Source organism: Leisingera methylohalidivorans DSM 14336, assembly GCF_000511355.1.
Taxonomy (GTDB): domain Bacteria; phylum Pseudomonadota; class Alphaproteobacteria; order Rhodobacterales; family Rhodobacteraceae; genus Leisingera; species Leisingera methylohalidivorans.
In genome coordinates this window covers 168999-279783 of record NC_023135.1, presented here as the reverse complement: position 1 = coordinate 279783, position 110785 = coordinate 168999, and the positions used below count along the sequence as shown (strand labels likewise).

Genomic DNA, 110785 nt, shown 5'->3' with positions numbered 1-110785 from the left:
ACGCCCGCGATCTTGCCGTTCTCGACCGCGATGGATCTGATCGACTGGCCGCATTGAAACTCGACCCCCATCCCGATGCACTTTTCGGTCAGCGCGATGGTGAACATCCGGCAGTCCCCGGTGCGGTCCGCAGTCAGCCGCAGACCGCCGACGAATTTACTCCGCACTTCGGCCAGCGCCGGCTCAACGGCGATACAGCCATCGCGGTCCAGCACTTCGTAGGGAGAGCCGTATTCCGCCAGAATGTCCTGATCGGCCTTCGACGCTTTCAACTGTTTCGCCGTGCGGAACAGCTGCAAGGTGCCCTGCTGCCGCCCGTCGTATTCGATGCCCGTTTCAGCGATCAGATCCGGCATGACGTCGCGCGAATAGCTGGACACACGCACCATGCGCCCCTTGTTGACGCGGTAGCTTTCCTCGTTGCAGTTGCGCAGCATCTGCGCACACCATTTCCACATCACCGGGCTGATCAACGGCCAGATAAACAGCGGGCGGCGTTTCATAAACATCCATTTGACGGCCTTCACCGGAATGCCGGGGGCGGCCCAAGGCGAGGTCATCCCATAGCTGAGCTGCCCCGCGTTGGCATAACTCGTTTCCTGCCCCGGCCCCATCTGGCGGTCAATCACCACGACTTCCGCGCCTTGCTTGGCCAGGTAGTAAGCGGTTGTGATGCCGATGACGCCTGCGCCCATAACGACGATTTTCATAGCAATTTCCCTTATTGCGCAGGGCCGGGCACCATTGGCACCACACCTGCAGTGAATGTTACTGCTGCCCCTTTTCCCTCCGGAATACGGGGCCCAAGTGTTATCGGGATCGTGGCACCCTGCACTCCCCGCGCAGGGTTGACGGATCCGAGATGGAAACCGTCATATGCCATTGATCTCCAGGTTGCTTCTGACTGGTCATCGCCGGCATCCGCCGGTGATTTCCACCTGCCCCCCCATGAAAGCCCTCCCCTTCGCACAGGCGGTCCGGCAGGACCGGCTGAAATCTCAGCATGCCATCCGCAAGCCCCGCAAAATGTGGAAAATCATCCACGCTGATCACGGTCTTCGGGATGCCGTTGGCGGGACTTCCGATGCGGGGTGGAGATGGACATGGGGCGTCTCCTCTTGCGGACTTGCGTGGCGTTCGCAGGGCCTAGATCGAAAGCTCGACTCCGCTCACAATCAGTTTGCTGATGGACCCGTTCTCGCACAACAGCGGTGCACGTTGGCCGACCCGCATTCCTATCAACGTCGCTCCAAGCAACGAGGCAACGGGGATAACGCCGCGGATTGGCTCCGGCCCCGCGCGATGAAGCAGCAAACCGGTCTGTGGAGCTTCGCCGTCAACGGCATAAGTTACATGGCTTCCACCCACCGCCAAATCACTGCAATGCACCTCGGCAATCAGCCGGGCGTTCATCAGTTTGTTTGCCAGCACATAGGACAGCAGGGCCGTCTGCGGCAGCACTGCGGCCGCGCAATCGCCGAGATGCTCCTGCAGTTTCCGGTGATCCGCCTCGGGCAATGTGATCGGCGTGTTGCGCATTCCCCTGAAAACGGCCTGGTCAGGACCTGTAGTTTGCGTGGTTGGAAATGGATCGAACATGGCTTCTCCTCGGGTGAAGGCGCCCCGCTTGCGTATCAGAGTAATGAGAAGGCCCCGGGAGATATGGCAGGCGCCGTCGCGCCTAGTCCGCCCGGGGAAGCGGGCGGTTCAGCAGTAGAAATCGCAACAGATCTGCATGTTCCATCATGGTTGGGAGCCTATGACCGAGGAACGCATTCGTCAATCAGTCCCGGTATTATACGCGCCGCGTCTGATCTCGTGAACCAGGCGGTGCTGGCTGAAGAAGCCCATTTCGGGTGGCAGGCATAATGCAATCTGGCATCTGCGATGGGGACGAGCCGGGCATGAGACTAGATGTGGAACGAGGAAAAGAAGTCCTTTGCACATTCCAAACTGACAGCACGCGCCAGTATTTAATGTGCAAAGAAGGCACGACGAACTTAATCCGGCAAACCTCCAGCCCGGGCGGAAACTGCTGGCACTCTGGCTGCCAGAGCTTCGCCGCGTTCTGCCAGGCGAATGAACTGCGACATCAACCCTCCAATCTCTCCCTTGGATTATTCCCCTGAATGATTGCCATAACCACGGGGACTTCCGGCAGTGCAAAGTGCCGTCGGCAATCAGCCAGCGCCTCCCCGCCGGTGCTGCCGCGAGAACCGAAGCACTGCGCGCCTTAAAAGACCCCGGTGGGGCGCAGTGGTGAAGGTGGAGCGGATCCCTCGATCCGGAACATCAGTTTTTTGCAAGAAGCGCTTCCGGGTTCAGGCCACGCTGTTCGGCACTCGCGCGCACAGCCTCCTGCAAGGCGGCGCTTCTTTTCAACAGAGACCGGAACCGTGCAACGTCCAGCACAAGAAGCGTCGTCGGAGCGATCGCGCGGGCTTCGGCACTGCGGGCGTTCTTCGACAGGATGGCCACCTGCCCGAACATTTCGCCCCTGCCCAGCCGCCAGGTCTGACCGGCTGTTTCCAGCTCCACAGCACCGGAGGCAATGAAGAACACACTTTTCACAGTGCCGTCCTTGCGCAAGACGATGCTGCCGGCATTGGCATAGCGGGTTTTCAATGCGCGTCCCAGTTGCCGGATTGTCCTGTCGTCCATATCCGCAAACAGGGGGAACTGCCGCACAAGTTCAAGGCGCTGCACGGCGATGTCGAGCTGCGGGCGATCCTCTTCCTGGGCGCGGCGCGCCATCAGGTCCTGCATCAGGGTTGTGTGGACTTCCGCACCGATCAAGCCGTCCTCGCGCATGGCAGTGTATTCCCGCTCCTCAAGCCGAAGTGCGGTGCGCCGGATGAAGCGCCGTTCCAGTTTCTCGGCATAGCCGGGGTATTGCAGCCGCAGGCCATCCAGCGCCGTTTCCACCATTTCGATCCGCCGCGTGAGCATTTCGAGCAGAAGGTCTGCAACCCGCCGCCTATGAATACGGCGGATGCGGCCTTCGATGAAGGCATCGAGATCGCGCAGGGTCAGCCGTTGCGACAGCAGAAGCTCGAACCGGTCTGCCGTCAGCCGCACAAGCGGGGCCGACAGCCCCAGCCTGCCGTGAAGCAGCCCTGCCAGCCTGAAGGCGCGGCCATAGGCGACCGACCTGCGCGCAGCCTGCTGATAGCCGTTGCGCCCCTTTGCGCGCGCGCCTTCGATCAGCCTGTCAGCATCCAGCAAGGTCTTTTCCGCCATGCGGGCCGAAATCGTGCGTTCGCGGACGCGCTGGATAATCGTGTCCCGTTCAAAACCGGCAAGCGCGATCAGCCCCAGGGTGATCCGGTCGCGATCCAGGATTTCCTCGCTGTCTTCGGTGGCTTTCACAGCTTTGTCCAGCCGTTCGCCGAACAGCTTTGCCTCGGAGCGCACGACATCGCGGGGCAGAGCGTAATCTTCGGTTGTCCGCGCCACATCCTCGCGGACGGTCTGCAAGGCAACGGCGACCACTTGCCGCGACATCACCTCGTCAATTGGTGACAGGCGGTCAAGCCCCAGCCTGCGGATGACGGTCCGCAGCGTCGTTCCCTGCACCAGCAGCGTGAACAGGGTGAATCCTGTTGCAAGGATACCGACCAGACGCTTGACCTCGTCAGGGACAAGCAGGCTTTCGGTGACGGCAAGCGCCAGTGCAAGGGTGACAGCACCACGCAACCCGCCCCACAGGATCGCAGTCCGGTAGGCCGGTTCGACAGCGGGCGACACCTTGATCAGGGTAAGCAGGGGCAGCAGCCCGAACAGGATGACCGCACGCGCCGCAATCGCCGCGAGGATTACAACACCGATCAGGACAAAATCGTAAAGCTGAACCGCTTCCAGCAGCCGGGGGATCAGCAATGCCGTAAGGATGAAGATCAGTGCACCGGCCCAATGAGCCAGCAAATCCCAAACCTCGCCCAGGCTGGTCCACGCCTGGGGCGGCAGGCGCCCCGGCCCGGCCAGGTTGAGTGTCAATCCCGCGGCAACGACAGCGATCACCCCAGACGCGCCGACAATTTGTTCCGACCCGATATAGGCAAGGTAGGGCAGCGCAGCGGAGACCGAGATCAATGCCAGCTCATGCGCGCCGAACAGCGCCATCATCCAGATCGCGATGCGCGCTGCCAGCCAGCCGGTCAGCGCACCGCCCAGGATCAGAATAGGAAACTGTGCCAGGGCCTCGCCCAGGTCCGGGTCCGGCACCCCCAGCATCACAAAGCCCATGAACAGTCCGAACAGTGCGATGGCTGCGGCGTCGTTCAACAGGCTTTCACCTTCGATGATCCGGGACAGGCGGCGGGGGGCCGAGATCGACCGGAAGATCGAAACCACTGCCGAGGGGTCGGTTGTCGAAACAATCGCACCGACCAACAGGCAGGCGGCCAAGGGCAGCGCACTTGTCCAGGACAGCGCATATCCAACGCCGAGGGTCGCAGCAACAACTGCCACGACCGCCAGAACCATGATCGGAACCCAATCGTCCAGCATCCGGCGCAGGTTCATCCCCAGCGTTGCCTGAAACAGCAGCGTCGGCAGGAAGATGTAGAGAAAGACGTTCGAGCTGATCGGCAGGCCAAGTATAGCCTCTGCCACCGGATTGAGCGCATCGGTCAGTTCGGTGCGCAGGAAAAAGATCGCGCCCGATCCGATGAGGATACCCAACACCGCAAGGATTACGCTGTAGGGCAGACGCAGGCGCGCCGCCAGCGGCTCTGCGGCACCGATCACAAGAAAGAGCGATGCAATCACCGCAGAAATAATAACGATATCCATGAGATAGGATTATCTGAAAACTGCGGAAGCAGAAACCGCTCTTAGAGGCTAAGCACGCCGATTTCATCAGGGAAAACGGTGCCGCATTGCACCGGCACGAAGCCCCCCTGCGCTCAGGCGACGGTTGCGGTTTGCCGATCGAGGCCTTTCCGGCCAAGCAGGATGCTGCCGGGAATCATCGCGTCACACTGCCGGCTGCCGAGCAGGGCGGCGGCAGCCTCGGGGTTTGGGCTTCATCCGCCTGCGGCGGGCAGCGTCTTGCAAATGTTGCGGCAATTCTACAGCCACGCTTCGCCGGATACGGCCGGCGGAGCGGGCCGCACCGAAGGCCGCGGGAAAAACGCTCCCGAATGACCCGCCGGGCAAGCTATCCATCAGCGCGCGCGCGCACCGTGTGCAATGCCGTTTGCACCAGCGGGTCCAAATCCGTTTCTCCCTTTGCGGCATAGCTGATCAGCTGGCTGCGCATCCGCGGCTCCCAGAAGTCATTGATGTGGGCCGCCACATTTTCGGCCTGGCCGCCGCCAGGCTGGGTTTTGAAGAAGGTGGCAATCTGGTTGGCCATCATCACCATTTTCTCAGGCGACATGTTTCTCTCCGTTTTTGATCCGCTCAGGGCAGGAATAAAGGTCAAAGCCGCCGCCGCGGGCAAAAGCGGCGAGTGTAAGGTTTGCGCCCTGGGCCAGGCGCAGCGCATGGGCGGTGGGGGCGGAAACAGCAATCAGGCTGCGGGCGCCGGCCATCACGGTTTTCTGCACCATTTCGACCGACACCCGGCTGGTCAGCACCATCGCGCCGGATGCCGGATCCATACCGGCGCGGGCAAGCGCACCGATCAGCTTGTCCAATGCATTGTGGCGCCCGACATCCTCCCGGGCGAGGACAATACCCTGCCCCGGCAGCAGGAAGCCGGCCGCATGGGTGGCATGGGTCTGGTCGTGGAGGGGCTGGTGGCTGCGCAGCGCATCAGCCGCTTGGGCAACTTCGGCGGCTGCAAATACCGGACCGCCCGAAGCCAGCACCGGCAGCGGGCGCAGCGCCTGGTCCAGGCTGTCGATACCGCAGAGCCCGCAGCCCACCGGACCCATCATCGCCCGGCGCCGTGCCGTCAGCGCTGCAGCGCGCTCCGGCGGCAGCCAGAAACGGGCCTCGATGCCGCCGCCATGCTCGGCGGTTTCGAACTCGGAAATTTCACCCAAATGCCGGACATAGCCCTCGCTGAGGGCAAATCCCACGGCAAAATCCTCGATATCCTGGGGGGTCGCCATCATCACACCCTGGGTGCTGCCTTCGAATACCATGGCAACCGGCAGCTCCTCAGGCAGGCTGCGCAGCACCGGGCGCTGCCCGTCACAGCGGACGGACAGGCCGGGCAGGCTTTGGCTTGGGCAGAAGAGCGTCATCACGCTACTCCGCTGCGGGCAGGATGCGGCGCGACCGCTGGGCCTGGGCGGTGTAATCCTCCTGCCAGCCCGTCGGCCCGTTCGACAGGCTCACCTGCACCGCCGTCACCTTGTATTCCGGGCAATTGGTGGCCCAGTCCGAGAAGTCGGTGGTGATCACATTGGCCTGCGTGTCCGGATGGTGGAAGGTGGTGTAGACCACGCCGGGGCTGACGCGGTCGGTCAGCTCGGCCCGCAGCGTGGTCTCGCCCGAACGCGAGGCCAGTTTGATCCAGCCGCCCTGTTTCACCCCCCGCACCTCGGCATCGTGCGGATGGATTTCCAGCACGTCCTGATCGTGCCACACCACGTTTTCGGTGCGCCGGGTCTGGGCGCCCACGTTGTATTGGCTGAGGATCCGGCCGGTGGTCAGCAGCAGCGGGAAGCGGGGACCGGATTTTTCATCCGTTGCCACATATTCAGTGACGATGAACCGGCCCTTGCCACGGACGAAGCCATCCACATGCATCAGCGGCGTGCCTTCCGGATGCGCCTCATTGCAGGGCCATTGGATCGAGCCCTTCTCCTCCAGCAGCGCGTAATCGACCCCAGCGAAGGAGGGCGTGGTTGCGGCGATCTCATCCATGATCTGCGCCGGGTGCGTGTAGGTCCAGCCCGCGCCCATCGCATTGGCCAGCAGCTGGGTCACTTCCCAGTCCGCGTAGCCGTTCAGCGGCGCCATCACCTTGCGCACGCGGTTGATGCGGCGCTCGGCGTTGGTGAAGGTGCCGTCCTTTTCCAGGAAAGTGGAGCCGGGCAGGAACACATGCGCGTAATTCGCGGTCTCATTCAGGAACAGGTCATGCACGATGACGCATTCCATCGCCGCAAGCCCCGCCGCCACATGTTTGGTGTCCGGGTCGGATTGCAGGATATCCTCGCCCTGGCAGTAAAGCCCCTTGAAGCTGCCCTCGACGGCGGCATCCAGCATATTGGGGATGCGCAGACCGGGTTCGGGGTCGATCTCGACGCCCCAGGCTTCCTCGAAAACCGCGCGCACCTCGGGGCCTTTCACATGGCGGTAGCCCGGCAGCTCGTGCGGGAACGATCCCATGTCGCAGGAGCCCTGCACGTTGTTCTGGCCGCGCAGCGGGTTCACCCCGACGCCCTTGCGGCCGATGTTGCCGGTCAGCATCGCGAGGTTGGCGATGCCCATTACTGTGGTCGACCCCTGGCTGTGCTCGGTGACGCCCAGGCCATAGTAGATCGCGCCATTGCCGCCGGTGGCAAACAGCCGGGCCGCGGCGCGCAGATCTGCCGCCGGAACGCCGGTCAGCAATTCTGTTGCCTCCGGGCTGTGACGCGGCTCGGAGACGAACTCGGCATAGACCTGGAATTCATCCCAGTCGCAGCGCTCCCGGATGAAGGTCTCGTCCATCAGCCCTTCGGTCACGATCACATGCGCCAATGCTGTCACCACGGCAACATTGGTGCCGGGGCGCAGGGCAAGGTGCTGTGCCGCCTGGATATGCGGCGATTTCACCAGGTTGGTGCGGCGCGGGTCGATCACGATCAGTTCGGCACCGGCGCGCAGGCGCTTTTTCAGGCGGCTGGCAAAGACCGGGTGGCCGTCGGTCGGGTTGGCGCCGATCACGATCACCACATCGGTATGCTCGACCGAGTCGAAATCCTGGGTGCCGGCCGAGGTGCCGAAGGTCTGGCCCAGGCCGTAACCGGTGGGCGAGTGGCAGACCCTGGCGCAGGTGTCGGTGTTGTTGTTGCCGAACACTCCGCGGGCCAGTTTCTGCACCAGGAAGGTTTCCTCGTTGGTGCAGCGGCTGGAAGTGATCACACCGATCGACTTCTTGCCGTGCTTTTCCTGCAGCCCCCGCATCCGGGCGGCAGCGAAGCCCAGCGCCTGCTCCCAGGAGACCTGGCGCCAGGGCTCGTCGATGCTGTCGCGGATCATCGGGTTCAGAATGCGGTCCTTGTGCTTAGCATAGCCATAGGCGAACCGTCCCTTGACGCAGGAATGGCCGCGGTTGGCCTTGCCGTGCTTGTAGGGCACCATGCGGACCAGCTCATCGCCGTTCAGTTCCGCCTTGAAGGAGCAGCCGACGCCGCAATAGGCGCAGGTGGTGATCACCGAGCGCTCGGGCGTGCCCAGTTCGATCACCGATTTCTCCTGCAATGTCGCGGTCGGGCAGGCCTGCACACAGGCGCCGCAGCTGACGCAGTCGGAGGCCAGAAAATCATCCGCCGCGGTGCCGGCGCTGACCCGGCTGTCGAACCCGCGGCCTTCGATGGTCAGGGCAAAGGTGCCCTGCACCTCTTCGCAGGCGCGCACACAGCGGTTGCAGACGATGCATTTCGCCGGGTCGTAGCTGAAGTAAGGGTTGCTGTCGTCCTTGGGGATGTACTGCGGGTTGGCCTCGCCGTTCTGGCGCGCCTCGAAATGATTGGCCAGACCGCTGCCCGCAGGGGCCTGATAGCGCACATCGCGCAGGCCGGTGACGCCGGCCATGTCCTGCAGCTCGCAATCGCCGTTGGCGGCACAGGTCAGGCAGTCCAGCGGATGATCGGAGATGTACAGCTCCATCACCCCCTTGCGGATCTTCTTCACTTTCTCCGACTGAGTGCGCACCACCATGCCCGGCGCAACCGGCGTGGTGCAGGAGGCAGGCGTGCCGCGGCGGCCGTCGATCTCGACCACGCAGAGGCGGCAGGATCCGAAGGCCTCAAGACTGTCTGTGGCGCACAGTTTGGGGATCTGGAACCCCGCCTCGGCGGCGGCCCACATGACCGAGGTTCCCTCGGGCACGGTGATATCAAAGCCGTCAATGGTCAGGGAGACCGGGGCGCCCTCGCGCGCCGGGGTGCCCATGTCGCGGTCACTGTCCCAGGGGATGATCAGGTCTTTCATTCTGCAGCCTCCTTGGCGGTGGCGAAATCTTCGGGGAAATGGGTGAGTGCGGACATCACCGGGTAAGGGGTGAACCCGCCCAGAGCGCAGAGCGAACCGTCCGTCATCGTCTCGCAAAGATCGGTCAGCAGCGGGATGGCGCCGGGGTCGCCAGCGGCGATGCGGTCGATGGTTTCCACACCGCGCACCGCGCCGATCCGGCAGGGGGTGCATTTGCCGCAGCTTTCCACGGCGCAGAATTCCATCGCAAAACGCGCCATCTGAAGCATGTCTGCGCTGTCGTCGAACACCACCATGCCGGCATGGCCGATCAGCCCGCCTGCGCCGTCGAACTCCTCATAACCGAAGGGTGTATCGAATCTTTCGAGAGGCATGTAGGCGCCCAGCGGCCCGCCGACCTGCACCGCCTTCACCGGCCGGCCGGAGGCAGTGCCGCCGGCGATGTCCAGCACCAGCTCGCCCAGCGGCATCCCAAAGGCAGTCTCGAACAGCCCGCCGTGCTTCACGTTGCCGGCAATCTGCACCGGAATGGTGCCGCGGGACCGGCCCAGGCCGAAGTCCGCATAATGCTGCGCGCCCTTCTCAAGGATCACCGGCACGGTGGCGAGGCTGATGACGTTGTTGACCACGGTGGGCTTGCCCAGAAAGCCTTGCAACGCGGGCAGCGGCGGTTTGGCCCGCACCACGCCGCGCTTGCCCTCGAGACTGTTCAGCAGCGAGGTTTCCTCGCCGCAGACATAGGCGCCAGCGCCCACGCGGATTTCCATGTCAAAGGCCCGGCCCGCCCCCAGAACATCGGCGCCCAGGACGCCGTTTGCACGGGCGATGCGGACTGCCTCCTGCATCACGCGGATGGCATCGGGGTATTCCGACCGCAGGTAGATATAGCCCTTGGTGGCACCCACGCCGAGGCCGGCAATCGCCATCCCCTCGATCAGGCAGAAGGGGTCGCCTTCCATGATCACGCGGTCGGCAAAAGTGCCGCTGTCGCCCTCGTCGGCGTTGCAGACGATGTATTTCTGATCCGCTTCGGCCTGCCGCACCGTGTTCCACTTGATCCCGGTCGGAAACCCCGCCCCGCCGCGGCCGCGCAGACCGGATTGGGTGACCTCTTCCACGATCTCCGTGCTGCTCAGGCCCGCCGCCCGGCGCAGCCCGGCCAGACCGCCATGGGCCTGGTAATCGTCCAGGTTCAGCGGATCAGTCACGCCGCAGCGGGCAAAGGTGAGCCGGGTCTGCCTGGCGAAAAACGGGATCTGCTCAACCCGCCCGAGGCCCTTCAGGGTGCCGTCCAGCAGCGCGGGCACATCGGCGGGCAACACCGGGCCATAGCCCACGCGGCCTGCGCCGCGGTCGATCTCCACCAGAGGCTCCAGCCAGATCATGCCGCGGGTGCCGTTGCGGATCAGTTCAATTTCCAGCCCGCGGCTGGCGGCCTCGGCGATGATCGCTGCGGCCACGTCATCAGCGCCCAGCGCCTTGGCGGCGCTGTCCATGGGAACGTAGATCTTCATGCCCCGGCCTCCGCCAGCAATTTCGCCATCCGGACCTCATCCACGCGGCCGTGAACCTTGCCATCCACCATGGCGGCCGGGCCGCAGGCGCACAGCCCCAGGCAATAGACCGGCTCCAGGGTGACCGCGCCATTTCCGGTTGTGCCGTGCCATTCGACACCCAAGCGGGCGAGCGCGGCCTCAGCCAGCGCATTGCCCCCCACCGCCTGGCAGGCCTCAGCACGGCAGATCTTCACCACATGGCGGCCTGCAGGCACCTCACGAAAATCGTGGTAAAAGCTAATAACGCCATGTACTTCCGCCTTGGAAATATTCAGCGCATCCGCAATCAGCGGCGTGGCCTCCTGGGGAATGCGGCCACACGCATTCTGCAATGCATGCAGAATGGGCAACAGCGCCCCTTCAAGGTGCAGATGGTCCGAGATGATTGCGCGCATGTCCTGATCGGACGGCGCTGGCGTTTCTGGTTGCATAGCTGGCCTCCGGCAATTTGCCTGAGAAAAACCAGAACGTGTATAGCCATATCAATATCGCTATTTCGTTGAGCGATAGGGAGTTTCTATCAACCAGCCTTCGACATCCGCCGCGCTTCGGTCAGAAGTGCCTTTAATACAGGGGTATGAGGCTCCCGGTACGGGGCAACCAGTCCGACCGAGTGAACGACTTCGGCCACCTCCATGGGAATGATTTTCAGCGGCTTTCCCGCTGCCAGAGACCGTGCCATATCCGCCGGAAGCACGGTCATCCAGCCGCCATCCTCCACATTCACGGTAAGAACAATGGTCGAATTCGACTCGATCCAGGCTTCCGGGCTCACTCCTGATTCGCGAAAATTCTTGTCGATGATCCGGCGGTTCTGCATATCCGGCGTCAGCAGGCAAAGCTTCTGCCCGTTCAGTTCCGCCCAGCCAACCGTCCTGCGTTCCGCGAAAGGTGAATCGCGATGGCACACCAGCATGTAATGCTCCCGGTACAAAGGCACCGAGCTGACCTTGCCCATCGGCTCATTGTCGAGATAGGAAATACCTGCGTCGACCGAGAAATTCTCGATCATCGAGAGGATCTCCGCCGAGGTGCGGGAAAGAATCGTGAAGCGCACCTTCGGGTGTTTTTCGCTGAAGCGGGCTGTCAGTTTCGCCGCCCAGGTCAGCGCTGTCGGGATCACGGCGATGCGCAGCTGGCCGGTCAGGCCGTGCCGGGAAAAGCGCATCTCCTCTTTCAGCTGCCGCGAATCCCCGACGATTTTCCTGGCCCAGGAGAGAGCGCTTTGCCCTTCCGGCGTCAGCCCGCCATAGCGTGATCCGCGGAAAATCAGCTGCACGCCCAGCTGCTCTTCCAATTGTTTGACACCCGCAGACAGCGTTGGCTGGGTAATGCCAAGCGCCGCTGCAGCGCGCCCGAAATGCTCTTCCCTGGCGACCGCGATGTACATCTCAAGTTTATCGAGCATGATGGAATTCTTCTATCGATGTTGGGTGCTTCACCATGACTACCGGAATGGTTGCAGTTTGACTGCACTGGAAACCGGCTTGCACGGCTGCTTTTGCGGCGCGTGGCTGGCTTGGCACAGGTTTCCCGGGAGTAGCGGTGTTTTGCGGCATTGGCTGGCGCCGAAGAACCGCCCAAGCGGGAAACCGCGGGGTTGGACTTGGGCGGTTCCGCTGGGTCTATCGGGATTTCAAGCGGTTGATTGGCCTGGCTCCCGCCGGACAGACCGGGCGGGCTTCCCTCCTGCCGGCAGCTTGGGCTTCCTTGACAGCTGCAATGGGCCAGTCAGCGCAAACAACCGCAAAAGTACGTTCCGTCAGCGCTGCAGCCAGTCGCAACCAGCGCAATACTGCCAGGAACAAATCCGGGGCGCATAACCAGACCGAACTTGCGCCGCCGGTGCTCAGGCTGGTCAGCCCGCCAGTCCGGGTGCGTCTCGAACACGATCCAACTGTCCACGGTGGTCGTATGCAAGGGGATCAAAACCCGGCCAGCCATCCTGCGCCACTTCACCCGCAGGTGGTCAACCCGACCCTGTTTTGGCGAACCTTTCGCCAGCTTCGGTGAGAATGGAATCCAAAGGAATGTCATGCGGCTGCGGGAATATTGTCGGAAGCCGCGCGCTATCCAGGCCGATGCCGATAGCAAAGGGGCGCGGCGATATTGCCGCGAGGGTCCGGTCAAAATATCCGCCGCCATAGCCCAGCCTGAAACCGCCAGGGGCCCAGCCCACCAGCGGCGCAAGGGTAATTTCCGGAGACAGCACGGGGGATCCGGGCGGTGGAACCGGAATGTTCCAATCGCCCCGCACCAGCTGCGTTTCCGGCGTCCACAGCCGGAACACCAGCGGCGCCGCCTTGGTTTCGACAATGGGCAGGGCAATCGTGGCGCCCTCGGCGTGCAGCTCCGCCATCAGCGGGCGCAGGTCGGGTTCGCCCTTGATCGGCCAGTAAAAGGAGATGACATGCCCGCCTGCGCCGCCGAACCGGGTCCGGAGCAGCTGCCGCAAATGACCGGACAGCGCAGCGCCCGCCGCCTGGCGGGCCGCAACCGTCCTGGCGAGCCGGTCTGCCCGCAGCCGGCTCCGTTCGGACTTCCGCCAGCGGGCAACTTCCGCGGCCCCCTGCGGGGCGGAGGGCTGCGAGCCGTAAAGGCCGGTTTCCGCCGCCATGCAGGGCGATGAGGCATAGCCTTTCTGTTCGCGCGGGGTATCGGAATTGCTGCTCATTGGCCTGCTCTCCGGTGGGACAGAAGCGGCCGGCCCAGGACGCGTTCAGCCCCGGCAACGATGTCCGCGATACGGTCGGCTGCCGGCACGACCCCGCGGATGGCGCCCGCGCCCTGGCCTGCAAACAGAGCCATTGCCTCAAGGTCGCCGGTGGTGGTCCGCAGGGGGGAATCCGTGCTGAACCGCAGGCGCGGCTGGGAGCCGTCCCAGGCGATTGCCTCCCGCGGGAGGGCGTCCGGATCGTGGCCCAGATAGGTGCCGCCGAGCGCCTTGGTCACGCTGTTCTCCAGCACCCGCACCGCCGCGCCTGCCGGCCAGTTCAGCACGAAGACATCGGTCAGCACGGTGTCCGCGCCGGTGGCGGCCGCAACACGTTCCTTGTGGTAAGGGTGGGCAAAGGCTTCTTCGGTTGCAAGGAAGGCAGTGCCGCACTGGATCCCGGCGGCGCCCATCGACAGAAACCGGGCCAGGTCCTCGCCGGTGGAGAGGCCCCCTGAGGCAACAACCGGTACGGACACCGTTTCCAGGATTGCTTCGGTAAGGCCGCGGACCGGGCGGCGGCCATGGACGTGCCCGCCCGCCTCGATGCCCTGTGCGATGATCACATCCGCGCCGGCGGCTTCGGCGGCGCGGGCAGCCTCAACCGTGCCAACCTGATGCAGGACAAGGCGGCCTGCCGCCTTCACCCGGGCAACGGCATCGGGCACGACGTCCCAGAAGAAAGTGAAGGCAGGAACCCCAAGGTCCAGGCAGCAGCCGAGTTGCGCGTCGAGCAGGGCGGGCTCGGTCGCCGCAGGGATGACATTCACCGCAAAGGGGCGGTCTGTGGCAGCCCTGAGGCGGGTGACCTCTTCGGTGATCAGCGCCGGGCTTTCGCGCACCATCCCCAGCATGCCAAAGCCGCCGGCGTTGGCGACGGCTGCGGCCAGTTCCCAGCGGGACACGCCGCCCATGCCCGCTAAAAGCACCGGATAATCGCATCCCAGCAGACCGCAAAGAGGGGCGAGCTGGAGGTTGTCACCATTTTGGCCGCTCATTTCAACTCCACTCCCCCTGTTGTCATACTGTGAAAATGGCACCCGGAATAAGCCGTTTCACTCCATTTTTTCCCTTCGCAGCAGTCAGCTCCGCAGGGTCGCCGGCAAGACCCGCTGCATGTGGGTGCACAGCATTTGCGAATGCTGTGACTGCACCGGCCTGACCGGCTTGCTTTGACTTTGAAGCTACGTGCCCGAATTGGTACAGTAAATACCTATTTGTGCGGAAAGGGAGCTGCATGCGTCTTACATCTTTCACCGATTACGGCCTTCGAATGCTGATGAGGATGGCAAGCCAGCCGGGACAAGGCTTCTCGACAGCCGAACTGGCCACGGAGTTCCGCCTGTCCCGGAATCATCTGACGAAGATCATGCAGCGGCTGGCGAGCGCCGGAATCGTTGAGACCCGGCGTGGCGCCGGTGGCGGTGCCTTTTTGCGGATGCCTGCGGAAAATATCCGCCTTGGTGATGTCGTGACATTGCTGGAGCAAGGACAGGCGCTGGTCGAATGCTTTGGCGACGGCGGGGGCGATTGCACGATTGATGGCCGCTGCCGTCTCAAGGCCCGCCTGCGTCAGGCAGAGGCGGTTTTCCTGGACGATCTGAACCGGACGACACTTGCGGATATCGCACTACCTGCTCAAACCGCTGCGTGAGACTGCTCCGGCTCGCGCCGTAAATGCGCGCCCTTGGCCTGAACGGCCTGCAGGCCGCCGGTGTCAGAAGCGGTGGAAATGCATTCCCCCTCAGGCCACCATTGTTCGGGATAGCGCAAGATCCATGCACGGCCTGAAGAACTTGTCGAAGCTGATGCTCAAACCCATGGCGGCGCCAAACGGGTTGGCGCCTTCATGGCAGCAATCGCGGTTCTGACCGCTGTCCAGGCCAAATGGCGGCCGAACACGGGCCGGGAACACAAGCCGCACAAAGCGACCTGGTTCATACTGGTAATTGAACCGGCAGCTTTGCGGAAACAGCTTTCCCAAGGCGAGAGGCAACGAACAGCACGCGACCAGCCAAAGGCCGGCCAGATAAGCAAACCCGGACGAGGCTGCCAGTTCCGCGAGCCGTTACCGGACTTCAACCTCAGGCAGCCAACCGGTTTTGCGCGCCGCGCAGAAGCAGGCCGATAATGTCACTGCGCGTGAGAATGCCTGCCAGGCCGCCATCATTGGTTACCGGCACGGTTTGCACCCCATGCTGCGCAAGCCGGTTCAGGAGGGTGCCGACCGGAAGGTCATGCGGGACACTGCCGGCAGGCGGCTGCATCACATGCTTCGCGGTCAGTTTGCCTTGGCGTACGGGGCGGAACTTTCGGCTGCCGTCCCGCATCAGCGCATCGATCAGATCGCTTTGCAGGATGAGACCCACGAATTTTTTGTTGCCGTCCACAACCGGAAGGCTCTTGACGGAATGGCGGCGGAACAACTGTGCAATCTGCGCCACTGGTACATCGGGCGTCACAGTGATCAGGTTCTGCGTCATGATGCTGCCGCAGGTTACACCTTCAAACCGGTGCTGCGCGGCTTCCTCCTCCGCGGCGGCAAGCAGCCGCCCCAGATCTGCTACGCCGATGTTGGTGGATTGATGGAAACGCTCCAGCAACTCTTCCAGCTCCTCATTGCTGAGCCCCAGGCGGATCTCTTCCGGCTGCACAGGCGTCTCCACGGATTGGCGGAACGGGTACTTACGGCCTGTGGCCCGGTTATACAGCACACCTGTCAGGACCAAAGCAGCCGTCAGAAGGCCAACAGGCACGATCGCAAAGGCAAAACCCGCATCAAGGACCGGCACCGGGTCCAGTGCCGCCAGCAAGGCAATTGCCCCGCCCGGGGGATGCAGGGCCCGCGCGATCATCATTGCAAAGATGGCTGCAGCCACAGCCAATGCTGGTCCCCAGGGCATCGGCACGGTTTGCAGGACGGCAACCGCTGCCACGGCGGAAATAACATTGCCGCAGATTGCCGACCAGGGCTGCGCCAGCGGCGAGTTCGGAACGGCATAGATCAGAACTGCCGAGGCGCCCAGAGGGGCGAGCAGGCGCATTGGAACCCCTGCAATCTCCGGCCAGGCAAGCGCGAACATCGCGCAAACACTCATCCCGGCCGCGGCGCCCGCCGACGTGCGCAGGGTTTCCCGCATCTGTGCTGGCGGCAGAGCCGGAGAAAGATGACGCAAGAGATTTGACTTCAGCTGCATGGTCCCGCCTGCCCGGAAATGAATCACCCGGCGGCAACCTGCACATAAAACAGTCATTTTGAAAACATTTTATCGCCCGGCAACGCTGCAGCGGCGGGCGGTGCGGCACACAGATGTTCTACCAGCGATGCCGCATCCCTGATGCCATTGCCGGCAGCCGCGGTAATCCGGAACCCTAGCCAGGAAGACGGCATGCTAAGCCGCGTTTCGTCCTTGTTTGCCAGTCAAAGACCCGATGCGGCTTTCGGTTGGCGGACCGAACGGGACCGGCAACGCAATTTTCAGGCTGTTTCCCGTAGAGCATAAGCAGGGCCTTGCAAGCGCGCCTGGCTGTGGCAAATCCAAAGAGCACATTGCCAAGACCCTGACCGCCACCCATAGCCAGGCTGGGTTCCCCTGCCGGTTCACCAGGCAGATTACGGATGTTCCGGCGCCTCAGGCAATGTCAGCAATGGAACCAGGTCTTCCTTGTTGCTGATCAGATCGGCGACGGTGCTGCGGTCGAGGACGCAGAGAAACGCATTGACCGCGTCGGCAAAGACCCCTCGGAGCCCGCATTGAGGCTGGATCAGGCATTCTCCGCAATTGGCAACTTCAAAGCTTTCTTCCATAACCCGCACGACCTGCCCCACATTGATTTCGCTGGCCGCCCGTCCAAGTTTGATGCCGCCGTACCGGCCGCGGATGCTCGTGACGTAGCCTTGCCGGACCAGCTCGCTGACGATCTTCATCAGGGAGCTGTGCGGCAGACGGTAGATGCGGCTCAATGTCTCAATCGAGTGCAGCTCTTCGGGTTTGGACGCCAGGAAAATAAGAATTCTCAAGGCGTAATCCGTTGTCAGGTTCAGCTTCATCCGGGGCTCCGATCGCGGCCTTAATATTCATTTGGGTTGCATATTTCAATTCCTCAATCATACATGCAGACAGAATGAATGATTCAGGCGGAAAACCCGCGATGCAGGCCGCGGGTCTGCCAACGGACAAATCAGGAGCGTGCAATGGCACAGCCACTCAGCCAAACCACCATCGACACCGTAAAGGCGACTGTTCCGGCACTGGCGCAGCATGGGCGCGAAATTGTAGCCGAGATGTACGACAGGCTGCTGGCCGATCCGGAAATCCGCACATTGTTCAACCAGTCGCATCAGGGCGGCGACTCCCCGCAGCACGCAGCTTTGACCAACGCCATCCTGGCCTACGCCCAGAACATCGAAAACCTCCCGGTGATGGCCGCAGCGGTGGAACGTATTGCAAACAAGCATGTCGGCCTGCAAATCGAACCCCGTCATTATGGTCATGTCGCCAGCGCCCTGCTGGCCGCAATCAAAGCGGTTCTCAAGGATGCGGCGACCGGGGAGGTGATCCGCGCCTGGGGCGAAGCATATTGGTTCCTGGCGAATATCCTGATCGGCCGCGAAGAGCAGCTGTACCAGGAGACCGCAGCCACCGGAGGCGGCTGGCGCGGCTGGCGGGAATTCCGGATCGGCAAACGGATCCAGGAGAGTGCTGACGTCATGTCATTCATCCTGAAACCCGCCGATGGCCAGCCCGTGCTGAAGCACAAGCCGGGTCAGTATCTTTCCTTCGATCTTGATGTGCCCGGAACCGGCAAGCTGCGCCGCAACTATTCGATTTCCTCCGGTCCATCGAATGACTTCTACCGGATCACGGTAAAGCGCGAGCAAGGCGGTCTGGCAAGCACCTGGCTGCATGAACAGGCGGCCGAAGGCACTGTGCTCAACGCGGCGGCTCCGGCCGGCGAGTTTTTCCTGAAAAGCGGGCAGGAGACCGAGGTTGTGCTGCTGTCGGCCGGCGTCGGCCTGACGCCGATGATTTCCATGCTCGAGGTCATGGCTGCAAACAACCGCGCTGCGACCTACCTCCATGCCACGCACAATGGCAGGCATCACGTCATGCCGGATATCGCCCGGTCCCTGTCCCGCCGGTGCGTCACCTTTTTCGAGGACCCCAGTTCCGAAGACCGGGCAGCAGCGAACTTCGACGTGGAGGGCCGTGTCACGCCGGAGTGGCTTGCCCGCAACACCAACACTGATCAGGCTGACTACTACATATGCGGACCCAAGGGGTTTATGGCGATGGCCGTGAATGGCCTCAGATCAGCAGGTGTTGACGAGGATCGCATCTTTTACGAATTCTTCGGACCGGCACAGGAACTGGACGCTGCGCAGCAGCAACGGAACCGCGCCTGAACGGCGGTCCTCCGGACCGGGCAGCCGTCTAGGGTAAAACACGATTGCCGCAATCCCTGCGAGGGCGGGGCCGGCCGCATCAGCCTTGCGGCCGGCAGCGGCCCAAGCGGCGGGTGGCTGCCAACCGGAAAAATCGCAGCACGCGACACCAGCCCATTGAAAATGGTTGGAAAATCTTAGGCCTGTGCGAAGATTAGTGGCGGACCGAGGAGGATTCGAACCCCCGACCCCTTGATTCGTAGTCAAGTACTCTATCCAGCTGAGCTATCGGTCCACTGCGGCGGGGTTTAATCATAGCACCGCACGGGCGCAACCCCAAAAGCCAAATTTGTTTCACCCGGCCGGAATATTCCCGCCCGCCGGTCTGCAAGTGTCAGATCGTGCCGTCACCCTTGGGCAGGCAGATCTCGAACACCGTGCCTTCGGGGCAGGTTTCCTTCAGCACAACCGATCCGCCATGGCCGCGGGCCAGTTCGCCCGCAATGGCCAGGCCCAGCCCCGTGCCGCCCTTGCGGGCGCCGCCCTGGAACGGGGTGAACAGATTGTCCTGCGCCCTTTTGGGCAATCCCGGTCCGGTGTCGGCAACGGTGATGTACCAGGCGTCCTCTTCCTCGCGCGCATCAACCGTGATCTGCCCCGGCTTGCCAGTGGCGATGATCGCCTGCCGGGCGTTGCGCACCAGGTTCATCACGATCCGGAACAGCTGTTCGGAATCGGCGCGCAGCATCATTGGCTTGGGCACGGCGTTGACGATCCCGACCAGTTCGCTGCCTGCCGCCAGCAGCTCGCTTTCGGCAATATCCGCAGTGATCTCATGCAAGCTGACCACTGCAAAAGTGGGCGACGGCTCCTCGGCGCGCCCGAACGCCAGGGTGCCCTCGCACAGGGACACCGCGCGGGTGATCGAATTCACCAGCTTCGGCGCCAGGCGGCGCACCAGAGGATCCTCGCTCATCTCGATCCGGTCGGTGAACAGCTGCGCCGAGGTCAGGATGTTGCGCAGATCATGGCTCACCTTGGCCACAGCACCGCCCAGCTGCGCCAGCCGTTCGCGCTGTTTCAGCGCGTGAGTCAGCTCGGTTTGCAGCTGCATCAGCGCCTCTTCCGCCTCGCGCAGCTCCACCACGCTGGAACTCGGGTGGATGATGCCGCGCGCATCTTCCGGCGCCGCCGCATAGCGCTGCATATAGCCAACCACCGCCTTGATCGGCTTCACCAGCACAATCCGCACCGCGACAAACAGCAACAGCGCCGTGAAAACCGAAATCACCGCCGACAAAGCCAGGATCCGCACCCCGTAATCGATCATCGCCGCGCGCAGCGGCGCGGTTTCCATGGTGATCTCGATCAGGATCCCCGCATCGCGCACCGGCGCACCGATCACCCGGATGATTTCATTTCCGGGGCGGGCCATGCGCAGCATTGCATCGCGGATCAAGGTCATCGCCCCCGCCTCACGCAAATCATAAGTCCCGGTGATCGGCTGCGGGATCGGCGAGGCCAGCATCAGCTGGCGGATCTCGTCACGGCGCAGCACCACGTTGAAAACGCCCGCGTTCTCCAGCAGCTCCGCTTCCAGTTCCGTCTCCAGCATATCGTCGGCCAGCAGTGCCAGCGATGCGATCTGCGCCCGCTGCAGCCGGTCGGCCAGATAATCCTCGCGGAACCGCGCAATCGACGGCACAAAAATCAGGATCTCGGCCAGCATCACGAAGACCGTGGTCAGGATCAGAAATCTGCCCGAAAGCGTGTTGAGCATTCCGCTGCCTTTGCCTCAAGGAATCCAGCGCTGGACCAATCGCACTGCGCGTTTCACAAAACTACTCTCAAACAGCCGCGGGGTGAAATAGGCCCCTGCCACCCGTTTGTTAACCTCACTGATGGAGGGGTAAGGCGCAACCATGGCTGCAATCTGGCTCATTTTCAGGCGGTTGGCCAGTGCAAGAGACCACAGGCTGATCAGCTCGCCCGCCTGATGGCCTGCGATGGTGGCCCCCACGGGACGGCCCTTGAAAACCATCACCTTGATGAACCCCTCGGCTTTGCGCTCGGCAATGGCGCGGTCGTTGTGGCTGTAGTCAAACCGGGCGACCTCCAGCTTGACGCCATAAATGTCCCGCGCCTGCGTTTCGGTCAGCCCGGCCTGCGCCAGTTCCGGGTCGGTGTAGGTGGCCCAGGGGATGTGGCTGGTCTTGGCCTTCGACGGCAGGCCGAACAGGGCGGAGCGGATGATAATACTTGCGTGATAGCCCGCCACATGGGTGAACTGCAGCCCGCCGGACACGTCGCCGATGGCATAGACCCGCTTGTTGGTGGTCCGCAGGCTGTCGTCCACCTTGATACCGTTGGCCCGGGTCTCGATCCCGGCCGCCTGCAGGTTCAGCCGCTCCGTATTGGCCTTGCGTCCCACCGCCATCAGCAGATGCGTGCCCCTGAACAGGCTGCCGTCCTTGGTCTCCACCTCAATCGCACCGGCCTGGCCGCCGATGCGCGAGACCATGGCGCCCTCCGCGATCCCGACCCCTTCAGCGCGCAAACGATCCAGCACCAGCGCCGCCGCTTCCGGGTCATCCTTGCCCAGCGCCTTCAGCCCTTCGATCACGGTGACCTTGCAGCCAAGGCGGACATGCGCCTGCGCCATTTCCATGCCGATCGGGCCGCCGCCGATGATCAGCAGGTGTTCCGGCGCCTCGCGCAGCCCGAACAGGGTCTCATTTGTTTCATAGGGCACCTTGTCCAGCCCGGGGATCGGCGGCACCAGCGGCGATGATCCGGTGGCAATCACCACCCGCCGCGCCGTAATCCGGTGCGGGCCTGCTTCGACTTCCCCCGGCGAGACGAACCGGCCGAACTCGCGGATCACCCGCACGCCAAGACCCTCGAACCGTTCCTGGCTGTCGACCGGGGCAATGGTGCCGATCACCGCCTGCACATGATCCTTGACCGCGGCGTAATCCGGCTGCGGGCGCTGATCCGCCACCCCGAAGGCTTGGGTATGCGCCTGCCTGTGCGCCGCCTTGCCGCTGGCCAGCAGCGCCTTGGAAGGCACACAGCCGTAATTCAGGCAGTCGCCGCCCATCTTGTGGCCCTCCAGCAGAACAACCGACGCCCCCATCTGGCTGGCACCGGCGGCCACTGACAGCCCGCCCGACCCGGCGCCGATCACCAGAAGATCACATTCAATGCGGCTCATGTTCAGGTATCCTTGCTGTTTTTGCCGCGCAGGGTGCCGCGGACGGATTTGACCAGGATCGGCATTGCCGCCAGCACGCACAGCCCCAGGATCGGCCCGATCACATGCGGCTCCCACAACAGGCTCAGATCCGGCTCGCCGCCGCGGTCGAACACCGCCCCCACGCCGACCCCGATCCAGGTGAAGACGATGGCGCCCGGAATGATCCCCACCGCCGTGGTCCACAGGAAATTGCGGAACTTCACGCCCACCAGCGCAGGCAGCAGGTTGGCCACGAAGAACGGCACTGCCGGCACCAGACGCAGCAGCAGCAGCACCTCCACCTCATTCTCGCGCAGCGCCTGTTTCAGCATCTGCACCCGGCCTTCTGCCGCTTCCATCTTGGCGGTCAGCACCGCCCCCAGCCCCCAGCGCGCCGCCAGAAAGATGCCCGCAGCACCAATGGTGGCCGAGATCACGTTGACCGCGGTGCCCGCCACCAGCCCGAACAGGAACCCGCCGGTGACCGAGGCCACCGCAGCTCCCGGCAGCGAAAACAGCACGATCACAATATAAAGGCCCATGAACAGCGCCACCAGACCCGGGTAGTTCTGATCCCGGAACGCCATCAGCGCCTCGCGGTTCTCGCGCAGCGTGTCAAAGGTCAGGTGGTCTTTCAGCGTCACCGCCCCGATCAGCGCCACCGCCGCCACGGCAATCAGCGGCAGGTGGCGGGCCAGGCCTGGCTTGGCCCCCGTCTGGTCCTTCGGCTGGGATTCGGTTTTGGGTGTCTCGCTCATGTCGCTCATACGTCCGTCTCTGTAACAATGCCTTTTTGCTACGTGTTAATTGCCCCCGGCGCGAGGCCGGGCAGCCCTGTCTCACGGCGGCTTGATCATCTCCCCCCGGATTCGTGAGGTTTGTGGCAGAATCACCGCCCCGATGTTACATCCGCCCTGCCCGGAGACGGTCCTGGCGCGGTTTTCAGCAGAAATGTTGCACGCCCGGGTCCCGCACCGCCATGCGAACCGGCGTTTTCTTACCCCAAAAGGTGTTTTCTCACCTCGCAGGGTTTGACTTACCCGCCGTTCCCTCCTAAAGACCGGGCTTCGAGATAGACCCCCCGGGAGGCGATTCCGCGCCCTGCCCGAAGATACAATGTGGAGACCGGAGCGATGAAACGCACCTATCAGCCTTCGAACCTGGTTCGCAAACGCCGCCACGGCTTCCGTGCGCGCATGGCCACCAAGGCAGGCCGCAAGATCCTGAACGCCCGCCGCGCCCGCGGCCGGAAAGAACTGAGCGCTTAAGCTCAGTTCCCGTTCTGACGGACATGACACCGCCGGAGGCCCCCAAGGACGGCACAGCTGCCCGCGGGGATACGCCTCCGGCGGTGTCCGTTTGCGCATCCCAAGCGCCCAGGATCGAGGTCATGGCCAAGCGCCGTGATTTCCTCGCCTGTGCCCGCCCGCCTGCCCGCAAGCAGGGCACCAAGGGCATGATGGTCCAGGGCCGGAACCGTGCCGATGACGGCGGGATCCGCATGGGCTTCACCTGTTCCAAAAAGGTCGGCAACGCCGTTGCCCGCAACCGTGCCAAGCGCCGTCTGCGCGAGGCCGCGCGGATGATTCTACCCGCGCATGGCCGTCCGGGATGGGATTACGTGCTGATCGGCCGCGCGGCCGAGACCGCCCAGCGCCCGTTCGAGGAGCTGAAGCGCGACCTGATCTACGCGCTCAAGAAAATCCACGGCCAGTAAATTCACGGCCAGTAAAACTGCGCAAGCCGGCCCGGCGCCTGCCCCTCCCCGCGGGAGGCCGCAGCCCTCATTGCCATATTGCACCGCCCGCCCTATCTAACCGCCATGACCCCGCTGGCCCATATCTTTGCCCTGCCCGTGCGCGCCTACCGGCTGCTGTTCAGCCCCTGGGTCGGCTTCAACTGCCGCTACCAGCCCACCTGCTCGGCCTATGCAATGGAAGCGCTGGAAAGACACGGTGCGATCAAGGGCGCCTGGCTCGCCGCCCGCCGGATCGGACGCTGCCATCCCTTCGGCGGCGACGGCTATGACCCGGTCCCCGGCAGCAAGGACTGACGCCGGAACACCTTTTTTCCTTGGCAAAACGCAATTCCTCGGCTAGGGCGCGCCCATGCTTGATGATGACCTGGACGAAATCCATCCGCTGTTTGCCGGCGCCCCCTCGACCACCGAGTTCAAGAAACTCAGGAAGCGCATCGTGCGCTATGCGCGCGAGGCGATCGACCAATACGGCATGGTGGAGCGCCGCACTGACGGCAGCACCCCGAAATGGCTGGTCTGCCTGTCGGGCGGCAAGGACAGCTACACCCTGCTGGCGGTTCTTTATGAGCTGAAATGGCGCGGCCTTTTGCCAGTGGACCTGCTCGCCTGCAATCTGGACCAGGGCCAGCCCGGTTTTCCAGCCACGGTGCTGCCGGAGTTCCTCGAAAAGATGGGCGTGCCGCACCGGATCGAATATCAGGACACCTATTCCATCGTCGTCGACAAGGTGCCGCAGGGGCGCACCTATTGCGCGCTGTGCTCGCGCCTGCGCCGCGGCAACCTCTACCGTATCGCGCGCGAAGAGGGCTGCTCGGCGGTGGTGCTGGGCCACCACCGCGACGACATCCTGGAAACCTTCTTCATGAACCTGTTTCACGGCGGCCGCCTGGCGACCATGCCGCCGAAACTGGTGAACGAGGAGGGCGACCTGTTCCTGTTCCGCCCGCTCGCCCATGTGGCTGAGGCAGATTGCGAAAAATTCGCCCGTGCGATGAATTACCCGATCATCCCCTGCGACCTCTGCGGCAGCCAGGACGGGTTGCAGCGCCAGCAGGTGAAACAGATCCTGGATCAGTGGGAATCAAACAGCCCGGGCCGCCGTCAGGTGATGTTCCGGGCGCTGATGAATGCCCGGCCCTCGCACTTGCTGGACCCGAAACTGTTCGATTTTGCCGGTTTGGAACTGAACAACCCGGATTCCGGGCCGGAAAAAACGGAAATTCCCGCTTTGCGTTAACTCCCGGGTTAGATCAGCGCCTTAGTCTCATGCCGGAATGACTGGCTGCAGACGAAAGGTCTGAGAATGACAAACACGGGATCAGGTCTCCTGGCACGGCTCCGGCGAATCCTTGCCCCGGCACTTTTCGGGCCTCCTGCGCTCGCTTTCCTGCCAGCCCTGACCCTGGCCACCTTTTGGCTCGGCGGCGAAACCGCGCTGCTATCGATGGCGCTTGGCCTGCCGGTGCTGATTGCCGTTGCCGGCGGGTTCAGCAAACTGGGCGACGGCCTGCCGCACGACAGTGTCACCGGCATGCTGCTGCGCGACGGGTTCGAACATGAGACCGCCCGCGTCTACGAGGAATGCGCGGACACGGATCTGCGCTCCGCCGTCTTCGTCCTGGAGCTGGATGATTACAAGGAACTGGCGGACCGCCACGGCCTTGAGGCCGGCGACCGTATCGTCCGGCACTGCGGCACGCAGATTGCCTCCGTCCTGCGGCAGCACGATACCATTGCCCGGATCGGCGACAGCCGGTTTGCCATCTGCCTGGCCCCGACCCTGCAACTGGACCTGGAACTCTGCATTCAGCTGGCCGGCCGGATGCAGACCGCCGCTGAGGAACCTGTGCCGCTGGACGGCACCAGCATCTACGTCAGCTCCTCCATCGGCTTCTGTCAGCGCAACCGGGCCCCGGGAAAGACCGGTTCCGACTGGACCGGCGCCGCCGTGACCGCCCTGGCCGAGGCGCAAAGCAACGGCCCCGGCGGCATCCGCGCCTTTTCGGTGGATATGTCCAAGCGCATCGGGACCCGCTCCAACCTGCGCGAAGAAGCCGCTTCGGCGCTGGAGTCCGGTCAGATCCAGGCCTGGTTCCAACCGCAGATCTGCACCGACACCGGCCGGGTTTCCGGGTTTGAGGCGCTGGCCCGCTGGTCGCACCCGGTGCAGGGGCTGATCCCGCCGTCGGCCTTCCTGCCGGCGCTGGAAGAGGCCGGGCTGATGGACCGGCTGAGCCAGGTGATGCTTTACAATTCCCTGGTCGCCATCAAGGCCTGGGATGCCGCCGGCGTGCAGGTGCCCCGCGTCGGGGTGAATTTTGCCACCCAGGAGCTGCGCAACCCCGGCCTTGCCGGCCGCATCCAATGGGAGCTTGAACGGTTCGAGCTGCCACCGGAGCGCCTTTGCGTCGAGATTCTGGAAACCGTGATGACCGATCAGCCCGACGGTGTGATCACCCGCAACATTCTCACCCTCAGCGAAATGGGCTGCCACATCGACCTTGATGACTTCGGCACCGGCCATGCCTCCATCGCTGCGGTGCGCCGTTTCAATATTTCCCGCATCAAGATCGACCGCTCCTTTGTGATGAAGTCGGACCAGGATCCTGAGCAGCAGAAACTGATCTCCGCGATTCTCACCATGGCCGAACGGCTGGACCTGGAAACCCTCGCAGAAGGGGTCGAAACCGCAGGCGAACACGCGCTGCTGGCGCAGCTTGGCTGCGGCCATGTGCAGGGCTTCGGTATCGGCCGCCCGATGCCCTTCGACCAGACGCTGGACTGGATCACCGCCCATGAAGCGAAACTGCAGGACACGCCTGTGATCGGCCGCCAGACCCCCTGATTGTTCAATTCCTTCGATTTTCTGCAGCAGCAGGACCCTATGCCGCCCCCGCGCGCCGCGATTCTGCTTGACCTTTGCGGCCCACCTCTGTTGAACCCCACGTGTCCTTCCCTACACGAGGTGGCAGTCCCCAATGGACGATCAGAACAAAAATCTAATTCTCGCAACCGTACTCAGCTTTCTGGTGATCCTGGGGTGGTACACCTTTTTCCCGCCGCCAGAGCCGGAACAGGCGCCTGAAACCGCGATCAGCGGCACCGCGCCCGCCGGCAACACCGCCCTGGCTCCCAGTGCCGCGGCAGACGCTGTGGCAGAGACCGCCGCGGAACAGGCCGAAGCCCCCGATGCTCCGCGTGTGGCCATCGACACCGCGCGCCTGGCCGGCAGCATCTCGCTGCAGGGCGGCCGGATCGACGATCTGTCGCTGAAAGACTACCGCGAAACGCTGGACGGGAACTCCCCGATCGTCAAATTGCTGAAACCGGTGGGCGATGCCGGTGCCTATTACGCGCTGTACGGCTGGGCGCCGGGCGCGGGTCTGTCGCTGGACGACGTGCCGGGGGCCAACACCATCTGGTCCGCCCCGGCAGACGCCGCCCTGACCGCGGACAGCCCCGTCACCCTGACCTGGGACAATGGCAAGGGCCTGACCTTCAACCGCACCATCGCGGTGGATCAGGACTACATGTTCTCGGTCACCCAATCCGTCACCAACGCCTCCGGCGGCCCTGTGTCGCTGGCGCCCTATGGCACCCTGGCCCGCCACGGCCAGCCGGCCGACCTGAAGAATTTCTTCATCCTGCACGAAGGCCTGGTCGGCATGTCGGACGGTGAACTGGCCGAGATCGACTATGACGACATGGCTGATTTCGAGCCCGATCCCCGCGACGGTTCCAAGGCCGAGGTCAAGCAGGTCGCCGAAAACGGCTGGATCGGCTTTACCGACCACTACTGGATGTCGACGCTGATCCCCGAACCGGGCCAGGCCTTCCGCTCGATCGCCAAATTCGACGAGCGCCGCGAGATCTACCAGACCGACATCGTGCTGCCGACCGTGACCGTGGCTGACGGCCAGTCTTCGGACGTTACCACCCAGCTGTTTGCCGGCGCCAAGGAATGGGAAGCCATCCGCGGCTACCAGTCCGCAGGCATCGCGGGTTTCCTGGACGTGATCGACTGGGGCTGGTTCTTCTTCCTGACCAAGCCGATGTTCTGGCTGCTGCACAATCTGAACGTGCTGATCGGCAACATGGGCTGGGCGATCATCGGCCTGACCATCTGCATCAAAATCCTGGTCTTCCCGCTGGCCTATAAATCCTATGCCTCGATGGCCAAGATGAAAGAGCTGCAGCCGGAGATGGAGAAGCTCAAGGAGCGCGCCGGCGACGATCGCCAGAAGATGCAAAAGGAGATGATGGAGCTCTACAAGAAGGAGAAGGTGAACCCCGCCGCGGGCTGCCTGCCGATCCTGATCCAGATCCCGATCTTCTTCTCGCTCTACAAGGTGATCTTCGTCACCCTGGAACTGCGCCACGCGCCTTTCTTCGGCCCCTTCCAGGACCTCAGCGCGCCGGATCCGACTTCGATCATGAACCTGTTCGGCCTGCTGCCTTATGCCCCCCCGGCACCGGAAAGCATTATGGCGCTGGTCTTCATCGGCATCCTGCCGATCCTGCTGGGCATCTCCATGTGGCTGCAGCAGAAACTGAACCCGGCCCCCACCGATCCGACTCAGCAGATGATCTTTGCCTGGATGCCTTGGGTGTTCATGTTCATGCTCGGCGGCTTTGCCTCCGGCTTGGTGGTCTACTGGATTGCGAACAACACAATCACCTTCAGCCAGCAGTACCTGATCATGCGCAGCCACGGCTACAAGCCGGACGTGTTCGGCAACATCAAGTCAGGCTTCAAGAAGAAGCCCAAGGCTGACAGCTGATGACGCACAAAGTTACAAATATCTGGCGCCACCCGCTCAAGTCCCACGGGCGTGAGGCGCTGGAAAACGTAACCCTGACCGCCGGGCAAACCATGCCCGGCGATCGCGTTTGGGCGGTGGCGCATGAGGCCTCCAAGGCGGACGGCTCCGAATGGGTCCCCTGCCAGAACTTCACCCGTGGTTCCAAGGCACCCAAACTGATGGCCATCAACGCCACGCTGGACGACGCAAGCGGCCAGCTGACGCTGACCCACCCGGACCAGCCGGACCTGACCTTCGACCCCGGCAACCCGGCCGATCTGCCGCGGTTTCTGGACTGGGAAACGCCGCTGACGCCCGCGGGCCGTGCCGCCTCTGCCCGGATCATCCGGGTACCGGGCCGCGGCATGACCGACACCGGTTTCCCCTCGGTCACCCTGTGCAACTGGGCCTCGCACCGCGCGGTGGAGCAGGCCATCGGCCATGAGCTCTCGCCCAAGCGCTGGCGCGGCAACATCTGGTTCGATCTGGATGAGGCCTGGGCTGAGAACAGCTGGCTGGGCCGCGAGGTGCAGATCGGCGAGGCCGTATTTGCGGTGCGCGAACGGGTGGCGCGCTGCCTGGCGACCACTGCCAATCCCGAAACCGGCGAACGCGACGCCGATACGCTGAAAACCCTCAAGGAAAACTGGGGCCACCAGGATTTCTCGATTTACGCCGAAGTGGTGCGCAGCGGCGGCATCCGCCTCGGCGACGCGGTAAAGGTGCTGTGATGCAGATGCAATTTTCCCTGGCCGAAGCGCCGGACGATATCTCCGCCGAAAAGGGCCGCAAGCTGTTTGCCGGCGAGACCGAATTCCTGAAAGGCGTGGTCGCGATGAACGGCCTGCCCGACGCCGACCGGCTGGAGGTCTGCTTTGCCGGCCGCTCCAACGTCGGCAAGTCGAGCCTGATCAACGCGCTGACCGGCACCAAGGGCATCGCGCGCGCGTCGAACACGCCGGGCCGCACCCAGGAAATCAACTTCTTCACCCAAGGCCCCGAGCTGTATCTCGTCGACCTGCCCGGCTATGGCTATGCCAATGCGCCGCTGAAGGTGGTGGAGCAATGGCAGAAACTGCTGAAGCGCTACCTCAGCGGCCGCCAGAACCTGCGCCGCGCCTTTGTGCTGATCGACAGCCGCCACGGGGTGAAGGCGGTGGATGCAGAGATCATGAAGCTGCTGGACAGCTCTGCCGTCACCTTCCAATGCGTCATGACCAAGGCCGACAAGGTCAAGGAAAAGGACCGCGCCAAGGTGCTGGAGCAGGTGAAAGACGCACTGTCCAAACACCCGGCCGCCTATCCGGAAATCGTGCTGACGTCCTCGGAAAAGGGCGACGGCATCGCCACCCTGCGCTCGATCATCGCCAATCTCTGACCCGTGTCCGGCCGCCTGCCCTCCTTCCTGATTGTGGTCGCCCTGGCCGTGGCCGGGCTGATTCCATCCGGCTGGATGCCGGGCTCCGGGCAGGACGGCAAGGTGCTGCTGGTGATCTGCACCGGCACCGGCCCGGTGGAAACCTGGGTCGATCTGGACGGCGGGGTCGACCACGCCCCCACCGAGCAGATGGAGGACCGCAGCTGCCCCTTTGCCGCGCTTGGCGCAGTGGCGTTGCTGCCGGACCATCTGATCGATCTGGACTTGAACGCCCCGCTGGAAGACCGCTGGTCGCGCGAGTCTTTCACTCATCACAGCGCCGGCTTCCACTGGCGCTATGACGCCCGCGGCCCGCCCGCGCTCTCCTGATTTTTCTGAACATTTCCTGATTTTCCAGCCGGCGCCCCGCGCGCCCGGCCCTGTTCCGATATGGAGAGACAACAATGGCAACAAGCCAACCGAACCCCGCGCCCTCCGCGCACCCGCTGTCCGAGAAATTCTACTTCGCCGCCTGGCGCTGGCACTTCTATGCCGGCCTGTTTGTGGTGCCGTTCCTGATCATGCTGGCGGTGACCGGACTGATGATGATGTTCATCACCCAGTTCGATGGCCGCGACGGCGAGACAATCACCGTTACCCAAGGCACTGCCGAGCTGAGCATCGCAGACCAATCCGCCGCCGTTCTGGCCGCCCAGCCCGGCACCATCGCCGAATGGATCGGCCCCAAGGCGCCGGATCTGGCCGCGGTGTTCCGGGTGAAAACCGAGGACGGCCAGCGTCTGGTGGCACTGGACCAATACACCGGCGAGGTGATCGAGGTCTGGGACCGCCGCGCAGGCTGGTATGATCTGGCCGACAACATTCATTCGTCCCTCCTGATCGGCGACACCGGCGACCGGCTGATCGAGATTGCCGCAGGCCTTGGCATCGTGCTGGTGCTGACCGGCCTCTACCTGTGGTGGCCGCGCGGCAATGCCGCCAGCGCCCTTATCCCGAACTTCCGCGCCAGGGGCCGTGCCCTGTGGAAGAACCTGCACGCGGTGACCGGCTTCTGGATGTCGGCGCTGCTGGTTGTCTTCCTGATCTCCGGCCTGTCGTGGACCGGCATCTGGGGCGGCCGGATGATGCAGGCCTGGAGCACTTTCCCGGCAGCAAAATGGGACAACGTTCCGCTGTCGGACGACATTCACGCCAGCATGAACCACGGGTCCGCCAATGATGTGCCCTGGGCGCTGGAGCAGACCCCGATGCCTGCCTCCGGCTCCGGGGCCGGGATCACCGGCATTCCCGAAGGCCAGGCAGTGGACGCAGGCAGCGTTATCGCCCTGGGCCGCACGCTGGGGATGGAGGGCCGCTTCCGCCTTGCCTATCCCGGCGGCGGAAATGGCGTCTGGACCATCAACCGCGACAGCATGAGCGGCGACGGAGATGACCCGTTCATCGACCGCACCATCCATGTGGACCAGTACAGCGGCAAGATCCTCGCCGATGTGAAATACGAGGACTACTCCCTGGCCGGCAAGGCGATGGCTGTCGGCATTCCCTTCCACATGGGTCTGATGGGCACCTGGAGCTTTGTGCTGAACGCGGTGTTCTGCCTGGCGGTGATCTTTGTCTGCGTCTCCGGACTGGTGATGTGGATGAAGCGCCGCCCGGCCGGGGCCACACGCCTCGCCGCACCGCCGGAACCGGCCGGGATGCCGTTCTGGAAGGGGGCCGCGCTGATCGCCGTTCTGGTCTCGCTGGCCTTTCCGCTGACCGGTCTGGTGCTGCTGGCGGTGCTGACGGTCGACGTGCTGCTGCTGGGCAACCTGCCGGTCCTGAAACGCGCCGTGAGCTGACGAAGACCTAAGGGCAGCGCCCGCCCCGTGGGGGGCGGGCGCTGCCCGGCCTAGCGGCCGGGCGAAAGGTCAGCATCAGACATGCTGTGCGCCGTTCACCTCGATCTCGGTGCCGGAAATGTATGAGCTTTCCTGCGAGCACAGGAAATAGATTGCCGCCGCCACCTCCTCGGGCTGGCCCAGCCGCTGCATTGGCAGCTTCTCAACGATCTTGTCGGTGCCGGGCGACAGAATCGCGGTTTCCACCTCGCCCGGTGCAATCGCATTGACCCGCACCCCCATCGGCCCGAAATCATGCGCCATCTCCCGCGTCAGCGCCGCCAGTGCCGCTTTCGATGTCGCATAGGCCGCCCCTGCAAAAGGATGCACCCGGCTGCCCGCAATCGACGTCACGTTGACGACGGACCCTTTGGCCGCCGCCAGCTCATCCTTCAGCCCGCGCGCCAGCACCACCGAGGCAAAGAAGTTCACATGGAACACCTTGCCCCAGTCCATCAGATCGGTGTTAAGCGTATTGAGCCGCTCCCCCTCCGGCCCTTTCGGCGAAATTCCGGCATTGTTGACCAAAGCGTCCAGGCGGCCCTCCAGCAGGTCCTGGATCTGGCCCACCGCGTTGATCGTGTCCGACGGGTCCGACAGGTCCAGCTGCACATGGTTTTCCTGGCCGCCGCCCCAGGGGCATTCTGCAGGGAACGGATGCCGCGAGCAGGTGATCACCCGCCAGCCTTCGCGGTTGAAACGGCGCACCGTGGCATGGCCGATCCCGCGGCTGGCGCCGGTCAATAGCAGGGTCTTCTGACGCATCTGATGATCCTCACAGGAGATTTTCCGGCTGACCCTACCACCGGCACAGGCAACCGCAATGGCATCCTGCAGGCTGCGCCGCCCGGTTTGCCGAAGGCAATGCTTGGCAGCGGCCCCGGAACCGCCTAAACCCTTCGGTCAAAGGAATGATGACAGCGATGAAAACACAGACCATGAACCGCGACTGGATTGCCACTGCCGAGACCCTCTCAAGCGCCCTGCCCTATCTGCAGCGCTATGACGGGGCCATTGTTGTCATCAAGCTGGGCGGCCACGCCATGGGCAGCGACGAGGCGATGGAGACCTTTGCCCGCGACATCGTGCTGATGCGCCAGGTCGGGGTGAACCCGGTGATCGTCCACGGCGGCGGTCCGATGATCAATGCGATGCTGGAAAAGCTGCAGATCCGGTCCGACTTCGTCAATGGCAAGCGGGTCACCGATGCCGCCACCATGGAAGTGGTGGAAATGGTGCTGTCCGGCGTCGTCAACAAACGCATCGTGCAGGCGATCAACCGCCAGGGCGGCCGTGCCGTCGGCCTGTCGGGCAAGGACGCCAATCTGATCACCTGCGATCAGGCTGATCCGGACCTCGGCTTTGTCGGCGCCCCGGCCGATCTGGACCCCAAGGTGCTGTACGGGTTGTTTGAAAAAGACATGATCCCGGTGATCGCCCCGATCGGCGCTGGCCGGGACGGCGAAACCTTCAACATCAATGGCGACACCGCTGCCGGTGCGGTCGCCAAGGCGCTGCAGGCGGACCGGCTGCTGCTGCTGACCGATGTTGCGGGTGTCAAAAACGGCGACGGCGACGTGGTGACCGAGCTGAAGGCCGCGGATGTCGAGGCTATGACCGCCAGCGGCGTGATTGCCGGCGGAATGATCCCGAAAACCGAAACCGCGCTGGATGCGGTGCGCAACGGCGTGCGCGCCTGTACCATCGTCGACGGGCGGGTGCAGAATTCGGTGCTGCTGGAGCTGTTCACCGACCACGGTGCAGGGTCGATGATCCGCGCCTGACGCGGGCTCAACAGGGTTTGAGGGGCGCTGCCCAGCCGTCATTTGCACATAGCAAGAGCCGCTGCAGCAACTGACGGCTTGTATGGAACCCGGGCAGCAAACCGCAAACCCGCAGGCTTATGTCATGAACGCAGGACCGTCCCGGGGGCCGGTCAATGCCGGAAACGGCGATGCAGTGATCCAGCCCGGATGCTTGGACCGCCGTCTTCCAGCCTCATCGGACCGCTTGCGCGTTTCTGCTGCGTCAGGAAAAGATGTGGCCCAATGTGCAATGCCGGAATAGGTTATAATCTTGTAGCGGCGTAAGCCACGGAGGTCTGAATAGCCACGAACAGCGCCCATGCGATAATCTGTTGAACGCGGGAAGATGTGAAGGATCAGCGCGCTTCACTTGTTCTGCACCATCGCAACACGGGCCATTTCCAGCACAGCGCAGCAAGAATGGAACTGAGATGACCAGATCAAGCAATGACATCCCGATGGCAGAAATTGACCTTGACCGTGATGGTTTCATGCGCACGCTCATTCGCGAACTGTCCGGGACGCTCGAAGACGTCGTCGGTCTCGAAGACGCTTCGGGGTTTATCAGTATCGTTGGCACGAAGATCGGCGAAAGCATCGGTCAATCTTATCGCAATGCGCTGTCTGTCGAAAAACTGTCACGAGGTCAGGTGGCCGCGGTCCTGGTCGATTTGAAACGCCGGATCGAGGGCGAGTTCTACATCATTGAGGAAAGCGACGACCGCATTGTGCTGGGCAATAAGGCCTGTCCCTTCGGCGACAAGGTACTTGGCCGGCCTTCCATGTGCATGATGACGTCAAATGTCTTCGGAAGCATTGCCGCGGAAAATCTGGGATATGCAAAAGTCGAACTCGAGCGCACGATTGCGGCGGGGCATCAGGAGTGCCGGGTGGTGGTGCATCTGAAACACGACGAGGCGGCCAGAGAGGAGGACGGGCGTGAGTATTTTGGATCCCAAGGATAGGATAGAGAGCGCGTTCGAGATGCTCCTGGCATCCGACACGCGCGCATGTCTGCTCGTCACTTCCACAGGTATTGTCCGCGCGACGAACCCACCCTTCAAACGGGCCCACCCCGATTTGGCACCCGGCAACGATCTGGGAAAACATAGCACCTCACCGGAAGCGGTAGCGAAATTTCTGTCCATGTGCGCACGGACGCGGGGGCCTTTGCCGGGCAAAATCACCCTGAAGACCGAGGGCGGAGGATCCTTGACCTGGAGCTGTAATGGCGGGGCCGCCGGTCCGGGAGCAGATGGCGGGGCGCTTGTCATCCTGCGGCTTCAGCCTGCTGAACTGGGAAAAGCCGCTTTCGAGCAGCTCAACCTGAAAATCAGGACGCTGAAATCGGAAATCGAATGGCGGAACCGCGCCGAACAGGCCCGCGCCCATCTCGCGGCAATCGTGTCCTCCTCGACGGATGCGATCTACAGCAAGGATATGGCCGACAATGTGACCAGCTGGAACGACGGCGCTGAAAACATGTTCGGTTACAGCGCCCAAGAGATCGTCGGCCAGACTGCGCTGTGCCTGGTGCCGGAAGAAAAGCGCGACGAAGAGGCGATGTTCGTGCGCCGGGTCGGATCAGGGGAAACCTTGCGCGCCGTCGAAACCTTGCGGCGGTGCAAGGATGGACGCCTGCTGCAAGTGTCGGTCACGCCGTCGCCAATCAGGAACGAGGCGGGCGAAATCATCGGAATTTCCAAGATCGTGCGCGATATTTCGGTCCGCAAGAAGGTGGAGCGGTCCTTGCTGGCTGCAAATGCCAGTCTGGCGCAATTGGTCAACGAGTCGCCTTTCGGCATCTACGCTGTCGATGCGGATTTTCGAATCGCTCAGGTCAGCGTCGGTGCCCAGAAAGTCTTCGAGAACGTCCGCCCCCTGATCGGGCGCGATTTCGCCGAAGCCCTGCGGATTATCTGGCCCGAACCCGCGGCCAGCGAATTCATCGCCCATTTCCGCCACACGCTTGCGACAGGCGAAGCGTATCATGCGCCGGACACGGTGGGGAACCGGCATGATATCGATCAAGTGGAGGCCTATGACTGGAAGATCGAACGCTTGACATTGCCCGACGGCCGCCCCGGTGTCGTCTGTCATTTCTACGACCTGTCGGAACGTCAGAACTTCGAGGCCGCGCTGCGCGAAAGCGAGCAGCGGTTTCGCGGCACCTTTGACAACGCGTCGGTCGGAATTGCCCACATTGGATTGGACGGCACCTGGTTGGAGTTCAATGACCGCCTGTGTGAAATGTCGGGATACAGCCGCACCGATCTGCCGCACCGCAGGCTGGATCAGCTGCTGCACCCCGAGGATCGCCCGGTGGACCCCGGGAAAGTCGACCGCCTCCTGTCCGGGACCATTGCCAACCTGCAGTACGAAGCGCGGCATCTCTGCGCAGACGGCAGCGACGTGTGGTGGGATGTAAGCGTTGCATTGCAACGCAACGGCGAAAGCGAACCGGCATATCTGATTTACGTGATCCGGGATGTCAGCGATCGCAAGGCGGCGCAGGAACACCAGAACATCCTGATGCACGAATTGTCGCATCGCTCCAAGAACCAGCTTGCTGTGGTCGGTGCTATCGCGCGGCAGACGGCGAGAACAGCCGGATCAATGCAGGATTTCCGGGCCTTGCTCGAGCAACGCCTGAACGGTCTTGCGGTCTCCATCGATTTGCTGGTCAAACAGAGTTGGACCGGCGCCTCTCTCAGAGATCTGATCGACAAGCAGCTGGAAGCCTTCGCTGGCGGCGGCGAACGGCTTGAACGTGACGGCCCTGAGGTTGTGCTCAACAGCAACGAGGCGGAAGTGATCGGCCTTGCGATGCACGAGTTATCGACGAACTGCGTCAAATACGGGGCCTGGTCGACCCCGGAAGGCAAGGTCCATGTTGAATGGGGATTTGAAACGCATGACGAGAAGAAGGTCCTTCGCCTGAGCTGGACCGAGCGCGGCGGACCGCCTGTCAGCGCGCCGGAAAAAACAGGCTTTGGTCAGACGGTGATCAAAAGCTTCGTGTCACAAAAACTTGGCGCAAATGTTGACTTGGCTTATGCGGCTGACGGTTTGCAGTGGACGGTGATGCTACCGTTTGATCGCTGACCGCGTGTCAGCCTCACGGAGTATTTCAATCGATGGTGGAGTTTATGCGGAACCAACTGACCGGGTAAACAGTTGATACCTCACTGTCTATGCTACACTAGGGGTCGCCGGACAAATGGATCTTGAGAATCAACTCGTCTTGATCGTGGAGGATGAATTTCTGATCGCGATGGATTTGGCAGAAACGGTCCGTGAGGCTGGCGCAGACGTTGTTGGACCGGCGGCATCGGTGAACGAAGCGTTGGATCTTCTGAGCAGCCACCGGATTACAGTTGCAGTTCTTGACGTCAACTTGGGTAAGGAGCAGTCGCTCGCCGTTGCAGAAAGACTGACCGGTGATCAGATTCCTTTTGTATATCACACCGGCCAGAAAGCCCTGTTGGGCACCTCCAGTTGGCCAGAAGCACCGGTCATCAGCAAGCCCGCAATCCCATCAGTATTTGTTGCAATGATCGCCGACGCAGCGGCAAAGCGATCAGATCAGCTATGAAATTCCCGGCCTTGATTGACGGATTTACACTGTCCGACAGCCAGGGAGTAAACAGATGGACAGGAAGGCCGGATCATTGCCAGGACCAGCGGCGCAACGGCCCATAGGAAACCGGAGAAACCGAATGCCGCGTTGGGCAGACCGCAAATTGTCCTGCGAGGCTGAAACCGCATGCCGCAATCATCTCAGGACAGGCCGGGCAACAGGCGGGCAACCAGGGCCGAGGCACCGAACAGCACCAATGTTAGCCCGCCGGTCCGCATCACCTTTGCGCCCCCCACAGTGGCAAGGCTGCGCAGCGAGGTTTTGGCGCCCAGCGCGGAAATAGCCACGATCAGCAGCCACTTGGACACCGTTGCGGCAACGGACGCTGCCGCTTCCTCGATCACTCCGGTGTTCGCCAGGACCGCCAGCGCAATGAACACCACGAGGAAACCCGGCACAGGGATTTTCCCTCCCCTGCCCTGATGGCCGGTTGCGGAGCCGAACAGGACCAGCGTGCACAACACAAGCGGCAGCAGGCTGACCCGGACCATCTTCACCAAGGTGGCAAGCTGCGCCGTATCCTCGGAAATTGTGAGCCCTGCCCCGACGACCTGCGCGACGTCGTGTATGGAAGCGCCGAGTACAAAGGCGGTTTGCGCCTCGTTGAAGCCAAGCTGCACAAGCGCAACCGGGTAGAAGATCATCGCCAGCGTCGACAGGGCGGTGACGGCAACAACCGTGAACAAAGTCTCCTTCTCCAGCGCCTTGCCCTTGGGCAGGCAGGCCGATATCGCCAGCGCCGCCGAAGCACCGCAGATCGCAACCGCGCCGCCGGTGAGAATGCCCGACCGCCAATCCCGGCGCGACAGCAGAAGGCCAAGCAGGATCGTGCCGGTCAGAAGCCCTGCTATCGCAGCAAAGCCGGCGATCCCGAGAGAGGCGATGCCGCTCAGGCTGACCCGCACGCCAAGCAGCGCCACCCCGGCGCGCAGCAGCGCCTTGGAGGTGAAGTTGATCCCCGCCGCCGCGGAGGTCTCCTCGGCCAGGGGATTGAAGGCCATGCCGATCATCAGCGCCATCAGCATGACGGGCGCCCGGTAATGTTCCGACAGGAACAGCGCCGCCAGCGCGATCACCACGGCCAGCGCGATCCCGGGGTAAAGCGCGCGGGTATTCGACATCAGGGGAGAGGGCTGCCCGAAGGCGGCAAGGGTCAGCCGTGCCAGCATTGCAGTCTCAGTTCAGTAGTCGTTTTCAAAGGAAGACATCGCGACATAGACAGATTTCAGCTGACTGAAATGCTCGATCGCCGCGCGGGCGTTCTCGCGCCCGATGCCGGATTGCCCCACCCCGCCAAAGGGCATTTCAACCGGGGTCAGATTATAGGCGTTGATCCAGCAGGTGCCCGCCCTCAGCTGCGACACCACCCGGTGGCCGCGGGCCAGGTCACGGGTGAAAACACCGGCGGCAAGGCCGAACTCGGTGCTGTTGGCACGGGCGACGGCCTCTTCCTCAGTGTCGAATTCCAGCACCGACATCACCGGGCCGAAAATCTCTTCACGGGCAATGGTCATGCCGTCGGTGACACCGGCAAACACCACCGGGCTGACCCAGGCCGGGCCTTCCGGCAGCGGCAGCGGCGGGGTGACGCGGGTGGCGCCTTCGCTTTCGGCGGCAGCGATGTAACGGTTCACCCTATCGGCTTGCGCCGCGCTCACCAGCGGGCCGATCTGGGTCTCCGGGTCCATCGGGTCGCCGACCCTGATCTTTGCGGTGCGCTCTGCCAGCCGGGCCAGGAAGGCTTCCTTGATGCCTTTCTGCACAAACACCCTTGTGGCGTTGGAGCAGATCTGGCCGGTAGAGTAGAAATTCCCGAGAATGGCGCCCGAGACTGCGCTGTCGATGGCGGCATCGTCAAACACCAGCAGCGGGGATTTGCCGCCCAGCTCCATGGTGATGTGTTTCATCTGCCCGGCAGCCGCCGCAGCCACCGCGCGCCCGGTGGGCACCGAGCCGGTCAGCGACACTTTGGCAATGCCGGGATGGCTGGTCAGGGCGGCGCCGGTGTCGCGCAGGCCCTGCACCACGTTGAACAGGCCCGGCGGGGCGCCGGCCTCGGTCAGGATCTCCGCCAGTTTCAGCGCTGTCAGCGGCGTCAGCTCGGAAGGCTTGAAGATCATCGCATTGCCGCAGGCCAGCGCCGGAGCAGCCTTCCAGCAGGCGATCTGGATCGGATAGTTCCAGGCGCCGATGCCAAGGCAGACGCCCAGCGGCTCACGCATGGTATAGGCCCAGTCGCCGCCCAGCGGGATGTGATCGGCGGTCAGCGTGGCGGCCTGGCAGCCGAAATATTCCAAGCAGTCGGCTCCGCTGGCAGCATCGGCCACCCGGGTTTCCGAGACCGGCTTGCCGGTGTTCAGGCTTTCCAGAACCGACAGCTCCTCGTTGCGGCCCCGGATGAGATCCGCCGCCCGGCGCAGCACGCGGCCGCGTTCCGCGGGGGATCTGGCGGCCCAGATGGCCTGCGCATCGCCTGCGCAGGCCACTGCCCGTTCGATGATGGACGGGGAGGCGCCATTCAAACGGGCGATCACATCACCCGTTGCCGGGTTGATGCAGTCGAACGGGGCGCCAGCGGCGTCTCCCAGGTAGCCGCCGCCGATATAATGCGAGGCTACGGGCTGGCATGGGAATTGCGTCATGCTGGCGCTCCTTGGGGTCAAATATGGACGTAGAGGTCGCCGCCTTCGACGGAAATGTCGAAGCGGCGGGTCTTCACGGCGGGATCAACCAGAAACTCGCCCGAGCGGATGTCGAATTCCCAGCCGTGCCAGGCGCAGCGGACGATCTCGCCAGCGCGGTCATAGACAAACTCGGTTGCGCCGGTCTGCTTGGTGGTGCCGCAGACCGGCCCCTCGCAAAGCGCCGCCCCCTTGTGCGGGCAGATGTTCAGCAGCGCATGAAACCCGTCCTCCAGCCGGAACACGCCGATCGGCATGTTGGAGACGGTGACGATCTTGGCCATGTCCTGCGGAACCTCGTCTGCCTTGCAGGCGAAATGCTTGGTGGTCATCGGGGATCCTCCTTATTCAGCGGCCTGCGCGGCTGCGCGCGGCAGGCGGGTGTAGACGTCCAGTGCGTTGAGGCCGAAGATCTTCTCGCGCCAGGCCGGCGGCACATGCAGTTTGTTGACGTCGTCGTAATCCCAATGCGGGTAATCCGAGGCGAACATCAGGGTGTTCTCGCCGTCCATCGCTTCCAGCGCCGCCCATAGGTGCTGGATATTCTCCGGTTGCTCCAGCGGCTGGGTCGAGAAGCGGAAGTGGTCCTTGAAATATTCCGAAGGCAAACGCTTGAGCCAGGGGGTTTCCTTGCGCAGCGCCTTGTAGTTGGCGTCCAGGCGCCACAGAACCGATGGGACCCAAGCCACGCCGCATTCGATCACAACCACCTTCAGAGACGGCCATTTCTCGAACACGCCATTGGCGATCAGGCTCGCCATATGGGTCATCGCGGTCTGCGGCAGAATCGCATGGGTCTCCCAGAAAAAGGTCGACGGGCCAGCACCGATCGGGGTGGAATTGATGCCGCCCTGGCCGCCCAGGTGCATCGCAAACGGCAGGCCCATTTCGGCGCAGGCCTCGTAGATCGGATGGTAGAACGGATCGCCGTAGGGGCGCGAGGCACCGTGGCTGACCAGCACCTGAACAACGCGCGGGTGGCCGCCCGCACGGCGGATTTCGGCAGCCGCCAGATGCGGATCCTGCGGCGCCACCACGATGGAACCCCAGAAGCGGTCGTCCTTGGGCAGCCAGTAGTCGATCATGTAGTCGTTGTAGGCCTTGCACAGCGCATTGGCGTAATAGGGGTTGGCCAGGGTCGAGGCTTCGATCGGCTCGTCGCCGGTCAGGATCGCCACGTCGATATTGTATTTATCGAGGTGTTTTTCCTTCATGATCAGATAGTTGTCACCTTCCTCCACCGGGTTGACGTCATGGCGGGCGAATCCTTCGGGGTGAAACCAGGGGCGGTGGCCGTGCGGGAAGGCGCCGCGCGGGCCGGTGCGCTCTCCGCGGATGAACATGTCCTTGAAAAGGCCTTCCATATACGGTTCCAGGACCGTGGCGCTGCACCAGTAGTTGTGGCAGTCGCAATCAACAATAAACATGCGCTTCTCCTCTCGCTTGTCCAAGCCGGACGGGCTGTGGGCAATGTCTGCGCGGCCTTGATAAGAACCGAGGGTCGGCGAATAAATGCAATTGATATGCCATTTTCAATCGATAATACTGATTGAATGAATCGCCAGCTGCTACTCACCTACATGGACGTTCTGGAAACCCGGAATTTCAACCGCACCGCCGAGAGGCTGAATGTCACCCAGTCGACCATCAGCGCCCGGATCCGGCAGCTGGAGGACGAACTGGGCACCCGGCTGTTCGAACGCGGCCGCGGCGGCGCCGATCCCACGGCGGCCGGGCGGCGGTTCGAAACCCATTGCCGGTCCTTGCTGGCGGCGTGGAGCCTGGCCAAGCGCGATGTCTCGGCCGGACCAGGGCTCAGCCGCCCGCGGCTGCGGGTGTCAGTCCAGTTCAGCCTGGCGCAGTCCGTGCTGGTGGATTGGGCCAAGCAGATCCGCGCCCAGGTGCCAAAGCTAGACCTTTATCTTGAGGCCAATTTCTCGCAGCAGATTCAACGGGACATCCTGACAGGGGAAACCGATATCGGCATCGTGTTTGCCCCGCAGCAGTATCCCGACGTGCATGTGGCCGAGTTCGGCTCGGAAAACTACGTGATGCTGTCGACCGATTGCGGCCGGTTCCTCGAGGTGAACTGGGCCCGCTATATCAAGGTCGCCTACACCTCCTATTTTGAGCGCCAGCATGATGAGCTTTTTCCGAATCTGGTGCATGTCCAGACGGTGGTTGGCAGTGATGATCTGGCGGCTGGGTTCCTGAAGGCGGGTGGCGGCACCGCCTATATGCCCAGCCTGTCGGTGCCCGCCTTGATGGACACAATCCCCGGCCTGCAGCTGGTGGAAGAGGCGCCGGTGATTCCGCAGCCGCTCTATTCCATCGTCCACAGCCGCAAGCGGCACGACCCGCTTGCAGCGCAGGCCACTTCACTATTCCAGAAATTGATTCAAGCGCGTTCCATCGATGATTTCGATTAAAGAAACATAACTGGTGCATTTTTCCGCGCCAGCGGCCGGGTATCTTCCCACGAATTCTATCGTGGAGGTTCCCGCACCATGCTCATCGCTACCGAAAGCCCGTTTTCCCTCAGCTCTGCAAACACCCAGCCTTGTTATGCAGGCGGACCTGCTACGCTGATCTGCAAGGCAGTGATCGGCGAAACGCACGACTGCAAAACCTTGGTCTTTGAGGATGCGCAGAGCCGCAGCTTTGATTTCAAGCCGGGGCAGTATGTGACCTTCAGTTTCCGGATCGGCGGCAAGACCCATGTGCGCGCCTATTCGATTTCCTCCACCCCGACCCGGCCGCACAATATCCAGGTGACCGTCAAGCGGGTGCCCGGCGGGCTGGTATCGAACCACTTGAACGACGAAATCCGTCCCGGCGCGGAAATCGAAATTGCCGATATTTCCGGCAGTTTCAACTGGATCGATATCCCCTGCGACAAGCCGCTGCTGCTATCGGGCGGCTCCGGCGTCACCCCGGTGATGTCGATGCTGCAATACATCACGGATGTGACCCTTCCCAAGGATGTGGTCTTTGTGCATTTCGCCCGCTCCCCGGAAGACATCATCTTCCGCGATCAGCTGGAGTTCCTGGCCAAGCGGTTCCGGAATGTGACCGTGCACCTGGTGGCCGATACCGCGGATGACCCCGCCTTTGACGGCGAAACCGGGCAGATTTCGGCGGCGCTGATGCAGCGGCTGGTGCCGGACCATGCCGAGCGCAGCATCTTCATGTGCGGCCCGGAGGGGTTCATGAAAGCGGCCCGCGCGGTTGCCGGAGAGATCCCTTTTGCCGCGGTCCACGAGGAAAGCTTCGGCGAGAAGATCACCATCGAGGAAACCACCGGCACCGGCGGCGAGGTGTTCTTTTCATTAAGCGGCAGGAACGGCCACTGCGCCGAGGGCGAAACGCTGCTGGAGGCGGCGCTGAGCGCCGGGGTCTGGATCGATTCTGCCTGCCAGCAGGGCGTCTGCGGCAACTGCAAGGTGATGCTGACCCAGGGCCAGGTCGAAACGCAGGAGATGGGCGGGCTGCAGCCGGGTGAAGCAGAGGCCGGCTATGTGCTGGCCTGCTGCAGCTGGCCCAAGGGGGCGGTGGCGCTCGACGCCTGAGCGGCCGCAACCCGCTCAGGCGCAGGATCGCCCAAACGGCACGACGTTTATCAAACCACGCACCTGAAACCTTGAGGGAGGAATAAGTATGTCCATTGGAAACAAGGGGATGAGGGAGCCGTTAAGGGATCTCCCGATCAAAACAGCCGAGAGGGGTTTCTACTCCGGCTTCAATGTCGACGTCACGGTGACCGGCAAGCTGGCGGTTGGCGGGCTGGTGCTCTGGGCGGTGGCCTTTCCGGAAAACGCCGGCTCGGTTCTGGCCGGGTTCAACAGTTTCATCCTGACCCACTTCGCGTCCTGGTACATCCTGGTCATGGCGGCTTTTGTGCTGGTCTGCACCGGCCTGGCGCTATGGCCGGCTGCCGGGCGGCTGAAAATCGGCCGCGACGAGGACAGGCCGGAGTTTTCGAATTTTTCCTGGTTCTCAATGATGTTCGGGGCCGGCATCGGGGTCGGCATGCTGACCTGGGCGGTGGCCGAGCCGGTCTATCATTTCAAGAACAATCCGGATGTGATCCAGGGGCTGACCACCGCGGGTGGCGGGGACAATATCCTCAGCGCCTTTAAATGGTCCTACCTGCACTGGGGGTTTTCGGCCTGGGCGGCCTATGCAATTACCGGGCTGGCGCTGGGGTATTTTGCCTACCGCCGGGGGCTGCCGCTGACCATCCGCTCGGCGCTGACACCGCTGTTCGGCAGCCGCCTGTCGGGCTGGACCGGGCATCTGATAGACATCGTGGCGGTGATCGCCACCATCCTCGGGGTAGCGCAAACGCTGGGCTTCGGGGTCGAGCAATTCGTAGCCGGCATGGCGCGGATCGGCATCGGCGGCTGGCTGCTGAACAGCGAAGGCACCGCTTCGGCCACCGGCATCATCGTCGCGCTGCTGATCATCATGGGCGCCTCCACCCTGTCCGCGCTCTCCGGCGTCGGCAAGGGCATCAAATGGCTTTCGAACCTCAACATGGGCCTGTCGATCTTCCTGCTGGCGTTTTTCCTGATCTTCGGCGCCACCGGCTTTGGCATCCGGGCGCTGTTTGTTGGAATGTGGGACTATATGCTGGCGTTGCCGGAACTGCTGTTCACGGTCTACCGCGGTGATGGCAGCGGCGGCGCGGCGGACAAACTGGAAAGCTGGCAAGGCGGCTGGTCGGTGTTCTACTGGGCCTGGTGGGTGGCATTTGCCCCCTTTGTCGGCCTGTTCCTGGCGCGGATCTCGCGCGGGCGCACCATCCGCGAATTCGTCCTCGGTGCGGTGATTGTTCCGGCCATCATGTGCTTTGTCTGGTTTGCCTTTGCCGGCGGCACGGCGATTGATCTGGAGATGACCGGCGGCGCCGGTGGGGTGATCTTTGGCGCATCGGATGGCGGCAAGATCTTTGCCATGACCCACTTCATGCTTGGTGATGTTCTGGGATGGATGATGGCGGTGGTGATCGTGGTGCTGCTGATGACCTATCTGGTCACCACTGCCGACTCGGCGGTGCTGATCGTGAACACCATAAATGCCGCGGGCGATGAAGGCCCCAAGGCGCGGCCGCATATCATTTTCTGGGGCGTGGCGCTAAGCTTGGTGGTGACAGCGCTGCTGCTGGTCGGCGGGTTGAAGGCGATCCAGACCGCGATGGTGATCGGCGCCCTGCCGTTCTCGCTGGTGATGGTGCTGATGTGCATTGCCCTGATCAAGGCGATCCTGCGTGACAGCATCCGCGCGTCTCACGGAGAACAGGCCACGATCCGGGAAAGCGGCTCCTGAAACCTGTTCCGCTGTGCCGGCCGGTATCAGCACAGCGGATTTCACTCTGCACTTGCAGTGGGCCGCCAAGAAAACTGCTGGACCAGCGGCGTCCGCTCAGGTCCCCCAAACAGGCTTTCAACCGGACCGCCGCGAATGTCCGTTTGCCTGAAGGTTTTTCGATGCGGGCCGCGGCGCACCGTCGGCCAAAATACGGTGGCGGCCCGCGTTGACACATCTCGGAAGGAGAAAGCCGCGGGGGACTTGGATCAGGCTATGGGAAAATGCGCGGTCGCTTGGGGCGGCAATTAGGTCTGGGTGCGGCTGATGCCGTGACTGGCGACCGGTCTGCCCCCTGATTGCGCCGGCGGCGCGGAGGAACGAGGTGCAAATGACGGCTGGGCAAGGGGCGCTGCCACTCTTGACCCTTGGGGCAAGTCTGCCCGGAGTGTTTTTGACCGGATAGAAACCGGACGGCAGCGGCCCGCTGCCGCCCCGGTCCCCCGCGGCCGCCTTAGTTACCTGGCGCTTTATAGGACTTGGCGATGCCGCCGGCTTTCTTCTGCATGGCGGTGAACTCGTCCGAAGTGAACGCCCGCACGGTTTTCAGGTTACTGACGGTCCCGCTGGCACCGGTCGCAAGCAGGCCGGCGAGCAGGCTGGACGCATCATCAATTGTCACCTGGATCGCAAAATCACTGTCGCCGGTGGTCAGATAGTAGCTTTCCAATGCACCGCCTGCCGCTTCGACAATTGCCCGGGCCGCCGCTTCGCGGTCACCGGGGCTTTCAATCATCGCTTTCATGGCAGAGGGCGTATAACAGCCGGTCACGATATATCTTGGCATTCTGGCTCTCCCTGGGGCGAAACCTGCAAGCCGCCCATCGGCCCGATGCCGCATAGTCCGGCCCGCATCCCCCCGCGGCCGGATCATAGCACACTCCGGCGTTCCGGCATATCAGCGCGAGGCCGGCAGCAGGGCTTGCTTTTTGTCCGTACATGCGCATCGCTGCATATATGGATCATGAGAGCCTCCTCCGCCTTGCTGTTTTCCTGGGTCTGTTTGGGCTGTTTGCCGCAGCCGAGGCCTGGGCGCCGCGGCGCGTGCGGCGCATGACGCGCGGGCGGCGCTGGCCGGCCAACCTGTCCATGTCCGTGCTGAACATAGTGACCCTGCGGCTGCTGGCCTTTGGCCTGCCCTTGCTGGCAATGGGGGCGGCGCTGGACGCAGCTGAACACGGCTGGGGGCTGCTGAACCATCTGAACTGGCCCGGCTGGCTGGAGGGGCTGCTGGCAGTTCTGGTGCTGGATTTCGCGATCTGGCTGCAGCATCTGATCACCCATAAGGTGCCGCTGCTGTGGCGGCTGCACCGGGTGCATCACGCTGACCGGGACATGGATGTGACCACCGCGGTGCGGTTTCACCCGGTGGAGATCGCGCTGTCGATGCTGCTGAAGATCGGGCTGATCTACCTTCTGGGCCCGTCTGCCCTGGCGGTGCTGCTGTTTGAGGTATTGCTGAACGGCACGGCGCTGTTCAACCATGCCAATCTGGCCCTGCCGGGCTGGCTGGACCGGACCCTGCGGCGGTTGCTGGTAACGCCGGATATGCACCGGGTGCATCATTCGGTCCTGCGCCGCGAGCATGACAGCAACTACGGCTTTGCCCTGTCGATCTGGGACCGCATGTTCGGAACCTATACGGACCAGCCCGGCGGCGGCCATGACGGCATGACCGTGGGGCTGCGCTGGCAGGACGGGCGCCCGGCCCGGCTGGGCTGGAGCCTGCGGCTGCCGTTCCGCCGCTTCTGACCACGGCGGCGGGAAGGCGCCGGCAGGACAGGACGGGACGTTTTTGCGCTCTGGCAAACGAGTTTACGCTGTTAGTCTCGCGCCAAGCCCCCTGACCGGATGCCGCATGTGCCCCTGACCGACCTGCCAGACCACCGCGCCCAAAGCGCGCTGTCTTATCCTGAGATCGACGCCGCCGCCCGGCAGGCCGGGCTCGCGGTCTGCGGCGCCCTGCATCCAGCCCGGCAGCCCGTCAAGGCGCTGGCGGACGGGACATTGGTCCTGCTCGGCACCGCCGGGGCGTTCTGGCCCGCCTTCAAGAACAGCCCGGAACACAAGGACGGCGTCCCGCATCCGGTGGACCGCTGGTCTGAGCGGGTGGTCGGCGCCCTGGCGGAGGATTTGGGCGGCAATGCCCATTTCCCCTTTGGCGGGCCGCCCTACACGCCGTTCGTCAACTGGGCGCTGGCGTCGGGCCGGTTTTTCATATCACCGTCACAGATGATGGTGCATGATCGTGCCGGAATGCTGATATCCTTGCGGGGAGCCCTTCATTTCAAACAGGAAATTGACATCCCCCCTCCGCCTTTGGCAGAATCCCCCTGCCGCAGCTGCCCCTCCCGCCCCTGTCTCAGCGCCTGCCCCGCCGGCGCATTGGCAGATGGCGGCCCCTACGATCTGGCGGCCTGCCACGACTATCTCGACACCCCCGCCGGCGGCGGCTGCATGACTGGCGGCTGTCTTGCCCGCCGGGCCTGCCCGCTAAGCCGCAACGCCGGCCGCGACCCGCAACAAACCGCGCACCACATGAGGCATTTTCACCCCCGATGACCTGCACCCTGATCCTGACCCGCCATGCCAAATCCGCCTGGGACACCAATGTTCCCAGCGACCACGCCCGTCCGCTGAACAAACGCGGACGCCGGTCTGCCCCGGCCATAGCCGCCTGGCTGCGCGATAACGGGTATGTGCCGGATCAGGTGATCTCATCCTCCGCGCAGCGCACCCGCGAGACCTGCGAGCTGATGGATCTGGGGGTGCCTGCGCGGTTTACAGAACGCCTGTATCAAGCCAACTCGGAAATCATGTTCAGGGTGCTGAGCGAGGCCGACCAGCCGCGCATCATGCTGATCGGCCACAATCCCGGCATCGCCGCCTTTGCCCATTCCATCGTGTCCAGCCCGCCGGACCATTCGCGGTTTGACGACTACCCGACCGGCGCGACACTGGTGGCGGAGTTTGCGATCAGCAGCTGGCGCGACCTGGCCTGGAGCAGCGGCAAACCGATCGATTTTTCGGTGCCGCGGGAACTGCTGGGGGAGTGACCTTGAAGGGTCTGTGCCCGCAGGCTATTCTGCCCGCACGGAACCAGGAGATTTTATGTCCCGTTAAACTGCAGCGCCGCGGCGCCCTGTGCACTGACCTAAACGCGGACGCCAGCCCCTTCCGGCCGGCGGCGTGATGGCTTTGCTTGACAAACTGGACACATGCTGCCGAAAGCGCAACGCAACCTGGGACCCCCCTGACAATGATCAGACCCTATGAGGCTTTCGACAAGGAAGCCGTTCTTTCCATCTGGCGGGAGGCCAATGCCCTGGCCCATCCGTTTCTGAGCCCGGAACGGGTGGTTCAGGCCGAGACCATGATCCGCGACACGCTTCTGGACATGGCAGAGACCTGGATCAGCGCGCCGGCAGGCACGCCCGCGGGATTCATCTCGCTGCTCGGCGAGGAGGTCGGCGGCCTGTTCGTCCTGCCCCTCTGGCAGGGCCGCGGCCTTGGCCGTGTGCTGCTGGACAAGGCCTGCGCCTCACGCCCGCGGCTGGAACTTGACGTCTTTGCGGAAAACATCCGCGCGCAGCGGTTCTACCGCCGGTATGGCTTCACAGAAGCCCGCCACCAGGTGAACCCGTTTTTCGGTCATGCCGAAATCCGCATGACCCTGGACCCGGGCTAGGCAATGCAGGCGGCCGCATCCCGCGCGGGAGGGGGCTGGAATGTCCGCCGCCGCGGGCCTAGATTTTGCAGCGGACCAAAGTTTTTCAGGATTGGAAACCTCCATGCACCGCCGTTCCCTGCTGCTCGCCGCAGCCGCCCTGCCCCTTGCCAATCTGCCTGCCTTAGCAGCGGCACAGGAGACCATCCGGATCATGAAATCGCCCAGCTGCGGCTGCTGCACCGCCTGGGCGGACCGCCTGGCCGCCGCCGGGATGGAAACCGAGGTCCGGGAGGTTGCCGATGACCAGCTCTGGCAGATGAAGGAGCATCTGGGCATCACCGGCGACCTGGCCTCCTGCCACACCGCGCTGGCCGGTGCCTATGTGATCGAGGGGCATGTGCCTGCGGAAGACATCCAACGGCTGCTGGCGGAGCGGCCTGATGCGCTGGGGCTGACAGTGCCGGGAATGCCGCTCGGCTCTCCGGGAATGGAAATGGGCGACGCGCGCGAAGCCTTCGACACGCTGCTGATCAAGGCGGATGGCAGCACTGAAGTCTTTGCCAGCCATTCCTGAAAAAGAGGGCCTGAACAGGGCCATCTGACCAAAAAAGGCCGGGCGCTTTGCCCGGCCTTTTCCATTCGCGATGATGAAGGCTCAGTGGCCCAGGATCTGGCTGAGGAACAGTTTGGTCCGCTCGCTTTTGGGGTTGTTGAAGAACTCCTCCGGCTCGTTCTGCTCCACGATCTGCCCCGCATCCATGAAGATCACCCGGTTCGCCACCTGCCGGGCAAAGCCCATCTCGTGGGTGACGCAGAGCATGGTCATGCCTTCCTCGGCAAGCTCGATCATGGTGTCGAGCACCTCCTTGATCATCTCCGGGTCCAGCGCCGAGGTCGGCTCGTCGAACAGCATGATGCGCGGCATCATGCACAGGCTGCGCGCGATCGCCACACGCTGCTGCTGGCCGCCCGACAGCTGGCCGGGGTATTTATGCGCCTGGTCCGGGATCTTGACCTTTTCCAGGAAATGCATCGCCCGCTCGATCGCCTCTTTCTTGGGCGTCTTGCGGACCCAGATCGGCGCCAGCGTGCAGTTCTCCAGGATCGACAGATGCGGGAACAGGTTGAAGTGCTGGAACACCATGCCAACCTCGGAGCGGATCTTGTCGATGTTCTTGAGGTCGTTGGACAGGACGGTGCCATCCACCTCGATCCTGCCCTGCTGATGCTCTTCCAGGGCATTCAGGCAGCGGATCAGGGTGGATTTCCCCGAACCGGACGGGCCGGCAATGACGATGCGCTCGCCCTGGTTCACCGTCAGGTTGATATCGCGCAGCACGTGGAAAGATCCGTACCACTTGTTCATGTTGGAGATTTCGATGGCGACCTCGTCGCTCACCTGCATCTTGGAACGGTCGATTTGACGGTCGGTCATAAGTTCAGACATATGTTGAACTCCTTAACGGTGGCCAGTCTGAAGCTTGCGCTCCAGATACATGGAATAGCGGGACATGGAGAAGCAGAAGACGAAGAACAACAGGGCGATGAAGCCGTAAAGTTCCCAGACAATGCCGTTCCAATTGGCGTCCGCGCGAATGGCGTTCGACAGGCCCAGAGGGTCCAGAAGCCCGATGATCGAGACCAGCGTGGTGTCCTTGAAGACGCCGATGAAGGTCGAAACGATGCCGGGGATCGAGATCTTCAGCGCTTGCGGCATGATGATCAGCCGCTGCGCCTGCCAGTAGTCGAGGCCGAGTGAATCGGCGCCCTCGTACTGGCCGCGGGGCAGCGCCGCCAGGCCGCCGCGGATCACTTCGGCCATATAGGCCGAGGCAAACAGCGTCACCATGATCAGCACCCGCAGGATGATGTCGAAGTTGGTGCCGGGCGGCATGAAGATGTTCAACAGCGTCGACGCCACGAACAGCAGCGTGATCAGCGGCACCCCCCGGATGAACTCAATAAAGCCGACGCAGATGTATTTGACGATCATCAGGTCCGACTGGCGGCCCAGCGCCAGCACGATGCCGATCGGCAGCGAGCAGGCAATCGCCACAACGCCGATGGTCACCGACAGCATGAAGCCGCCGAACTTGCGGCTTTCGACCGCTTCGATGCCGATGGGCAGGATCGACTCCAGCGCGCCCGATACCGGCGCCGCCAGCACCATCCACCAGATCACAGCCGCCGCCGCCCCGAGGATCACGCCCAGAAGTGTGCTCAGCGCTTGCGAGGCGAACTTGTAGACCAGCCCGCCGATGACGAACCCCGCCATTGCGGCGATCGGCATCCAGATGGTGCCGCCCCACAACAGCCAGGGGAAGATGAACGGGTAAAGCAGCGAAAAGATCAGCAGTTTCGACGGCACCCGGTCCGAGAACAGCACCGGCGCCAGCGCCACGCCCAAAAGGACAAATGCGGCAATCGGGCGCCAGTACAGATGGCTCGGGTAAAAGCCGAAGATCAGCTGGATCCAGCGCTCCTTGATCACGCCCCAGCAGGCGCCATGGGCATCGCCATGGCCCGCTGCCGCCAGCGTTTCACGGCAGTTGGACAGCGAGGTGCCGTCCCAGGTCGGCGACAGGATCCACGGCACGATGGCGGCCAGCACAAAGTAGATCGCCGCCAGCGAGGCAATGGTCAGAATCGCGTTGAACCAGCTGGAGAACAGATTATGGCGCGCCCAGCCGATGGCCCCGACCTCAGAGGCCGGCGGCGCCTGTTCCGGAAGCATGGTGTCGCGGACAAAGGCGACGGTATGGGAATGGGTACCGCTCATCTCAGCGCTCCTTCAGCTTCACGGCTTCGTTGTACCAGTTCATGACCCCGGAAATGGTCAGCGAGATCGCCAGGTACACCAGCATCAGCAAGAGAACGCATTCCAGCTCGCGGCCGGTCTGGTTCATGGTGATGCCGCCCAGGGTGCCGGTGATGTCCATATAGCCCACCGCAATCGCCAGCGACGAGTTCTTGGTCAGGTTCAGATAGTTGGAGATCAGCGGCGGGATGATCACCCGCAGTGCTTGCGGCAGAACCACCAGCGACATAATCCTGTTGGAGCGCAAGCCCAATGCCTCGGCAGCTTCGGTCTGGCCCTTGGAGATCGCCATGATCCCGGCGCGCACGATTTCCGCGATAAAGGCGGCCGTGTACAGCGACAGCGCCAGCCACAGCGCGATCAGCGAGTTGCGCAGATGGGTGCCGCCCTGGAAGTTGAAGCCCTTCAGCGCCGGGTACCCCAGGTGGAAACCCAGGCCGATCAGCAGCACCAGCATCGGCAGCACGATGATGCCGGTGCGGACATGCCAGGTTTTCGGCCGTACGCCGGTGGCTTCCTGAATGCGGTTGGCGCGCAGCGTCACCCGGTGGGCGCCCCACAGGCTGAGCCCCAGCACCGCCAGAATGGCAATCAGGTCCAGGCTGACGTCAAACCGCAGCGCGGCCTCGCCGAACACATGAACGTCGCCCAGCGTGCGCGAGAACAGCGGCTCGGGGATGTAGACACCGCGGTTGGTTACCGCCACGCTGTCAGCCAGGCTCATCGTGGCTTCGGGATTTTCGCCCCGGAACGCCCGCGGCGCCGGCAGGGTTTCGATCAGGATCGCCATCACAAAAACGATCCACAGCAGCACCGGCACGTTGCGGAACAGCTCGACGTAGATCGTCATAAGACGCGCCACCAGCCAGTTCGAGGACAGCCGCAGAACACCGATGATCACACCCAGTATGGTGGCGGTGATGCAGCCGAGGACGGCAACCACCAGCGTGTTCAGAAGCCCCATCAGCGCGGCCCGCAGATGGCTGTCGCGCGAGGTGTACTCCAGCAGGCGCTGGTTGATGTCATAGCCGGCCGACTCGGTGAAGAAACCAAAGTCGATGGCCTTGTCCTGCGCAGCCAGGTTGCTCAGCGTGTTGTCGATCAGCCAGGCTGCCAGCAGCATGAACCCGAGCATCGCGATAACCTGGATGGTCGCCGACCGGTAGCGGGTGTCGTAAAGGAGCATAGACAGCCGGAACTGCTCCTTTGGAGGGTCAGTTAACGTTGACATATATTGTGATCCCCTGCCTCCGGTGGTCTGTCCTGGCGGGGTTGTCCCCGCTCCGCAGCGGCCCGGAGGTTGTTATTTGATAAGAAAAGGGCGCAGGAAATTCCTGCGCCCCTCCCGGTGGTGTGGTTAGCGGAACGGCGGTGCGTACAGCAGGCCGCCTTCGGTCCACTGTGCGTTCAGGCCGCGGGCCAGGCCGACCGGAGTGTCTTCGCCGATGTTCTTGGCAAAGATTTCACCGTAGTTACCCTGCGAGGCGATCGCATTCTGGGCCCAGGCGGCGTCCAGGCCAAGCATCTCGCCCAGGGTCCCTTCGCTGCCCAGCAGACGGTTGATTTCCGGGTTCTCGGTGCCGGCGGACATTTCGCTCAGATTGGCCGAGGTGATGCCCAGCTCTTCAGCCGCGACCAGTGCGTTCAGGGTCCAGCGGACCACATCGCCCCATTCGTTGTCGCCATGGCGGACCAGCGGGCCCAGCGGCTCCTTGGAGATGATTTCCGGCAGCAGCACATGCGCGCCCGGATCATCAAAGGTGGCGCGGGTGGCCGCCAGGCCGGAAGCGTCGGTGGTGTAAACGTCGCAGGCACCGGCCAGGTACTGCTGCTGCGCTTCGGCATTGGTTTCGATCGGAACCGGCTCGTAGGAGATGTTGTTGGACCGGAAGAAGTCCGCCAGGTTCAGCTCGGTGGTGGTGCCGGTCTGGATGCAGACGGTGGCGCCGTCCAGTTCCTTGGCCGAGGAGACGCCCAGTTCCTTCGGAACCATGAAGCCCTGGCCGTCATAGTAGTTGACGCCGGCGAATTCGAACTTCAGGTCGACATCGCGGCTGAAGGTCCAGGTGGTGTTGCGGGCCAGCATGTCGATCTCGCCCGACGCCAGCGCGGTAAAGCGGGTCTTGCCGGTGGTCGGCACGAATTCCACCGCGGTGGAGTCGCCCAGAACGGCTGCAGCCACAGCCCGGCACACGGCAACGTCGAAACCTTCCCATTCCCCGTTCGCATTCGGAGCCGCAAAGCCGACCAGGCCGACGGTGACGCCGCAGTTCAGCTTGCCGCGCGCCTTCACATCGTCCAGCGTTCCGGCAGATGCTGCACCCGCCGCAAGACCGGCAAAAGCCATTGCGCCCAAAATTACGGATTTTTTCATATTTACCTCTTCCTGATAGCCCGCCATTCAGCGGCATAGTCCGCCATTCAGCGGTTCTTATTGACCAGCGATCCCCCGCCGGAATTGAGACTGAAGAAGGGTTTACCCCTTTTTCGCGCTTAAGTGTGGGCGCATTCATCAACAAACGTCAAGGGTGGGATCAGGAAATTCGATATGCGGCATCCGCACAGATTGCCCGTGAGTAAATTTATTTACGTCACACGGGTCAATCCGGTAATTTCTGTTCTTTCAGGAGAAATCGTAGAACCGCTTGGCGTGCAGGAATTCCTGCCGCTTCACTTCCGCCGCGGCCTGGGCATCCTCGTCGACGCCCCACTGCTCTTCCTGCCAGCGCTCGTCCAGGCGCGACAGCAGCCACAGCTCATCAGCGCTGCGCCAGCCCTGCGCGGCGGCAAAGCCCAGGATCAAAGAGCCGGAAATCCCTACCAAATCATGGAAAGCCGCCAGCTGGAACGGTGTCATCGCATGCACCTGTTCCGCCAGCGCGGCCAGCGCCGCGGCCTCCTGCGGCTGATGCAGAATGCCGGTGCGCGGCTGCAGCCGCACGCCCAGCGCCTCTGCCGCCCAGTCCAGCGCCGGGTCCCATTCCTGCGCTTGACGCAACGTCAGCTCTGCCGGCGCGTCGGCGCGGTAGCACAACAGGTCGGAATCGCCGTATTCGGCCAGCATGGCGGCCACTTCGCTGTGCTGATGTGTCACCTTGTCAATCGCGGCGTTGGCAGACCGGGTGCAGGGCATGGTTCCGGGATCAACTGATTCGGTCTGCGCGTCCCATTCTGCAGCGATCGCCTCGGCCATGGCCCGGGTCGGCACCGCCAGCGGCGCCTTGGCCGGGGTCTTCACCCGGCGTCCGTCCAGCTCCACCGCAAACCCGTCTTCGGTCTGCACAACCGAAACCTCTTTCCAGAACCGCTTCTGTGCCCAGCCGCTCATCTCTTACGCCTTCCAAATCTCTGCCAGCAGCGGGCGCAGCTCCGCGAAATCGCGGATCAGGTAATCGGCGCCCAATGTCTCTGCCGGGTGGTATCCCCAGGGCACGGCAATGGTGGTGACCCCGGCTGCCTTGCCCATCTCAATGTCAAACCGCGTGTCGCCGATCATCACGGTGCTGCCGCGCTCCACCCCGGTTTCCGCCATCGCCGCCAGCACCATCGAGGGATGCGGCTTGGAGGGATGGTGATCGGCCACCTGCCGGGTCACGAAACATTCCAGCCCATGCGCCGCAATCAGCGCCTCGACGCCGCGCTGCGATTTGCCGGTGGCCACGCCAAGCAGGTATTCCGGCACCGCGTTCAGTTCCGCCAGAGCCTCCCTGGCACCGGGGTAAAGCGGCGAATGCCCCGCCCCTGCGGCCTCGCGGGCCAGCATATAGGAGGATTTGTATCCTTCCACCAGCGCGTCAACCGTGGCGGCATCCTGATCCGGCGCCAGCTCCTGCATCGCCAGCGGCAGCGACAGGCCGACAATCGACAGGATCGCCTCGCGCGGCGGCACCGGCAGGGCGGCACCGTCAAAGGCTTCCGCCATGGCGCCGGTGATCGCGCCCTGGCTGTCGGCCAGGGTGCCATCCACGTCAAACAGGATCAGCCGCAGCGGTGAACTCACTTCAGGTCCTCAAACGGGTCATCCGCCGCCAGATCCTCGGTCCAGCCGAAGGTGTCCCAGCTCTCTTTCATATGGTCCGGCAAAGGCGCCACAACCGAGACATTCTTATGGGTCACCGGGTGTTCAAACACCATCCGGCGGGCGTGCAGATGCAGCTTCTTCGAGATCACCCCGCCGAACTGCGCGCCCCAGCCGTCGCCCAGGTTCTCCTGCCCCGAGCCGCCGTATTTGCCATCGCCCGCAATCGGATGGCCCATGCCTGACATATGCGCCCGCAGCTGGTGGGTGCGGCCGGTGACCGGCTCCATCGCCACCCAGGCAGCGCGGGAGGCCACCCGGTACAGCGTGGCATAAAGCGTATGCGCCCGCTTGGCGCCCGGCGTGTCATCAATGTCCTGCGGATGCACGTTGATCATCTTCTCGCCTTCGCCGCTCTTGCCGTGGCCCGGCGCCTTCACCAGCCCGTTCTTGATCTCGCCAAGATAGGGCGTCGGCACGCCGGCAACCAAAGCCCAGTAGATCTTGCGGGTGTTCTTGTGGCGGAACGCGGCGGTCAGCCCCTGCGCCGCCTTGCGGTTGCGCGCCAGCACCAGCACGCCCGAGGTATCCTTGTCGATCCGGTGCACCAGCTTGGGCTTGTCCTCCAGCCCGAACTTCAGCGCCTCGGCCAGACCGTCCACATGTTTGGTGGTGCCGGAGCCGCCCTGCACCGCCAGGCCTGCGGGCTTGTTCAGCACGATGACGTCGTCGTCGCGGTAGATCACGCAATCGCGGATCATCCTGGCATCCGCTTCCGAGATCCGCATCTCCCGCGGTGCGGCAGGTTTCAGGTCGCTGTCCGCCAGCGGCGGCACCCGCACCACCTGCCCCGCCTCGACGCGGCTGTTGGCCTTCACCCGGCCGCCGTCAAGGCGCAGCTCGCCCTTGCGGCACATCTTCTCGATGCGGCCCTGGTTCACATGCGGAAACAGCCGCCGCAGCCAGCGGTCGATACGCTGGCCGCCATCGTCTTCGCTGACGGTAATCATCTGAACGCCGCTCATGCGAACACTCCTCTTGCGGCCATCAGGCCCAGAAACAAACCGCCCACGGACAATCCAACGGACAGAACAACATAAAGCGCCGCCTGCCCGAAGGCGCCGCGCTCGATCAGGTTGGCGGTCTCCAGCGAGAACGCCGAAAAGGTGGTGAACCCGCCCAAAAGCCCGGTCATCACCAAGGGGCTCAGGTGGGTCAGACCGCGCATCGCCGCTGCCACCACAAACATCCCCATCAGAAACGAGCCGATCACATTGACCGTTATCACCGCCACCGGGAAATCGTGATGGCCGAAAAGGCGGATCACCCCTAAACCGGTCAGGTAGCGGCACACCGCCCCAACAGCGCCGCCGATCGCGACCATGGAAACCGAAGACATCATCCCCGTCCTGTCGCGCGGGGGCGCCGGGATGTCAAGTTTTGCCCGCATTGCACTGCGCGCAGGGCCGCCTGCCCTTTCATCTTTCCCCAGGGCTCCGCCCGTTCGTGACTGAAACCGTCCCCCGGACGGTTTCCGGAGTGTCACTCCCCCCCCGCCGGAGGCAGCGGCTTTGCCTGCAAAGCCGCTTTACTTGTTCCGTTTCAGGCGCAGGTTCGCGAAATAATCCGTGCGCCGCTTCAACTCGCGCTCGAATCCGCGCTCCACCGGCTGATACAGCACCGGGCGTTTGACCCCGTCGGGGAAGTAGTTCTGGCCGGAAAACCCGTCCTCGGCGTCGTGGTCATAGGCATAGCCGTCGCCGTAGCCCTGCTCGGACATCAGCTTGGTCGGCGCATTCAGGATATGCTTGGGCGGCGGCGCGCTGCCGGTGGTCTTGGCCAGCCGCCGCGCCGCCTTGATGCCGACATAGACCGCGTTGGATTTCGGCGCCAGCGCCAGGTAGACGGCGGCATTGGCCAGCGCCAGTTCGCCCTCCGGGCTGCCAAGGCGCTCATAGGTCTGCCAGGCATTCAGGCAGACGGTATTGGCCTGCGGATCGGCCATGCCGATATCCTCGGTCGACATCATCGTCAGCCGCCGCGCCAGGAACCGCGGATCCTCGCCGCCCTCCAGCATCCGCGCCAGCCAGTAAAGCGCCGCATCCGGGTCGGAGCCGCGGATCGATTTGTGCAGCGCCGAGATCAGGTTGTAATGCTCGTCGCCGGACTTGTCGAACTTGGCGGCGCGCCGCATCAGCCGGCTGGCCAGCGCCTCGCGCCCCAAGGGCGCCGCCGCCTTCCAGGCCGCCACCTGTTCGATCAGGTTCAAGAGCGCCCGGCCGTCGCCATCCGCCATCTCATGCAGCGCATCGCGGGCATCCCCGGACAGCGGCAGCGCCCGGCCCAGCTCTTTCTCAGCGCGCTGGGTCAGATGCTCAAGGTCCGCCAGCGACAACCGCTCCAGCACCAGCACCTGGCTGCGCGACAGCACCGCGGCATTCAGCTCGAACGAGGGATTCTCGGTTGTCGCACCGACCAAGAGGATGGTGCCATCCTCCATATGCGGCAGGAAGCCGTCCTGCTGGGCCTTGTTGAAGCGGTGGATCTCGTCGACGAACAGCAGCGTTCCCTGGCCGTTCTGGCGGCGGATCTTTGCAGACTCGAAAACCTTGCGCAGCTCCGGCACCCCGGTGAAGATCGCCGAGATCTGCACAAAATGCAGGTCGGTCTCCTGTGCCAGCAGCCGCGCGATGGTGGTCTTGCCCACCCCCGGCGGCCCCCAGAAGATCAGCGACGACAGCGACCCGGACGCCAGCATCACCCCCAGCGGCGCCTCCGGCCCCAGCACCTGTTGCTGGCCGATCACCTCCGCCAGCGACTGCGGCCGCAGCCGGTCGGCCAGCGGCCGGTTCACACTGGGCTGCTGCGGATCGCCGTCCGCGGATGCAGGGCTGCCGAACAGATCCGCCATCAGAGCCGGAACCGCAAGGAGACGTGGCGGCCGCGGCGCTGCAGATCCATCTGGATCCAGCGGGTGCTGCCGGCCAGAATGGCATAAACATCACCGGTGCTGGCCACTGCCTGGCCGTTGACTGCCAGCAGCTGGTCCCCGGCCTGAACCCCGCCCCGCCCGGCATAGGGGCCGGGATCGGTGACCACCACCCCCTCGGCCGACAATGGCAGCCCGAGCCGGCTGATCACTTGCGGGTTGATCCGGGCCACGGTCAGCCCCGGCAGCGCGGTGTTTTCATCCAGCTGCACCGGGTTGGCGGGCGGCTGGTCGGGGGCTGTGATCATCGCCACCTCGATCTCCTCCCGTTCGCCGCCGCGCAGGCGGGTGATGGCGGACATATCGCCAAGCCCCGCAACCGACATCCGGAACACCATTTCCGAGGGCGAGTTCACCACCTCGCCATCGACATGGGTGATCACGTCGCCGACCCGGAATCCCGCCTTGGCAAAGGGGCTTTCACGATGCAGGTCGGAGATCACCATGCCCTCGGGCAGCTCCATCGCCAAGGAGGCCGCCAGATCCGCATCCACCGGCTGCCCTGCCATGCCGGCCCAGGGGCGCTGGAACTCTTCGGCGCCGCCGCGGGCCTGATTGACGAACTCCCGCACCAGGTTGGCAGGGATGGCAAAGCCGATGCCGTTGGAGCCGCCGGAGCGGGACAGGATACGGGTGTTGATGCCGATCAGGTCGCCATTCGCGTCGATCAGCGCGCCGCCCGAGTTGCCCGGGTTGATCGGCGCGTCGGTCTGGATGTAATAGCCAAAGCCGTCGCCCGCCCCCATGCCGGTGCGCGCCAGGCCGGAGATGATGCCGCTGCTGACAGTCTGGCCGACCCCGAACGGGTTGCCGATCGCCAGCACCAGCTCGCCGACTTCGACCTGGTCGCTGTTGCGCAGCTCCAGATGCGGCAGATCCTCGGCGTCTTCCAGCTGCAGGATCGCCAGGTCGCTGGCCTTGTCGCCCAGGATCACCCGCGCATTGTATTCGCGCCGGTCAGAGGCCACCACGCGGATTTCGGTGGCCATGCCCACAACATGGTAGTTGGAAACCACGATGCCGTCGCCCGACAGGATCACGCCCGAGCCCAGCGAGTTTTCCACCCGCGGCTGCGGCGTGGCAAAGCCGCGGAACAGGTCGTCAAAGAACGGATCGTTCATGAACGTTGAACGGCGGCGCTGCTGCACCTGGCGCACCACCTTGGCGTAGATGTTGACCACCGCCGGCGCGGCCTCTTTGACCAGCGGCGCAAAGCCCAGGCTGATCTCGGCCTGGGTCTGCGGCACCCGGGTTTCGGCCGCGGCCGGCAGAGCAAGAACAATGGCAAGGGCGGTCAAGACTGGGCGGATCATGCGGGCTCCAACAGTTGCTGTGCGAAGGATATGCGGAGAGAACGCCCGGATTGCAAGACGGGAGCGGTCAAGGACGGCAAAGGGGCGCCGGCCCGCAGTTCTAAAGGCAAGAGGGCGCTGCCCCGCAGGGCCAAAAGGAAGAGGGGCGCTGCCCCTCCTGGCCTGACGGCCAATTCACCCCGGAGTATTTCCTGCCAGAAAGACGCCCGGCATTCCCCCTTGCGCCTCCCGTCCCGTCAGGCTTCGGCCAGGCTGGGTTCTGCCGCCCGTGCCGCCCGGTCCGCCTGCGCACGCCGCGCGGTGACGGCCTCTGCCAGCGCCTCCAGCTCTGCGACGGTGTCTTCCCAGCCCAGGCAGCCGTCGGTGATCGACTGGCCATAGGTGAGGCCGCCCTGGCCCAGTTCCTGGCGGCCTGCCACCAGATGGCTTTCGATCATCACCCCGGTGATGCGGCTGTCGCCGCCCGCAATCTGCCCCGCCACATCGCGCAGCACTGCGGGCTGCTGCATCGGGTCCTTGCCGCTGTTTGCGTGGCTGGCGTCGATCATCACATGGCCGCTGATGCCGTCCTTTTCCGCCAGCTTGCAGGCCGCATCGACCGAAGCCGCGTCATAATTGGTGCCGCCGCCGCCGCGCAGGATCAGGTGGCAGTCCGGGTTGCCGCTGGTGGCCGCAATTGCCGCCCGGCCCGATTTGGCCAGCGCCATGAAATGATGCGGATGGGCGGCCGAGCGCACCGCGTCCGCCGCGATCTGCACATTGCCGCGGGTGCCGTTCTTGAAGCCGACCGGGCAGCTGAGCCCCGACGCCATCTCGCGGTGGATCTGGCTTTCGGTGGTGCGGGCGCCGATCGCGGCCCAGGCCACCAGGTCGGAGATGTACTGCGGCACCGCCGTATCCAGGAATTCTGTCCCGACCGGCAGGCCCAGGGCGTTGATGTCCAGGCACAGGCGGCGGGCCAGCCCCAGGCCCTCGTTGATGCGGAAGGAGCCGTCGAGGCCCGGGTCGTTGATCAGCCCCTTCCAGCCGCTGATGGTGCGGGGTTTCTCGAAGTAGACCCGCATCACGATTTCCAGCTGGCCGGCAAGCCGCGCGCGCAGCGGCGCCAGCCGTCCGGCATAGTCCATCGCCGCCTTGGGATCGTGGATCGAACAGGGGCCGACCACCGCAATCACCCGGTCGTCACGGCCGTGCAGCACGTCCTGGATGGCGGTGCGGCCGGCCAGCACGGTACCGGTTGCCGCCGCCGTGCCGGGCAGCTGCGACGCAAGGTCTTCGGGCGAGATCAGTTCCTGCATGCCGGTGATGCGGAGGTTTTCGGTCTGGGGTGTCATCGGTCTGTGTCCTTGGCGGGGGCCCTAGGCGCAGCGGCGGATACAAAAAAACCGCCGGCGGCTGCGGGCGGTTGGTGGTATCCTGGTGCGTTCCGGTATCCTAACTCAGAATGCGCTGACCCCTCCGTCCGCCATGTGGCGCGGATAAAAGAAATACCAGAATGCGGCATAGCTACGGGTCATGGACCGGACGCTAGCGGAGATTCGGGCAGCTGTCACCCCGAAAATGCGCCCGGAGAACACCTCCGGAACATGGCAGCAGGCCCTCCCCCGGGGAGAGCCTGCGCGGGGTATGTGAGGCGGATCAGAAATCCTGCCAAAGATCGCGGGCCGCATTGCCGTCCGCCGCATGCGCCGCTGCGGCCGGGGCCGGGACCGGGCTGGCCTCAAGGTCCCAGTCATCGCTGCCATGGGCTGAGGGCGCCATGGCTGCCGGTGCCGGGGCGGAGGGGGCTGCAAGGGCAGCGCCGCTGCCGCCGGCCACCTGGAACCGGGCAACCAGATCAGACAGCTTGCCCGCATCGGTGTTCAGCAAGTGGCCCGCCGCTGTGGCTTCTTCGACCATGGCCGCGTTCTGCTGGGTCACCTTGTCCAGCTGGGTCACGCCGGTGTTGATTTCCAGCAGGCCGGTGGATTGCTGCTCGGCGCCTTCGGCGATCTCCGACACCAGCTCCGAGATCCGGCTGACCTGGCCGACGATCGACTGCAGCGCGCCGCCGGCGCGGCCGACCAGATCCACGCCTTCGCCGACCTGGCGCGAGCTGTCGCTGATCAGGGCCTTGATCTCCATCGCCGCATCCGAGGACCGCTGCGCCAGCGCCCGCACCTCGGAAGCGACCACCGCAAAGCCGCGGCCGGCTTCGCCTGCGCGGGCGGCTTCCACCCCGGCGTTCAGCGCCAGCAGGTTGGTCTGGAAGGCGATGTCGTCGATCACCGAGATGATCTGGGAAATCTTGTTCGAGCTTTCCTCGATCCCGCTCATCGCTGCGACAGCGCTTTGCACCACCTCGCCGCTGTTTTCGGCCTCCTGGCGGGCGTCGCGCACGGTTGCTTCGACGTTGCGGGCGCCTTCGGCTGCGGATTTCACCGAGGCTGTCAGCTCATCAATGGCGGCGGCGGTTTCCTCCAGCGTGGCGGCCTGGCTTTCGGTGCGGTGGGACAGATCGTCAGAGGCCTGGCTGATCTCGGCCGCGCCGCTGCGGATGCTGGAGGCGGCGTCGATCACCTGCTGCACGGTGGCGTTGAGGTTGTCGATGGAGCCGTTGAAATCGGCGCGCAGCTGTTCGTATTCCTCCGGGAATTCCTCGGCGATGCGGATTGTCAGGTCGCCATGCGACAGGCGCGCCAAACGCTCGCTCAGCTGCTGCACCACATTGCCCAGCTCGGCATCCTTGCTTTCCGCCTTCTGCTGTTCTGCCGCCTGCATCCGAACCAGCTCATCGCGGAATTTATCCAGTGCGCGGGCCATGTCGCCGACCTCGTCGCCGCGGTTCTGGCCCTTGATCTCGACGGCATTGTTGCCCTCGGCCAACCCGCGCATCGACACCACGATACGCCGCAGGCCCGAAGCGATGCCGGAGCCGGTGATCAGCGCCATCACCGCGCCGATCAGAATCGCCGCAGCAATCGCGCCGGGGATCATGATCCGGGTCTGGGCGGCAAGCGCCTCATTGACGGCGCGGCGCGCAGCCATGGTCTCGGCGCCTTTGGCCTCGATGGAGGCCATGGTGGCACGGAAGCTGTCGAAATAGGCCTTGCCCTGGCCCTGGGCGACAAGATCGGCCATGTCATCCATAGTGGCCGCGCTGCCGATCACCCGGCGCAGCTGCAGCATCGGAACGACCACGCTGTTGCGCCATTCGTCAACGATCCTGGCCACGTTATTCAGGCGGTTTGCCTGCATCAGGTTGTCAGACAGCGCCAGGCGGAGGTCGGCCAGTACCTCGTTGAAGCGCCCGTTGCCCTCCATATAGGGACCGAGAAATTCCCGGTCGCCCGCCAGAAGGAAGCCGCGCATCCCGGTTTCCATATCGACCGCAGCCGACAGCAGATCCTTGGCGCTGCTGATTACGTTATGGGTCTGCTCCACCGCCTGCAGCGAGGTGTTCAGGTAATCCGGATCGGCGATCCCGGCATTCACCAGTGAAGAAAAGGTGTTGCGCCGGTTGTTCAGCTCGACTTCCTCTTCCTCGATGACCCTGGCAATCTCGGCGCGGAAGTCCTCGAAGTAGACCCGGCCCTTGGATTTTTTCACCTCTGCCGCCATGTCGTTCATGGTCTGGGCGTCGCCGATTTCGCGGCGCAAGGCAATGGCGCCAGCCGCGACATTCTCCTGCCAGCCGGCCAATGTCTGCTCGGCCGTATCGAGGTCCGCCAGCAAATCCGCATCGTCCGCTGCCAGGCTGCGCAAACTGTCCAGGGAGCCGGCAACTTTGGCGCGGCCGTCCTCAAACGGCACCAGATACGCCTCCTGCCCGGCCAGCAAATACCCCCTCAGCCCGGCCTCCATTCCAGCGGCGGCCTGCGCCAGCGCCTGCGCTTCGGTCAAAATCTTCTGGGTGTGGTCAACAGCCTGCGCAGTCTGCGCCATGCGGCCCAGGTTAACCACCGCCAGCACGCCGACCCCGAGCACCAGCAGCAGCGGAAATACCGCCACCGAAACGATTTTTACCTTGGTACTGAGATTTGCCAGTGAGAACCGCCTGGCCGCGGGTGTCTTCTTTACTGCCATTGCCTTCGTCCCGGAGCTGTCTTGAATGCCGCAGTAAAATCAGAAGAAAATTACGATTCCCTTTCGCGCAGAATGTCAATTTTAGACACCCTTGGGGTGACACAGGAAAAAGAAAAACCCCCGCTCCGGGCGGAGCGGGGGCCAGACAGTTGAACCCTGGGGTTCAGCGCGTCTTATTCTTCAGCTTCAGCTGCGGCTTCTGCTGCTTCCAGGCGGGCCTTGTCGGCGGCGCCCTTCGCGGCGGTGTCGCGGTCGACAAACTCGATGATCGCCATCGGAGCCATGTCGCCGTAACGGAAACCGGCCTTCAGGATACGGACATAGCCGCCCTGACGGTCCTTGTAGCGCGGGCCCAGAACCTCGAACAGTTTCGCGACGTCCTTGTCCTGTTTCAGCTTGGAAGCTGCCTGACGGCGGGCGTGCAGGTCGCCGCGCTTTGCCAGGGTGATCATCTTTTCGATGATCGGGCGCAGTTCTTTTGCTTTCGGCAGGGTCGTCTTGATCTGCTCGTGCTCGATCAGCGAGCCGCACATGTTGGAGAACAGCGCTTTGCGGTGCTCATGAGTACGGTTCAGGCGGCGGTAACCACGTGCGTGACGCATTTTGATAGTCCTTTGATCTGCGTTTTTGCTTTGTCAGGCAGCTGATGCGTGTCAGCCACTCACCTTGGGGCGGATGCCCATTCAAGCTCGAAACGCTCCGCAGGAGCCTTTCTCACTCTTTTTCCCCGGCAGGCCCGGGCATTGAAGAGGAGGGCCGGAGCCCCCCTCTGAAGTCTTAGAAGCTGTCTTCGAACTTCTTCGCCAGATCTTCGATGTTGTCCGGCGGCCAGTCCTCGACATCCATGCCAAGATGCAGGCCCATGCCAGACAGCACTTCCTTGATCTCGTTCAAGGACTTGCGGCCGAAGTTGGGGGTGCGCAGCATCTCCGCTTCGGTCTTCTGGATCAGGTCGCCGATATAGACGATGTTGTCGTTCTTCAGGCAGTTTGCAGACCGCACCGACAGTTCCAGCTCGTCCACTTTCTTCAGCAGAAGCGGGTTGAACTCGAGACCGTCGTCCTCGTCCTGGCGGCCAGCCGATTCCGGCTCGTCGAAGTTGACGAAGATCGACAGCTGGTCCTGCAGGATGCGCGCGGCATAGGCCACGGCATCGTCAGGGGTGATGGAGCCGTCGGTTTCCACCTTCATGGTCAGCTTGTCATAGTCCAGCACCTGGCCCTCACGGGTCGGCTGAACGTCATAGGAGACCTTCTTGACCGGCGAGTAGATCGCGTCGATCGGAATCAGGCCGATCGGTGCGTCTTCCGGCTTGTTCTTGTCTGCCGAGACATAGCCTTTGCCGGTGTTCACGGTCAGTTCCATGAACAGGTCGGCGCCGTCGTCCAGGTGGCAGATGACGTGATCGCGGTTCAGAACCTCGATGCCGGCGGTTTCGGCGATGTCGCCGGCGGTGACGACAGCCGGACCCTTGGCATTGACCGACAGCCGCTTGGGGCCTTCGACTTCCATGCGCAGGGACACGCCCTTGAGGTTCAGGATGATGTCGGTGACGTCTTCACGCACACCGGCAACAGACGAAAACTCGTGCAGCACGTTGTCAATCTGCACGCTGGTGATGGCAGCACCCTGCAGCGAGCTCATCAGCACGCGGCGCAGCGCGTTGCCCAGGGTCAGGCCGAAACCGCGTTCCAGCGGTTCTGCAACAACAGTTGCCTGGCGTGCGGGATCATTGCCCGGCTTCACTTCCAGCTGTGCCGGCTTGATCAGCTCTGCCCAGTTCTTATGGATCATGCGTTCCCTCCATTCCTGTCCTTGCCCCATGTCCGAAAGGCCAAGGACGCCCGAGGTTTAAATGACGCACTGGGGCCCTGCGAATCAAGCGGGGCCCCAGCAAAAATTCAAGATTAGACGCGGCGGCGCTTCGGCGGGCGGCAGCCGTTGTGCGCGATCGGGGTCACATCACGGATCGAAGTGATGTTGAAACCGACGGCAGCCAGTGCGCGCAGTGCCGATTCACGGCCCGAACCGGGACCCTGAACTTCGACTTCCAGCGTCTTCACACCGTGATCCTGTGCCTTCTTGCCTGCATCTTCTGCAGCCATCTGTGCGGCATAGGGGGTGGATTTCCGCGAACCCTTGAAACCCATGGTGCCGGCGGACGACCAAGCGATCGCATTGCCCTGCACGTCGGAGATCAGGATTTTGGTGTTGTTGAACGACGAGTTCACATGCGCAACGCCGGTTGCGATGTTCTTGCGCTCTTTACGCTTAACGCGTGTCTTATCACGTGCCATTGATCGAACCCTCCCTTACTTCTTCTTACCGGCAATGGCCTTTGCGGGGCCTTTGCGGGTGCGAGCGTTGGTGTGGGTACGCTGACCGCGAACGGGCAGGTTACGGCGGTGACGCAGGCCGCGGTAGCAACCGAGGTCCATCAGGCGCTTGATGTTCATCTGAACTTCGCGGCGCAGGTCGCCTTCAACGGTGAAGTTGGCGTCGATGTGCTCGCGCACGGCCAGAACTTCGGCGTCGCTGAGTTCGTTCACACGGCGGGCCGGATCAATGCCAACGGCTTCGCAGATCGCTTTGGCCGAGGTGTTACCGATACCGGTGATATAGGTGAGGGCGATGGGAACCCGCTTTGCAGTCGGGATGTTAACGCCGGCAATACGTGCCACGTGTCACTTTCCTTTTGGTTGCGGTTCCGTAACGCCGGAACCTTTTTTCACAACACTTGACCGTGGCAGTGTGGCCAGAGGGTCCAGCATTTCGAGGTAGTTAAGCAGGCAAACGAATCTGCCTGCCGGGAATCGTTCCCAGAAGGGATGTCGGTAACTAGGGGCTGGGAAATGGGCCGTCAAGCCCTAAAGGAAAAGCCCCGCCGGACTGGCGGGGCTTGGATATTCCGGCACAGGGGGGCGCTGCCGCCCCGGAGCCTGCGGCAGGCCTTATTCGCCCATGATCCACGCCATGTTCTGGCGCACTTCCGCGATCGAGGCCAGGCCGTCCAGACGCTGCAGATTGCCCTTGGCGTAGTAGTAGCCGATCAGCGGCGAGGTCTTCTTGTAATACTCCATCAGACGGGTCTTGAGGCTGTCCTCATTGTCGTCTGCACGGCGCTGCACATCGTCGCTGCCGCAGTTGGCGCATTTGCCGTCAGCAGGCCAGGGCTTGGTCTGGTCATGATAGACCTCGCCGCAGCCGCCGCAGGTCGAGCGGCCGGTGATGCGGGCGACCAGCGCCGCGTCATCGACCTGCATCTCGATCACCGCATCCAGCTTGAGATCCATCTCTTCCAGCAGTTTGCTGAGCGCATCCGCCTGCGCCAGGGTGCGCGGGAACCCGTCGAAGATGAACCCGCCCTCGGCGCCCTCGCGCAGTTTTTCGCGGATCAGGCCAATGACGATCTGGTCGGTGACCAGCTTGCCCTCGGCCATGATGGCAGCGACCTTCTTGCCCATTTCGGTTCCGGAGGTCTGGGCATCGCGCAGCATGTCGCCGGTGCTGAGCTGCACCATGCCGCGGGTTTCAACCAGGTAGCGCGCCTGCGTACCTTTACCCGCCCCCGGCGGGCCAAGAAGAATAATGTTGGTCATCGGCGAGAGGGTCCCCGTTTTGTCCGTTTCTTGTTGCGCCCGCGCAGCTGGCTTTTCTCGATAAGCCCCTCATACTGATGCGCGAGGAGGTGGCTTTGCACCTGCTGAATGGTGTCCATGGTGACGGATACCACAATCAGAACGGACGTACCGCCAAAATAGACCGGGATGGCGAATTGGCCGCGGAGCACCTCAGGCAGAAGACAGACCAGCGCCAGATAGCCGGAGCCCAGAACCAGGATGCGGTTCACCACATATTCGATGTATTCCGCAGTCTTCTTGCCGGGACGGATGCCGGGGACAAAGCCGTTCTGGTTCTTCAGGTTGTTCGCCACGTCGTCCGGTTTGAAGGAGACGTTGAAGGTGTAGAAATAGGCAAAGAACACGATCATCGCGACGAAGAACAGCAGGTACAGCGGCTGGCCGGGGCCGAAGTTCGCCAGCAGCCAGGACATCACCGGACCGGTCGCAGCGCCCGAGGAGAACGCCGAAATGGTGGTCGGCAGCAGCAGCAGCGAGGAGGCGAAGATCGCCGGGATCACGCCCGCCGGGTTGACCTTGACCGGCAGATGCGAGGAGCCGCCGTCATAGACCTTCATGCCGACCTGGCGGCGCGGGTACTGGATGTGGATCTTGCGCAGGGCGCGTTCCATGAACACCACGAACATGATCACTGCGATCACCATCAGGATCACACCGATGATCACCGCGGGGCTGATCGCGCCGGAGCGGCCGGAAGCGAAGAACTGGGCGATGGCGGCGGGAACCTCGGCGATGATGCCGACAAAGATGATCAGCGAAATGCCGTTGCCGATGCCGCGCTGGGTGATCTGCTCGCCCAGCCACATCAGGAACATGGTGCCGCCGACCAGGGTGATCATGCAGGCCATGCGGAAATACATGCCCGGATCGGTCGCCAGATCGCCCTGCTCCAGCGACACGGCGAGGCCGTAGGCCTGCGCGGTCGCCAGCGCCACGGTGCCGTAGCGGGTGTACTGGTTGATCTTCTTGCGGCCCTGCTCGCCCTCTTTCTTGAGCTGCTCAAGCGCGGGCACCATCGAGGTCAGAAGCTGAACGATAATGGAGGCGGAAATATAAGGCATGATGCCGAGGGCGAAAATCCCCATCCGGCCAAGCGCGCCGCCGGTGAACATCGACACCATGCCGCCGATGCCCTGCCCTGCCTGCTCCATGAACTGACGCAGGGCTGCCGCATCGATTCCCGGAACCGGAATGAACGTGCCCAGGCGGTAGACAATCAAAAGGCCGATCGTGAACAGGATCCGGTTGCGCAGATCCGTGGCCTTGCCCAGGGCAGCCCAGCTGGTGTTCGCCGCCATTTGTTCTGCTGCTGATACCATGAAAAGGTCTCTTCTTTAGCGAAACGCCGCCCGGAACCGTTTTCCGGCTCGGGCGGCGTTCTAGGAAAACTCGAAGACTATGTAAGCGGCATTGGCGCCGCTCACAAGCCGTTACTCTGCGGCGGCTGCAGTTGCCACAGTCAGAGCGCCGCCAGCTTTTGCAACGGCGTCAACAGCAGCAGCCGATGCACCGGTCACAGTGATGGTGGCTTTGGCGGTGATTTCGCCCTTCGCGAGGATGCGGACACCGTCCAGCTTGCGGCGCACCAGGCCCGATGCGATCAGCGAATCTTCGGTGATCGAGGCGGCGTCCAGCTTGCCTGCGTCGATGAATTTCTGGATCAGGCCCAGGTTCACAACGGCGTATGCCTTGCGGTTCGGCTTGTTGAAGCCGCGCTTGGGCAGACGCTGGTACAAGGGCATCTGACCGCCTTCGTAACCGTTGATCGAGACACCCGAACGGGATTTCTGGCCTTTGATACCACGGCCGCCCATTTTGCCTTTGCCGGAGCCGGGGCCGCGGGCAACGCGCATGCGTTTTTTGGTTGCGCCAGGATTGTCGCTGAGTTCGTGAAGTTTCATGTCGCTTCTCCTTGCCGGATGTGGCCCCCGAAGCGGAATGGGCCAACCGCGGCGTTTCTTGATTTGTGATTCCGTGGCGCAGAACGCCACCGGGTGCCTATAGACGGGTTGGGGGATGGGATCAAGCCCCGCGGCCGCGCCAAACGGGCGGCGCAGGCGGATCCGGCCGCCAAGGCCCCAGCCCTGCCGGTTGCGAATTCTGCTGCCTGTCTCTCATGTCCGTTCCGCTGCTGGCCGTCCGGTAAAGGGTGGCGGCGCCGCCGGGGTGGAGATGGGATGGGGTTTCCCCCATGCGAATACGCGTATCGCGCGCTCCGGGTGCCATGCCGGAGCCCTGTTCCAGGTGCCGGGGGTGTCAGGCCCGGCGGGTGATCATGACCGGGGAACAGTATGGCGCAGCCGGGTTAAATCCGCGTGGGCAGTGCGCACGGCCGCTGCGCAACACCTCTGCAAACAAAAACGCCCCCGCCGGGATGGCGGGGGCGTTTTCGGGCCGGTCCTTCGGAGAGGGAGGAGAATCCGGGGCCGGCCGGGGAGATTACTTGCCGTAGACGTGCTCGCGGGCAACGCCGGGGATGGCGCAGCGGCTAAGGCCGATATCGGCCAGGTCGCGGGCGGACATCGCTTGCAGGGAGGTCACAGTCGCTTTGTAGTCACGGCGCAGTTTCCAGATCCGGATCAGCCCGGCGGCAAAGCCAGCAAAACGGGCGGAGATCCCGGCGGAGGGCGCGGAGAGAGTTGAATATGCCATTGTTCTTGGTCCTTCACATCGGTGCCGGGACGTGCTCCCGGCGCGGTGCATGATCTGTTCGCTTCGAGTGAACGGGAGATAAGGACGGCCCGGGACAGGCGCAATGGATGCTTTGGTCTGGCCGCTATGCAGCATCCGCATGGCACGATCGCATCAGCCATCCTGAGGGGGGCGCAAAAGAAAACGCCCCTGCCGGGAGAGGGCAGGGGCGTTTTGGCCCGGACACGAAAGAGGAGGAGGAGGAGAGAAGCGCCCGGGAAGGGAGGAATTCTTAGCCGTAGACGTGTCGGCGCGACAGGTCGGCGATATCGTCCCGGCGCACGCCGATGTCGGAAAGCTCATGATCGCTCAACGCGTCAAGCTCGTTGTAGGTGCGCTGGAATTCGCGGGCTTTGCCCCAGGAATCGGCCAGGCTTGCCACGGCTGCACGGATGCGTGCGGTGAGGCTTTGGGTGCTGTGTGCGGTGCTGATAACATGTGCCATCGTAACGATCCTTATCTCTGAGACCGGGCCTATTCCCGGTGGTCTGTGTTTGGTCATTTGCTGTGACACCGAGATAGGGGGGCGCTGCGATTCCAACAACTGACGGAACCGGCAAGCCGCTATGCAAGCCGCGCAAGGGGCTGAATGGCCGGTAAGCCGCCCTGCCCTTGCCCGGACCTCTGCACAACGGAAAACGCCCCCGGTTTCCCGGAGGCGTTTTCATTAGTCAGGGATCGAAAAGGGCTTAGCCGCGCTCTTCGATGATCTGAACCAGATGCGGGATCGAGTCGACCATGCCGCGCACCGAAGGGGTATCCTCCAGCTCACGGGTCTTGTGCATCTTGTTCAGGCCCAGGCCAACCAGGGTTGCGCGCTGTTTGGCGGGGCGGCGGATCGGCGAGCCGATCTGCTTGACGACGATGGTTTTTGCCATGTCTCTCTACTCCTTACGCTTCAGCTTCGGCGGCTGCCGGTGCTTCGTCCCGCTTGGGCAGGATGTCAGCGACCTTTTTGCCGCGGCGCTGAGCCACCGCACGCGGGCTCTGCTCTTTCTGCAGGCCGTTCAGGGTGGCGCGGATCATGTTGTAGGGGTTCTGCGAGCCGATCGACTTGGACACAACGTCCTTGATGCCGAGCATTTCGAAGACGGCACGCATCGGACCACCTGCGATGATACCGGTACCTTCCGGTGCGGTACGCATCACAACTTTGCCTGCGCCGTGACGGCCGGCCATGTCGTGGTGCAGGGTGCGGCCCTCTTTCAGCGGCACGCGGACCATCTGGCGCTTGGCCTGCTCGGTCGCCTTGCGGATCGCCTCGGGCACTTCTTTCGCCTTGCCCTTGCCAAAGCCGACGCGGCCCTTCTGGTCGCCAACGACAACCAGGGCGGCAAAGCCAAAGCGCTTACCGCCTTTTACGGTTTTGGACACGCGGTTGATCGCGACCAGGCGATCTGCGAATTCCGGTGTCTCGTCACGGTCGCGGCGGTTGCCGCGGCGGTTATCACGTTCTGCCATCAGGCATTCCTTTTAAGAGAGGCGCACTGCACAAAGCACGGGGCGCCTGTTGTTCCAATCCTGGTGAGGTCCGGCGCATGGCCGGCCTCCCGGATCATCGGGGCGGCCCCTGAAGGCCGCCCGCATGGGATTTAGATCTTCAGGCCGCCTTCACGCGCAGCGTCGGCCAGAGCCTTCACTTTGCCGTGAAACAGGAAGCCGCCGCGGTCGAAGTAGGCTTCGCTCACACCGGCCGCTTTTGCGCGTTCGGCGATCGCTGCACCAACTTTGGTCGCTGCTTCGACGTTGTTCTTGCCAACTACGCCGAGATCTTTTTCCAGGGTCGAAGCGGAGGCCACGGTCACGCCACGCAGATCGTCGATCAACTGAACAGAGATGTTCTTGTTCGAACGGTGCACGGAGAGACGCGGACGGCCTGCGTTCACTTTGCGAAGCTTGTTCCGGACGCGCAGCCGGCGCTTCAGAAACAGGGTACGTTTGCTGTTTGCCATTTTGCTGGTCCTTACTTCTTCTTGCCTTCCTTGCGGAAGATGAACTCGCCCTTATAGCGGATGCCCTTGCCTTTGTACGGCTCGGGACGGCGCCATTCGCGGATTTTTGCCGCGACTTCGCCCACCTGCTGCTGGTCGATACCTTCCACAACGATTTCGGTCTGCTTCGGTGCGGTGATGGTGACGCCATCAGGTGCAGTGAAGTCGACATCGTGGCTGTAGCCCAGGTTCAGCTTCAGGGTGTTGCCCTGCATCTGAGCCCGGTAACCCACACCCTGGATTTCCAGTTCTTTCTTGAAGCCCTGGGTCACGCCGGTGACGAGGTTGGCCACCTGAGTGCGGGACATCCCCCACTGCTGACGGGCACGCTTGGACTTGCCGCGCGGCTCGATGGTGACAACGTTGTCGTTGACCGACAGGGTGACATCGTCGGTGGCAGTGAAGGTGCGGGCGCCTTTCGGGCCTTTCACTTCGATGGTCTGGCCGGACACGGCAGCGGTTACGCCGCTGGGCAGTTCGACCGGTTTTTTACCAATACGGGACATCTGCGAGGCCTCCTTAGAAGACGGTGCAGAGCACTTCGCCGCCAACGTTGGCTGCGCGTGCGCTTGCGTCCGACATCACACCCTGGGGGGTGGAGACAATCGACACGCCCAGGCCCTGACGGACCGACGGGATGTCATTGACGCCCATGTAAACGCGGCGGCCGGGCTTGGAGACCCGCTTAAGCTCGCGAATGACAGGTTCGCCGTCGAAGTATTTCAGGCTGATTTCGATGGCCGGGTGGCCATTGGCACCAGTCATCTTCTCATAACCGCGGATGTAGCCCTCGTCCGCCAGCACGTCCAGCACCCAGGCCCGCAGCTTGGAAGCCGGGGTCAGGACAGTGGATTTGCCGCGCATCTGAGAGTTACGGATACGGGTGAGCATATCGCCGATAGGATCGTTCATATCTGTCTCTCCCTTACCAGCTCGATTTCACCATGCCGGGGATCTGACCAGCAGACCCCAGCTCGCGCAGCGCAATACGGCTGACCTTCAGCTTACGGTAGTAAGCGTGCGGACGGCCGGTGAGCTGGCAGCGGTTGTGAAGACGGGTTGCCGACGAGTTGCGCGGCAGTTTCGCCAGTTTCAGACGCGCTTTGAAACGCTCTTCCATCGGGCGGCTTTCGTCAGTCGCGATCTCTTTCAGCTCGGCACGCTTTGCGGCATATTTTGCCACCAGGCGTTCGCGCTTCTTCTCGCGTTCGATCATGCTTTTCTTAGCCATGGTCTCTATCCTTCCCGCGCTTAGCTGTTGAAGGGCATGTTGAAAGCTTTCAACAGCGCCTTTGCTTCCGCGTCGGTTTTCGCGGTGGTGGCGATCACGATGTCCATGCCCCAGGGCTCATCGATTTTATCAAAATCGATTTCCGGGAACACGATGTGCTCTTTCAGGCCCATGGCATAGTTGCCGCGGCCGTCGAAAGAGGTGCCCGAAACGCCGCGGAAGTCGCGGATACGGGGCATCGCAATGGTGATCAGACGGTCGAGGAATTCGTACATCCGGTCACCGCGCAGGGTCACCTTGGCGCCCATCGGCATGCCTTCGCGAACGCGGAAGCCGGCGATGGAGTTCTTTGCCACGGTGGTCAGAGCTTTCTGGCCCGCGATGAGAGTCAGATCCGCCTGGGCGGATTTGGCTTTCTTGCTGTCTTTGACAGCAGCGCGGCCGCAGCCGATGTTCAGAACGATTTTCTCCAGCTTGGGGAGCATCATCTCGTTCTTGTAGCCGAACTCTTCTTTCAGGGCGCCGCGGATGGTGTCCTTGTAAAGAGTTTTCAGGCGCGGGGTGTAGGTTGCAGCGTCAAGCATCAGACAGTCTCCCCGGTGGTCTTGGCGAAGCGCACCTTCTTGCCGTCTTCCTCGCGGAAGCCGACGCGGGTTGCTTTGCCGTTGCTGTCCAGCAGCGCCAGGTTCGACAGGTCGATCGGCAGTGCTTTGGGCAGACGGCCGCCCTGTTCGTTTTGCGACTGGCGGGTATGGCGGATCGCCATGTTCACGCCCTCGACGATGGCTTTGCCGGCTTTCGGGTCAACGGAGGCGATAGCGCCTTCTTTGCCTTTGTCTTTGCCGGACAGCACGACGACCTTGTCGCCTTTGCGGAGTTTAGCAGCCATGATTACAGCACCTCCGGAGCAAGCGAGATGATCTTCATGAAATTCTTCGCGCGCAGTTCACGAACAACCGGGCCAAAGATACGGGTACCAACCGGCTCGTTGTTGTTGTTCAGGATAACGGCTGCGTTCCGGTCGAACCGGATTGCAGTGCCGTCTTCGCGGCGGACTTCTTTGGCGGTGCGCACGACAACGGCCTTACGGACGTCGCCTTTTTTCACGCGGCCGCGCGGGATGGCTTCCTTGACCGAAACGACAATGATGTCGCCTACGGATGCGTATTTACGCTTGGAGCCACCCAGAACCTTGATGCACTGAACTCGGCGGGCGCCGGAGTTGTCAGCAACATCCAGATTTGTTTGCATCTGGATCATGTGGTTTCTCCCGACCTATGGGGCGCCGATGCGTGGCGTGATCCCCCAGGGTTTCGACTTTGCTTTTCAGCCCAGTCGCCAGGAGTCTCGAAATGAGACTCTTAGGCTTCCAGAACTTCCCAGCGTTTCGTTTTCGATTTCGGCGCGCATTCGATGATGCGTACGGAGTCGCCGACCTTGAAAGCGTTCTTTTCATCGTGAGCCCGGTACTTCTTGGACTTACGGATGGTTTTCTTCAGAACCGGATGCGTGAAGCGGCGTTCAACCGAAACAGTCACGGTCTGGGCGTTGGCATCGCTGGTCACGGTGCCAGTGAGAATACGTTTGGGCATCGTGTCGCTCCTTATTCAGCTGCTGCAGCAGCTTTTTCGTTCAGGATGGTCTTCACTTTGGCAGCGTTGCGGCGGGCCGCTTTGATGCCTGCAGTGTTTTCCAGCTGACCGGTCGCCTGCTGAAAACGCAGGTTGAAGCTCTCTTTTTTCAGGGATGCGAGGGCATCGCGGAGTTCATCCACGGTTTTGTCGCGCAGATCATTGGCGTTCATCGCCTTTGTTCCTTGTCCAAAGCACCAGAAGGCCCCTGAGGCGGGTAACCTTTGACCTGGTGGGTTATGTCAACCGCGCCGGAAAGCGCGGCAAAAAAGAATCACCCGGCCCGGATCCGACGCGGAAAGGGGACAGGCGATGGGTCCCTATAGAGGAGACGGGGTGCAGGGGCAAGGGAAAGATAGGGATGCGCCGCGCCGCCGCCTGCCCTGCGGCGGCGCCGGTTCAGATGATCTCATCCTCGTCGAACATCGCCGCGTCCTCCAGCTGCGCGTGCAGGCTCTCGATGCGGCTTTCGGCCTCCGCCGTGTTCACCCTGGCGATGTGGAACAGGGCATCGCCCTCATTCACCACCGGCATATTGGCGCGGCCGATGATAAGCCCCGCCTGGCCTGCCTGCAGCTCTTCTTCGTTTTCGCCGAAGGGATCGGAAACAACCCCCAGCACGTCGCCCTCCTCGACCATCTCGCCGGTGGTCTTGTAGGTCCGCAGCAAACCGCCTGCGGGGGCGCGCTCCCAGCTGCTGCTGCCCGCACGGACCGGCACCACCTCGGCCAGCGGCACCCCGTCCTCGGGGATCATGTCCAGCGCGTGCATCACCCGCAGGATGCCGGCCACCCCGACCCGGGCGGATTGCTCGTCGAACCTGAGCCCCTCGCCGGCCTCATACAGCAGGACGTCGACCCCGCGCACCTGCGCCTCCTTGCGCAGCGAGCCGTCGCGCAGGCCGGAGCGGATCACCACCGGCGCACCAAAGGCATCGGCATAGTCCAGGGTCTCCTGAGCCTTCGGCGACACCCGGATCTGCGGCATGTTGGTGCGGTGGATGGCGGCGGAATGCAGGTCGATGCCAAGATCGCAGCGGTCCACCACTTCGGTCATGAACAGTTGCGCCAGGCGGCTGGCCAGCGACCCGCCGCCGCTGCCCGGAAAACAGCGGTTGAGGTCGCGCCGGTCCGGCAGGTAGCGGGAATGGTTCAGAAACCCGAAGGTGTTGACGATCGGCACCACGATCAATGTGCCCTTGAGGCGGGAGAACTTGCGGCTGCGCAGCAGGCGGCGGGCGATTTCCACCCCGATCACCTCGTCGCCGTGAATGGCGGCGGAGACAAACAGCGCCGGCCCCTCCTCCGCGCCGTGGATCACATGGGCGGACATGGTGACCGGCGTGTGATCCGACAGCACGCTCACTGGCAGGTCCACCGTGCGGCGGGTGCCCGGCGGGATGCGGAAGCCGCCGATTTCAAAGTCAGGACGGGTCGCCATGGCAAAGCCTTTCGAAGACATACCCCGACAGGCTTAGCAAGTTTTCCGCATTACGCAATCGCGCCGGGGCGGCCCGGCGCGCCGCCGGTTCTTGCCTGAAACGATCCCCCGGAGCCTTTCCCGGACGGCGCTCACTCCCAGCGGTAGTTGAAACTGACGGAAATCCGCTCGTCCTCGGCCATGTTCAGCGGCACCTCATGCCGGATAAAGCTTTCCCACAGCAGCACGTCGCCCACGCTGGGCGACTGGTAGACAAAGGTCCGCAGCTCCTGGCGGCAATCCTTGGTGCGCGGCGGATGCGCCATCATCATCGCGTGGCGCGGGTCTTCCAGCTTCAGCGCCGAGGCGCCTTCGGGCATCGACACATAGGTGGTGCCGGAAATCACCGAATGCGGGTGGATGTGGCTGGCATGGGTGCCGCCCTCGGGCAGGATGTTGATCCACAGATCCTCCAGCACCAGCTTGCGCCCGTCCAGATCCAGCTCCAGATCCTTGGCAAACGCCGCCACATGGCCGTCCAGCGATGTCACCAGATCGGCAAAGATGGGAAACCGCCAGGGCAGATCGGTCAGCGAGGCATAGGAGGTATAGCCGGGATAGCCGTTCTCCTCGCACCAGTCCTGGCCGGCATCGTCGTCACCGGCGATCACAAGACAGGAGTTCTCCAGTTCCCGCGCGTCAATCGATGGTCCGTGTTCGGACAGCTGCGCGCGGTAGAGGCGGGTCACAAAGAGCGATTCAATCTGGGCCATGAGCGTGTCTTAGCGCAGCTCAGCACGAGAACCAATGCAGCAAATACCGGGGCGCTTGCAGCAAAAGAGGCCGCCCGCTACCCTCACCTTTTGTTGCAAGGCTTTTTCGCATGGAAAGACCGCCATTCTCTTATCCTGACCAAGACGAAACTCCCTACAAGCAGTGGTTCGCCGGGAGGTTCGACTCCGTGTTCATCGCATTGAACCCCTTTTTGAGACTTTCTGGCCACCCGCCATGGCAGACTGGTGACTGGACGCCGGAGAGCGCGGCACGTGCGGCCAAGGAACAAGGGCCATCCTGCGGGGTTTCCTGGCAGGAAATTGCTGACCTGTGCGGCCTCCCCTCAGTGCGCCATGTCAATCGTGCGCTCCGCCTCACAGGGTCCAAGCAAATTTCGTCTGAGTTTGCCTGCCCCGAAGACACTGAAAAAATGTTGAGCGTTTGCGCTTCCCATAGCGTCCACCCACCCGACGAAGGCTGTTCTTCCCCGCTGCTCGAACTCTCCATGGGTGCTTTCGCCCGGGATCTGGGGCTTGAATGCCTCATTGGCGCCGGTCACTTTGGTGTTTGCCAGTCCCCCCTGCACACCAAGGACCTGCTGAACAAACAGCAAGATTGCGATTGGGTGGAGCTGTGGCCTGAGGACCTTTCCCTTTTCTGCACGATTTACACCGACTATCACTACTACCTGATTTGCCAAACCAGCAAAAGCTTGCAGAAAGCCAGGCCTGAAAACTACTTCGAAGGCTTTTATGCCGGCGAGGAAACCAGTGATTTCTGGGGGGTCGGGAATCTCGCCATCTTCTGACAGAGAAACAAAAAACCCCCGCTGATTTCTCAACGGGGGTCTTTATTTTTTTCAAAGCTGGCAGGTTTTACCAGTCTTCGCGAACCACGACGCGGGTCTTGACCGGCAGTTTCATCGCTGCCAGGCGCAGGGCCTCGCGGGCGACTTCATCGGTGACGCCGTCGATCTCGAACATCACGCGGCCAGGCTTAACCTTGGCTGCCCAGTAGTCCACGGAACCTTTACCTTTACCCATACGGACTTCGGTCGGCTTCGAGGTCACCGGAGTGTCCGGGAAGATACGGATCCAAACACGGCCCTGGCGTTTCATGTGCCGGGTCATGGCGCGGCGGGCAGCCTCAATCTGGCGTGCAGTCACACGCTCAGGAGTGGTTGCCTTCAGGCCATAGGTGCCGAAGTTCAGGTCGGAACCGCCTTTTGCCAGGCCGTGAATCCGGCCCTTGTGCATTTTGCGGAATTTAGTGCGCTTTGGCTGAAGCATCTCAAATCCTCCTTAGCGACGGCCGCCACCGGCACCGCGAGGTGCTGGGCCGTCCTGGATTTCTTGTGCTTTACGGTCACGCGCCGAAGGATCGTGCTCCATGATCTCGCCTTTGAAGATCCAGACCTTGATCCCGATGATCCCGTAGGGGGTCACCGCTTCGGTGGGTGCGTAATCGATGTCGGCACGCAGGGTGTGCAGCGGCACGCGGCCTTCGCGGTACCATTCGGTACGGGCGATTTCGGCACCGCCCAGACGGCCCGCGACGTTCACCCGGATACCCAGGGCGCCCATGCGCATGGCGTTCTGCACGGCACGTTTCATCGCGCGGCGGAAGGACACACGGCGTTCCAGCTGCTGGGCGATGGACTCGCCGACCAGAGCAGCGTCCAGTTCCGGCTTGCGCACTTCAACGATGTTGAGGTGCAGCTCGCTGTCGGTCATGCTGGCCAGTTTTTTACGCAGGACTTCGATGTCCGCGCCTTTCTTGCCGATGATGACGCCCGGACGGGCCGTGTGAATGGTGACGCGGCATTTCTTGTGCGGGCGCTCAATGATCACCCGCGCAATACCTGCCTGCTTGCACTCGGTTTTGATGAACTCGCGGATTTTCAGGTCCTCGAGCAGCAGATCACCGTAGTCTTTGGTGTCAGCATACCAGCGGCTGTCCCAGGTGCGGTTCACCTGCAGGCGCATGCCGATCGGATTGACTTTATGACCCATTAGGCTTGCTCCTCAACTTGACGCACCTTGATGGTGATCTCCGCAAACGGCTTCAGGATTTTGCCGAACCGGCCACGGGCACGCGGACGGCCGCGCTTCATGGTCAGGTTCTTGCCGACCCACGCCTCGGCGACGACCAGTTCATCGACGTCCAGGTTGTGGTTGTTTTCCGCGTTTGCGATGGCGGACTGAAGGCATTTCTTCACGTCCTGAGCAATCCGCTTGTTGGAGAATGTCAGGTCGGTCAGCGCCTTCTCGACTTTCTTGCCACGGATCATCTGAGCCACCAGGTTCAGTTTCTGCGGGCTGGTGCGAAGCATGCGCAGTTTTGCCATTGCTTCGTTGTCGGCCACGCGGCGGGGATTCTTTTCCTTACCCATGACTTACTTCCGCTTCGCTTTTTTGTCAGCGGCATGGCCATAATAGGTGCGGGTCGGCGAATATTCACCGAACTTCTGACCGATCATGTCTTCCGAGACGTTGACTGGGATGTGCTTTTTGCCGTTGTAGACACCAAAGGTCAGGCCGACGAACTGCGGCAGGATGGTGGAACGGCGCGACCAGATCTTGATCACTTCATTGCGGCCCGACTCACGCGCTGCTTCGGCCTTTTTCAAGACATAAGCATCAACGAAGGGGCCTTTCCATACGGAACGTGCCATGGATTAGCGGCCTTTCTTCTTGGCGTGGCGCGAGCGGACGATAAGCTTCTGCGACGCCTTGTTTTTGTTGCGGGTCCGTTTGCCCTTGGTCGGTTTGCCCCAGGGGGTCACCGGGTGGCGGCCACCGGAGGTCCGGCCTTCACCACCGCCGTGGGGGTGGTCGATCGGGTTCATTACGACACCACGCACCGAAGGACGCTTGCCCTTGTGGCGCATACGGCCGGCTTTACCGAAGTTCTGGTTCGAGTTGTCGGGGTTCGACACGGCACCGACGGTGGCCATGCATTCCTGACGCACCAGACGCAGCTCGCCCGAGGACAGGCGGATCTGGGCGTAACCGCCGTCACGGCCAACGAACTGAGCGTAAGTACCGGCTGCACGGGCGATCTGGCCGCCTTTGCCGGGCTTCATTTCGATGTTGTGAACGATGGTACCGATCGGCATGCCCGAGAACGGCATTGCGTTGCCCGGCTTGATGTCAGCCTTCGCCGAAGCGATGACCTTGTCGCCGACAGCCAGACGCTGCGGCGCCAGGATGTAGGCTTGTTCGCCGTCTTCGTATTTGATCAGCGCGATGAATGCGGTCCGGTTCGGGTCGTATTCGATCCGCTCAACGGTGGCCGCTACATCAAATTTGTTCCGTTTGAAGTCAACGATCCGGTAGAGGCGCTTTGCGCCGCCGCCACGGCGGCGTGCAGTAATCCGTCCGGTGTTGTTCCGGCCGCCCGATTTGGTCAGACCCTCAGTGAGAGATTTGACCGGACGCCCTTTCCAAAGCTCCGAACGGTCGATCAGAACCAGCCCACGCTGGCCCGGCGTCGTCGGCTTATACGACTTGAGTGCCATGCTTTCTGTCTTCCGTTTAGCGTGCAGGCCCTTAGGTTATTGTCTTTGGACCCGCTATGTTGAAAGCCCCCCGCCCGCAGGTTCCGTTTGGAACAAGCTACTAAGGTGGCCGATTTATAGGGCCCCGAAGGTCCCAAAGTTCGAACATCCTGACAAACGTAACGACCCCGGAACGAATCCGGGGTCTTCAGGATTGGTGCGAGGTAGCAGAGTTGGCGGAGGCTGTCTAGGGGCAAGCCCCGCTGCGCTGCATCCGGCGGCCCGGCGGGTGCCCCGCACAGGCGGGCGCCGGGCGGCGGCGGCCCTCAGTCCTTCTTTTCCGGCAGGCCGTCATGATCGGTCGCGGCGTAGTCTTCGAGCTCTTCCTCGGTCATGGTGTCATACATTTCCCGGGCCGCGCCGTACAGGTCCGACTTACTGGTCTCGCCCCGCTTGGCGGCAAGAGCGGCACCGGCGGCGCGCTGCTGGGCTTTGGATTTTGCGGGCATGGCAAACCTCCGTCTTCTGGGTGTGTACCGGTGCTGGCAAAACGCCTGATACCGCTCCCCGGTTCCAGACGGCATCCGGCCCCGGCGCCTGCCCGGCGCAAAAAGAAACCCGCCGGATGGCGGGTTTCTCCATAGGTCTCGGCGCGGGCCTGTCAGCTGTCGTAATCCGGCAGCGACTTCATCTCGTCTTCGGTCATGGAGATGTAGACACGCAGATCGGAACCGTCGTCGGCGCGCAGGATGTCAATCTTCTGCATTTCGAGCTCAACCGGCTTTTCGCCGATGCCCAGGAAGCCGCCAACATCGACGACGACGGATTTAACCTTGCCGTCGTCAGTCAGCAGAAGTTCGGAAACTTCGCCGATCCATTCGTCGTTGGCGTCATAGGCAGGCGTGCCGGTCAGACGTTCAGCGGTGAGTTCGGTTTCGTCGGCGACAGCATAGCCGTCGCGTGCAATCGGCGCCCGGGTCATGACATCGCCGTCAACCGCCTCGCCGGCCTCGGCCAGGGTTTCGCTGGTTTCAGCCACGGCTTCCTCGGCGCCCTGTTCGACGGCTTCCGCGGCTTCAGCGGCTTCTTCGGTGATCTCCGCTTCTGCCTCCGCCGCTTCAGCATTCACCTCGGCTTCCGCTTCGGCGGCGGCTGCGGGGCGCTCGTCCGGCATCTTATAGGCAGGGGCCTCTTCCAGACGTTCGCGCGGTGCGTTCAGCACGAGGAAGAAGTCGGAATCGTCATCCGCGGTCGCGCCATCGGAAACGAAGCGGATCGAGTCCATTTCGACCGCTACCTGGTTTTCGCCCATGCCAAGGAAACCGCCAATGTCGACCAGCACAGCACCGACCGAGCCGTCGCGGGTCAGAATGACGTCATTGATTTCGCCAATGTCGTCCCAGCTGTCCTGCACGCCTTCATATTCTGCGGCGTCAGCCTTATCGGCGCGGTAGACCCGCATGCCGATAAAGTCCGACGCGTGGATTTCCTGCGGGTCGGCTTCTGCACGGAACATGCCCTCGGTGCTTTCGGCAAACGCGGGGATGGATGTCACAGCAACAAGTGCCGTAGAAAGCATCAGCTTTTTCATGGCCTTCTCTCCTGAACTACTACAATTCTCGAGCGTGTGTACTCGGCCAGTCAACGCGCTGGTATGATTTCGGTTCCACGCCGGTTGCCGATCATGCTGAGAATTTTCCGGCCGCGCCGGTCACGCAGCGCGCAGCCATCAGTGCCGTCAGGCCTTGAGCGACGCGTAAAGGGGCAGGAACAGTGCGGACAGATTCCTGGCGCCGCCAACCGCATCCGCGCCGCGCTGGCGGCGGGCTTCCGCCAAATCGGTTTCCGGCGGGAACCTCTTCCGGCACCGGACGTTTCCGGATCAGGCTGTCAAACCGCAAGGAAAGGAAACCGCCATGAATTGGGATCAAGTGAAAGGCAAATGGAAAGAGATGAAGGGTTCGGCCCAGCAGACCTGGGGCGAGATCACCGATGATGATTGGGATCAGATGGACGGCCGCCGCGAGGAACTGGCCGGGAAGATCCAGCAGCGCTACGGGCGTGAAAAGCAAGAGGCCGAGCGCGAAATCGACCAGTGGCTCGCCCGGCAGTAAGGGCAGAGCCGGCGCCGCGCGGCCATCCGGGACGGGGAAGGCATACAGCCCCCGCGCCGGTTCCGGCATCGGCATAGCCTGGTCCACCCGCCGGCCGCACCGTTTACAGCCAAGGTGCGGTTTCTTGCGGCAGGGTGTTTACAGGACCGGGCAGCGCCGTTGCCACGTCCCCTCCACCGGGAAAGTCCCGATGGCCGCGAAAAAGGCCCCTGCGGATGCAGGGGCCTTCTTTACTTGTCAGAGAGGCAAATCTCAGAGTCCGGTGGACACGTCGATGGTGTTGCCCTCTTCCAGGGTCACATAGGCTTTCTTCACGTCTTTCCGGCGGCCCATCTGGCCGCGGAAGCGCTTAACCTTGCCCTTGGTGATGGTGGTGTTGACCGCTTTCACCTTGACGCCAAAGAGAGCCTCGACGGCTTCTTTGATCATCGGCTTGTTCGAGTCGATCGCCACTTCGAAAACCACTGCGCCGTTTTCGGACGCCATGGTGGTTTTCTCGGTGATGATCGGCTTGCGGACCACATCGTAGTGTTCTGCTTTAGCGCTCATTTCAGGCGAGCCTCCAGTGCTTCGACACCTGCTTTGGTGATCACCAGGGTGTCACGCTTCAGGATGTCATAGACGTTTGCACCCATCGTCGGCAGGATATCCAGGCCTTCGATGTTGCGCGACGCTTTCAGGAAGTCTTCGTTGACCGAAGAACCGTCGATGACCAGCGCGCGTTTCCAGCCCAGGTTCTTCACCTGTTTGGCCAGAGCGGCGGTTTTGCCTTCGGAGGCTGCATCCTCGATGATGACCAGCTCGCCCGCTTTGGCTTTGGCGGACAGCGCGTGGCGCAGGCCCAGCTTGCGGAACTTCTTGGTCAGCTCGTGGCCGTGCGAACGGACAACCGGGCCCTTGTAGATACCGCCCTTGCGGAAGATCGGCGCGTTGCGGTCACCGTGGCGTGCGCCGCCGGTGCCCTTCTGGCGATAGATCTTCTTGGTCGAGTAGGAGGTCTCCGAGCGGGTCTTCACCTTGTGGGTGCCCTGCTGCGCGTTGTTGCGCTGCCAGCGGACCACACGGTGCAGGATGTCCGCACGCGGCTCCAGGCCGAACAGGTCTTCCGACAGTTCGATGTCGCCGGACTTGCCGCCGTCGAGTTTGATCACGTCAAGTTTCATGCTTCACCACCTTCCGCGGGAGCTTCCGCAGTTTTCAGAGCGGCCGGGAAAGGCAGACCCTCGGGGGCTTTCTTCTTCACGGCGTCCTTGACGGTAACCCAGCCGGATTTCGGGCCGGGAACGGCGCCCTTGATGAAGACCAGGCCGCGGTCGGCGTCGGTTTTCACCACTTCCAGGTTCTGGGTGGTCACGCGGGCTGCGCCCATGTGGCCGGCCATCTTTTTGCCTTTGAAGACTTTGCCCGGATCCTGACACTGACCGGTGGAGCCGTGCGAACGGTGCGAGATCGACACACCGTGTGTCGCACGCAGGCCGCCGAAGTTGTGCCGCTTCATGGCACCGGCGAAACCTTTACCGATCGAGGTGCCGGTGACGTCCACTTTCTGGCCAGCCAGGAAGTGTTCGGCCGAAATCTCGGCGCCGACTTCGATCAGGGCGTCTGCGGGCACACGGAATTCCACGAGCTTCCGCTTCGGCGCAACCTTGGCAGCGGCGAAGTGGCCGCGCATGGCTTGCGACGTGCGCTTTGCCTTGGCGGAACCAGCACCGAGCTGAACGGCGGTGTAGCCGTCTTTGTCATCGGTGCGCTGCGCAACAACCTGCAGGCCGTCCAGCGACAGAACGGTCACAGGGATCTGCTTGCCGTCTTCCAGGAACAGCCGGGTCATGCCGACTTTCTTTGCGATAATACCAGAGCGCATATTCATTACCCTCCGATCTTACGACTGCAGCTTGATTTCGACGTCCACACCAGCGGCGAGGTCGAGCTTCATCAGCGCGTCCACGGTCTGGGGGGTCGGATCAACGATGTCGAGCAGGCGCTTGTGGGTCCGGATTTCGAACTGGTCGCGCGATTTCTTGTCAACGTGGGGGCCACGCAGAACAGTGAATTTCTCGATCTTGTTCGGCATCGGGATCGGGCCACGAACCTGAGCGCCGGTGCGCTTGGCTGTGTTGACGATTTCCTGCGTGCTGGCATCCAGAACGCGGTAATCGAATGCCTTCAGCCGAATGCGAATGTTTTGGCTTTGCATTACATCTGCCTTTATTGAGGCGTTGAGGTTGAGAGGAGGGCCAGCGACCATCGCGAACCCTCATCGAACCCAAAAGGCGGGAATCACCCCGCCTCTATCCGCACAGAGCGAACCTGCGCGCTATACGCCTGCTGCGGCAGTCTGGCAAGGGGTTTCGCACCGAAACGGTTGCGTTTGGGGCGAGCGGTGGTTTTGGGGTTTGTTAGGCTTTGGAAGGAAAAAGTTAAAAGGGGGGGATTGCGCGCCCTGCCCCCGAATGTCCTGGCTTCAGGTCAAGGATACCAAAGAAGGGCGGGCGCCTGTCCGCGGGGTGGCGTTGAAACACTCGAGCAGGCCGGTCTATCCCTGCAATGCAGTTCCCCGGTCCAAGTTTGTCACGGCATCCTCCAAAGCGCCAGCCCGGCGGGGCGGGACAGCGAATACCCGCAGTCCCAAACCACCTGAGCACCGCTTGCCTGCGAGGGAGGCGGCGGCTGCAATGCAAAAGGGCCTCCCGAAGGAGGCCCTTTCTATTTTTCAGAACCGCGTGGGTTCCAAAATCATTATTCAGTGATTTTGGAAACGACGCCGGCGCCGACGGTGCGGCCGCCTTCGCGGATGGCGAAACGCAGGCCGTTTTCCATCGCGATCGGGGCGATCAGTTCAACGTCGAACTTCAGGTTGTCGCCCGGCATCACCATCTCGGTACCCTCGGGAAGGGTCACGGTGCCGGTCACGTCGGTGGTGCGGAAGTAGAACTGCGGACGGTAGTTCGCAAAGAACGGCGTGTGACGGCCGCCTTCTTCCTTGGTCAGGATATAGGCTTCGGCTTCGAACTTGGTGTGCGGGTTCACCGACTTCGGTGCGCACAGAACCTGGCCGCGCTCAACGCCGTCACGGTCGATGCCGCGCAGCAGGGCGCCGATGTTGTCGCCGGCTTCACCGCGGTCCAGCAGCTTGCGGAACATTTCAACACCGGTGCAGGTGGTGGTCTGGGTGTCGCGGATACCGACGATTTCGATCGAATCGCCAACGTTGATCACGCCGCGCTCGACACGGCCGGTCACAACGGTGCCGCGGCCGGAGATCGAGAACACGTCTTCAACCGGCATCAGGAACGGCTGGTCAACCGCACGCGCCGGGGTCGGGATGTATTCGTCGACAGCCGCCATCAGCTCTTTGATCTTCTCTTCGCCGATTTCAGGCTTGTTGCCTTCCATTGCGGCCAGAGCCGAACCGGCGATGATCGGGATATCGTCGCCCGGGTAGTCATAGGACGACAGCAGCTCGCGGATTTCCATTTCCACCAGCTCGAGCAGCTCTTCATCGTCGACCTGGTCGACTTTGTTCATGAAGACAACCATGTGCGGGATGCCGACCTGGCGGCCCAGCAGGATGTGCTCGCGGGTCTGCGGCATCGGGCCGTCAGCCGCGTTCACAACCAGGATCGCGCCGTCCATCTGCGCCGCGCCGGTGATCATGTTCTTCACATAGTCAGCGTGGCCGGGGCAGTCGACGTGGGCGTAGTGGCGGGTGTCGGTCTCATACTCGACGTGGGCGGTCGAGATGGTGATGCCGCGGGCTTTTTCTTCCGGTGCGCCGTCGATCTGGTCGTAGGCTTTGAAGTCACCGAAATATTTGGTGATTGCTGCGGTCAGCGTGGTTTTGCCGTGGTCAACGTGGCCGATGGTGCCGATGTTGACGTGCGGTTTTGTGCGTTCAAACTTTTCCTTAGCCATGGTGGCCTCCTATAGTTTCGAGAGGAGCCCGCAGCGGACGCGAACCCCTCAATTTTCATGACGCTTACGCGAATTTCGCCTGGATCTCTTCCGAGATGTTCTGCGGAACCGGTTCGTAATGGTCGAACTGCATGGTGAACTGGGCGCGGCCCGAGCTCATCGAACGCAGCGTGTTGATGTAGCCGAACATGTTCGCCAGCGGCACAAACGCGTCGATCGCGATTGCGTTGCCGCGGTTCTCCTGGCCGGACACCTGGCCGCGGCGCGAGGTCAGATCGCCGATGATACCGCCGGTGTAGTCTTCCGGGGTGATCACTTCGACTTTCATCACCGGCTCGAGCAGTTTCGCACCAGCTTTGCGCATGCCTTCCCGCATGCCCATGCGGGCCGCGATTTCAAAGGCCAGAACCGAGGAGTCCACATCGTGGAACTTACCGTCGATCAGGGCAACCTTGAAGTCGATCACGGGGAAGCCGGCCAGCGGGCCGCTGTCCATGACGGACTTGATGCCTTTTTCGACGCCCGGGATGTATTCCTTCGGAACCGCACCGCCGACGATACGGGATTCGAAGGAGTAGCCTTCGCCCGGCTCTGTCGGCGAGATGATCAGTTTCACCTCGGCGAACTGGCCCGAACCACCCGACTGTTTCTTGTGGGTGTAGGAATGCTCGACCTCTTTGGAGATGGTCTCGCGGTAGGCCACCTGCGGCGCGCCGATGTTGGCTTCGACCTTGAACTCGCGCTTCAGACGGTCAACCAGGATGTCCAGGTGAAGTTCGCCCATGCCCTTCATGATGGTCTGACCGGACTCGATGTCGGTCTCCACGCGGAAGGACGGATCTTCGGCAGCAAGACGCTGCAGACCCTGGGACATTTTCTCCTGGTCGGCCTTGGTCTTGGGCTCAACCGCGATCTCGATCACCGGATCCGGGAAGGTCATGGTTTCCAGAACTACCGGATCGTTGACGGCACAGAGGGTGTCGCCGGTGGTGGTGTCTTTCAGACCTGCCAGCGCGATGATGTCGCCCGCGAACGCTTCCGTGATTTCCTCACGGTTGTTCGAGTGCATCATCATCATCCGGCCTACACGCTCTTTTTTACCCTTGGTCGAGTTCAAGAGCGTGTCGCCCTTGTTCAGGACGCCCGAGTAGATGCGGGTGAAGGTCAGCGAGCCGACGAAGGGGTCGTTCATGATTTTGAACGCCAGGCCGGAGAACGCCATGTCATCGTCCGCACGGCGGGGGATGTCACGGGTCTCGGTCTCGTCACCGGGTTTGAAGCCCATGTAATCAACAACGTCCAGCGGGCTGGGCAGGTAGTCGATCACGGCGTTGAGAAGCGGCTGAACGCCTTTGTTCTTGAACGCGGAGCCGCCCAGAACCGGAACGAAGGACAGCGACAGGCACCCTTTGCGAAGCAGCGAGCGCAGCGTCGCGACGTCAGGCTCTGCGCCATCCATCAGGTAGTTTTCCATCGCCGCGTCGTCCATTTCGACGGCCGCTTCGATCATCTTGGCGCGCCATTCGTCAGCCATGTCTTTCAGGCTGTCGCGGATCGGTGCTTTGATCCACGATGCGCCAAGGTCTTCGCCCTGCCACAGCCATTCTTCCATGTTGACCAGGTCAACCAGGCCTTCCAGCTCGGTCTCGGCGCCGATCGGAATACCAACCGGAACCGCGCGGGCGCCGGTGCGGTCTTCGATCATGTTGACGCAGTTGAAGAAGTCAGCGCCGATTTTGTCCATCTTGTTGACGAACACCATGCGCGGAACCTTGTAGCGGTCAGCCTGACGCCACACGGTTTCGGTCTGCGGCTCAACACCGGCGTTGGCGTCCAGAACACAGACTGCACCGTCGAGAACCGCCAGCGAGCGTTCAACTTCGATGGTGAAGTCAACGTGACCGGGGGTGTCGATGATGTTCAGGCGGTGCTTGGGCGAGTCAGCGGTTTCGCCGTCTTCGGTGCGTTCCCAGAAGGTGGTGGTCGCAGCCGAGGTGATGGTGATACCGCGTTCCTGCTCCTGCTCCATCCAGTCCATGGTGGCTGCACCGTCGTGCACCTCACCGATGTTGTGGGATTTGCCGGTGTAGAACAGGATGCGCTCGGAGCAGGTGGTTTTACCTGCGTCGATGTGCGCCATGATACCGAAGTTACGGTATAGTTCGAGCGGATATTCGCGTGCCATAGGTCTAGGTCCTCCGGCTTACCAGCGGTAATGGCTGAAGGCTTTGTTTGCCTCGGCCATCTTGTGAGTATCTTCGCGCTTCTTCACTGCGGTACCACGGGACTGGACGGCGTCCATCAGCTCGCCTGCAAGGCGCTCTTCCATGGTGTTTTCGTTGCGCTTGCGCGCAGCAGTGATCAGCCAGCGGATTGCCAGCGCTTCACGGCGCTCGGGACGGACTTCAACCGGCACCTGGTAGGTGGCACCGCCCACACGGCGCGAACGGACTTCGACCGAGGGTTTGATGTTGTCGAGAGCTTCGTGGAACACTTCAACCGGAGCGCGCTTGATCTTGGTCTCAACGCGGTCAAAGGCGTTGTAGACAATACGCTCTGCGACCGACTTCTTGCCGTCGATCATCAGGTTGTTCATGAATTTGGTCAGAACGCGGTCGCCGAACTTGGCGTCGGGCAGGACTTCGCGTTTTTCAGCGGCGTGACGACGTGACATATCAGCCTCTCCTTCTTACTTAGGACGCTTCGCGCCGTACTTCGAACGACGCTGCTTACGGTCTTTAACGCCCTGGGTATCCAGAACACCGCGCAGGATGTGGTAACGGACACCCGGAAGGTCTTTTACACGGCCGCCGCGGATCAGAACCACAGAGTGCTCCTGAAGGTTGTGGCTTTCACCGGGGATGTAGGAGATCACTTCGAAACCGTTGGTCAGGCGGACCTTCGCAACTTTCCGCATAGCGGAGTTCGGCTTCTTCGGAGTGGTTGTATACACACGGGTGCAGACGCCGCGTTTCTGCGGGCACTGTTCCAGGTGCATGGACTTCGAGCGTTTAACTTTCGGCTGACGCGGCTTGCGGATCAGCTGCTGGATCGTTGGCATTCCGGTTTATTCCCCGTTTTGCAACACTGTCATGCACGCCGGCGCGTGCGGGTGATTTCGCTGCACTTGTGCGTCCACAAGCGCAAAAACCGCAATCGCTCCCATTCCGAGGTGAGACGACGCGGTGAGGTTACAGAGGGCCCGGGTGGTAAAAGTGCCCAAGCCTTGAGCCACTGCAATTTTGAATTCGGCTTTCGAAGAATACACTCCGGGTGCCGGATAAGCGCGCGTATATGGGGAGTCGCGCAGGTTGTCAACAGCGGCCGGCGCCGGCCTTGGGCGCTCTGCGGCGGCAGATTGCGTTCCGGGCGGCCTGCCCTTCCAGTGCCGGCCCTTTGCAGCCCCTTGCCGGCGGCAAGGCAGGCCGCCATAGTCGCTGCGGCAACCTGTTCATATAAGACGGATTTCAGAATGCAAGTCATCGGATTGTGCCGGTTTTCCTACCCGGCGATCGGCGGGTTTCAGGTGGAGCACGAAACAATCGAAGAGCGCATGGCCTATCTTTATGCCGACGCCCGGATGGAGGAGCGGTTCCGGCTGCTGGAAACCGTCGCCCTGCCCTGCCTTCGCCAACAGACCGATCCGGATTTTGACCTGATCATGGTGATTGGCGACAGCCTGCCCCAGGTCTACCGCGACCGGCTGCACGATCTGATCTCAGACATGCCGCAAGTCCGGCTTTGCGCCGAACCGCCGCGCAAGCATCGCGAGGTGATGAAGGATCTTCTGAACGGTGCGCGGCGAAAACCGGGCCAGCCCTGCCTGCAGTTCAGGTTCGACGATGATGACGCGGTGGCAACGGACTTTGTCGAGCGTCTGCGGGATACCGCAAAGGACTGCGCCAAGCTGTTTGCCAAATCCGCCGCAGCCGCGATTGATTTCAACCGCGGCTACATAGCGGAATTCGGCCCGGACGGAATTTCAGCTGCGCCGGTTGTCCGGCCCTATTTCACGGCGGCCCTCGGCATGTATGTGGCGGCGGGCAGCCGCAAAACGATCATGAACTTTGCCCATCACCGTATTCACCATCACATGCCGTCTGTCACCATAACCGACGCCCCCATGTGGGTCCGCAGCCACAACCAGTTCAACGATTCCCGGCAAGGCGGCGCGGCAGCGGTTGACGTCGCGCCCCTGACCGCCGAGCAGGAGCTTGAATTCGCGGCGGTCTTTGGTCTGCGGGCAGCCAAGGTGCGCGCGGCGTTCAAGCCGCGGTAACCCGCCCGCGGCCCGGCCGGAAGTTACGGCAGCAATGCCTTGAGGCGCGCGGCGGTATAGCCGAAGTGCTCCTTCAGCGCGTTTTCGAGCTGATCTTCGCGCCATTTCCGGGTCAGCCCGATCTGTGCCGGATCAGATTTATTGTCGCCGTGAATGGTCCGCAGGAACGCGGGCACCGAAATGTCGGAAAACGTATTATAGTGCTGCGCGATTTTACGGTGGTTGAACGCATAGGGGTTGGAAGTGTGATCCGCCGGGGCAACCAGCGACAGGCCGGTGGAGAGCGGCGCGCGCTCGCAGGTATCATAGAGCTCTGCGCCATTGGCGGTCTTTTCCAGATACAGGCCGCGGTTATGGGCAATGATAAACGGGGTCTGCCCGTCCCCCTGCAACGGAATCATGCCGCGGGCAAAAGCCTTGGTGCGTTTGACGAAATTCCGGTCCAAAGCATCATCATCGTCGAGCCGGAACAGAACGTGATGGGTGGCGCGCCGCAAATTCACCAGGCTGAAGGCGCCCTTCAGCTGCTGATAGTGCACGTCTGGAGCCGCGCCGTGGCAGAAGATGTTGCTGTAGGGTTCCGTCAGCTCCAAGAGCCGCGCCAGATAGGGATCCGGCAGGTCTTCGGAGGTCAGAACGATCAGCCGGAAACTCGGGTCGCTTTGCTGTGTCAGCGAGCGCAGGCACAAATGCTCAAACAGCCGGAACCGCAGTTCCATCCGCTCCGGCGAAAACAGATGCTCCGCCTTCTCCTCCAGGCTGTTGAACCGGTCCGAGTAGTAATTGGTGCTGAGTACGGAAAACCGCACCAATCCGATCATCCGCAGCCTGATATCCATCCCTGTCCCCTGCCTGCAGGCCGTGTGATCCGGCCTGATCCCTCACCCGGCAAACGATACCCGCGGTTGCGGATATGAAAAAGCCCCCGCATGAAATCATGCGGGGGCTTTTTCTAAAGGTATATGCCGTGGCTTAGTCGCGGCTTTCCGGGGTTTCGACCAGGATATCCAGATCGTCGCCGCCCATCGCATCGTCGTCCATCACCGGTGCGGCCAGGGCTGCAGCGGCTTCGGCTTCTTCGCGGCGGGCTTCCAGAACCACGTTGTCGCGGCCCTGGGCAATGGCGCGCACCGCCTGGGTCGCGCCGCCGGTGCCGGCCGGGATCAGACGGCCCACGATGACGTTCTCCTTGAGACCCACCAGCTTGTCCTTCTTGCCCTGCACCGAAGCCTCGGTGAGGACGCGGGTGGTCTCCTGGAAGGAGGCCGCCGAGATGAACGAGCGGGTCTGCAGCGACGCCTTGGTGATGCCGAGCAGGATCGGTTCGCCCTGCGCCGGACGCTTGCCGCGGGCCAGCGATTTCTCGTTGGCCTGGTCAAACTCCTGCTTGTCCACGTGTTCGCCTTTGAGCAGCGTGGTGTCGCCGGAGTCCGAGATCTCCCACTTCTGCAGCATCTGGCGGACGATCACCTCGATGTGCTTGTCGTTGATCTTCACACCCTGCAGGCGGTAGACGTCCTGAACCTCGTCGATCATGTAGTTGGCCAGAGCCTCGACACCCATGATGGACAGGATGTCATGCGGCGCCGGGTTGCCGTCCATGATGTAGTCGCCCTTCTGGACAAAATCACCTTCCTGAACCGGAATGTGCTTGCCCTTGGGCACCATGTATTCGACGGGGTCCCGTGTCTCGTCCGACGGTTCAATCGCGATGCGGCGCTTGTTCTTGTAGTCGCGGCCGAAGCGCACGTAACCATCGATTTCGGCGATGATCGCGTGGTCTTTCGGACGGCGGGCTTCGAACAGTTCCGCAACGCGAGGCAGACCACCGGTGATGTCCTTGGTCTTGGCGCCTTCACGCGGGATCCGCGCGACAACGTCGCCGGCCACAACCTGCTCGCCGTCTTCGACCGAGAGGATCGCATCCACCGACATCGGGTAAGTCAGCGGATTGCCCAGGTCGTTGCGCATCGGCTCGCCGTTGCTGTCGACCAGGATGATCTCCGGTTTCAGATCCGAGCCTTTCGGAGCCGTGCGCCAGTCGATCACGATCTTCTGGGTCATGCCGGTGGCTTCGTCGGTCTCGTCACGGACCGCCAGGCCCGAGACCAGGTCCACGTATTTGGCGGTACCCGGCTTCTCGGCGATGATCGGCAGGGTATAGGGATCCCATTCGAACAGCTTGTCGCCGCGGGCAACGTTCTGGCCTTCCTTGACGAACAGCTTGGAGCCGTAGCCCAGCTTGTGGCTGGCCCGCTCTTCGCCGTGCTCGTCCTGGATGATCAGCTTCATGTTGCGGCCCACAACCAGGGTCTCGCCGTTGGCGTTCTCCAGGGTCTGCGGCATCTCGAAGACGATCTTGCCTTCCTGGGACGCTTCCAGGAACGACTGCTGGCCGCCCTGTGCAACGCCGCCGATGTGGAAAGTCCGCATGGTCAGCTGGGTGCCCGGTTCACCGATCGACTGCGCCGCGATGATACCCACCGCTTCGCCTTCGTTCACCTTGGTGCCGCGCGCCAGGTCACGGCCGTAGCACATGGCGCAGACGCCCTCTTCCGACTCACAGGTCAGCGGCGAGCGGATACGGGTCGACTGAACGCCGGCCTCTTCCACGGCGTCCGCCATGCGTTCGTCGATCAGCTGGCCGGCTGCGATGATGACTTCCTCGGTGCCCGGACGCAGGATGTCGTCTGCGGCCACACGGCCCAGAAGACGTTCGCCCAGGGTGGCGACAACTTCACCGTCGTTCACAGCCGCTTCGGCAGTGATCGCACGTTCGGTGCCGCAATCATTCTCGCGCACGATGCAGTCCTGCGCCACGTCCACCAGACGGCGGGTCAGGTAACCCGAGTTCGCCGTCTTAAGCGCGGTATCGGACAAACCCTTACGGGCACCGTGGGTCGAGTTGAAGTACTCGAGAACGGTCAGGCCTTCTTTGAAGTTCGAGATGATCGGGGTCTCGATGATGTCGCCGTTCGGCTTGGCCATCAGGCCGCGCATGCCGCCCAGCTGCTTCATCTGGGTAACCGAGCCACGCGCACCGGAGTGGGCCATCATGTAAACCGAGTTCGGTTCCATCACGGCGCCAGCCTCGTCGCGCTTGTCTGCGGAGATGGTGCCCATCATCGCGTCGGTGACCTTGTCGTTACACTTGGACCAGGCATCGACAACTTTGTTGTACTTTTCGCCCTGGGTGATCAGGCCGTCCATGTACTGCTGTTCAAAGTCCTTCACCTGATCGCGGGTCTCGTCGACCAGCGTCCATTTGGTGTCGGGGATCACCATGTCGTCCTTGCCGAACGAAATGCCCGCCTTGAACGCTTCGCGGAAGCCCATGGTCATGATCTGGTCACAGAAGATAACCGACTCTTTCTGGCCGCAGTAGCGGTAGACGGTGTCGATGACCTGCTGCACTTCTTTCTTCCGCAGCAGGCGGTTGACCAGTTCAAACGGCGCTTTGACGTTTTTCGGCAGCAACGCGCCCAGACGGACACGGCCCGGCGTGGTTTCAAACCGCGACTTGACCTCGTTGCCTTCCTCGTCAAACTGGGTGATCCGGGCAGTGATCTTGGTGTGCAGGTGCACAACACCAGCGTCCAGCGCGTGCTGAACTTCCTCGATCGAGCCGAACACCATGCCTTCGCCCGGCATGCCTTCGCGTTCCAGAGTCACATAGTAGAGACCCAGAATCATATCCTGCGAAGGAACAATGATCGGTGCGCCGTTGGCCGGCGACAGAACGTTGTTGGTCGACATCATCAGGACGCGCGCTTCCAGCTGGGCCTCAAGGCTCAGCGGCACGTGCACAGCCATCTGGTCGCCGTCGAAGTCCGCGTTGAACGCCGAGCAGACCAGCGGGTGCAGCTGGATCGCCTTGCCTTCGATCAGCGTGGGTTCGAACGCCTGGATGCCAAGACGGTGCAGCGTCGGTGCGCGGTTCAGCATCACCGGGTGTTCGCGGATCACCTCGTCAAGGATGTCCCAGACTTCGGGGCGCTCTTTCTCGACCAGTTTCTTCGCCTGTTTCACGGTGCTGGACAGACCTTTGGCCTCCAGACGCGAATAGATGAAGGGCTTGAACAGTTCGAGCGCCATCTTCTTGGGCAGGCCGCACTGATGCAGCTTCAGCTCGGGACCGGTCACAATCACCGAACGGCCGGAGAAGTCGACGCGCTTACCCAGAAGGTTCTGACGGAAGCGGCCCTGCTTGCCTTTCAGCATGTCGGAGAGCGACTTCAGCGGACGCTTGTTGGCACCGGTGATGACGCGGCCGCGGCGGCCGTTGTCGAACAGAGCGTCAACGGACTCCTGCAGCATCCGCTTTTCGTTGCGGACGATGATGTCGGGCGCGCGCAGTTCGATCAGACGCTTCAGACGGTTGTTCCGGTTGATCACGCGGCGGTACAAGTCGTTCAGGTCGGAGGTCGCAAAGCGGCCGCCGTCCAGCGGCACCAGCGGACGCAGTTCCGGCGGGATGACCGGGATCACGGTCATGATCATCCATTCCGGACGGTTGCCCGACTCGAGGAAGGATTCCACGACTTTCAGACGCTTGATGATCTTCTTGGGCTTCAGTTCGCCGGTGGCTTCGGCCAGTTCGGCGCGCAGCGTTTCGGCTTCCGATTCCAGGTCGATCTGGGCCAGCATGTCACGGATCGCTTCGGCGCCGATGTTGGCGGTGAAGGCGTCCATGCCATAGGCATCCTGGGCGTCCATATACTCTTCTTCGGTCATCATCTGACCATAGGAGAGGTCGGTCAGGCCCGGCTCGATGACAACGTAGTTTTCAAAATACAGAACCCGTTCCAGATCGCGCAGGGTCATGTCCAGCATCAGGCCGATGCGGGACGGCAGCGACTTCAGGAACCAGATGTGCGCAACCGGTGCGGCCAGTTCGATGTGGCCCATCCGCTCGCGGCGGACTTTCTGCAGGGTGACTTCGACGCCGCATTTTTCGCAGACGACGCCGCGGTATTTCATCCGCTTGTATTTGCCGCAGAGGCATTCGTAGTCTTTGATCGGGCCGAAGATGCGGGCGCAGAACAGGCCGTCGCGCTCGGGCTTGAAGGTCCGATAGTTGATGGTCTCAGGCTTTTTGATTTCGCCATAGGACCACGACAGGATCCGTTCCGGCGACGCCAGCGAGACTTTGATTTCATCAAAGACCTTGGGCGGCGTCAGCGGGTTGAACGGGTTGTTGGTGATTTCCTGGTTCATTTTGATACCTCAAATTCGTGCGGAAGGGAGAGATGGTAAGGGCCGCAGCCCTTACTCTTCTTCCGCATCCAGGAGTTCCATGTTCAGGCCGAGGCCGCGGACTTCTTTAACCAGAACGTTGAACGATTCCGGAACGCCCGCTTCAAAGTTGTCCTCGCCCTTGACGATCGACTCATAGACCTTGGTCCGGCCGGCGACGTCATCCGATTTCACGGTGAGCATCTCCTGCAGGGTGTAGGCGGCGCCGTAAGCTTCCAGAGCCCAGACCTCCATCTCACCGAAGCGCTGACCGCCGAACTGCGCCTTACCGCCCAGCGGTTGCTGGGTGACGAGGCTGTACGGGCCGGTGGAACGCGCGTGGATCTTGTCGTCCACCAGGTGGTGCAGCTTGAGCAGGTACTTGATGCCAACGGTTACGGGACGCGCGAACTGCTCGCCGGTGCGGCCGTCGAACAGGATCGACTGGCCGGACTGGTCAAAGCCCGCACGCACCAGCGCGTCGTTCACGTCGTCTTCCTTGGCGCCGTCGAAGACCGGGGTCGCAATCGGCACACCGCGGGACACGTTGCCTGCGGCCTCGACCAGAGCGGCCTCGGACATAGAGGCGATGCCTTCGTCATAGACGTCGTCGCCATAGGCGTGATGCATCGCGTCACGGACCGGTGTCAGGTCGCCGGAGCGGCGGTATTCCTGAAGCGCGTCGTCCACCTTGATGCCAAGACCGCGCGCGGCCCAGCCCATGTGGGTCTCCAAGATCTGACCGACGTTCATCCGCGACGGAACGCCCAGCGGGTTAAGGCAGAAGTCGACCGGCGTACCGTCGGCGAGGAACGGCATGTCCTCCATCGGCACCACTTTCGAAATCACACCTTTGTTGCCGTGACGGCCGGCCATCTTGTCGCCCGGCTGCAGCTTGCGCTTCACGGCGATGAAGACTTTGACCATCTTCATCACACCCGGCGGCAGGTCGTCGCCGCGGCGGACTTTTTCGACCTTGTCCTCGAAACGGGCGTCCAGGGCGCGCTTCTGCGCCTCGTACTGCTCGTTCAGGGCCTCGACAACCTGGGCATCCTTCTCGTCTTCCAGCGCCAGCATCCACCACTGGCCGCGGGACAGCGAGTCCAGCAGTTCCTCGGTGATCTCGGCACCGGCGCGGACGCCTTTCGGACCTTTGACAGCCACTTTGCCCAGGATCATGCCGCGCAGTCGCGCATAGATGTTGCGGTCCAGGATCGCCAGCTCGTCGTCCCGGTCACGGGCCAGACGTTCGACTTCCTCACGCTCGATCTGAAGCGCACGCTCGTCTTTTTCCACACCGTGGCGGTTGAAGACGCGCACCTCGACGACAGTACCGTAGTCGCCCGGCTTCACGCGCAGCGAGGTGTCGCGCACGTCGGAAGCCTTCTCGCCGAAGATGGCGCGCAAGAGCTTCTCTTCCGGGGTCATCGGGCTTTCGCCCTTGGGCGTGATCTTACCGACCAGAATGTCGCCCGGCTCCACATCGGCACCGATGTAGACGATGCCCGCTTCGTCGAGGTTGCGCAGGGCTTCCTCGCCGACGTTGGGGATGTCGCGGGTGATTTCTTCCGGACCAAGCTTGGTGTCGCGGGCGGCGACTTCGAATTCCTCAATGTGAACCGAGGTGAAGACGTCGTCACGCGCGATGCGCTCGGAGATCAGGATCGAGTCTTCGTAGTTGTAGCCGTTCCACGGCATAAACGCGACGACCACGTTTTTACCCAGAGCCAGTTCGCCCATATCGGTTGACGGACCGTCGGCGATGACTTCGCCCTTGGTCACAGTGTCGCCCACCTTCACCAGCGGACGCTGGTTGATACAGGTGTTCTGGTTGGAACGCTGGAACTTGCGCATCCGGTAGATGTCAACGCCCGCGTCGCCCAGCTCCAGATCGGAGGTGGCCCGGATCACGATACGCTGCGCATCGACCTGGTCGATGATGCCGGCCCGTTTGGCCTGGATCGCCGCGCCGGAGTCGATCGCAACCTTCTCCTCGATGCCGGTGCCGACCAGCGGCGCCTCGGCCCGCAGAAGCGGAACCGCCTGACGCTGCATGTTCGAACCCATCAGAGCGCGGTTGGCGTCGTCGTTTTCCAGGAACGGGATCAGCGAGGCCGCAACCGAGACCAGCTGTTTCGGGCTGACGTCGATCAGGTCCACGCTTTCGCGCGGCGCCAGGGTGTAGTCGCCGGACTGACGGGTCGACACCAGATCGTTGATGAACTTGCCGCCTTCGTCCAGGGTCGCGTTGGCCTGCGCCACGGTGTGGCGCATTTCCTCGGTCGCTGACATGTAGTGCACTTCGTCGGTCACCTGGCCTTCGTTGACAACGCGGTAAGGCGTTTCGATGAAGCCGTATTTGTTGACGCGTGCAAAAGTGGCCAGCGAGTTGATCAGACCGATGTTCGGGCCTTCAGGCGTTTCAATCGGGCACATCCGGCCATAGTGGGTCGGGTGAACGTCGCGGACTTCAAAGCCTGCACGCTCGCGGGTCAGACCGCCGGGGCCAAGCGCCGAAAGGCGGCGTTTGTGGGTGACTTCCGACAGCGGGTTGGTCTGGTCCATGAACTGCGACAGCTGCGAGGAGCCGAAGAATTCACGCACCGCGGCAGCCGCCGGTTTCGCGTTGATCAGATCCTGCGGCATCACGGTGTCGATCTCGACCGAGGACATACGTTCCTTGATCGCGCGCTCCATGCGCAACAGGCCGACACGGTACTGGTTTTCCATCAGCTCGCCGACCGAGCGCACCCGGCGGTTGCCGAGGTGGTCGATGTCGTCGATGTCGCCGCGGCCGTCCCGCAGGTCGACCAGCGCCTTGATACAGGCGACGATGTCTTCCTTGCGCAGGGTGCGCTGGGTGTCCTCGGCGTCCAGCGCCAGGCGCATGTTCATCTTCACACGGCCAACCGCGGACAGGTCGTAACGCTCGCCATCGAAGAACAGGGTGTCGAACAGGGCCGACGCGGCCTCGACGGTGGGCGGCTCGCCCGGGCGCATCACACGGTAGATGTCCATGAGCGCGCTTTCGCGGGTCCGGTTCTTATCCTGCGCCATGGTATTGCGCATGTAGGGGCCGACGTTGACGTTGTCGATGTCCAGCACCGGAATATCGGTGATGCCGGCATCCATCAGCTCCTTCAGAGAGCCGCCGATCAGTTCGCCGTCCTTGTCGTATTCCAGGGTCAGCTCATCACCGGCTTCGACGTAGATTGCGCCGTTTTCTTCGTTGATGATGTCCTGGGAGACATATTTGCCGACGATATGCTCAAAGGGCACCAGAAGCTCGGTGATGGTGCCTTCTTCGATCATCTTCTTGACGGCGCGCGGGGTGACTTTCTTGCCGGCCTCGCAGATGATCTCGCCGGTGGCCGCGTCAACCAGGTCATAGGTCGGGCGGGTGCCGCGCACACGTTCCGGGAAGAACGGGGTGACCCAGCCGCGGGACTTTTCAAGCTTGAACTGAACGGTGTTGTAATAGGCGCCCATGATGGCGTCCTGGTCCAGGCCCAGGGCGTACAGCAGGGTGGTCACCGGCAGTTTCCGGCGGCGGTCGATACGGGCAAAGACGATGTCCTTGGCGTCGAATTCGAAGTCGAGCCAGGAGCCGCGGTACGGGATGATGCGGCAGGCAAACAGCAGCTTGCCCGAGGAGTGGGTCTTGCCTTTGTCGTGGTCGAAGAAGACGCCCGGCGAGCGGTGCATCTGGGACACGATCACGCGCTCGGTGCCGTTGACGACAAAGGTGCCGTTCGGGGTCATCAGGGGCATGTCGCCCATGAAGACATCCTGTTCTTTGATATCCTTGACCGACTTGGCGCCGGTGTCTTCGTCCACATCAAAGACGATCAGGCGCAGGGTGACCTTCAGCGGCGCGCTGTAGGTCATGTCGCGCTGCATGCACTCTTCGACGTCGTACTTCGGCTTTTCAAACGCGTACTTCACGAACTCCAGAACGGAGGTTTCGTTGAAATCCTTAATCGGGAAAACCGACTGGAACACACCTTTGATGCCTTCGCCGTCCAGCGGCTCGGCTTCATCGCCAGAGCGCAGGAAAAGGTCGTAGGAAGATTTCTGCACCTCAATGAGGTTCGGCATCTCCAGCACTTCGCGGATTTTGCCGTAGTATTTGCGTAGACGTTTCTGGCCAAGGAACGATTGAGCCATGTCAGATGTCACCTTTCGAGTTCTCACCGGTCAAGGATGCCGCCGGGCCCCGGCACCTTGCCCATACGAGACAGCGTGTTCGGATCAATTCATGGCCACCGTCCCGAAGGCAGCCTCCCGATCCCTTGAACCTCGCCTGAAAAAACGCCTCTTGCCAGAGGCCCTTTCTAAGACAGGTTCGGCTGGGCCCGGAAAAACTCCGGACCCAGCCAAATTTCCGATGCATCGAAATGCACCAGGCGCAGGGCTTAGGCCAGCTCGACTTCGGCGCCAGCTGCTTCCAGCTTGGCTTTGACGTCTTCGGCTTCGTCCTTGGACACGCCTTCTTTGATCTTGCCGCCGGCTTCGACCAGTTCTTTGGCTTCTTTCAGGCCCAGACCGGTGATGCCGCGAACTTCTTTGATCACGTTGATCTTGGAAGCGCCGGCGTTCTTCAGAACGACGTCGAATTCGGTCTTTTCTTCTTCTGCAGCTGCGCCGCCATCAGCGGCCGCCATGACAACTGCGCCGCCGGCTGCGGGCTCGATGCCATACTCATCCTTCAGGATGGTTTTCAGTTCTTGTGCTTCCAGCAGGGTCAGACCCACGATGCTTTCTGCGAGTGCTTTCAGATCAGCCATTGTATCAGCTCTTTCCGTTTACAGTATGTGTGTTCCAACGTGCGGGCTTTGCCCCACGCCAGTCATTCAGTGCCAACCGCTTACGCAGCTTCCGCCTTCTCTTCGATGGTCGAAAGAATGCTTGCGATGTTGCTTGCAGGTGCGCCAATTGCGCCGGCGATGTTGGAAGCGGGTGCGCCAATGCAGCTTGCGATCTGAGCAATAAGCTCGTCGCGGGACGGCATTTTCGACACGGCTTCGACGCCTGCGCGGTCCAGAGCATTCTCACCCATTGCGCCGCCAAGGATCTCAAACTTTTTGTTTTCCTTGGCGAAACCCTCGGCCACTTTCGCAGCGGACACGGGGTCTTCGGAATAGGTCAGAACAGTCATCCCTGTCAGCAGGTCAGACATGTTTTCACACGGCTTTCCCTCAAGGGCGATTTTGGCGAGCCTGTTTTTGGCAACACGCACGGAGCTGTTCGCGTCGCTTGCACGCGCGCGCAGATCCTGCATCTCGGCAACTGTCAGACCGGCGTAGTGAGCTACCACCACGACGCCAGAGCTTTCGAAGATCTGGCCGAGTTCCTCGACCACTTTCTCTTTCTGGGCTCTATCCACAGTTCTCTCCAAGTTAGGGATGCTTATGCACCCCGGCTCATATTTGCCGGTCCCGAAGGTCCGGCGTTCAGGTCCGTTTTACGGGATGAGCCAAATCCGCCCGAGGGATTGAAAACCCTCGATCTTCTTGGTCTGTACCCGTCTCAGGAGGGAGATTAAGGCCCGATCGAAAGGCCACCCACCATCTTGGACGAAATGAAATAAAGCGCACGACGAATCGCACGCTTTATCTCGTAGCCGTAGTTAGTCGCATTTGAAGGGCTTTCCAAGGGGAAACTGGCAGCCGCAAGCAATTTCAGCGCGCTTCAAGACCGGCGCGCCCGCCACGGGTTTCCAACCAGCCCCTAAGGATACGCGCCTCCCCTGAGGTCAGCGTCATCGCCGCGGTCTGGCCGAACCGGGCACCATCCCGGGCAAGAGACGGAAACAGGGACATCAGCTCACGGCGCTGCGCCCAATCCAGCGCGGCCACCGATCCCGGCGCCAGAAAGAAGCTTTCTGTCAGTACGCCATTGGACCTAACGATGTAGTGCCGGTCAAACATGAAATGGAAATAGCGGATCACGGCCTGCTCCCGGATCCTGACCCCCGGAAGCCCGCAAAGATGTTTTGCCGCCACCAGAACATCCGCCTGACCGAACAGCATCTCTGCAACCGGCAGTTTCACATGAACCCTGTGCTGCTGCGAAAGGATCAGCTCTCCGGCATTCCCAATCGCCCCGGGCGCAAAGACGACAGGTGCGAAACTCCCGCTGCCGCGGACAGATGCAGCCGCCATCCACCGCACCGGCTGCAGACCGGCCTCTTTGGTCCAGACGCGCTGCCCCCTGGTGATGTCCTCGACGGCCACCTGGCCATCGGCGGTATCTATCAGTGTCCCGGCCCCAAAGCAGGTGACATAATCCGAATAGCGCGACGTTCCTGTGTTCTGCCCACCGGTTTTCACATAGGATTTTCCGGCCTCAAGCGGCAGGTCCGTCGCAAAGCCCCAGACATTGGATGCCTGACCGCCCTGCGAAAAGACGAAGATCGTGATCTCCGGGCCGGCAGGGTTTCCGTTTTCGTCAAGCTGGCGCACCAGAATATGCGACTCGGATTCCACCTGCGCACCATCCGCAACGATGCCGCCGCCATCGGTTATGATGTGATCCGAGTCCAGGTCGTCATTGAATTTGTTCCGTCCGCCGCCGGTATCATTCAGCGTGACCTGGGTTCCGGTGCCGCCGGAATAGGCGAAAACTGTCCCGTTGGGCGTGTCGGAATTGTTGATGACCGCATCACCCACAATCGAGCCGTTGGAGCTCGACGTAACAACCAGACTCGAACTGTCCTGAGCGAAGAAACTGCGACGTGACATAGGCTGGAATTATGAGCGCAGCCAGGCAAGCGCAAGAGTAAATGCCTTGCAAAATCAGACCGTTGCCGCCATTTGAGCACTTCACCGCCGACCGGCAAAAGAAAAGGCCCCGGGTGTGTCACCCAGGGCCCCTGTTCTGGCAATTCTGTCCCGATTACTCGGTGACAGCGTTGTCCACGTCAACCGTGACGCCCGGACCCATGGTCGAGGTCAGGTTGATCTTCTTCATGTACGCGCCCTTTGCGCCCGCCGGCTTGGCCTTGGCCACAGCCGAAACAAAGGCACGGACGTTTTCGACCAGCTTGGCTTCGTCAAAGGAGGCTTTGCCGACGCCTGCGTGCACAACGCCGCCTTTTTCCGCCTTGAACTGGACCTCGCCGCCCTTGGCCGCTTCAACAGCTGCCTTGACGTCCATGGTCACGGTGCCGACCTTGGGGTTCGGCATCAGGTTGCGCGGGCCGAGGATCTTACCCAGACGGCCGACGATGGGCATCATGTCCGGGGTTGCGATGCAACGGTCGAAATCGATGCTGCCGCCCTGGATGGCTTCCATCAGGTCTTCGGCGCCGACGATGTCCGCACCGGCCGCCTGAGCTTCTTCTGCCTTGGGGCCGCGGGCGAACACAGCAACGCGCATGGCTTTGCCGGTGCCATTCGGCAGGCCGACAACACCGCGGACCATCTGGTCTGCGTGGCGGGTGTCAACACCCAGGCTCATGGCGATTTCGACGGTTTCGTCGAATTTTGCGGTGGCGTTCGCCTTGATCAGGGAAACAGCCTCTTCGACCGACAGGTTATCTTTGCCAGCCAGAGCTTCGCGCGCGGCGCGGGTACGTTTACCGAGCTTTGCCATCTTACTTCACCTCGATGCCCATGGAGCGGGCAGAGCCCAGGATGATCTGCATTGCCGATTCGATGTCGTTGGCATTCAGATCTTTCATCTTGGCTTCGGCGATCTCTTTCACCTGAGCCGCGGTCACGGTGCCGACGGTCTCACGCGAGGGAGTCTTTGCACCAGATTTAATCTTGGCAGCCTTCTTCAGGTAGTAAGACGCGGGCGGCGTCTTGATGTCCATGGTGAAGGACTTGTCCTGATAGTAGGTGATCACGGTCGGGCACGGCGCGCCGGGCTCCATGTCTGCGGTCTTGGCGTTGAACGCCTTGCAGAATTCCATGATGTTGATGCCGCGCTGACCCAGCGCCGGACCAACCGGCGGGCTTGGGTTTGCCTGACCGGCTTTAACTTGCAGCTTCATCGTGCCGACGAGCTTCTTGGCCATTGGCCTTCTCCTTTTCCAACACCCTCCGGACGCGTCCTTCGGGCTGCTTTGCTGTGTGGTCCGGCTTTGGCACCGCGGTGCCGCTGCCTCCCACGCTCGGGGTGCCGGCCTTACCGGCCGGCGTCACATCAGATCTGTTTGGTGACCTGAGTGAAATCCAGTTCGACCGGGGTTTCCCGGCCGAAGATCGAAACGGTGACCTTGAGCTTCTGGTTGTCCTCGTCGACCTCTTCGACCATGCCGTCGAAGTCCTCGAACGGGCCGTCGTTCACTTTGACCTTCTCGCCGATCTCATAATGGATCAGGGTGCGCGGCGCCTCGACGCCTTCTTCGACGCGGCCCAGGATGCCCTGCACCTCGGCGTCGCGCATCGGCATCGGGCGGCCTTGCGGGCCCAGGAAGCCGGTGACCCGGTTGATCGAGGAGATCAGGTGGTAGCCGCGGTCGGACATTTCCATATGGACCAGCACGTAGCCCGGCATGAAGCGGCGCTCGGTCGAGACTTTCTTGCCGCGGCGGATCTCGATCACCTCTTCGGTGGGGACCAGCACTTCGTCAATCTCGTCCTCAAGGCCCTGTTCAGCGACCGAGGTGCGGATTTGCTCTGCGATTTTCTTTTCGAAATTCGAAAGAACGCTGACCGAATACCACCGTTTCGCCATGAACCGTCGTCCTTGTTTTGCCAGGCGGGCCATTGCCGCGCCGCCGCTTTATCATCCCGATGCAGCCGTTAAAGCTGCGCTCTCCAACAAAAAGCGGCGTGCAAACCGAATCGCCGCACGCCCGCCTCAATAGTTCCCGTCCACGTACCGTCCATTGGCGCCGAGATCAAGGGCAGCGCTGCAACATGAACCCCGAAGCCATCAAACTGCCGCAGGCTTAGCCGAACATCCCCAGAAGGCCCTGCAGCCCATAGCGGATCAGCATGTCGACCAGTGCAAAGAACACCGCCGTAAGCGCCGCCATGATAAACACCATGACCGTGGTCAGCAGAACCTCGCGCCGGGTCGGCCATACGACCTTGGACACTTCGGCACGGACTTGCTGAATAAACTGAACTGGATTGATAGTCGCCATACTGGGGGTGTCTCTCTGCTAGCAGTGGTCGCGATTTAACGCCTGCTGCGGGTAAATTCAAGCCCTGCTCCAGCGGCCGAGCGGCTTGGGCTCCCCGGTCAATCCAATTTTAATCCACTTCCTGCAAAAATGCCTCCGATAGCCCCGGCGCCAAGCATGCGCCGCGCAGGCATATCCCGCGTTTACTGATGAGATTGGATGCCATGACTCCCGCATATTCCCTATCCCAGGCCGAGCAGCTTGAACGTGATTCCAAACTTGAGGATGCTGTGCTTGCCTATTCCGGCATCCTTGCACGCAATCCGAAGAACACCCGCGCCCTGCAGGCGCTGGATTCCCTGCGCGGCCGCCTGCGCGAACAGCGGGAGCCATCACAGGACACCAAAGAAGAACTGGAGGCAGCGCTTGCAACCGGCCGCCACTTTGACGCGGCAGACAGCTGCGGCGCCTTGCTCAAGACCTTCCGCGACTCGCATTTCCTGTGGGATTTCCTGGGCCGCTGCCACCTGTCGGCAGGCCACCTGGACAACGCCGCAACCTGCCTGAACAAAGCCTGCGGGCTGAACCCCCAGGAAGCGGGCACCTATGCCGCGATGGGGCGCGTTCATATGGCGCGCGGTCAGCAAGACAACGCCATGGCCCTGTACCAGAAAGCCTTGAAACTGGATGCCGAATGCCTGCCCGCCCTGCGCAGCATGGCCGAAGCCCTGCCGCTTGAGGGCCGCAGCATTGAGGCCGCCGGCGTTTTGCGCAAAGCGGTTTCGCTGGCTCCGGAAGATGCCTCACTACACTTCACATTGGCCAGCCTGCTCCAGAAACTGGGCGCGGCCGCTGAGGCCAAGGAGCATTACACCCGCGCCGCCAGTCTCGATCCGCAGCTGACCGAAGCGCATTTCCAGCTTGGCCTCCTGCTGAAGGCCGAGGGCAGGTTTGCAGAGGCTCTGCCCTGCTTTGACAAGATCCTGCAGATTTCGCCATCCGATGACCGCAGCCGCACCCAGCGCCTGCATGTTCTGGCCGAGCTTAATGACTGGCAGTGGGTGCAGGAATACGCGGACTACCGGCGCTTGCTGGGTTTGCGTTGCAGCGGCTGCGACCCAAGCGCGCTGATGCTGATGGAAGACAATCCGGATCTCCTGCGGGCACGGGCGCAGGCATATGCCAGCGGGGCGTTCTCGGTATTTGAGCTGCAATCGGCATCACCCCTCCGGCAGCGGCCTGCCCGGCTGCGGATCGGGTACTTCTTTGCCGGCCAGGATGGAGAGGCAGTCGCAAACCAGCACGCGGCAATGCTGGCAGCCCACGACAGCAGCCGGTTTGAAATTTATGCCTATGCCATCGGCTCAGGTCTTGCGTCCGAGGCCGCAGCCAAGCTGAGCCAGTCCGTCTCCAACTTCAGGCAGCTGGAGGGGCTGTCCGGACAAGACGCGGCCGCCGCAGCTAAAGCAGACCGGCTGGATATTGCCGTCGATGTCTCAGGGTATAGAAACGGCAGCCTGAGCCCACTGCTTTCCGCCCGCCTGGCACCGCTGCACGTCGCGTGGCCGGGCTATCCCGGCACCATGGGCACTGCCGCCTTCGATTATCTGGTCAGCGATCACACCGTTTGCCCGGCCGGCAGCGAACGGTATCACAACGAACACCTGCTGCGCCTGCCGGAAACCCATCTGGCTGTGACGCCGGCACCTGCCGCTGCAGCGGAGGCTCCCGCCCGCAGCGATTGCGGCCTGCCGGAGACTGGTTTTGTCTTTTGCAGCTTTGCCGCAGGCAGCCGGATCACGCCGTCTGAGTTCGGCATCTGGATGCGGCTGCTGGCCGGGGCCAAGGATAGCGTTCTGTGGCTGCAGGACAACGGCGCGCATGCCGTGTCCAACCTGCGCCGGGCGGCGGCGGCCCGCGGTGTTGATCCGGACCGGCTCATCTTTGCCCCGCCCGCCCCTGCCGAGGAACACCTGGCCCGCCTGCCGCTGGCAGATTTGTTCCTGGACACGTTCACTGTGAATGCCCGCAGCGCTGCCCAGTCAGCTCTGGCTGCCAGGCTGCCGGTCCTCACCTTGCCGGGGCAGCAATTCGCCGCCCGCACAGTCGCAAGCCTGCTGCAGGCCGCAGGCCTGCCGGAGCTGGTCGCCGCCAGTGCGGAAGATTACGAGGCGAAGGCTGCGGAGCTGGCGCAGGGTCCGGAGGCCGCCAAAACATTGAAAAGCCGGCTCCAGGATGCAGCACTGCCGCAGCCGGCACGCCTGGCACGGCAAATCGAGCAGGCTTATGACGCCGCCTACGGCCGCTATTTGCAAGGTTCGGCGCCGGAACACCTGACGCGGAGCCAGCCATAGCAAAGACGCCCGCAGCGCATGCGGGCGGGCTTTCCCGGAGGTGTTTTGCTTAGGTGCTAATGATCCGGTGAAATGGCAGGGGCATCAGGGTTCGAACCCGAGACCTACGGTTTTGGAGACCGTCGCTCTACCAACTGAGCTATACCCCTACGGTGCGGCATTTCCTAAGGCAGACGTGCTGCGCTGGCAAGAGGAAAAAACGGGTTTTCCAAGTGCCGGGCCGCGGTTTGGCTGTTGCAGGCTTTGCCGCGGCTCACCCATGCAGTAAGACAGGGCGGATACCGGGGCTTTTTGCTCCGGGACACCCGAAAATGCGAGCCGCCAACCGTGAGCCTGAGAAAGAAAATCGCCGACAGCCCCCGGGTCAACCGCGCCATTGAGGGGCTGTTTGCCACCTATGTGCGATTCGCCTTCCGCACCTCGCGCTGGACCCGCAGCGGCTTTGAGGAAATGGACGCCTGCGTGCGCCGCGGCGAGCCGGTGATCTTCGTGCTGTGGCATCAGCGGCTGATCATGGCCCCCTATCTGTTCGACACCTCTCTGGGCCGCATCTGCGCGCTGACATCATCGGCGCGCGCCGGGCGGCTGGCCGGGCAGATCCTGGTGCGGCTGGGTTTTGAGACCATTCCGATGTCGAGCCACAAGCGCCATGTGGCGCTGTCGAGAGAAGTGCTGCGCCGCACCCGGGACGGCTGTTCGATCGGCATCGCCGCCGACGGGCCGCGCGGCCCGGCGCGCATTTCCTCAACCGTTCCTGTAGTCTGGGCCCGGATGACCGGCTGCCGGGTATTCACGGTGGCATTCGCCGAGAAAAAAGTGATCAAACTGCCGACTTGGGACCAGCAGATGCTGCCGTTGCCATTTTCCCGCGGCGTGCTGATGTGCCAGGAGTGGATGGATGAAGTTCCGAAAAAACCGTCTGACGCCGAGGCAGAAAGTTTGCGGATGAGTCTGGAAGCCGCCCTGGATGCCATCACCGATGCGGCCGACAGCGCGGCGGGGCGGGACAGCGAATACCCGCAGTCCCAAACCACCTGAGCACCGCTTGCCTGCGAGGGAGGCGGCGGCTGCAATGCAAAAGGGCCTCCCGAAGGAGGCCCTTTCTATTTTTCAGAACCGCGTGGGTTCCAAAATCATTATTCAGTGATTTTGGAAACGACGCCGGCGCCGACGGTGCGGCCGCCTTCGCGGATGGCGAAACGCAGGCCGTTTTCCATCGCGATCGGGGCGATCAGTTCAACGTCGAACTTCAGGTTGTCGCCCGGCATCACCATCTCGGTACCCTCGGGAAGGGTCACGGTGCCGGTCACGTCGGTGGTGCGGAAGTAGAACTGCGGACGGTAGTTCGCAAAGAACGGCGTGTGACGGCCGCCTTCTTCCTTGGTCAGGATATAGGCTTCGGCTTCGAACTTGGTGTGCGGGTTCACCGACTTCGGTGCGCACAGAACCTGGCCGCGCTCAACGCCGTCACGGTCGATGCCGCGCAGCAGGGCGCCGATGTTGTCGCCGGCTTCACCGCGGTCCAGCAGCTTGCGGAACATTTCAACACCGGTGCAGGTGGTGGTCTGGGTGTCGCGGATACCGACGATTTCGATCGAATCGCCAACGTTGATCACGCCGCGCTCGACACGGCCGGTCACAACGGTGCCGCGGCCGGAGATCGAGAACACGTCTTCAACCGGCATCAGGAACGGCTGGTCAACCGCACGCGCCGGGGTCGGGATGTATTCGTCGACAGCCGCCATCAGCTCTTTGATCTTCTCTTCGCCGATTTCAGGCTTGTTGCCTTCCATTGCGGCCAGAGCCGAACCGGCGATGATCGGGATATCGTCGCCCGGGTAGTCATAGGACGACAGCAGCTCGCGGATTTCCATTTCCACCAGCTCGAGCAGCTCTTCATCGTCGACCTGGTCGACTTTGTTCATGAAGACAACCATGTGCGGGATGCCGACCTGGCGGCCCAGCAGGATGTGCTCGCGGGTCTGCGGCATCGGGCCGTCAGCCGCGTTCACAACCAGGATCGCGCCGTCCATCTGCGCCGCGCCGGTGATCATGTTCTTCACATAGTCAGCGTGGCCGGGGCAGTCGACGTGGGCGTAGTGGCGGGTGTCGGTCTCATACTCGACGTGGGCGGTCGAGATGGTGATGCCGCGGGCTTTTTCTTCCGGTGCGCCGTCGATCTGGTCGTAGGCTTTGAAGTCACCGAAGTATTTGGTGATTGCTGCGGTCAGCGTGGTTTTGCCGTGGTCAACGTGGCCGATGGTGCCGATGTTGACGTGCGGTTTTGTACGCTCAAACTTTTCCTTAGCCATTCCTTAGGCGCCCTTTTGAAACAGGGGTCATGCATTGACCCGGTTACCTCTGCGCGGGCGGATTATTTGGTTTGAGCGGAAAAATCAACCCGTTCCTGCTTGACGGAGACGGAATTCGCAAGGCTAGCCGGCTGTCGCGGGCGCGGCAGTATCCGCAGCGCCGCCGCTGCCGGCCGCCGCCGCCGGGCGCGGTGCGAACCATCCCTCTTCCTTGTGCTGATCAGCCATCCATTCCTCGACCTTGTCGGCAATATTAACCGCCAGCCCCTGGATCTGCTGTTCCTTGGTGCGCGCATGGCCGGACCCCAGCAGCGCGCTTTCGCCCGTGGTGCTCTCAAAGATCTCCATCTGGTGCTTCTTGGCCAGGAATTTCTTTTCCGCCACGTCATAGACAAAGACGTTCACCACCACCGCGCTTTTGGGCGAGAACAGCACCGGCACGCCGG

At 62.5% G+C, this 110785-nt stretch carries 112 protein-coding genes and 2 tRNA genes (2 of these 114 only partly in view); 29 read left to right on the top strand and 85 right to left on the bottom strand.

Annotation, left to right across the window (positions count from 1 at the left end):
• From METH_RS01475 to METH_RS01420, 11 genes are all read right to left on the bottom strand, one after another.
• Window positions 1–710, bottom strand: the 5' portion of a protein-coding gene (locus METH_RS01475; RefSeq protein WP_024088622.1) for a D-amino acid dehydrogenase. It extends 550 nt beyond the left edge of the window; the window shows 710 of its 1260 coding nt (coding positions 1–710); the start codon lies at window positions 708–710; its stop codon lies beyond the left edge, outside the window.
• A gap of 436 nt (window positions 711–1146) precedes the next feature.
• Window positions 1147–1599: a hypothetical protein gene (locus tag METH_RS01470; RefSeq protein WP_156927428.1), complete on the bottom strand. Its 453-nt coding sequence runs from the start codon at window positions 1597–1599 to the stop codon at window positions 1147–1149.
• A gap of 693 nt (window positions 1600–2292) precedes the next feature.
• Window positions 2293–4794 (bottom strand): cation:proton antiporter, encoded by a 2502-nt coding sequence (locus METH_RS01465; protein ID WP_024088620.1) that lies wholly within the window; start codon window positions 4792–4794, stop codon window positions 2293–2295.
• 367 nt (window positions 4795–5161) lie between these two features.
• Window positions 5162–5383, bottom strand: coding sequence for a formate dehydrogenase subunit delta (locus METH_RS01455; protein WP_024088618.1), 222 nt, complete (start codon window positions 5381–5383; stop codon window positions 5162–5164).
• Window positions 5373–6197, bottom strand: a complete 825-nt coding sequence (gene fdhD, locus METH_RS01450; RefSeq protein WP_024088617.1) for a formate dehydrogenase accessory sulfurtransferase FdhD — start codon at window positions 6195–6197, stop codon at window positions 5373–5375. Before fdhD ends, METH_RS01455 begins: the two co-directional genes overlap by 11 nt.
• 4 nt (window positions 6198–6201) lie before the next feature.
• A complete protein-coding gene (gene fdhF / locus METH_RS01445; RefSeq protein ID WP_024088616.1) occupies window positions 6202–9099 on the bottom strand; it encodes a formate dehydrogenase subunit alpha in 2898 nt (965 codons plus the stop codon).
• Window positions 9096–10613 (bottom strand): formate dehydrogenase beta subunit, encoded by a 1518-nt coding sequence (locus METH_RS01440; RefSeq protein ID WP_024088615.1) that lies wholly within the window; start codon window positions 10611–10613, stop codon window positions 9096–9098. Before METH_RS01440 ends, fdhF begins: the two co-directional genes overlap by 4 nt.
• The gene (locus METH_RS01435; protein ID WP_245602941.1) at window positions 10610–11050 is read right to left on the bottom strand and encodes a formate dehydrogenase subunit gamma; all 441 of its coding nucleotides are present in this window, start codon (window positions 11048–11050) and stop codon (window positions 10610–10612) included. Before METH_RS01435 ends, METH_RS01440 begins: the two co-directional genes overlap by 4 nt.
• Window positions 11051–11175: 125 nt before the next feature.
• Window positions 11176–12063 (bottom strand): LysR family transcriptional regulator, encoded by an 888-nt coding sequence (locus METH_RS01430; protein WP_024088613.1) that lies wholly within the window; start codon window positions 12061–12063, stop codon window positions 11176–11178.
• Window positions 12064–12624: 561 nt separating this feature from the next.
• A complete protein-coding gene (locus METH_RS01425; RefSeq protein ID WP_024088612.1) occupies window positions 12625–13329 on the bottom strand; it encodes a 5-formyltetrahydrofolate cyclo-ligase in 705 nt (234 codons plus the stop codon).
• A complete protein-coding gene (locus tag METH_RS01420) occupies window positions 13326–14366 on the bottom strand; it encodes an NAD(P)H-dependent flavin oxidoreductase (protein ID WP_024088611.1) in 1041 nt (346 codons plus the stop codon). The genes METH_RS01425 and METH_RS01420 overlap by 4 nt, the downstream gene beginning before the upstream one ends.
• A gap of 239 nt (window positions 14367–14605) precedes the next feature.
• On the opposite strand from METH_RS01420, the gene METH_RS01415 reads away from it, so the two are divergent.
• Window positions 14606–15022: an RrF2 family transcriptional regulator gene (locus tag METH_RS01415; RefSeq protein WP_024088610.1), complete on the top strand. Its 417-nt coding sequence runs from the start codon at window positions 14606–14608 to the stop codon at window positions 15020–15022.
• Window positions 15023–15452: 430 nt separating this feature from the next.
• Here METH_RS01415 and METH_RS01405 read toward each other — a convergent pair whose 3' ends face one another.
• Window positions 15453–16508: an HPP family protein gene (locus METH_RS01405; protein ID WP_156927427.1), complete on the bottom strand. Its 1056-nt coding sequence runs from the start codon at window positions 16506–16508 to the stop codon at window positions 15453–15455.
• A 473-nt stretch (window positions 16509–16981) separates the two neighbouring features.
• Window positions 16982–17419 carry an RrF2 family transcriptional regulator gene (locus METH_RS01400; protein ID WP_024088608.1) on the bottom strand — a complete coding sequence of 146 codons (438 nt, stop codon included), beginning with the start codon at window positions 17417–17419 and terminating at the stop codon, window positions 16982–16984.
• 144 nt (window positions 17420–17563) lie between these two features.
• On the opposite strand from METH_RS01400, the gene hmpA reads away from it, so the two are divergent.
• Window positions 17564–18775 (top strand): NO-inducible flavohemoprotein, encoded by a 1212-nt coding sequence (hmpA, locus tag METH_RS01395; protein ID WP_024088607.1) that lies wholly within the window; start codon window positions 17564–17566, stop codon window positions 18773–18775.
• 197 nt (window positions 18776–18972) lie between these two features.
• On the opposite strand, the gene METH_RS01390 is transcribed toward hmpA, so the two are convergent.
• From METH_RS01390 to METH_RS01375, 4 genes are all read right to left on the bottom strand, one after another.
• Window positions 18973–19049: transfer RNA gene (locus METH_RS01390), tRNA-Arg, on the bottom strand.
• Between the two features lie 99 nt (window positions 19050–19148).
• A complete protein-coding gene (locus METH_RS01385; protein ID WP_024088606.1) occupies window positions 19149–20534 on the bottom strand; it encodes a sensor histidine kinase in 1386 nt (461 codons plus the stop codon).
• 15 nt (window positions 20535–20549) lie between these two features.
• Window positions 20550–21968 carry a dihydrolipoyl dehydrogenase family protein gene (locus tag METH_RS01380; protein ID WP_024088605.1) on the bottom strand — a complete coding sequence of 473 codons (1419 nt, stop codon included), beginning with the start codon at window positions 21966–21968 and terminating at the stop codon, window positions 20550–20552.
• 2 nt (window positions 21969–21970) lie between these two features.
• Window positions 21971–22756 carry a TVP38/TMEM64 family protein gene (locus METH_RS01375; RefSeq protein ID WP_024088604.1) on the bottom strand — a complete coding sequence of 262 codons (786 nt, stop codon included), beginning with the start codon at window positions 22754–22756 and terminating at the stop codon, window positions 21971–21973.
• A gap of 366 nt (window positions 22757–23122) precedes the next feature.
• Here METH_RS01375 and rpmH point away from each other — a divergent pair, with 366 nt between their 5' ends.
• The 10 genes from rpmH to METH_RS01325 all read left to right on the top strand — a co-directional run bounded on the left by rpmH (window position 23123) and on the right by METH_RS01325 (window position 31769).
• Window positions 23123–23257, top strand: coding sequence for a 50S ribosomal protein L34 (gene rpmH / locus METH_RS01370; RefSeq protein ID WP_008554144.1), 135 nt, complete (start codon window positions 23123–23125; stop codon window positions 23255–23257).
• Window positions 23258–23280: 23 nt separating this feature from the next.
• Window positions 23281–23706 (top strand): ribonuclease P protein component, encoded by a 426-nt coding sequence (gene rnpA, locus METH_RS01365; protein ID WP_024088603.1) that lies wholly within the window; start codon window positions 23281–23283, stop codon window positions 23704–23706.
• 105 nt (window positions 23707–23811) lie between these two features.
• Window positions 23812–24042 (top strand): membrane protein insertion efficiency factor YidD, encoded by a 231-nt coding sequence (gene yidD / locus METH_RS01360; protein WP_024088602.1) that lies wholly within the window; start codon window positions 23812–23814, stop codon window positions 24040–24042.
• A gap of 55 nt (window positions 24043–24097) precedes the next feature.
• Window positions 24098–24985, top strand: a complete 888-nt coding sequence (gene ttcA / locus METH_RS01355; protein ID WP_024088601.1) for a tRNA 2-thiocytidine(32) synthetase TtcA — start codon at window positions 24098–24100, stop codon at window positions 24983–24985.
• 66 nt (window positions 24986–25051) lie between these two features.
• Window positions 25052–26593, top strand: a complete 1542-nt coding sequence (locus METH_RS01350) for a putative bifunctional diguanylate cyclase/phosphodiesterase (protein WP_024088600.1) — start codon at window positions 25052–25054, stop codon at window positions 26591–26593.
• A 133-nt stretch (window positions 26594–26726) separates the two neighbouring features.
• Complete coding sequence (yidC, locus tag METH_RS01345; RefSeq protein ID WP_024088599.1) at window positions 26727–28529, top strand: membrane protein insertase YidC; 1803 nt, start codon at window positions 26727–26729, stop codon at window positions 28527–28529.
• Complete coding sequence (locus METH_RS01340) at window positions 28529–29281, top strand: MOSC domain-containing protein (protein ID WP_024088598.1); 753 nt, start codon at window positions 28529–28531, stop codon at window positions 29279–29281. Before yidC ends, METH_RS01340 begins: the two co-directional genes overlap by 1 nt.
• Window positions 29281–29928, top strand: coding sequence for a ribosome biogenesis GTP-binding protein YihA/YsxC (gene yihA / locus METH_RS01335; protein ID WP_024088597.1), 648 nt, complete (start codon window positions 29281–29283; stop codon window positions 29926–29928). The genes METH_RS01340 and yihA overlap by 1 nt, the downstream gene beginning before the upstream one ends.
• Window positions 29929–29931: 3 nt before the next feature.
• The gene (locus tag METH_RS01330) at window positions 29932–30297 is read left to right on the top strand and encodes a DUF2946 family protein (protein ID WP_024088596.1); all 366 of its coding nucleotides are present in this window, start codon (window positions 29932–29934) and stop codon (window positions 30295–30297) included.
• Window positions 30298–30371: 74 nt separating this feature from the next.
• Window positions 30372–31769 carry a PepSY-associated TM helix domain-containing protein gene (locus METH_RS01325; protein ID WP_024088595.1) on the top strand — a complete coding sequence of 466 codons (1398 nt, stop codon included), beginning with the start codon at window positions 30372–30374 and terminating at the stop codon, window positions 31767–31769.
• Window positions 31770–31844: 75 nt separating this feature from the next.
• Here the strand turns inward: METH_RS01325 and METH_RS01320 are convergent, their stop codons facing one another.
• Window positions 31845–32573, bottom strand: a complete 729-nt coding sequence (locus METH_RS01320) for an SDR family NAD(P)-dependent oxidoreductase (protein ID WP_024088594.1) — start codon at window positions 32571–32573, stop codon at window positions 31845–31847.
• A 158-nt stretch (window positions 32574–32731) separates the two neighbouring features.
• Between METH_RS01320 and argB the strand changes: the two genes are divergently transcribed.
• The 4 genes from argB to METH_RS01300 all read left to right on the top strand — a co-directional run bounded on the left by argB (window position 32732) and on the right by METH_RS01300 (window position 37208).
• A complete protein-coding gene (gene argB / locus METH_RS01315; protein WP_024088592.1) occupies window positions 32732–33592 on the top strand; it encodes an acetylglutamate kinase in 861 nt (286 codons plus the stop codon).
• Window positions 33593–34071: 479 nt separating this feature from the next.
• Window positions 34072–34578: a methanogen output domain 1-containing protein gene (locus tag METH_RS01310; RefSeq protein ID WP_245602939.1), complete on the top strand. Its 507-nt coding sequence runs from the start codon at window positions 34072–34074 to the stop codon at window positions 34576–34578.
• Window positions 34553–36718 carry a PAS domain S-box protein gene (locus tag METH_RS22495; protein WP_156927426.1) on the top strand — a complete coding sequence of 722 codons (2166 nt, stop codon included), beginning with the start codon at window positions 34553–34555 and terminating at the stop codon, window positions 36716–36718. Before METH_RS01310 ends, METH_RS22495 begins: the two co-directional genes overlap by 26 nt.
• Window positions 36719–36833: 115 nt before the next feature.
• Window positions 36834–37208 (top strand): response regulator, encoded by a 375-nt coding sequence (locus tag METH_RS01300; protein ID WP_044008299.1) that lies wholly within the window; start codon window positions 36834–36836, stop codon window positions 37206–37208.
• Between the two features lie 185 nt (window positions 37209–37393).
• Here METH_RS01300 and METH_RS01295 read toward each other — a convergent pair whose 3' ends face one another.
• From METH_RS01295 to METH_RS01280, 4 genes are read right to left on the bottom strand one after another with little or no spacing between them, the layout of a single operon-like run.
• On the bottom strand, window positions 37394–38422 hold the full coding sequence (locus METH_RS01295) for a YeiH family protein (RefSeq protein WP_024088588.1): 1029 nt from the start codon (window positions 38420–38422) through the stop codon (window positions 37394–37396).
• A 12-nt stretch (window positions 38423–38434) separates the two neighbouring features.
• Window positions 38435–39895: a betaine-aldehyde dehydrogenase gene (betB, locus tag METH_RS01290; protein ID WP_024088587.1), complete on the bottom strand. Its 1461-nt coding sequence runs from the start codon at window positions 39893–39895 to the stop codon at window positions 38435–38437.
• A 17-nt stretch (window positions 39896–39912) separates the two neighbouring features.
• On the bottom strand, window positions 39913–40266 hold the full coding sequence (locus METH_RS01285) for a Rieske (2Fe-2S) protein (protein ID WP_024088586.1): 354 nt from the start codon (window positions 40264–40266) through the stop codon (window positions 39913–39915).
• Window positions 40267–40278: 12 nt separating this feature from the next.
• Window positions 40279–41361 carry an amidohydrolase family protein gene (locus METH_RS01280; protein ID WP_024088585.1) on the bottom strand — a complete coding sequence of 361 codons (1083 nt, stop codon included), beginning with the start codon at window positions 41359–41361 and terminating at the stop codon, window positions 40279–40281.
• A 126-nt stretch (window positions 41362–41487) separates the two neighbouring features.
• Between METH_RS01280 and METH_RS01275 the strand changes: the two genes are divergently transcribed.
• The 3 genes from METH_RS01275 (at window position 41488) to METH_RS01265 (ending at window position 45262) form a co-directional block, all read left to right on the top strand.
• Window positions 41488–42363: a LysR family transcriptional regulator gene (locus tag METH_RS01275; RefSeq protein ID WP_024088584.1), complete on the top strand. Its 876-nt coding sequence runs from the start codon at window positions 41488–41490 to the stop codon at window positions 42361–42363.
• A 78-nt stretch (window positions 42364–42441) separates the two neighbouring features.
• The gene (locus METH_RS01270; protein WP_024088583.1) at window positions 42442–43503 is read left to right on the top strand and encodes an FAD-binding oxidoreductase; all 1062 of its coding nucleotides are present in this window, start codon (window positions 42442–42444) and stop codon (window positions 43501–43503) included.
• 88 nt (window positions 43504–43591) lie between these two features.
• Window positions 43592–45262, top strand: a complete 1671-nt coding sequence (locus METH_RS01265; RefSeq protein ID WP_245602938.1) for a BCCT family transporter — start codon at window positions 43592–43594, stop codon at window positions 45260–45262.
• Between the two features lie 493 nt (window positions 45263–45755).
• On the opposite strand, the gene METH_RS01260 is transcribed toward METH_RS01265, so the two are convergent.
• A complete protein-coding gene (locus METH_RS01260) occupies window positions 45756–46088 on the bottom strand; it encodes a GYD domain-containing protein (RefSeq protein WP_024088581.1) in 333 nt (110 codons plus the stop codon).
• Window positions 46089–46258: 170 nt separating this feature from the next.
• On the opposite strand from METH_RS01260, the gene METH_RS01255 reads away from it, so the two are divergent.
• The 5 genes from METH_RS01255 (at window position 46259) to METH_RS01235 (ending at window position 49545) form a co-directional block, all read left to right on the top strand.
• Window positions 46259–47053 carry a sterol desaturase family protein gene (locus METH_RS01255; protein WP_024088580.1) on the top strand — a complete coding sequence of 265 codons (795 nt, stop codon included), beginning with the start codon at window positions 46259–46261 and terminating at the stop codon, window positions 47051–47053.
• A 99-nt stretch (window positions 47054–47152) separates the two neighbouring features.
• On the top strand, window positions 47153–47863 hold the full coding sequence (locus tag METH_RS01250; protein ID WP_052348646.1) for a hypothetical protein: 711 nt from the start codon (window positions 47153–47155) through the stop codon (window positions 47861–47863).
• Window positions 47860–48357 carry a SixA phosphatase family protein gene (locus tag METH_RS01245; protein ID WP_024088578.1) on the top strand — a complete coding sequence of 166 codons (498 nt, stop codon included), beginning with the start codon at window positions 47860–47862 and terminating at the stop codon, window positions 48355–48357. Before METH_RS01250 ends, METH_RS01245 begins: the two co-directional genes overlap by 4 nt.
• 203 nt (window positions 48358–48560) lie before the next feature.
• Window positions 48561–48989: a GNAT family N-acetyltransferase gene (locus METH_RS01240; protein WP_024088577.1), complete on the top strand. Its 429-nt coding sequence runs from the start codon at window positions 48561–48563 to the stop codon at window positions 48987–48989.
• A 103-nt stretch (window positions 48990–49092) separates the two neighbouring features.
• Window positions 49093–49545, top strand: a complete 453-nt coding sequence (locus METH_RS01235; RefSeq protein ID WP_024088576.1) for a DUF411 domain-containing protein — start codon at window positions 49093–49095, stop codon at window positions 49543–49545.
• Between the two features lie 81 nt (window positions 49546–49626).
• Here METH_RS01235 and METH_RS01230 read toward each other — a convergent pair whose 3' ends face one another.
• The 34 genes from METH_RS01230 to METH_RS01065 all read right to left on the bottom strand — a co-directional run bounded on the left by METH_RS01230 (window position 49627) and on the right by METH_RS01065 (window position 77551).
• Complete coding sequence (locus tag METH_RS01230; protein WP_024088575.1) at window positions 49627–50418, bottom strand: amino acid ABC transporter ATP-binding protein; 792 nt, start codon at window positions 50416–50418, stop codon at window positions 49627–49629.
• Between the two features lie 12 nt (window positions 50419–50430).
• On the bottom strand, window positions 50431–51750 hold the full coding sequence (locus tag METH_RS01225) for an amino acid ABC transporter permease (protein WP_024088574.1): 1320 nt from the start codon (window positions 51748–51750) through the stop codon (window positions 50431–50433).
• 1 nt (window position 51751) lies between these two features.
• Entirely contained in the window at window positions 51752–53020 is a 1269-nt protein-coding gene (locus METH_RS01220) for an amino acid ABC transporter permease (protein WP_024088573.1), read from the bottom strand.
• Window positions 53021–53146: 126 nt separating this feature from the next.
• Window positions 53147–54163: an amino acid ABC transporter substrate-binding protein gene (locus METH_RS01215; RefSeq protein WP_024088572.1), complete on the bottom strand. Its 1017-nt coding sequence runs from the start codon at window positions 54161–54163 to the stop codon at window positions 53147–53149.
• Between the two features lie 249 nt (window positions 54164–54412).
• A complete protein-coding gene (locus METH_RS01210) occupies window positions 54413–55117 on the bottom strand; it encodes an ATP12 family chaperone protein (protein ID WP_024088571.1) in 705 nt (234 codons plus the stop codon).
• Between the two features lie 3 nt (window positions 55118–55120).
• Window positions 55121–55789 (bottom strand): HAD family hydrolase, encoded by a 669-nt coding sequence (locus METH_RS01205; RefSeq protein WP_024088570.1) that lies wholly within the window; start codon window positions 55787–55789, stop codon window positions 55121–55123.
• Window positions 55786–56832, bottom strand: a complete 1047-nt coding sequence (locus tag METH_RS01200) for an RluA family pseudouridine synthase (RefSeq protein ID WP_024088569.1) — start codon at window positions 56830–56832, stop codon at window positions 55786–55788. The genes METH_RS01205 and METH_RS01200 overlap by 4 nt, the downstream gene beginning before the upstream one ends.
• Window positions 56829–57209, bottom strand: a complete 381-nt coding sequence (gene crcB, locus METH_RS01195; RefSeq protein WP_024088568.1) for a fluoride efflux transporter CrcB — start codon at window positions 57207–57209, stop codon at window positions 56829–56831. Before crcB ends, METH_RS01200 begins: the two co-directional genes overlap by 4 nt.
• Before the next feature lie 186 nt (window positions 57210–57395).
• Window positions 57396–58718 carry a replication-associated recombination protein A gene (locus METH_RS01190; protein ID WP_024088567.1) on the bottom strand — a complete coding sequence of 441 codons (1323 nt, stop codon included), beginning with the start codon at window positions 58716–58718 and terminating at the stop codon, window positions 57396–57398.
• On the bottom strand, window positions 58718–60109 hold the full coding sequence (locus METH_RS01185) for a trypsin-like peptidase domain-containing protein (RefSeq protein WP_024088566.1): 1392 nt from the start codon (window positions 60107–60109) through the stop codon (window positions 58718–58720). Before METH_RS01185 ends, METH_RS01190 begins: the two co-directional genes overlap by 1 nt.
• Window positions 60110–60345: 236 nt before the next feature.
• Window positions 60346–61443 carry a 3-deoxy-7-phosphoheptulonate synthase gene (locus METH_RS01180; RefSeq protein ID WP_024088565.1) on the bottom strand — a complete coding sequence of 366 codons (1098 nt, stop codon included), beginning with the start codon at window positions 61441–61443 and terminating at the stop codon, window positions 60346–60348.
• A 304-nt stretch (window positions 61444–61747) separates the two neighbouring features.
• Window positions 61748–64174, bottom strand: a complete 2427-nt coding sequence (locus tag METH_RS01175) for a CHASE3 domain-containing protein (RefSeq protein WP_044008298.1) — start codon at window positions 64172–64174, stop codon at window positions 61748–61750.
• 173 nt (window positions 64175–64347) lie between these two features.
• A complete protein-coding gene (gene rplQ, locus METH_RS01170; protein ID WP_024088563.1) occupies window positions 64348–64776 on the bottom strand; it encodes a 50S ribosomal protein L17 in 429 nt (142 codons plus the stop codon).
• A gap of 175 nt (window positions 64777–64951) precedes the next feature.
• Complete coding sequence (locus tag METH_RS01165) at window positions 64952–65968, bottom strand: DNA-directed RNA polymerase subunit alpha (protein ID WP_024088562.1); 1017 nt, start codon at window positions 65966–65968, stop codon at window positions 64952–64954.
• A 113-nt stretch (window positions 65969–66081) separates the two neighbouring features.
• A complete protein-coding gene (rpsK, locus tag METH_RS01160) occupies window positions 66082–66471 on the bottom strand; it encodes a 30S ribosomal protein S11 (RefSeq protein ID WP_024088561.1) in 390 nt (129 codons plus the stop codon).
• 15 nt (window positions 66472–66486) lie between these two features.
• Window positions 66487–66855, bottom strand: a complete 369-nt coding sequence (gene rpsM / locus METH_RS01155; RefSeq protein ID WP_024088560.1) for a 30S ribosomal protein S13 — start codon at window positions 66853–66855, stop codon at window positions 66487–66489.
• Between the two features lie 270 nt (window positions 66856–67125).
• Entirely contained in the window at window positions 67126–67773 is a 648-nt protein-coding gene (locus tag METH_RS01150) for an adenylate kinase (protein WP_024088559.1), read from the bottom strand.
• Complete coding sequence (secY, locus tag METH_RS01145; RefSeq protein ID WP_024088558.1) at window positions 67770–69134, bottom strand: preprotein translocase subunit SecY; 1365 nt, start codon at window positions 69132–69134, stop codon at window positions 67770–67772. The genes METH_RS01150 and secY overlap by 4 nt, the downstream gene beginning before the upstream one ends.
• 111 nt (window positions 69135–69245) lie before the next feature.
• Complete coding sequence (rplO, locus tag METH_RS01140; RefSeq protein ID WP_024088557.1) at window positions 69246–69716, bottom strand: 50S ribosomal protein L15; 471 nt, start codon at window positions 69714–69716, stop codon at window positions 69246–69248.
• A 538-nt stretch (window positions 69717–70254) separates the two neighbouring features.
• Complete coding sequence (locus METH_RS01135) at window positions 70255–70467, bottom strand: DUF1127 domain-containing protein (RefSeq protein ID WP_024088556.1); 213 nt, start codon at window positions 70465–70467, stop codon at window positions 70255–70257.
• Between the two features lie 271 nt (window positions 70468–70738).
• Window positions 70739–70951 (bottom strand): DUF1127 domain-containing protein, encoded by a 213-nt coding sequence (locus METH_RS01130; RefSeq protein WP_024088555.1) that lies wholly within the window; start codon window positions 70949–70951, stop codon window positions 70739–70741.
• 244 nt (window positions 70952–71195) lie between these two features.
• Window positions 71196–71384, bottom strand: coding sequence for a 50S ribosomal protein L30 (gene rpmD / locus METH_RS01125; protein ID WP_024088554.1), 189 nt, complete (start codon window positions 71382–71384; stop codon window positions 71196–71198).
• Window positions 71385–71397: 13 nt separating this feature from the next.
• A complete protein-coding gene (gene rpsE, locus METH_RS01120; protein WP_024088553.1) occupies window positions 71398–71967 on the bottom strand; it encodes a 30S ribosomal protein S5 in 570 nt (189 codons plus the stop codon).
• A gap of 131 nt (window positions 71968–72098) precedes the next feature.
• A complete protein-coding gene (gene rplR, locus METH_RS01115; RefSeq protein WP_024088552.1) occupies window positions 72099–72458 on the bottom strand; it encodes a 50S ribosomal protein L18 in 360 nt (119 codons plus the stop codon).
• An 11-nt stretch (window positions 72459–72469) separates the two neighbouring features.
• The gene (gene rplF, locus METH_RS01110; protein WP_024088551.1) at window positions 72470–73003 is read right to left on the bottom strand and encodes a 50S ribosomal protein L6; all 534 of its coding nucleotides are present in this window, start codon (window positions 73001–73003) and stop codon (window positions 72470–72472) included.
• Window positions 73004–73016: 13 nt separating this feature from the next.
• Entirely contained in the window at window positions 73017–73409 is a 393-nt protein-coding gene (rpsH, locus tag METH_RS01105) for a 30S ribosomal protein S8 (RefSeq protein WP_024088550.1), read from the bottom strand.
• 13 nt (window positions 73410–73422) lie between these two features.
• Complete coding sequence (rpsN, locus tag METH_RS01100; protein WP_024088549.1) at window positions 73423–73728, bottom strand: 30S ribosomal protein S14; 306 nt, start codon at window positions 73726–73728, stop codon at window positions 73423–73425.
• 20 nt (window positions 73729–73748) lie between these two features.
• Window positions 73749–74312 (bottom strand): 50S ribosomal protein L5, encoded by a 564-nt coding sequence (gene rplE / locus METH_RS01095; protein WP_024088548.1) that lies wholly within the window; start codon window positions 74310–74312, stop codon window positions 73749–73751.
• A complete protein-coding gene (rplX, locus tag METH_RS01090) occupies window positions 74312–74617 on the bottom strand; it encodes a 50S ribosomal protein L24 (RefSeq protein WP_024088547.1) in 306 nt (101 codons plus the stop codon). Before rplX ends, rplE begins: the two co-directional genes overlap by 1 nt.
• A 2-nt stretch (window positions 74618–74619) precedes the next feature.
• A complete protein-coding gene (gene rplN / locus METH_RS01085) occupies window positions 74620–74988 on the bottom strand; it encodes a 50S ribosomal protein L14 (RefSeq protein WP_005621870.1) in 369 nt (122 codons plus the stop codon).
• 101 nt (window positions 74989–75089) lie between these two features.
• Window positions 75090–75320 carry a 30S ribosomal protein S17 gene (rpsQ, locus tag METH_RS01080; protein WP_024088546.1) on the bottom strand — a complete coding sequence of 77 codons (231 nt, stop codon included), beginning with the start codon at window positions 75318–75320 and terminating at the stop codon, window positions 75090–75092.
• A gap of 11 nt (window positions 75321–75331) precedes the next feature.
• A complete protein-coding gene (gene rpmC, locus METH_RS01075) occupies window positions 75332–75532 on the bottom strand; it encodes a 50S ribosomal protein L29 (RefSeq protein ID WP_024088545.1) in 201 nt (66 codons plus the stop codon).
• 226 nt (window positions 75533–75758) lie between these two features.
• Window positions 75759–76799, bottom strand: coding sequence for a succinylglutamate desuccinylase/aspartoacylase family protein (locus METH_RS01070; protein WP_024088544.1), 1041 nt, complete (start codon window positions 76797–76799; stop codon window positions 75759–75761).
• Window positions 76800–76930: 131 nt separating this feature from the next.
• Window positions 76931–77551 (bottom strand): TIGR02466 family protein, encoded by a 621-nt coding sequence (locus METH_RS01065; RefSeq protein WP_024088543.1) that lies wholly within the window; start codon window positions 77549–77551, stop codon window positions 76931–76933.
• Window positions 77552–77739: 188 nt separating this feature from the next.
• Between METH_RS01065 and METH_RS23715 the strand changes: the two genes are divergently transcribed.
• Window positions 77740–78360 carry a hypothetical protein gene (locus METH_RS23715; protein ID WP_156927425.1) on the top strand — a complete coding sequence of 207 codons (621 nt, stop codon included), beginning with the start codon at window positions 77740–77742 and terminating at the stop codon, window positions 78358–78360.
• A 67-nt stretch (window positions 78361–78427) separates the two neighbouring features.
• On the opposite strand, the gene rplP is transcribed toward METH_RS23715, so the two are convergent.
• The 7 genes from rplP to METH_RS01025 form a co-directional block, all read right to left on the bottom strand.
• Window positions 78428–78841 (bottom strand): 50S ribosomal protein L16, encoded by a 414-nt coding sequence (rplP, locus tag METH_RS01055; RefSeq protein WP_024088541.1) that lies wholly within the window; start codon window positions 78839–78841, stop codon window positions 78428–78430.
• 12 nt (window positions 78842–78853) lie between these two features.
• Window positions 78854–79564, bottom strand: coding sequence for a 30S ribosomal protein S3 (gene rpsC / locus METH_RS01050; RefSeq protein WP_044008297.1), 711 nt, complete (start codon window positions 79562–79564; stop codon window positions 78854–78856).
• Entirely contained in the window at window positions 79564–79944 is a 381-nt protein-coding gene (gene rplV, locus METH_RS01045) for a 50S ribosomal protein L22 (protein ID WP_024088540.1), read from the bottom strand. The genes rpsC and rplV overlap by 1 nt, the downstream gene beginning before the upstream one ends.
• A 3-nt stretch (window positions 79945–79947) precedes the next feature.
• Window positions 79948–80226, bottom strand: a complete 279-nt coding sequence (gene rpsS, locus METH_RS01040; protein ID WP_024088539.1) for a 30S ribosomal protein S19 — start codon at window positions 80224–80226, stop codon at window positions 79948–79950.
• A gap of 3 nt (window positions 80227–80229) precedes the next feature.
• On the bottom strand, window positions 80230–81072 hold the full coding sequence (gene rplB / locus METH_RS01035) for a 50S ribosomal protein L2 (RefSeq protein ID WP_024088538.1): 843 nt from the start codon (window positions 81070–81072) through the stop codon (window positions 80230–80232).
• A gap of 305 nt (window positions 81073–81377) precedes the next feature.
• Window positions 81378–81560, bottom strand: a complete 183-nt coding sequence (locus tag METH_RS01030) for a DUF3008 family protein (RefSeq protein WP_024088537.1) — start codon at window positions 81558–81560, stop codon at window positions 81378–81380.
• A gap of 152 nt (window positions 81561–81712) precedes the next feature.
• The gene (locus tag METH_RS01025; protein WP_024088536.1) at window positions 81713–82642 is read right to left on the bottom strand and encodes a PRC-barrel domain-containing protein; all 930 of its coding nucleotides are present in this window, start codon (window positions 82640–82642) and stop codon (window positions 81713–81715) included.
• Between the two features lie 325 nt (window positions 82643–82967).
• Here METH_RS01025 and METH_RS01020 point away from each other — a divergent pair, with 325 nt between their 5' ends.
• Window positions 82968–83165 carry a CsbD family protein gene (locus METH_RS01020; RefSeq protein WP_024088534.1) on the top strand — a complete coding sequence of 66 codons (198 nt, stop codon included), beginning with the start codon at window positions 82968–82970 and terminating at the stop codon, window positions 83163–83165.
• Window positions 83166–83417: 252 nt separating this feature from the next.
• Here the strand turns inward: METH_RS01020 and METH_RS01015 are convergent, their stop codons facing one another.
• The 8 genes from METH_RS01015 to rpsL form a co-directional block, all read right to left on the bottom strand.
• A complete protein-coding gene (locus tag METH_RS01015; RefSeq protein ID WP_024088533.1) occupies window positions 83418–83714 on the bottom strand; it encodes a 50S ribosomal protein L23 in 297 nt (98 codons plus the stop codon).
• The gene (gene rplD, locus METH_RS01010) at window positions 83711–84328 is read right to left on the bottom strand and encodes a 50S ribosomal protein L4 (protein ID WP_024088532.1); all 618 of its coding nucleotides are present in this window, start codon (window positions 84326–84328) and stop codon (window positions 83711–83713) included. The genes METH_RS01015 and rplD overlap by 4 nt, the downstream gene beginning before the upstream one ends.
• On the bottom strand, window positions 84325–85029 hold the full coding sequence (rplC, locus tag METH_RS01005) for a 50S ribosomal protein L3 (protein ID WP_024088531.1): 705 nt from the start codon (window positions 85027–85029) through the stop codon (window positions 84325–84327). The genes rplD and rplC overlap by 4 nt, the downstream gene beginning before the upstream one ends.
• An 18-nt stretch (window positions 85030–85047) precedes the next feature.
• Entirely contained in the window at window positions 85048–85362 is a 315-nt protein-coding gene (gene rpsJ / locus METH_RS01000) for a 30S ribosomal protein S10 (protein WP_019298501.1), read from the bottom strand.
• Between the two features lie 542 nt (window positions 85363–85904).
• Window positions 85905–87080, bottom strand: coding sequence for an elongation factor Tu (gene tuf, locus METH_RS00995; protein ID WP_024088515.1), 1176 nt, complete (start codon window positions 87078–87080; stop codon window positions 85905–85907).
• Window positions 87081–87144: 64 nt separating this feature from the next.
• Window positions 87145–89265 carry an elongation factor G gene (fusA, locus tag METH_RS00990; protein WP_024088530.1) on the bottom strand — a complete coding sequence of 707 codons (2121 nt, stop codon included), beginning with the start codon at window positions 89263–89265 and terminating at the stop codon, window positions 87145–87147.
• A gap of 18 nt (window positions 89266–89283) precedes the next feature.
• Window positions 89284–89754: a 30S ribosomal protein S7 gene (rpsG, locus tag METH_RS00985; protein ID WP_024088529.1), complete on the bottom strand. Its 471-nt coding sequence runs from the start codon at window positions 89752–89754 to the stop codon at window positions 89284–89286.
• A 15-nt stretch (window positions 89755–89769) separates the two neighbouring features.
• Complete coding sequence (rpsL, locus tag METH_RS00980; RefSeq protein ID WP_005621086.1) at window positions 89770–90141, bottom strand: 30S ribosomal protein S12; 372 nt, start codon at window positions 90139–90141, stop codon at window positions 89770–89772.
• 411 nt (window positions 90142–90552) lie between these two features.
• On the opposite strand from rpsL, the gene METH_RS00975 reads away from it, so the two are divergent.
• Entirely contained in the window at window positions 90553–91359 is an 807-nt protein-coding gene (locus METH_RS00975) for a putative rhamnosyl transferase (RefSeq protein ID WP_024088528.1), read from the top strand.
• A gap of 23 nt (window positions 91360–91382) precedes the next feature.
• Here METH_RS00975 and METH_RS00970 read toward each other — a convergent pair whose 3' ends face one another.
• The 10 genes from METH_RS00970 to secE all read right to left on the bottom strand — a co-directional run bounded on the left by METH_RS00970 (window position 91383) and on the right by secE (window position 105694).
• On the bottom strand, window positions 91383–92198 hold the full coding sequence (locus METH_RS00970) for a glycosyltransferase (RefSeq protein WP_024088527.1): 816 nt from the start codon (window positions 92196–92198) through the stop codon (window positions 91383–91385).
• A 133-nt stretch (window positions 92199–92331) separates the two neighbouring features.
• Window positions 92332–96576 carry a DNA-directed RNA polymerase subunit beta' gene (rpoC, locus tag METH_RS00965; protein ID WP_024088526.1) on the bottom strand — a complete coding sequence of 1415 codons (4245 nt, stop codon included), beginning with the start codon at window positions 96574–96576 and terminating at the stop codon, window positions 92332–92334.
• Window positions 96577–96627: 51 nt separating this feature from the next.
• Complete coding sequence (gene rpoB, locus METH_RS00960; protein ID WP_024088525.1) at window positions 96628–100761, bottom strand: DNA-directed RNA polymerase subunit beta; 4134 nt, start codon at window positions 100759–100761, stop codon at window positions 96628–96630.
• Between the two features lie 248 nt (window positions 100762–101009).
• On the bottom strand, window positions 101010–101381 hold the full coding sequence (rplL, locus tag METH_RS00955; RefSeq protein WP_024088524.1) for a 50S ribosomal protein L7/L12: 372 nt from the start codon (window positions 101379–101381) through the stop codon (window positions 101010–101012).
• A gap of 80 nt (window positions 101382–101461) precedes the next feature.
• On the bottom strand, window positions 101462–101980 hold the full coding sequence (rplJ, locus tag METH_RS00950; RefSeq protein ID WP_024088523.1) for a 50S ribosomal protein L10: 519 nt from the start codon (window positions 101978–101980) through the stop codon (window positions 101462–101464).
• Window positions 101981–102275: 295 nt separating this feature from the next.
• Window positions 102276–103337 carry a Hint domain-containing protein gene (locus tag METH_RS22490; RefSeq protein ID WP_084013745.1) on the bottom strand — a complete coding sequence of 354 codons (1062 nt, stop codon included), beginning with the start codon at window positions 103335–103337 and terminating at the stop codon, window positions 102276–102278.
• Between the two features lie 154 nt (window positions 103338–103491).
• Window positions 103492–104190, bottom strand: coding sequence for a 50S ribosomal protein L1 (rplA, locus tag METH_RS00940; protein WP_024088521.1), 699 nt, complete (start codon window positions 104188–104190; stop codon window positions 103492–103494).
• A 1-nt stretch (window position 104191) separates the two neighbouring features.
• Window positions 104192–104617, bottom strand: coding sequence for a 50S ribosomal protein L11 (gene rplK, locus METH_RS00935; protein ID WP_024088520.1), 426 nt, complete (start codon window positions 104615–104617; stop codon window positions 104192–104194).
• Between the two features lie 128 nt (window positions 104618–104745).
• Window positions 104746–105279 carry a transcription termination/antitermination protein NusG gene (gene nusG / locus METH_RS00930; protein WP_024088519.1) on the bottom strand — a complete coding sequence of 178 codons (534 nt, stop codon included), beginning with the start codon at window positions 105277–105279 and terminating at the stop codon, window positions 104746–104748.
• 217 nt (window positions 105280–105496) lie between these two features.
• A complete protein-coding gene (gene secE, locus METH_RS00925) occupies window positions 105497–105694 on the bottom strand; it encodes a preprotein translocase subunit SecE (RefSeq protein WP_024088518.1) in 198 nt (65 codons plus the stop codon).
• A gap of 203 nt (window positions 105695–105897) precedes the next feature.
• Between secE and METH_RS00920 the strand changes: the two genes are divergently transcribed.
• Window positions 105898–108027, top strand: a complete 2130-nt coding sequence (locus METH_RS00920) for an O-linked N-acetylglucosamine transferase, SPINDLY family protein (protein ID WP_024088517.1) — start codon at window positions 105898–105900, stop codon at window positions 108025–108027.
• 73 nt (window positions 108028–108100) lie between these two features.
• Here the strand turns inward: METH_RS00920 and METH_RS00915 are convergent.
• Window positions 108101–108176, bottom strand: a tRNA-Trp gene (locus METH_RS00915).
• 178 nt (window positions 108177–108354) lie between these two features.
• Between METH_RS00915 and METH_RS00910 the strand changes: the two genes are divergently transcribed.
• Window positions 108355–109065 carry a lysophospholipid acyltransferase family protein gene (locus METH_RS00910; RefSeq protein ID WP_024088516.1) on the top strand — a complete coding sequence of 237 codons (711 nt, stop codon included), beginning with the start codon at window positions 108355–108357 and terminating at the stop codon, window positions 109063–109065.
• Between the two features lie 98 nt (window positions 109066–109163).
• Here the strand turns inward: METH_RS00910 and tuf (METH_RS00905) are convergent, their stop codons facing one another.
• Together tuf (METH_RS00905) and METH_RS00900 are read right to left on the bottom strand one after the other, a co-directional pair.
• Window positions 109164–110339, bottom strand: a complete 1176-nt coding sequence (gene tuf, locus METH_RS00905) for an elongation factor Tu (protein WP_024088515.1) — start codon at window positions 110337–110339, stop codon at window positions 109164–109166.
• 123 nt (window positions 110340–110462) lie between these two features.
• On the bottom strand, window positions 110463–110785 hold the 3' portion of the coding sequence (locus tag METH_RS00900) for a hypothetical protein (protein ID WP_024088514.1). 277 nt of this gene lie beyond the right edge of the window; only the last 323 of its 600 coding nucleotides appear in the window; the start codon falls outside the window, past its right edge; the stop codon is at window positions 110463–110465.

Excerpts from the sequence above, each read along its gene's own strand:
- METH_RS01470 (WP_156927428.1), bottom strand. The coding sequence starts at position 1,599 with ATGTTCGATCCATTTCCAACCACGCAAACTACAGGTCCTGACCAGGCC.
- METH_RS01465 (WP_024088620.1), bottom strand. The coding sequence starts at position 4,794 with ATGGATATCGTTATTATTTCTGCGGTGATTGCATCGCTCTTTCTTGTG.
- METH_RS01455 (WP_024088618.1), bottom strand. The coding sequence starts at position 5,383 with ATGTCGCCTGAGAAAATGGTGATGATGGCCAACCAGATTGCCACCTTC.
- fdhD (WP_024088617.1), bottom strand. The coding sequence starts at position 6,197 with ATGACGCTCTTCTGCCCAAGCCAAAGCCTGCCCGGCCTGTCCGTCCGC.
- fdhF (WP_024088616.1), bottom strand. The coding sequence starts at position 9,099 with ATGAAAGACCTGATCATCCCCTGGGACAGTGACCGCGACATGGGCACC.
- METH_RS01440 (WP_024088615.1), bottom strand. The coding sequence starts at position 10,613 with ATGAAGATCTACGTTCCCATGGACAGCGCCGCCAAGGCGCTGGGCGCT.
- METH_RS01435 (WP_245602941.1), bottom strand. The coding sequence starts at position 11,050 with ATGCGCGCAATCATCTCGGACCATCTGCACCTTGAAGGGGCGCTGTTG.
- METH_RS01430 (WP_024088613.1), bottom strand. The coding sequence starts at position 12,063 with ATGCTCGATAAACTTGAGATGTACATCGCGGTCGCCAGGGAAGAGCAT.
- METH_RS01425 (WP_024088612.1), bottom strand. The coding sequence starts at position 13,329 with ATGAGCAGCAATTCCGATACCCCGCGCGAACAGAAAGGCTATGCCTCA.
- METH_RS01420 (WP_024088611.1), bottom strand. The coding sequence starts at position 14,366 with ATGAGCGGCCAAAATGGTGACAACCTCCAGCTCGCCCCTCTTTGCGGT.
- METH_RS01415 (WP_024088610.1), top strand. The coding sequence starts at position 14,606 with ATGCGTCTTACATCTTTCACCGATTACGGCCTTCGAATGCTGATGAGG.
- METH_RS01405 (WP_156927427.1), bottom strand. The coding sequence starts at position 16,508 with ATGCGGGAAACCCTGCGCACGTCGGCGGGCGCCGCGGCCGGGATGAGT.
- METH_RS01400 (WP_024088608.1), bottom strand. The coding sequence starts at position 17,419 with ATGAAGCTGAACCTGACAACGGATTACGCCTTGAGAATTCTTATTTTC.
- hmpA (WP_024088607.1), top strand. The coding sequence starts at position 17,564 with ATGGCACAGCCACTCAGCCAAACCACCATCGACACCGTAAAGGCGACT.
- METH_RS01385 (WP_024088606.1), bottom strand. The coding sequence starts at position 20,534 with ATGCTCAACACGCTTTCGGGCAGATTTCTGATCCTGACCACGGTCTTC.
- METH_RS01380 (WP_024088605.1), bottom strand. The coding sequence starts at position 21,968 with ATGAGCCGCATTGAATGTGATCTTCTGGTGATCGGCGCCGGGTCGGGC.
- METH_RS01375 (WP_024088604.1), bottom strand. The coding sequence starts at position 22,756 with ATGAGCGACATGAGCGAGACACCCAAAACCGAATCCCAGCCGAAGGAC.
- rpmH (WP_008554144.1), top strand. The coding sequence starts at position 23,123 with ATGAAACGCACCTATCAGCCTTCGAACCTGGTTCGCAAACGCCGCCAC.
- rnpA (WP_024088603.1), top strand. The coding sequence starts at position 23,281 with ATGACACCGCCGGAGGCCCCCAAGGACGGCACAGCTGCCCGCGGGGAT.
- yidD (WP_024088602.1), top strand. The coding sequence starts at position 23,812 with ATGACCCCGCTGGCCCATATCTTTGCCCTGCCCGTGCGCGCCTACCGG.
- ttcA (WP_024088601.1), top strand. The coding sequence starts at position 24,098 with ATGCTTGATGATGACCTGGACGAAATCCATCCGCTGTTTGCCGGCGCC.
- METH_RS01350 (WP_024088600.1), top strand. The coding sequence starts at position 25,052 with ATGACAAACACGGGATCAGGTCTCCTGGCACGGCTCCGGCGAATCCTT.
- yidC (WP_024088599.1), top strand. The coding sequence starts at position 26,727 with ATGGACGATCAGAACAAAAATCTAATTCTCGCAACCGTACTCAGCTTT.
- METH_RS01340 (WP_024088598.1), top strand. The coding sequence starts at position 28,529 with ATGACGCACAAAGTTACAAATATCTGGCGCCACCCGCTCAAGTCCCAC.
- yihA (WP_024088597.1), top strand. The coding sequence starts at position 29,281 with ATGCAGATGCAATTTTCCCTGGCCGAAGCGCCGGACGATATCTCCGCC.
- METH_RS01325 (WP_024088595.1), top strand. The coding sequence starts at position 30,372 with ATGGCAACAAGCCAACCGAACCCCGCGCCCTCCGCGCACCCGCTGTCC.
- METH_RS01320 (WP_024088594.1), bottom strand. The coding sequence starts at position 32,573 with ATGCGTCAGAAGACCCTGCTATTGACCGGCGCCAGCCGCGGGATCGGC.
- argB (WP_024088592.1), top strand. The coding sequence starts at position 32,732 with ATGAAAACACAGACCATGAACCGCGACTGGATTGCCACTGCCGAGACC.
- METH_RS01310 (WP_245602939.1), top strand. The coding sequence starts at position 34,072 with ATGGCAGAAATTGACCTTGACCGTGATGGTTTCATGCGCACGCTCATT.
- METH_RS01300 (WP_044008299.1), top strand. The coding sequence starts at position 36,834 with ATGGATCTTGAGAATCAACTCGTCTTGATCGTGGAGGATGAATTTCTG.
- METH_RS01295 (WP_024088588.1), bottom strand. The coding sequence starts at position 38,422 with ATGCTGGCACGGCTGACCCTTGCCGCCTTCGGGCAGCCCTCTCCCCTG.
- betB (WP_024088587.1), bottom strand. The coding sequence starts at position 39,895 with ATGACGCAATTCCCATGCCAGCCCGTAGCCTCGCATTATATCGGCGGC.
- METH_RS01285 (WP_024088586.1), bottom strand. The coding sequence starts at position 40,266 with ATGACCACCAAGCATTTCGCCTGCAAGGCAGACGAGGTTCCGCAGGAC.
- METH_RS01280 (WP_024088585.1), bottom strand. The coding sequence starts at position 41,361 with ATGTTTATTGTTGATTGCGACTGCCACAACTACTGGTGCAGCGCCACG.
- METH_RS01275 (WP_024088584.1), top strand. The coding sequence starts at position 41,488 with ATGAATCGCCAGCTGCTACTCACCTACATGGACGTTCTGGAAACCCGG.
- METH_RS01270 (WP_024088583.1), top strand. The coding sequence starts at position 42,442 with ATGCTCATCGCTACCGAAAGCCCGTTTTCCCTCAGCTCTGCAAACACC.
- METH_RS01265 (WP_245602938.1), top strand. The coding sequence starts at position 43,592 with ATGTCCATTGGAAACAAGGGGATGAGGGAGCCGTTAAGGGATCTCCCG.
- METH_RS01260 (WP_024088581.1), bottom strand. The coding sequence starts at position 46,088 with ATGCCAAGATATATCGTGACCGGCTGTTATACGCCCTCTGCCATGAAA.
- METH_RS01255 (WP_024088580.1), top strand. The coding sequence starts at position 46,259 with ATGGATCATGAGAGCCTCCTCCGCCTTGCTGTTTTCCTGGGTCTGTTT.
- METH_RS01250 (WP_052348646.1), top strand. The coding sequence starts at position 47,153 with ATGCCGCATGTGCCCCTGACCGACCTGCCAGACCACCGCGCCCAAAGC.
- METH_RS01245 (WP_024088578.1), top strand. The coding sequence starts at position 47,860 with ATGACCTGCACCCTGATCCTGACCCGCCATGCCAAATCCGCCTGGGAC.
- METH_RS01240 (WP_024088577.1), top strand. The coding sequence starts at position 48,561 with ATGATCAGACCCTATGAGGCTTTCGACAAGGAAGCCGTTCTTTCCATC.
- METH_RS01235 (WP_024088576.1), top strand. The coding sequence starts at position 49,093 with ATGCACCGCCGTTCCCTGCTGCTCGCCGCAGCCGCCCTGCCCCTTGCC.
- METH_RS01230 (WP_024088575.1), bottom strand. The coding sequence starts at position 50,418 with ATGTCTGAACTTATGACCGACCGTCAAATCGACCGTTCCAAGATGCAG.
- METH_RS01225 (WP_024088574.1), bottom strand. The coding sequence starts at position 51,750 with ATGAGCGGTACCCATTCCCATACCGTCGCCTTTGTCCGCGACACCATG.
- METH_RS01220 (WP_024088573.1), bottom strand. The coding sequence starts at position 53,020 with ATGTCAACGTTAACTGACCCTCCAAAGGAGCAGTTCCGGCTGTCTATG.
- METH_RS01215 (WP_024088572.1), bottom strand. The coding sequence starts at position 54,163 with ATGAAAAAATCCGTAATTTTGGGCGCAATGGCTTTTGCCGGTCTTGCG.
- METH_RS01210 (WP_024088571.1), bottom strand. The coding sequence starts at position 55,117 with ATGAGCGGCTGGGCACAGAAGCGGTTCTGGAAAGAGGTTTCGGTTGTG.
- METH_RS01200 (WP_024088569.1), bottom strand. The coding sequence starts at position 56,832 with ATGAGCGGCGTTCAGATGATTACCGTCAGCGAAGACGATGGCGGCCAG.
- crcB (WP_024088568.1), bottom strand. The coding sequence starts at position 57,209 with ATGATGTCTTCGGTTTCCATGGTCGCGATCGGCGGCGCTGTTGGGGCG.
- METH_RS01190 (WP_024088567.1), bottom strand. The coding sequence starts at position 58,718 with ATGGCGGATCTGTTCGGCAGCCCTGCATCCGCGGACGGCGATCCGCAG.
- METH_RS01185 (WP_024088566.1), bottom strand. The coding sequence starts at position 60,109 with ATGATCCGCCCAGTCTTGACCGCCCTTGCCATTGTTCTTGCTCTGCCG.
- METH_RS01180 (WP_024088565.1), bottom strand. The coding sequence starts at position 61,443 with ATGACACCCCAGACCGAAAACCTCCGCATCACCGGCATGCAGGAACTG.
- METH_RS01175 (WP_044008298.1), bottom strand. The coding sequence starts at position 64,174 with ATGGCAGTAAAGAAGACACCCGCGGCCAGGCGGTTCTCACTGGCAAAT.
- rplQ (WP_024088563.1), bottom strand. The coding sequence starts at position 64,776 with ATGCGTCACGCACGTGGTTACCGCCGCCTGAACCGTACTCATGAGCAC.
- METH_RS01165 (WP_024088562.1), bottom strand. The coding sequence starts at position 65,968 with ATGATCCATAAGAACTGGGCAGAGCTGATCAAGCCGGCACAGCTGGAA.
- rpsK (WP_024088561.1), bottom strand. The coding sequence starts at position 66,471 with ATGGCACGTGATAAGACACGCGTTAAGCGTAAAGAGCGCAAGAACATC.
- METH_RS01150 (WP_024088559.1), bottom strand. The coding sequence starts at position 67,773 with ATGACCAACATTATTCTTCTTGGCCCGCCGGGGGCGGGTAAAGGTACG.
- secY (WP_024088558.1), bottom strand. The coding sequence starts at position 69,134 with ATGGTATCAGCAGCAGAACAAATGGCGGCGAACACCAGCTGGGCTGCC.
- rplO (WP_024088557.1), bottom strand. The coding sequence starts at position 69,716 with ATGAAACTTCACGAACTCAGCGACAATCCTGGCGCAACCAAAAAACGC.
- METH_RS01135 (WP_024088556.1), bottom strand. The coding sequence starts at position 70,467 with ATGGCATATTCAACTCTCTCCGCGCCCTCCGCCGGGATCTCCGCCCGT.
- METH_RS01130 (WP_024088555.1), bottom strand. The coding sequence starts at position 70,951 with ATGGCACATGTTATCAGCACCGCACACAGCACCCAAAGCCTCACCGCA.
- rpmD (WP_024088554.1), bottom strand. The coding sequence starts at position 71,384 with ATGGCAAAAACCATCGTCGTCAAGCAGATCGGCTCGCCGATCCGCCGC.
- rpsE (WP_024088553.1), bottom strand. The coding sequence starts at position 71,967 with ATGGCAGAACGTGATAACCGCCGCGGCAACCGCCGCGACCGTGACGAG.
- rplR (WP_024088552.1), bottom strand. The coding sequence starts at position 72,458 with ATGGCAAACAGCAAACGTACCCTGTTTCTGAAGCGCCGGCTGCGCGTC.
- rplF (WP_024088551.1), bottom strand. The coding sequence starts at position 73,003 with ATGTCCCGTATTGGTAAAAAACCGGTCGAACTGCCCAGCGGCGTAACC.
- rpsH (WP_024088550.1), bottom strand. The coding sequence starts at position 73,409 with ATGAACGATCCTATCGGCGATATGCTCACCCGTATCCGTAACTCTCAG.
- rpsN (WP_024088549.1), bottom strand. The coding sequence starts at position 73,728 with ATGGCTAAGAAAAGCATGATCGAACGCGAGAAGAAGCGCGAACGCCTG.
- rplE (WP_024088548.1), bottom strand. The coding sequence starts at position 74,312 with ATGCTTGACGCTGCAACCTACACCCCGCGCCTGAAAACTCTTTACAAG.
- rplX (WP_024088547.1), bottom strand. The coding sequence starts at position 74,617 with ATGGCTGCTAAACTCCGCAAAGGCGACAAGGTCGTCGTGCTGTCCGGC.
- rplN (WP_005621870.1), bottom strand. The coding sequence starts at position 74,988 with ATGATCCAGATGCAAACAAATCTGGATGTTGCTGACAACTCCGGCGCC.
- rpsQ (WP_024088546.1), bottom strand. The coding sequence starts at position 75,320 with ATGCCCAAACGTATTCTCACTGGCACCGTGACCAGCGATGCCAACGCC.
- rpmC (WP_024088545.1), bottom strand. The coding sequence starts at position 75,532 with ATGAACGCCAATGATCTGCGCGACAAAACCGTGGATGAACTCCGCGAT.
- METH_RS01070 (WP_024088544.1), bottom strand. The coding sequence starts at position 76,799 with ATGGCGACCCGTCCTGACTTTGAAATCGGCGGCTTCCGCATCCCGCCG.
- METH_RS01065 (WP_024088543.1), bottom strand. The coding sequence starts at position 77,551 with ATGGCCCAGATTGAATCGCTCTTTGTGACCCGCCTCTACCGCGCGCAG.
- rplP (WP_024088541.1), bottom strand. The coding sequence starts at position 78,841 with ATGCTTCAGCCAAAGCGCACTAAATTCCGCAAAATGCACAAGGGCCGG.
- rpsC (WP_044008297.1), bottom strand. The coding sequence starts at position 79,564 with ATGGGTCATAAAGTCAATCCGATCGGCATGCGCCTGCAGGTGAACCGC.
- rplV (WP_024088540.1), bottom strand. The coding sequence starts at position 79,944 with ATGGGTAAGGAAAAGAATCCCCGCCGCGTGGCCGACAACGAAGCAATG.
- rpsS (WP_024088539.1), bottom strand. The coding sequence starts at position 80,226 with ATGGCACGTTCCGTATGGAAAGGCCCCTTCGTTGATGCTTATGTCTTG.
- rplB (WP_024088538.1), bottom strand. The coding sequence starts at position 81,072 with ATGGCACTCAAGTCGTATAAGCCGACGACGCCGGGCCAGCGTGGGCTG.
- METH_RS01030 (WP_024088537.1), bottom strand. The coding sequence starts at position 81,560 with ATGCCCGCAAAATCCAAAGCCCAGCAGCGCGCCGCCGGTGCCGCTCTT.
- METH_RS01025 (WP_024088536.1), bottom strand. The coding sequence starts at position 82,642 with ATGAAAAAGCTGATGCTTTCTACGGCACTTGTTGCTGTGACATCCATC.
- METH_RS01020 (WP_024088534.1), top strand. The coding sequence starts at position 82,968 with ATGAATTGGGATCAAGTGAAAGGCAAATGGAAAGAGATGAAGGGTTCG.
- METH_RS01015 (WP_024088533.1), bottom strand. The coding sequence starts at position 83,714 with ATGAGCGCTAAAGCAGAACACTACGATGTGGTCCGCAAGCCGATCATC.
- rplD (WP_024088532.1), bottom strand. The coding sequence starts at position 84,328 with ATGAAACTTGACGTGATCAAACTCGACGGCGGCAAGTCCGGCGACATC.
- rplC (WP_024088531.1), bottom strand. The coding sequence starts at position 85,029 with ATGCGCTCTGGTATTATCGCAAAGAAAGTCGGCATGACCCGGCTGTTC.
- rpsJ (WP_019298501.1), bottom strand. The coding sequence starts at position 85,362 with ATGCAAAGCCAAAACATTCGCATTCGGCTGAAGGCATTCGATTACCGC.
- tuf (WP_024088515.1), bottom strand. The coding sequence starts at position 87,080 with ATGGCTAAGGAAAAGTTTGAACGCACAAAACCGCACGTCAACATCGGC.
- fusA (WP_024088530.1), bottom strand. The coding sequence starts at position 89,265 with ATGGCACGCGAATATCCGCTCGAACTATACCGTAACTTCGGTATCATG.
- rpsG (WP_024088529.1), bottom strand. The coding sequence starts at position 89,754 with ATGTCACGTCGTCACGCCGCTGAAAAACGCGAAGTCCTGCCCGACGCC.
- rpsL (WP_005621086.1), bottom strand. The coding sequence starts at position 90,141 with ATGCCAACGATCCAGCAGCTGATCCGCAAGCCGCGTCAGCCGAAAGTT.
- METH_RS00975 (WP_024088528.1), top strand. The coding sequence starts at position 90,553 with ATGCAAGTCATCGGATTGTGCCGGTTTTCCTACCCGGCGATCGGCGGG.
- METH_RS00970 (WP_024088527.1), bottom strand. The coding sequence starts at position 92,198 with ATGGATATCAGGCTGCGGATGATCGGATTGGTGCGGTTTTCCGTACTC.
- rpoC (WP_024088526.1), bottom strand. The coding sequence starts at position 96,576 with ATGAACCAGGAAATCACCAACAACCCGTTCAACCCGCTGACGCCGCCC.
- rpoB (WP_024088525.1), bottom strand. The coding sequence starts at position 100,761 with ATGGCTCAATCGTTCCTTGGCCAGAAACGTCTACGCAAATACTACGGC.
- rplL (WP_024088524.1), bottom strand. The coding sequence starts at position 101,381 with ATGGCTGATCTGAAAGCACTCGCAGAAAGCATCGTGGGTCTGACCCTG.
- METH_RS22490 (WP_084013745.1), bottom strand. The coding sequence starts at position 103,337 with ATGTCACGTCGCAGTTTCTTCGCTCAGGACAGTTCGAGTCTGGTTGTT.
- rplA (WP_024088521.1), bottom strand. The coding sequence starts at position 104,190 with ATGGCAAAGCTCGGTAAACGTACCCGCGCCGCGCGCGAAGCTCTGGCT.
- rplK (WP_024088520.1), bottom strand. The coding sequence starts at position 104,617 with ATGGCCAAGAAGCTCGTCGGCACGATGAAGCTGCAAGTTAAAGCCGGT.
- nusG (WP_024088519.1), bottom strand. The coding sequence starts at position 105,279 with ATGGCGAAACGGTGGTATTCGGTCAGCGTTCTTTCGAATTTCGAAAAG.
- secE (WP_024088518.1), bottom strand. The coding sequence starts at position 105,694 with ATGGCGACTATCAATCCAGTTCAGTTTATTCAGCAAGTCCGTGCCGAA.
- METH_RS00920 (WP_024088517.1), top strand. The coding sequence starts at position 105,898 with ATGACTCCCGCATATTCCCTATCCCAGGCCGAGCAGCTTGAACGTGAT.
- tuf (WP_024088515.1), bottom strand. The coding sequence starts at position 110,339 with ATGGCTAAGGAAAAGTTTGAGCGTACAAAACCGCACGTCAACATCGGC.